The organism is Enterobacter sp. NFIX59, from assembly GCF_900113755.1.
In the GTDB taxonomy this organism is placed as follows: Bacteria; Pseudomonadota; Gammaproteobacteria; order Enterobacterales; family Enterobacteriaceae; genus Enterobacter; species Enterobacter pseudoroggenkampii.
The window spans coordinates 282,768-376,276 of the sequence record NZ_FOQN01000005.1; the positions used below are offsets into that span (position 1 = coordinate 282,768).

83 protein-coding genes, 1 rRNA gene and 3 pseudogenes are annotated in these 93,509 nt (G+C 55.9%); 25 read left to right on the forward strand and 62 right to left on the reverse strand.

Annotation, left to right across the window (positions count from 1 at the left end; translation table 11 throughout):
* Positions 1-335 precede the first annotated feature (335 nt).
* Positions 336-746 carry a hypothetical protein gene (locus BM007_RS23090; protein ID WP_139210924.1) on the forward strand — a complete coding sequence of 137 codons (411 nt, stop codon included), beginning with the start codon at positions 336-338 and terminating at the stop codon, positions 744-746.
* Positions 747-1,006: 260 nt separating this feature from the next.
* Here the strand turns inward: BM007_RS23090 and BM007_RS23095 are convergent, their stop codons facing one another.
* From BM007_RS23095 to BM007_RS17925, 4 genes and pseudogenes are all read right to left on the reverse strand, one after another.
* Positions 1,007-1,636, reverse strand: a complete 630-nt coding sequence (locus BM007_RS23095) for a hypothetical protein (RefSeq protein ID WP_139210926.1) — start codon at positions 1,634-1,636, stop codon at positions 1,007-1,009.
* Between the two features lie 200 nt (positions 1,637-1,836).
* Positions 1,837-2,580: an LEM-3-like GIY-YIG domain-containing protein gene (locus BM007_RS17915; protein ID WP_090420174.1), complete on the reverse strand. Its 744-nt coding sequence runs from the start codon at positions 2,578-2,580 to the stop codon at positions 1,837-1,839.
* A gap of 173 nt (positions 2,581-2,753) precedes the next feature.
* A pseudogene (locus tag BM007_RS17920) lies at positions 2,754-3,068 on the reverse strand (tyrosine-type recombinase/integrase); the annotation flags it as partial.
* A gap of 25 nt (positions 3,069-3,093) precedes the next feature.
* Positions 3,094-4,210: pseudogene (locus BM007_RS17925) on the reverse strand (IS3 family transposase).
* Positions 4,211-4,239: 29 nt separating this feature from the next.
* Between BM007_RS17925 and BM007_RS17930 the strand changes: the two are divergent.
* Positions 4,240-4,433 (forward strand): annotated as a pseudogene (locus BM007_RS17930) (ISNCY family transposase); the annotation flags it as partial.
* 98 nt (positions 4,434-4,531) lie between these two features.
* On the opposite strand, the gene BM007_RS17935 reads toward BM007_RS17930, so the two are convergent.
* Together BM007_RS17935 and BM007_RS17940 are read right to left on the reverse strand one after the other, a co-directional pair.
* The gene (locus BM007_RS17935; protein ID WP_090420179.1) at positions 4,532-5,533 is read right to left on the reverse strand and encodes a hypothetical protein; all 1,002 of its coding nucleotides are present in this window, start codon (positions 5,531-5,533) and stop codon (positions 4,532-4,534) included.
* Positions 5,534-5,741: 208 nt separating this feature from the next.
* On the reverse strand, positions 5,742-6,395 hold the full coding sequence (locus BM007_RS17940; RefSeq protein ID WP_090420182.1) for a LysE family translocator: 654 nt from the start codon (positions 6,393-6,395) through the stop codon (positions 5,742-5,744).
* 240 nt (positions 6,396-6,635) lie between these two features.
* Between BM007_RS17940 and BM007_RS17945 the strand changes: the two genes are divergently transcribed.
* Positions 6,636-6,854, forward strand: a complete 219-nt coding sequence (locus BM007_RS17945) for a DUF7661 family protein (protein ID WP_032648750.1) — start codon at positions 6,636-6,638, stop codon at positions 6,852-6,854.
* A gap of 146 nt (positions 6,855-7,000) precedes the next feature.
* Here the strand turns inward: BM007_RS17945 and guaA are convergent, their stop codons facing one another.
* Both guaA and guaB read right to left on the reverse strand, forming a co-directional pair.
* Positions 7,001-8,578, reverse strand: a complete 1,578-nt coding sequence (guaA, locus tag BM007_RS17950; RefSeq protein ID WP_008502126.1) for a glutamine-hydrolyzing GMP synthase — start codon at positions 8,576-8,578, stop codon at positions 7,001-7,003.
* A 67-nt stretch (positions 8,579-8,645) separates the two neighbouring features.
* Positions 8,646-10,112 carry an IMP dehydrogenase gene (gene guaB, locus BM007_RS17955; RefSeq protein ID WP_008502128.1) on the reverse strand — a complete coding sequence of 489 codons (1,467 nt, stop codon included), beginning with the start codon at positions 10,110-10,112 and terminating at the stop codon, positions 8,646-8,648.
* 159 nt (positions 10,113-10,271) lie between these two features.
* On the opposite strand from guaB, the gene xseA reads away from it, so the two are divergent.
* Genes xseA through BM007_RS17970 form a run of 3 tightly spaced genes read left to right on the forward strand, consistent with a single transcriptional unit; the run spans position 10,272 to position 13,074 of the window.
* Positions 10,272-11,645, forward strand: coding sequence for an exodeoxyribonuclease VII large subunit (gene xseA, locus BM007_RS17960; protein ID WP_090420185.1), 1,374 nt, complete (start codon positions 10,272-10,274; stop codon positions 11,643-11,645).
* A gap of 58 nt (positions 11,646-11,703) precedes the next feature.
* Entirely contained in the window at positions 11,704-12,723 is a 1,020-nt protein-coding gene (locus BM007_RS17965; RefSeq protein WP_090420188.1) for a M4 family metallopeptidase, read from the forward strand.
* Positions 12,724-13,074, forward strand: a complete 351-nt coding sequence (locus BM007_RS17970) for a protealysin inhibitor emfourin (protein ID WP_021241848.1) — start codon at positions 12,724-12,726, stop codon at positions 13,072-13,074.
* On the opposite strand, the gene BM007_RS17975 is transcribed toward BM007_RS17970, so the two are convergent.
* From BM007_RS17975 to BM007_RS18035, 13 genes are all read right to left on the reverse strand, one after another.
* Complete coding sequence (locus BM007_RS17975; RefSeq protein WP_090420191.1) at positions 13,071-13,292, reverse strand: zinc ribbon domain-containing protein; 222 nt, start codon at positions 13,290-13,292, stop codon at positions 13,071-13,073. The two genes, BM007_RS17970 and BM007_RS17975, sit on opposite strands and share 4 nt — an antisense overlap.
* A 50-nt stretch (positions 13,293-13,342) precedes the next feature.
* Positions 13,343-14,377 (reverse strand): Gfo/Idh/MocA family oxidoreductase, encoded by a 1,035-nt coding sequence (locus BM007_RS17980; protein WP_090420194.1) that lies wholly within the window; start codon positions 14,375-14,377, stop codon positions 13,343-13,345.
* A gap of 58 nt (positions 14,378-14,435) precedes the next feature.
* Positions 14,436-15,980: a peptide MFS transporter gene (locus BM007_RS17985; protein WP_024908656.1), complete on the reverse strand. Its 1,545-nt coding sequence runs from the start codon at positions 15,978-15,980 to the stop codon at positions 14,436-14,438.
* 301 nt (positions 15,981-16,281) lie between these two features.
* On the reverse strand, positions 16,282-17,757 hold the full coding sequence (gene der / locus BM007_RS17990; RefSeq protein ID WP_024908655.1) for a ribosome biogenesis GTPase Der: 1,476 nt from the start codon (positions 17,755-17,757) through the stop codon (positions 16,282-16,284).
* Positions 17,758-17,869: 112 nt separating this feature from the next.
* Complete coding sequence (gene bamB, locus BM007_RS17995) at positions 17,870-19,048, reverse strand: outer membrane protein assembly factor BamB (protein WP_024908654.1); 1,179 nt, start codon at positions 19,046-19,048, stop codon at positions 17,870-17,872.
* 10 nt (positions 19,049-19,058) lie between these two features.
* A complete protein-coding gene (locus BM007_RS18000) occupies positions 19,059-19,679 on the reverse strand; it encodes a YfgM family protein (protein ID WP_024908653.1) in 621 nt (206 codons plus the stop codon).
* A 13-nt stretch (positions 19,680-19,692) separates the two neighbouring features.
* Positions 19,693-20,967 carry a histidine--tRNA ligase gene (gene hisS, locus BM007_RS18005; RefSeq protein WP_023333028.1) on the reverse strand — a complete coding sequence of 425 codons (1,275 nt, stop codon included), beginning with the start codon at positions 20,965-20,967 and terminating at the stop codon, positions 19,693-19,695.
* An 80-nt stretch (positions 20,968-21,047) separates the two neighbouring features.
* Positions 21,048-22,166, reverse strand: coding sequence for a flavodoxin-dependent (E)-4-hydroxy-3-methylbut-2-enyl-diphosphate synthase (gene ispG, locus BM007_RS18010; protein ID WP_023308814.1), 1,119 nt, complete (start codon positions 22,164-22,166; stop codon positions 21,048-21,050).
* 26 nt (positions 22,167-22,192) lie between these two features.
* On the reverse strand, positions 22,193-23,206 hold the full coding sequence (rodZ, locus tag BM007_RS18015; protein WP_024908652.1) for a cytoskeleton protein RodZ: 1,014 nt from the start codon (positions 23,204-23,206) through the stop codon (positions 22,193-22,195).
* Between the two features lie 293 nt (positions 23,207-23,499).
* Entirely contained in the window at positions 23,500-24,666 is a 1,167-nt protein-coding gene (locus BM007_RS18020; RefSeq protein ID WP_014171168.1) for a dual-specificity RNA methyltransferase RlmN, read from the reverse strand.
* Between the two features lie 169 nt (positions 24,667-24,835).
* The gene (gene ndk / locus BM007_RS18025) at positions 24,836-25,267 is read right to left on the reverse strand and encodes a nucleoside-diphosphate kinase (RefSeq protein ID WP_003860625.1); all 432 of its coding nucleotides are present in this window, start codon (positions 25,265-25,267) and stop codon (positions 24,836-24,838) included.
* Between the two features lie 156 nt (positions 25,268-25,423).
* Entirely contained in the window at positions 25,424-27,748 is a 2,325-nt protein-coding gene (pbpC, locus tag BM007_RS18030; protein WP_090420195.1) for a peptidoglycan glycosyltransferase PbpC, read from the reverse strand.
* Between the two features lies 1 nt (position 27,749).
* On the reverse strand, positions 27,750-32,702 hold the full coding sequence (locus tag BM007_RS18035) for an alpha-2-macroglobulin family protein (RefSeq protein ID WP_090420198.1): 4,953 nt from the start codon (positions 32,700-32,702) through the stop codon (positions 27,750-27,752).
* Positions 32,703-32,988: 286 nt separating this feature from the next.
* Between BM007_RS18035 and BM007_RS18040 the strand changes: the two genes are divergently transcribed.
* The 4 genes from BM007_RS18040 to BM007_RS18055 all read left to right on the forward strand — a co-directional run bounded on the left by BM007_RS18040 (position 32,989) and on the right by BM007_RS18055 (position 37,622).
* Positions 32,989-34,533, forward strand: a complete 1,545-nt coding sequence (locus BM007_RS18040) for a PTS transporter subunit EIIC (RefSeq protein ID WP_090420201.1) — start codon at positions 32,989-32,991, stop codon at positions 34,531-34,533.
* Positions 34,534-34,545: 12 nt separating this feature from the next.
* Positions 34,546-35,913: a 6-phospho-alpha-glucosidase gene (locus BM007_RS18045; protein WP_090420204.1), complete on the forward strand. Its 1,368-nt coding sequence runs from the start codon at positions 34,546-34,548 to the stop codon at positions 35,911-35,913.
* Between the two features lie 90 nt (positions 35,914-36,003).
* Positions 36,004-36,849: a 3-mercaptopyruvate sulfurtransferase gene (sseA, locus tag BM007_RS18050; RefSeq protein WP_061714629.1), complete on the forward strand. Its 846-nt coding sequence runs from the start codon at positions 36,004-36,006 to the stop codon at positions 36,847-36,849.
* A gap of 2 nt (positions 36,850-36,851) precedes the next feature.
* Positions 36,852-37,622: a MurR/RpiR family transcriptional regulator gene (locus BM007_RS18055; RefSeq protein ID WP_061714628.1), complete on the forward strand. Its 771-nt coding sequence runs from the start codon at positions 36,852-36,854 to the stop codon at positions 37,620-37,622.
* Positions 37,623-37,639: 17 nt separating this feature from the next.
* Here the strand turns inward: BM007_RS18055 and sseB are convergent, their stop codons facing one another.
* The 11 genes from sseB to trmJ form a co-directional block, all read right to left on the reverse strand.
* Positions 37,640-38,416 (reverse strand): enhanced serine sensitivity protein SseB, encoded by a 777-nt coding sequence (sseB, locus tag BM007_RS18060; protein ID WP_032648693.1) that lies wholly within the window; start codon positions 38,414-38,416, stop codon positions 37,640-37,642.
* 141 nt (positions 38,417-38,557) lie between these two features.
* The gene (gene pepB, locus BM007_RS18065) at positions 38,558-39,844 is read right to left on the reverse strand and encodes an aminopeptidase PepB (protein WP_024908644.1); all 1,287 of its coding nucleotides are present in this window, start codon (positions 39,842-39,844) and stop codon (positions 38,558-38,560) included.
* A 60-nt stretch (positions 39,845-39,904) separates the two neighbouring features.
* Positions 39,905-40,105: a Fe-S cluster assembly protein IscX gene (iscX, locus tag BM007_RS18070; RefSeq protein WP_003860650.1), complete on the reverse strand. Its 201-nt coding sequence runs from the start codon at positions 40,103-40,105 to the stop codon at positions 39,905-39,907.
* 1 nt (position 40,106) lies between these two features.
* Positions 40,107-40,442 (reverse strand): ISC system 2Fe-2S type ferredoxin, encoded by a 336-nt coding sequence (gene fdx / locus BM007_RS18075; protein ID WP_003860652.1) that lies wholly within the window; start codon positions 40,440-40,442, stop codon positions 40,107-40,109.
* A 1-nt stretch (position 40,443) separates the two neighbouring features.
* Complete coding sequence (hscA, locus tag BM007_RS18080; RefSeq protein WP_090420207.1) at positions 40,444-42,294, reverse strand: Fe-S protein assembly chaperone HscA; 1,851 nt, start codon at positions 42,292-42,294, stop codon at positions 40,444-40,446.
* Between the two features lie 14 nt (positions 42,295-42,308).
* Entirely contained in the window at positions 42,309-42,824 is a 516-nt protein-coding gene (gene hscB / locus BM007_RS18085; protein ID WP_024908642.1) for a co-chaperone HscB, read from the reverse strand.
* A 79-nt stretch (positions 42,825-42,903) separates the two neighbouring features.
* The gene (gene iscA / locus BM007_RS18090; protein ID WP_003860659.1) at positions 42,904-43,227 is read right to left on the reverse strand and encodes an iron-sulfur cluster assembly protein IscA; all 324 of its coding nucleotides are present in this window, start codon (positions 43,225-43,227) and stop codon (positions 42,904-42,906) included.
* 13 nt (positions 43,228-43,240) lie between these two features.
* Complete coding sequence (iscU, locus tag BM007_RS18095) at positions 43,241-43,627, reverse strand: Fe-S cluster assembly scaffold IscU (RefSeq protein ID WP_003860661.1); 387 nt, start codon at positions 43,625-43,627, stop codon at positions 43,241-43,243.
* A 24-nt stretch (positions 43,628-43,651) separates the two neighbouring features.
* On the reverse strand, positions 43,652-44,866 hold the full coding sequence (gene iscS / locus BM007_RS18100) for a cysteine desulfurase (protein ID WP_090420210.1): 1,215 nt from the start codon (positions 44,864-44,866) through the stop codon (positions 43,652-43,654).
* A 119-nt stretch (positions 44,867-44,985) separates the two neighbouring features.
* Positions 44,986-45,477 (reverse strand): Fe-S cluster assembly transcriptional regulator IscR, encoded by a 492-nt coding sequence (gene iscR, locus BM007_RS18105; RefSeq protein WP_024908641.1) that lies wholly within the window; start codon positions 45,475-45,477, stop codon positions 44,986-44,988.
* A gap of 220 nt (positions 45,478-45,697) precedes the next feature.
* The gene (gene trmJ, locus BM007_RS18110) at positions 45,698-46,423 is read right to left on the reverse strand and encodes a tRNA (cytosine(32)/uridine(32)-2'-O)-methyltransferase TrmJ (protein WP_090420213.1); all 726 of its coding nucleotides are present in this window, start codon (positions 46,421-46,423) and stop codon (positions 45,698-45,700) included.
* 131 nt (positions 46,424-46,554) lie between these two features.
* Between trmJ and suhB the strand changes: the two genes are divergently transcribed.
* Positions 46,555-47,358 carry an inositol-1-monophosphatase gene (gene suhB / locus BM007_RS18115; protein ID WP_024908639.1) on the forward strand — a complete coding sequence of 268 codons (804 nt, stop codon included), beginning with the start codon at positions 46,555-46,557 and terminating at the stop codon, positions 47,356-47,358.
* Between the two features lie 40 nt (positions 47,359-47,398).
* Here the strand turns inward: suhB and BM007_RS18120 are convergent, their stop codons facing one another.
* Positions 47,399-48,379 carry a nickel/cobalt transporter gene (locus BM007_RS18120; RefSeq protein ID WP_061714627.1) on the reverse strand — a complete coding sequence of 327 codons (981 nt, stop codon included), beginning with the start codon at positions 48,377-48,379 and terminating at the stop codon, positions 47,399-47,401.
* A complete protein-coding gene (locus tag BM007_RS18125; RefSeq protein ID WP_024908637.1) occupies positions 48,370-49,008 on the reverse strand; it encodes a DUF1007 family protein in 639 nt (212 codons plus the stop codon). Before BM007_RS18125 ends, BM007_RS18120 begins: the two co-directional genes overlap by 10 nt.
* 125 nt (positions 49,009-49,133) lie before the next feature.
* Between BM007_RS18125 and csiE the strand changes: the two genes are divergently transcribed.
* Entirely contained in the window at positions 49,134-50,411 is a 1,278-nt protein-coding gene (gene csiE / locus BM007_RS18130) for a stationary phase inducible protein CsiE (RefSeq protein ID WP_024908636.1), read from the forward strand.
* Here the strand turns inward: csiE and BM007_RS18135 are convergent.
* Positions 50,406-51,551 (reverse strand): 3-phenylpropionate MFS transporter, encoded by a 1,146-nt coding sequence (locus tag BM007_RS18135; RefSeq protein WP_024908635.1) that lies wholly within the window; start codon positions 51,549-51,551, stop codon positions 50,406-50,408. The two genes, csiE and BM007_RS18135, sit on opposite strands and share 6 nt — an antisense overlap.
* 172 nt (positions 51,552-51,723) lie before the next feature.
* On the opposite strand from BM007_RS18135, the gene BM007_RS18140 reads away from it, so the two are divergent.
* Complete coding sequence (locus BM007_RS18140) at positions 51,724-52,146, forward strand: DoxX family protein (RefSeq protein ID WP_090420216.1); 423 nt, start codon at positions 51,724-51,726, stop codon at positions 52,144-52,146.
* Positions 52,147-52,200: 54 nt separating this feature from the next.
* Here BM007_RS18140 and glyA read toward each other — a convergent pair whose 3' ends face one another.
* The gene (gene glyA / locus BM007_RS18145) at positions 52,201-53,454 is read right to left on the reverse strand and encodes a serine hydroxymethyltransferase (RefSeq protein WP_008502165.1); all 1,254 of its coding nucleotides are present in this window, start codon (positions 53,452-53,454) and stop codon (positions 52,201-52,203) included.
* Between the two features lie 304 nt (positions 53,455-53,758).
* Here glyA and hmpA point away from each other — a divergent pair, with 304 nt between their 5' ends.
* The gene (hmpA, locus tag BM007_RS18150) at positions 53,759-54,949 is read left to right on the forward strand and encodes an NO-inducible flavohemoprotein (RefSeq protein WP_090420219.1); all 1,191 of its coding nucleotides are present in this window, start codon (positions 53,759-53,761) and stop codon (positions 54,947-54,949) included.
* Between the two features lie 80 nt (positions 54,950-55,029).
* On the opposite strand, the gene glnB is transcribed toward hmpA, so the two are convergent.
* The 5 genes from glnB to purL form a co-directional block, all read right to left on the reverse strand.
* Positions 55,030-55,368, reverse strand: a complete 339-nt coding sequence (gene glnB, locus BM007_RS18155) for a nitrogen regulatory protein P-II (protein ID WP_003860685.1) — start codon at positions 55,366-55,368, stop codon at positions 55,030-55,032.
* 65 nt (positions 55,369-55,433) lie between these two features.
* Positions 55,434-56,771, reverse strand: coding sequence for a two-component system response regulator GlrR (glrR, locus tag BM007_RS18160; protein ID WP_090420222.1), 1,338 nt, complete (start codon positions 56,769-56,771; stop codon positions 55,434-55,436).
* Positions 56,758-57,495 carry a two-component system QseEF-associated lipoprotein QseG gene (qseG, locus tag BM007_RS18165; protein ID WP_024908631.1) on the reverse strand — a complete coding sequence of 246 codons (738 nt, stop codon included), beginning with the start codon at positions 57,493-57,495 and terminating at the stop codon, positions 56,758-56,760. Before qseG ends, glrR begins: the two co-directional genes overlap by 14 nt.
* A 1-nt stretch (position 57,496) precedes the next feature.
* A complete protein-coding gene (gene qseE / locus BM007_RS18170) occupies positions 57,497-58,924 on the reverse strand; it encodes a two component system sensor histidine kinase QseE/GlrK (protein WP_024908630.1) in 1,428 nt (475 codons plus the stop codon).
* Positions 58,925-59,455: 531 nt separating this feature from the next.
* Complete coding sequence (gene purL / locus BM007_RS18175) at positions 59,456-63,343, reverse strand: phosphoribosylformylglycinamidine synthase (RefSeq protein WP_090420225.1); 3,888 nt, start codon at positions 63,341-63,343, stop codon at positions 59,456-59,458.
* A gap of 267 nt (positions 63,344-63,610) precedes the next feature.
* Between purL and mltF the strand changes: the two genes are divergently transcribed.
* Positions 63,611-65,161, forward strand: a complete 1,551-nt coding sequence (mltF, locus tag BM007_RS18185; protein WP_032648672.1) for a membrane-bound lytic murein transglycosylase MltF — start codon at positions 63,611-63,613, stop codon at positions 65,159-65,161.
* Here mltF and tadA read toward each other — a convergent pair.
* Genes tadA through murQ form a run of 4 tightly spaced genes read right to left on the reverse strand, consistent with a single transcriptional unit; the run spans position 65,049 to position 68,518 of the window.
* Positions 65,049-65,588, reverse strand: coding sequence for a tRNA adenosine(34) deaminase TadA (gene tadA / locus BM007_RS18190; RefSeq protein ID WP_090420227.1), 540 nt, complete (start codon positions 65,586-65,588; stop codon positions 65,049-65,051). The genes mltF and tadA overlap by 113 nt on opposite strands.
* Positions 65,589-65,612: 24 nt before the next feature.
* Entirely contained in the window at positions 65,613-66,248 is a 636-nt protein-coding gene (yfhb, locus tag BM007_RS18195; protein WP_090420230.1) for a phosphatidylglycerophosphatase C, read from the reverse strand.
* Between the two features lie 3 nt (positions 66,249-66,251).
* Positions 66,252-67,613, reverse strand: coding sequence for a PTS transporter subunit EIIC (locus tag BM007_RS18200; RefSeq protein ID WP_090420233.1), 1,362 nt, complete (start codon positions 67,611-67,613; stop codon positions 66,252-66,254).
* An 11-nt stretch (positions 67,614-67,624) separates the two neighbouring features.
* On the reverse strand, positions 67,625-68,518 hold the full coding sequence (gene murQ / locus BM007_RS18205; RefSeq protein ID WP_090420236.1) for an N-acetylmuramic acid 6-phosphate etherase: 894 nt from the start codon (positions 68,516-68,518) through the stop codon (positions 67,625-67,627).
* Positions 68,519-68,635: 117 nt separating this feature from the next.
* On the opposite strand from murQ, the gene BM007_RS18210 reads away from it, so the two are divergent.
* Both BM007_RS18210 and BM007_RS18215 read left to right on the forward strand, forming a co-directional pair.
* The gene (locus BM007_RS18210; RefSeq protein ID WP_023333056.1) at positions 68,636-69,484 is read left to right on the forward strand and encodes a MurR/RpiR family transcriptional regulator; all 849 of its coding nucleotides are present in this window, start codon (positions 68,636-68,638) and stop codon (positions 69,482-69,484) included.
* Between the two features lie 46 nt (positions 69,485-69,530).
* Positions 69,531-69,791 carry a YfhL family 4Fe-4S dicluster ferredoxin gene (locus tag BM007_RS18215; protein WP_008502177.1) on the forward strand — a complete coding sequence of 87 codons (261 nt, stop codon included), beginning with the start codon at positions 69,531-69,533 and terminating at the stop codon, positions 69,789-69,791.
* On the opposite strand, the gene acpS is transcribed toward BM007_RS18215, so the two are convergent.
* The 12 genes from acpS to rseD all read right to left on the reverse strand — a co-directional run bounded on the left by acpS (position 69,788) and on the right by rseD (position 79,201).
* Positions 69,788-70,168, reverse strand: a complete 381-nt coding sequence (acpS, locus tag BM007_RS18220; protein ID WP_008502178.1) for a holo-ACP synthase — start codon at positions 70,166-70,168, stop codon at positions 69,788-69,790. The two genes, BM007_RS18215 and acpS, sit on opposite strands and share 4 nt — an antisense overlap.
* Positions 70,168-70,899, reverse strand: coding sequence for a pyridoxine 5'-phosphate synthase (pdxJ, locus tag BM007_RS18225; protein WP_090420239.1), 732 nt, complete (start codon positions 70,897-70,899; stop codon positions 70,168-70,170). Before pdxJ ends, acpS begins: the two co-directional genes overlap by 1 nt.
* A 33-nt stretch (positions 70,900-70,932) precedes the next feature.
* The gene (recO, locus tag BM007_RS18230) at positions 70,933-71,640 is read right to left on the reverse strand and encodes a DNA repair protein RecO (RefSeq protein WP_023333058.1); all 708 of its coding nucleotides are present in this window, start codon (positions 71,638-71,640) and stop codon (positions 70,933-70,935) included.
* 17 nt (positions 71,641-71,657) lie between these two features.
* The gene (gene era, locus BM007_RS18235; RefSeq protein WP_024908621.1) at positions 71,658-72,563 is read right to left on the reverse strand and encodes a GTPase Era; all 906 of its coding nucleotides are present in this window, start codon (positions 72,561-72,563) and stop codon (positions 71,658-71,660) included.
* Complete coding sequence (gene rnc / locus BM007_RS18240; RefSeq protein ID WP_003860711.1) at positions 72,560-73,240, reverse strand: ribonuclease III; 681 nt, start codon at positions 73,238-73,240, stop codon at positions 72,560-72,562. Before rnc ends, era begins: the two co-directional genes overlap by 4 nt.
* 222 nt (positions 73,241-73,462) lie before the next feature.
* Positions 73,463-74,437 carry a signal peptidase I gene (lepB, locus tag BM007_RS18250; protein WP_024908620.1) on the reverse strand — a complete coding sequence of 325 codons (975 nt, stop codon included), beginning with the start codon at positions 74,435-74,437 and terminating at the stop codon, positions 73,463-73,465.
* Positions 74,438-74,452: 15 nt separating this feature from the next.
* On the reverse strand, positions 74,453-76,252 hold the full coding sequence (gene lepA / locus BM007_RS18255; RefSeq protein ID WP_024908619.1) for a translation elongation factor 4: 1,800 nt from the start codon (positions 76,250-76,252) through the stop codon (positions 74,453-74,455).
* Positions 76,253-76,437: 185 nt separating this feature from the next.
* On the reverse strand, positions 76,438-76,914 hold the full coding sequence (gene rseC, locus BM007_RS18260) for a SoxR-reducing system protein RseC (RefSeq protein WP_032653064.1): 477 nt from the start codon (positions 76,912-76,914) through the stop codon (positions 76,438-76,440).
* Positions 76,911-77,864, reverse strand: a complete 954-nt coding sequence (gene rseB, locus BM007_RS18265) for a sigma-E factor regulatory protein RseB (RefSeq protein WP_023308851.1) — start codon at positions 77,862-77,864, stop codon at positions 76,911-76,913. The genes rseC and rseB overlap by 4 nt, the downstream gene beginning before the upstream one ends.
* Complete coding sequence (gene rseA, locus BM007_RS18270) at positions 77,864-78,514, reverse strand: anti-sigma-E factor RseA (protein ID WP_008502186.1); 651 nt, start codon at positions 78,512-78,514, stop codon at positions 77,864-77,866. Before rseA ends, rseB begins: the two co-directional genes overlap by 1 nt.
* 31 nt (positions 78,515-78,545) lie before the next feature.
* A complete protein-coding gene (rpoE, locus tag BM007_RS18275; protein WP_006176728.1) occupies positions 78,546-79,121 on the reverse strand; it encodes an RNA polymerase sigma factor RpoE in 576 nt (191 codons plus the stop codon).
* Positions 79,118-79,201 (reverse strand): rpoE leader peptide RseD, encoded by an 84-nt coding sequence (gene rseD, locus BM007_RS23565; RefSeq protein ID WP_223605340.1) that lies wholly within the window; start codon positions 79,199-79,201, stop codon positions 79,118-79,120. Before rseD ends, rpoE begins: the two co-directional genes overlap by 4 nt.
* A 343-nt stretch (positions 79,202-79,544) precedes the next feature.
* Here rseD and nadB point away from each other — a divergent pair, with 343 nt between their 5' ends.
* Positions 79,545-81,164, forward strand: a complete 1,620-nt coding sequence (nadB, locus tag BM007_RS18280) for an L-aspartate oxidase (protein WP_090420242.1) — start codon at positions 79,545-79,547, stop codon at positions 81,162-81,164.
* Here the strand turns inward: nadB and BM007_RS18285 are convergent.
* The gene (locus tag BM007_RS18285; protein ID WP_032640235.1) at positions 81,149-81,886 is read right to left on the reverse strand and encodes a tRNA(1)(Val) (adenine(37)-N(6))-methyltransferase TrmN; all 738 of its coding nucleotides are present in this window, start codon (positions 81,884-81,886) and stop codon (positions 81,149-81,151) included. The two genes, nadB and BM007_RS18285, sit on opposite strands and share 16 nt — an antisense overlap.
* 132 nt (positions 81,887-82,018) lie before the next feature.
* Here BM007_RS18285 and srmB point away from each other — a divergent pair, with 132 nt between their 5' ends.
* Positions 82,019-83,347, forward strand: coding sequence for an ATP-dependent RNA helicase SrmB (gene srmB, locus BM007_RS18290; protein ID WP_023344704.1), 1,329 nt, complete (start codon positions 82,019-82,021; stop codon positions 83,345-83,347).
* A gap of 49 nt (positions 83,348-83,396) precedes the next feature.
* Here the strand turns inward: srmB and grcA are convergent, their stop codons facing one another.
* On the reverse strand, positions 83,397-83,780 hold the full coding sequence (gene grcA / locus BM007_RS18295) for an autonomous glycyl radical cofactor GrcA (protein WP_008502190.1): 384 nt from the start codon (positions 83,778-83,780) through the stop codon (positions 83,397-83,399).
* 313 nt (positions 83,781-84,093) lie between these two features.
* Here grcA and ung point away from each other — a divergent pair, with 313 nt between their 5' ends.
* A complete protein-coding gene (gene ung, locus BM007_RS18300; RefSeq protein WP_023333064.1) occupies positions 84,094-84,783 on the forward strand; it encodes a uracil-DNA glycosylase in 690 nt (229 codons plus the stop codon).
* A gap of 40 nt (positions 84,784-84,823) precedes the next feature.
* Here ung and BM007_RS18305 read toward each other — a convergent pair whose 3' ends face one another.
* Entirely contained in the window at positions 84,824-85,954 is a 1,131-nt protein-coding gene (locus BM007_RS18305; RefSeq protein WP_032648656.1) for a tRNA/rRNA methyltransferase, read from the reverse strand.
* Positions 85,955-86,158: 204 nt separating this feature from the next.
* Here BM007_RS18305 and trxC point away from each other — a divergent pair, with 204 nt between their 5' ends.
* The 5 genes from trxC (at position 86,159) to BM007_RS18335 (ending at position 91,880) form a co-directional block, all read left to right on the forward strand.
* The gene (gene trxC, locus BM007_RS18315) at positions 86,159-86,578 is read left to right on the forward strand and encodes a thioredoxin TrxC (protein ID WP_024908614.1); all 420 of its coding nucleotides are present in this window, start codon (positions 86,159-86,161) and stop codon (positions 86,576-86,578) included.
* 69 nt (positions 86,579-86,647) lie between these two features.
* The gene (locus BM007_RS18320) at positions 86,648-87,346 is read left to right on the forward strand and encodes a tRNA-uridine aminocarboxypropyltransferase (RefSeq protein ID WP_032648653.1); all 699 of its coding nucleotides are present in this window, start codon (positions 86,648-86,650) and stop codon (positions 87,344-87,346) included.
* Between the two features lie 35 nt (positions 87,347-87,381).
* Positions 87,382-90,045: a bifunctional acetate--CoA ligase family protein/GNAT family N-acetyltransferase gene (gene pat, locus BM007_RS18325; protein ID WP_032648652.1), complete on the forward strand. Its 2,664-nt coding sequence runs from the start codon at positions 87,382-87,384 to the stop codon at positions 90,043-90,045.
* A gap of 110 nt (positions 90,046-90,155) precedes the next feature.
* Positions 90,156-91,511 (forward strand): CDP-diacylglycerol--serine O-phosphatidyltransferase, encoded by a 1,356-nt coding sequence (gene pssA, locus BM007_RS18330; RefSeq protein WP_023333068.1) that lies wholly within the window; start codon positions 90,156-90,158, stop codon positions 91,509-91,511.
* Positions 91,512-91,556: 45 nt separating this feature from the next.
* Positions 91,557-91,880, forward strand: coding sequence for a YfiM family lipoprotein (locus BM007_RS18335; RefSeq protein ID WP_090420245.1), 324 nt, complete (start codon positions 91,557-91,559; stop codon positions 91,878-91,880).
* Here BM007_RS18335 and BM007_RS18340 read toward each other — a convergent pair.
* Together BM007_RS18340 and rrf are read right to left on the reverse strand one after the other, a co-directional pair.
* Complete coding sequence (locus BM007_RS18340; protein WP_024908610.1) at positions 91,877-93,172, reverse strand: MFS transporter; 1,296 nt, start codon at positions 93,170-93,172, stop codon at positions 91,877-91,879. The two genes, BM007_RS18335 and BM007_RS18340, sit on opposite strands and share 4 nt — an antisense overlap.
* A 210-nt stretch (positions 93,173-93,382) precedes the next feature.
* Positions 93,383-93,498 (reverse strand): 5S ribosomal RNA (gene rrf / locus BM007_RS18345).
* Positions 93,499-93,509: the final 11 nt, after the last annotated feature.

Here is a 93,509-nt window from a genome sequence, read left to right on the forward strand (position 1 = left end):
CTTATTTGGATTTTTGCGAGATAATCTATATTTTTCATTGTGTTATTTTCTTTAGCGGGTACCAAAATAATCACATCCCATTCCAGAAAATCTCTCGACGACGATAACAGTTATAAGTTAAAATCACTGTGCAATTTAATAGTTAAAATGCAAACTAAACACTCAGTTAAGATTACTGAATAAATATTGCTGTTGAAAAAATTGACGATACGGATACTAATATGAACAAATATAAAGAATTGGATCGTAGATATAGTGAACTTTTTGAAAAACATAATTTAATGATTAATGAACAAGCAATGAAAAGCAAGGGCAGATAACATCAAATTGTAGCGATGTATAATCAACTAAATCTAATATTCAAAGCTGTCTTAAATAAAAGCTCACCATTTCTATTTAAATATGAAAGTGAAAAAATAGAATTTAAACCCTCCATGCTGAACGAGGGGGTTATTGTTTCTTTTCCAGTGATTACTCATGGGGAAATATCATTAAGCATCAAACCACAAGTCTCTCCAAAAAATACCTCATCTATGTGTATTACATGCAACGGTAAAGAGTCTGAACATATTAACTCTTTCTTTAAATTGAAATACGACACCCTTGAAAAAGATGGATGTGGCGATAAATACTGGCAATTAAAGGCCGACCCTGATTCTGGTAGTTTGTATACCAAACTTGATGAATATGCAGTAAAAAGAATACTAAGCTATGTGATTAAAAATCACACAGATCTTGAGAATTAATACCAGCCAAAAGGATTTATAGCCTAAATTATTTTTATACGTATAAAAATTATTAACCTAATGGAGTCTTTTACTTATGTGGTTTCACAAGGAAATTTAGTATATAAATAATTTAATATATCTTCTTGTAGCACTCATCTGTCTTAGATGCGGTTTGATCTTAGATTCGAGCAAAGTGGAAGTGTCTTTCTGGATTGTATGGAATCCAGAAAGACACTGATCTGTTTAAAGATAGTAAGTACTGGAGCTGTTGTTAAATATTATACATTTGAATAGTTTGGATGACTTCGAACCAATGAAGAGAAATGGTCGTTAATCTTCTCTAAAATAGATGTCTTTAGTATTTTTGAAATATTATTAATTGTTTGAGGATTGACCCCATCGACATGGGCACTTAACTCACCATGGCCAAAAGCATGGCGAATACTAGATAAAAGATAGATAGGGTTGTAATTATTTCCACTCAAAAAATCTTGAACATTCGTTCGGTGTTTGACTTCAACATTAGGACTAGAAGAAATATATGTATAAAACCTTAAAAGGTCAGGTCCATTTTTTTTAAGCGTAGTAGTTAAAGCATTTTCTTCTGAAAAAGTGTAACTTAAATAGTTATATTTCCCACCAGATCCTGTTGGTAATACGTAGTAATAACTCTCTACTGCACTCCAAACAAGTAAGGACCTCATTAATGCTTCATAACCGAGGTTTGTTTGTTTAGTAGAGTTCTTTATCATAACTCCCTCGAAGTCCGCAGCCAAGGCATATCTGGCGGCGAATCGGTTCAGATCGCCAATAGTGATTCCGGCTCTGAATCTATAATGAGTAAAGCCACCATAATTTCTTTCAATTTTGCAAAACTTATCCCATGAATCTGGATATTCTCGTCCCATTAGTCTAAATCCTTATTTATGAATATGGTGTAATCTACTACCTTCTGGACAAAATATCATGATAGGCTTGATGTCTGCTATTGGCACGAAGGGGACGTCCTAGCTGGGCTAAAGGTCCGTTGTGAGCGAGGAGCGGACATTGGTAGCCTCGACAACATGATTCGCATTGAGGTGTATTAATCAGCGAGAAACAGGTCAGTTTATTGCTCCAGCCCGACCTTTACGAAAGGGCTGCCATGACTACGCGATTTTTTGATTAGTTTGCCTACGTATAATTCTCTGATTTCTGGTGATGCGATTCGTCCAACAAACTCTGAACGGTTGGTTTCAGGGGGGATAACCAGTTCCCGGGTAAAGTACTGCTGAGAGCCTGCCTTTAACCAGCACTGTATCTCATAAACTTCCATCACCAAACCGCCGTAGGTGGCGTATGCAAATTGTAGGTTTTCATCTTTTGGTACTTTAGCCCAGACGCCACGCGTAGCTTCATATAATGCAAGAGCACTCATGCCAGACTTGTAGGTGCTGTTTAGCAGAAAAGCGAGCCCGGCATGTTCAGGTGCGATTTCCGTCTCTTGCTTAAGAAGGAGATGGTTGAGCTCATCCAGAGTAATTCGCCCCATAAGGGAGCTGCTTCCTCGTACTTTGTTGGTCAGTTCTCCAACACCTAAGAGATCAATACATGTTGCTTCAACAAGCTTCGCGGTTGCCTCATCCATGCCATGGCGTAGTATGTCGATACCCAGATTTCCTGTTTTTAACAGATGATTAATTCGTTCTGATTTCGGAGAGCCATCATTATACTTTATATGATCAAGGCAGCGTTCTGACTTGCCTTTGCCTATATAAAACGGCTTTTTATCTGCATCTTCAGTGTCATAAAATGCATAAACATAGAACTTAGCCATACCTAACGCTTTTGAGTATTTTGAATATTCTTTCAAACCTTGCTTCCTTAAGGCAAAAGTACTTAATTTTATTATCGGCACTATGGTTCAGAACTTAAGCGCAAAACAATTAGCGTATAGATTGATCTGCGCCCATCGATGAAAATGGGCCAAAGTTAGCAAAGACAACTATTGGCACAGGGTTGCTGTTGCAACCCTGCCAACCTTCCTTAGACTTCAATCGATTCAGAGATCTCTAACGCATCATCGACTTCAATGGCCAGATAACGGACTGTGCTTTCCAGTTTCTTATGGCCCAACAGAAGTTGGCATACCCGGAGATTTTTGGTTTTCTTGTATATCAGGTAAGCTTTCGTTCTTCTAATGGAATATGTGCTGTAAAGCGAAGCTTCGAGACCAAGCTTTTCTACCCACCCATGAAAACTTCGGCTGTATTGCCTAGTTGATTTGTGCCGGTTAGTTCCAATTCGAGACTGAAACAAGAAGTCTTTACTATTCAAATTGCCAAGCTTTATCAATGCTGACCTGCCCCCAAGATTGATACTACCATCAGCCAGTAATGTCGGTTGTTTTTTCTCCATATTTCCCGTTTCTCCAGTCCGCTGCAAATTCAGCCGGAGTCTGGTAGTTCTGCGAAGAATGAGGACGGCACTCGTTATAATCCTGTCGCCAGTCATTAATCGTTTTCCTGGCATGAACAATATCTCTGAACCAGTGCTCGTTCAGGCACTCATCTCTGAATCGTCCAAAACTCTCATTAAATCCGTTCTGAGTCCGCTTGCCCGGCTGTATAAGCCCTAGGACCACACCATGCTCAAGGCCCATTGTTCGAGTGCGCGGCAAGTGAACTCCGGTCCCTGATCGGTTCTTATCGTAGCAGGATAACCACGAAACAGCGCGATACTGTCCAGAAAACACGTGACCTGCACGCCTGAAATCCCAAATGCGGCGGTAATCGTCAGGCACTCCTTCGTGAAATCATCCACGCAGGTCAGGCTCTTGATTCTGCGACCGTTGGCCAGAGCGTCCATGACGAAATCCATCGACCAGGTCAGGTTCGGCGCATCCAGGCGCAGAAGCGGAAACCGTTCGGTCGCCAGCCCTTTACGGCGTCGTCTGCGTTTTACGCCCAGCCCTCTCAGATGATAAAGGCGGTACACGCGCTTGTGATTAACATGAAGGCCTTCGCGGCGCAGTAACTGCCAGATACGGCGGTAGCCAAAACGTCTGCGTTCAGGTGCATGCTCAATAATACGCCCTGATAAATGTGCATCAGCAGCTGGGCGCTGAGCATCATAACGGCAGGTCGACAGGGACAAACCTGTAAGCCAGCAGGCACGACGTTGCGACAGATCGGTCACATCACACATCAACACCACGGCTTCCCGCTTCTGGCATGTCGTCAGTACTTTCGCCCCAGAGCCAGCTGAAACGCCTTCTCATCCAGCATGGCTTCGGCAAGCAGCTTCTTGAGCCTGGCGTTATCTTCCTCAGGCGACTTCAGGCGCTTAACCTCGGGCACCTCCATACCGCCATACTTCTTACGTCAGGTGTAAAAGGTAGCGTCGGAAATGGCGTGCTTACGGCAGATTTCCCGGGCAGAAACCCCGGCTTCAGCCTCACGGAGAATACTGATGATCTGTCCATCGGAAAAACGCTTCTTCATAGGCATGCCCTCACGTTGCTGATGAAAACATTACTAACATCACGGTGTATTCATCAAGGGGGAACAGTCATCTACGCCGTCGCGATGCGGCATCACAGCCTGGAATCTCAGAACGTCAGGCGTGACGGCTATCAATCGTTACCAGGTTTCAGGTGCCGAAGGACTTGTCATCCGCAAATGCGGTCAGCCCACCAACCGCCGATTTACCGAATCTCTCAAACTTGAAGCAACCCAAGGCATGTTAAAAATCTGCATAGGATCACGTTGAACTGTTACTCCACTCATTCACACCATCACTAACTCAACTGGCTGATTCATAAATTAGTAACCTGCATGTTTCACACTTTTCAAAAATGCTTTCATATTTTCATTAGGTTGCTCAATTTCGAAGTTACTTCCGTATCGCTCTTGTAATTTTGGCCATAACTTACTTAATAACCCTCCCCTGCGATAAAATGGATGTATCCAAACGGTAGATAGGTACGGGTAATTTGCGTTTGAAATGTTTATTGTGACTAGCCCAACTAAACATTGGCGATAACCACTATTATCAAGTGATTGTATTTCTTTGATGAACGGATACGCAACAACATCAATCCAGCCATTATTGGTTGTATCCCATTGCATTCCGTCATGACATTCCTTTGACTGATAGCGGCGTAACGCTACACACGCGAGCTTCTGCCAATATGGAGAATTAATTTTGATCTCTTCATCATATGACTCGCCTACTGGAGCGGGTATTGGTCTGATTAAACCAGCATGGCATTCATCATAGAACTTCATGTCTGCCTCAACAACGTTGTTTGCGTTGGATTGCTCCATGTGCGCGCCATTCAAAAATAGTTCTGATAGTAGTGTGTCTACGCTGTACTCTTTATTGATGATCGTCGGCTGAGAGTTTTTCTTATTAAGGCCGCGAGTGACGATTTTTCGATCAATGTTAACAACATGGAATAACCCGTCGGGGAGGCTAGCAAACCACGATGGGGCATCTGACCAGAATAGTATGCCTTTTGTAACTCTTAAGAGTTTAATTAAATTAATACAGGCTTCTTCACTAGTTCTACCGTTAATGTGAAGCATGTTAGGAATAAAGTAATATTTATCCGTATCAGGGTACGCAGCTTCACAAAATTCCTGTACATACTTCAGCACCTGGTTCCTACAGAAGTCATCATAGCTGGTAATAACTAAGGGGGTATCCTCACTACTATTATCATTATCAATCATGCAATCTATAGCAAGACTTACTGCTTTGCGTATCACTTCAGTTGAATCTAACGAATCTAAAAAATTTTTCTTGCGTGAACGAATATCCATGTATGACCTGCGCTATTAAAATTCAAGTATGAACGGATTGTGATCTTCTTTTAACATGGTGGTTTTATTCGTTGCTATAATGATTTGTGCAACAATTGTACCACGGCGGAATACAGGCATGACCTGCACCTTTTAACTAACATACCATGTGCCATCAATGTCCGCTATTGGCACGGAGCGGACACTGGGTTTACCCTTTCGGTAAAACTTAACTGGAAGATTTCGATACGACACCAGACCCGCCAAACAACATGCGGATACCGAGGCCTATCATGACAACACCTGTAAATCGTTCCTGCCATTTGATAAAGCCAGGGTGTTTACTTAGCCAGTTTCCAAATGTCCCTGATGCCATCGCGACTGACCCCAGGGAAATAATTCCTGCCAGCTTCTGGATACTACCCAGAACAAGCAATTGCAGCCAGACAGGCCCCGCAGCAGGATCAACAAACTGAGGAAGAAAAGCAAACATGAACAGTAGAGATTTTGGGTTAGTCAGGCTGTTCAGGGCGCCTTCCTTAACGGCACTCCAGTCAGAAATTTTGGCCGTTTTTCGCAGCCGCGTATCTGTGCCTGAAGTCGCAATCATTTTTATGCCCAGCCACATCAGATAAGCCGCACCAGCCCACCTTAACAGATCTAGTGCAACCGGCCAGGCATGAACAACGGCTACCAGCCCCAGGACAAGAAAAGAAACTTGCACAAAACCCGCTACAAATACATTACCCAGTACCGTAAACAGTGCAATACGTCTTCCCTGACCGACGCCTCTGGCGATAGTTAGCATCATGTCTGGCCCCGGAGAAATCTCCAGAAGCGTCAGCGCGAGAAGAAAAGTGATAAACGTTTCGATGGAAGGCATCTTGGTTGAGTCCGGATAAATATTTCTGCTACGTTACCTCAGTCCGATTCGAGCCGAAAGTGGAATATACTGCAGCGTCTGCTGCAGGCACAGAGCAGACAGAGCAGATACAGAAGCATGATGTCCACTGTAAGCGAGATGCGAACGCTGACCTTTCATCTTTGTACAATTTACACTCTGGCCTGATCTGACGTATGTATCATAGATACAGGAACTCACTAGCATGATCGGAGATTGCATATGCTGATATATAACGTTTTTGGACGGCATATTGGCGTTCAACGTAAGCATGATCGGTGGCTGGTATTTCGTGCTGACCTGACGGAGAGAAAGTTTTCTCGACTCTATGACATCGCTATTCCTGACGATATGACTGAAGGTGAGATTGCCGGCTGGCTGGGTGACATTTTCCATGAAGCCGCAACCGATCGTCATCCAAATGTGGAACGCATCGAATAAGGATTCAATGGATAGCCTTACATTGCGCCCGCTCCAGGCACTAACCTGGCATGATGTTGCCAGCAATGGCCCCAAAAAAAGCCCGCAATCCGCGGGCTTAGAGATAATTTAGAACCTGTTACTACCAGACGTATCCGGTTGGGAAATCATTCCCACTCAATCGTAGCCGGTGGCTTACCGCTGATGTCATACACCACGCGGGAAATACCGTTCACTTCGTTGATGATGCGGTTAGACACGCGGCCTAAGAAGTCATACGGCAGGTGCGCCCAGTGCGCGGTCATGAAGTCGATGGTTTCCACCGCACGCAGGGAAACAACCCAGTCGTACTTGCGGCCATCGCCCATCACGCCGACGGAGCGAACCGGCAGGAACACGGTGAATGCCTGGCTTACCTTGTTGTACAGGTCAGCTTTGTGCAGCTCTTCGATGAAGATAGCATCCGCGCGACGCAGCAGGTCGCAGTACTCTTTCTTCACTTCGCCCAGCACGCGCACGCCCAGACCCGGGCCCGGGAACGGGTGACGGTAGAGCATGTCGTACGGCAGACCCAGTTCCAGACCGATCTTACGCACTTCGTCTTTGAACAGCTCGCGCAGCGGTTCAACCAGACCCATCTTCATCTCTTTCGGCAGGCCGCCCACGTTGTGGTGAGATTTGATGACGTGTGCTTTACCGGTAGCGGATGCGGCAGATTCAATCACGTCAGGGTAGATGGTACCCTGCGCCAGCCACTTCACGTCGTCCAGCTTCAGCGCTTCTTCGTCGAACACTTCCACGAACACGCGGCCGATGATCTTACGTTTCGCTTCCGGATCGTTCTCGCCTTTCAGCGCGTCCAGGAAGCGCTGCTCGCCTTCCACGTGAACGATGTTCAGACCGAAGTGGTCGCCAAACATGTCCATAACCTGCTGGGCTTCGTTCAGGCGCAGCAGGCCGTTATCCACAAAGACGCAGGTCAGGTTTTTACCGATGGCGCGGTGCAGCAGCATCGCGGTCACGGAGGAGTCCACGCCGCCGGAGAGGCCGAGGATCACTTTGTCATCGCCAACCTGCTGGCGGATACGCTCAACGGCGTCGTCGATGATTTTTGCCGGGGTCCACAGCGCTTCACACTGGCAGATGTCGCGCACGAAGCGCTCCAGCATACGCATACCCTGACGGGTGTGGGTCACCTCCGGGTGGAACTGCACGCCGTAGAAGCGTTTTTCTTCGTTCGCCATGATGGCAAACGGGCAGCTCTCGGTGCTGGCAACGGTGACGAAGTCAGACGGGATAGCGGTGACTTTGTCGCCGTGGCTCATCCACACGTCCAGCAGCGGTTTGCCGTCTGCGGTCAGGGAGTCTTCGATACCGCGCACCAGCGCGCTGTCGTTAACCACTTCAACCTGCGCATAGCCGAACTCGCGCTCGCTGGAGCCTTCTACGTGGCCGCCCAGCTGCATGGCCATGGTCTGCATGCCGTAACAAACGCCGAATACCGGCACGCCAGCTTCGAACACGTACTGCGGCGCGCGCGGGCTGTTCTCTTCGGTGGTGCTTTCCGGGCCGCCGGACAGGATGATGCCGCTTGGATTGAATTCGCGAATCTGTGCTTCCGTGACATCCCACGCCCACAGCTCACAGTAAACGCCCAGTTCACGTACGCGACGCGCCACCAGCTGAGTGTACTGAGAACCGAAGTCCAGGATGAGAATGCGATGTTTATGAATGTTTTCCGTCATTGACGCTAATTCCGAGGCAAGTGAAACAAAAACAGAGCGCCCGGCAGAAGCCGGGCGCGGAAACTTATCAGGAGCCCAGACGGTAGTTCGGGGACTCTTTGGTGATCGTCACGTCGTGAACGTGGCTCTCCTGGATACCCGCACCGCTGATGCGTACGAATTCCGCTTTAGTACGCAGCAGGTCAATGGTACCACAGCCGGTCAGACCCATACAGGAGCGCAGGCCGCCCATCTGCTGGTGAATGATCTCTTTCAGACGGCCTTTATAGGCAACGCGACCTTCGATACCTTCCGGTACCAGTTTGTCAGCGGCGTTATCGGTCTGGAAGTAACGGTCAGATGAACCTTTGGACATCGCGCCCAGGGAGCCCATGCCGCGGTAGGATTTGTAAGAACGGCCCTGGTAGAGTTCGATTTCACCCGGGGATTCTTCGGTACCGGCCAGCATGGAGCCTACCATCACGGCAGCTGCGCCAGCGGCGATGGCTTTAGCGATGTCGCCAGAGAAGCGGATACCGCCGTCAGCGATAACCGGAATACCGGTGCCTTCCAGCGCTTCAACCGCGTCAGACACGGCGGTGATCTGTGGAACGCCCACGCCGGTCACGATACGCGTGGTACAGATAGAGCCTGGGCCGATACCCACTTTCACCGCGCTGCAGCCAGCGTCAGCCAGCGCGCGAGCGCCTGCGCCAGTGGCCACGTTACCGCCGATGATCTGCAGGTCAGGGTATTTGGCACGGGTATCACGAATACGTTGCAGAACGCCTTCGGAGTGGCCGTGAGAGGAGTCAATCAGCAGGACGTCAACGCCCGCAGCAACCAGCGCGTCAACGCGCTCTTCGTTACCGGCACCTGCGCCAACCGCAGCGCCAACGCGCAGACGGCCATGCTCGTCTTTACAGGCGTTCGGTTTACGTTCTGCTTTCTGGAAATCTTTAACGGTGATCATGCCGCGCAGGTGGAAGTTGCTGTCAACAACCAGCGCTTTTTCAACGCGTTTTTCGTGCATTTTTGCCAGCACCACGTCGCGGGTTTCACCTTCGCGAACGGTGACCAGACGCTCTTTTGGCGTCATGTAGACGCTGACAGGTTGGTTCAGGTCAGTCACGAAACGCACGTCTCGACCGGTGATGATACCGACCAGCTCGTTCTCCTCGGTCACAACCGGGTAACCGGCGAAGCCGTTACGTTCGGTCAGGGCCTTCACTTCGTGCAGCGTGGTGGTTGGCAGAACGGTCTGTGGATCGGACACGATACCGGATTCATGTTTCTTCACGCGGCGAACTTCTTCCGCCTGACGTTCGATAGACATGTTTTTGTGAATAAAGCCAATGCCACCTTCCTGTGCCAGGGCAATAGCCAGGCGCGCTTCAGTCACGGTGTCCATTGCCGCAGAGAGCATAGGAATGTTCAGGCGAATGGTTTTCGTCAACTGCGTGCTGAGATCGGCAGTATTCGGCAGAACGGTGGAGTGAGCGGGAACGAGGAGGACGTCGTCAAACGTCAGTGCTTCTTTAGCGATACGTAGCATGGGCAATATCTCTGACCTGGGTGGTTAAATATTGCCGTGGCATTATACAGAGCGTAACCGATTGCATCCACACTTTTTTAAAAAAAATGCTTGCGCTCACCTCTCAGCAGGTTACTATCGACTGAATAACTTGCTGATTTAGAATTTGATCCCGCTCACATGTTATCCTCTCAACCCCCCTCAATTTATACCGTCAGCCGCCTTAATCAGACGGTGCGTTTGCTGCTTGAGCAGGAAATGGGGCAGGTCTGGATCAGCGGTGAGATCTCAAACTTCACGCAGCCCTCCTCCGGACACTGGTACTTTACCTTAAAAGACGACACCGCCCAGGTGCGCTGCGCGATGTTCCGCAACAGCAACCGTCGCGTGACGTTCCGTCCTCAGCACGGCCAGCAGGTTCTGGTGCGCGCCAATATCACCCTGTATGAGCCGCGCGGCGACTATCAGATTATCGTCGAGAGCATGCAGCCCGCGGGTGAAGGCCTGCTGCAGCAGAAGTATGAACAGTTAAAAGCCAGGCTCTCTGCCGAGGGGCTGTTTGATCAGCAGTACAAAAAGACGCTGCCCTCGCCTGCCCACTGCGTAGGTGTCATCACCTCGAAAACCGGTGCGGCACTGCACGATATTTTGCATGTACTCAAGCGTCGCGACCCTTCCCTGCCCGTCATCATTTACCCGACCGCCGTGCAGGGTGACGATGCACCGGGCCAAATTGTGCGCGCCATTGAGCTGGCGAACGCCCGTCAGGAGTGCGACGTATTAATCGTCGGGCGCGGCGGTGGCTCGCTGGAAGACCTGTGGAGCTTCAACGACGAGCGCGTGGCGCGGGCAATCTTTGCCAGCCTTATCCCCGTGGTGAGCGCCGTCGGCCACGAAACGGACGTGACGATTGCCGATTTTGTCGCGGATCTGCGCGCGCCTACGCCGTCCGCGGCGGCGGAAGTGGTCAGCCGAAACCAGCTGGAGCTGCTGCGTCAGATTCAGAACGGCCAGCAGCGTCTTGAGATGGCGATGGACTACTTCCTTGCCAACCGTACCCGCCGCTTTACCCAGCTTCATCACCGTCTTCAGCAGCAGCACCCGCAGCTGCGCCTGGCGCGTCAGCAGACCGTGCTGGAGCGTCTGCGCCAGCGCATGAACGTGGCGGTGGACGCGCAGCTTAAGCGCGCGGTATCGCGCCAGCAGCGCGTGACGCAGCGTCTTAACCAGCAGAACCCGCAGCCGAAAATTTATCGCGCGCAAACGCGGATCCAGCAGCTGGAGTATCGTCTGGCAGAGACTGTCCGCGCCCGACTGAGCACCACCCGCGAACGATTTGGCAATGCGGTGACCCACCTTGAAGCGGTCAGCCCCCTCTCCACGCTGGCGCGCGGCTATAGCGTGACGACGGCGACGGACGGCAAGGTGCTGAAGCAGACCAAACAGGTAAATACCGGCGATGTGCTGACGACGCGTCTTTCAGACGGCTGGGTAGAAAGCGAAGTGAAATCAATTAAACCGGTGAAAAAGACGCGTCAGCGTAAAACCGGATAATTCTTCGCCGGTTACTTACTATACTGCTGCTATTCCCTTTTTTAATAAGGAGAGCAGCATGCCCCATCTTTATAGCGTTATTCCCCCTTATATTCTTCGTCGTATTATCGAAAGCGGTTCCGAGCCGCAGCAGCGCTGTGCCCGCCAGACCTTAACCCACGTCCAGACGCTGATGGCCCATATGCCGGGCAAACCCGCCGCGCCGCACGTGAATAAAGCCGGACAGCTGGAGCGCGATATTTACGACGCGAAGCAAACCCAGGAGCTGCCGGGTACGCAGGTGCGTTACGAAGGCCAGCCGTCGAACGGCGATGTAGCGGTGGATGAAGCTTACGATTATTTGGGTATTACCCATGATTTCTTCTGGAAAGAATATCAGCGCAATTCGCTCGATAACAAAGGGCTTATTTTAACCGGCACCGTTCACTACGGTCGGGAATATCAGAACGCCTTCTGGAACGGTCAGCAGATGGTATTTGGCGACGGCGACGGGGAAATATTTAACCGCTTTACCATCGCCATCGACGTGGTGGCACACGAGCTGAGCCACGGCGTGACCGAGACCGAAGCCGGGCTTATCTACTTTGAGCAGTCGGGCGCGCTGAATGAGTCGCTGTCGGACGTGTTTGGCTCGCTGGTGAAGCAGTACCATCTGAAGCAAACCGCCGATAAAGCGGACTGGCTGATTGGTGAGGGGTTACTGGCAAAAGGTATCAACGGCAAAGGGCTGCGCTCAATGTCTGAACCGGGCACCGCCTACAACGATCCGCTGCTCGGCAAAGACCCGCAGCCCGCGCACATGAAAGATTTCATTAAAACGCGCGAGGATAACGGCGGCGTTCATCTCAACTCCGGCATCCCCAACCGGGCATTTTATCTGGCCGCGACGGCGATCGGCGGCTACGCCTGGGAAAAAGCGGGTTATGCCTGGTACGACACGGTTTGCGATCGCAATCTGGCGCAGGATGCAGATTTTGAGGCCTTCGCAAAACTGACGATCGCGCACGGAGAGAAACGCTCCGGCGGCGACGTTGGGGCGGCCATTAAACAAGCCTGGGAACAGGTGGGAGTGTTGTAAATGCAGGTTCCGGAACTGACGGATGACGCCGTGGTTGAGCTGGCTCGGGAAGGCGGCGTCGCTTATATTCCTAAGCTGAGCGGCCAGCGCACCATCGCGCTCTCCTCGCTCAATGAGGCCCAGCGCCAGCGCCTGGTGAGCATCCTGGAGCAGGCCTTTCCGCGCGGTCAGCCGCCGGGACAGGCCTCGTCACCCGGCAGCGGCGACCAGCGCTATTTCCGCATCCAGATTATCTGGACCGGGCAAAATCAGGCGCACTACGCCGATATCATCGTGCTGGTACCGGAGCAGGAAGCGCCCGAGTCGCTGGTCGAGCTGTGGAAAAAAGGCGAAGGCTGCGTGTGCGATTAACCTTCGGCCCGAACAAACTCCACGCGTTTTTTAGAGATAAGACCGTGGCCGTTCTGGCAGAAATAATCCACCGCCCCGCAGGCTTTTAAGACCTGGAGTGGCTGATGGCACTCCGGGCAGCGGGCTTCAAGCGCAATATCCTTATTACAGCTCTCGCAGTGTGCCACCCCGTTCACGGGCTCAAACGGTGCCTGGCAATTCGGGCAGGTAATCGTCATGGTGACTCCTTCAAAGCGTTGAGGTCTGCGATAATTTTACCACGTTGCGTTCAGTGCGGGCCACGCAGCTGTTGCTGCAAGGTCAGCAGCAGCTCAACTTCCTCGATTCGGCGGCGCGTCGTGCGGCTTACCTCGTGCGGATCCCGTTCAAACAGGCTGTTGGCGCCCAGGATCTGCTCTGCAAGACAGTGCTCGTAGATCGAGCCGGGAATTGTCCAGCATTGGCGCGTGTCGCCATCGATCATCTCCAGCACATCTTCAGCGCCGCGCCGGTCGTAACTGATGGTCCGCCCGTCACGCAACCAGAGCCGTAAACCTTTTTGCCCGCCAGCGAGTCCCGCATATTTATTAAGCCAGATATCCACCGGCACGCCGCTGATGCGGCCCTGCAGATGCGCCTCGCCCTCCGCCGTGGTCAGGTCGCCTTTTGCGATATCGCGGCCCAGGCGGTCTTTAGCCGTCACCACCTGCAACGTCATCTCATCATTCCCTCCCAGATAACGCACCGTTTCGCGCAGCATCGCCAGCACGTGCGTACCGATATCCAGAATCACGCCATCAGGGTGACGAAGCGAACGGGTGTCCGGCTCGCCGGTGGCAAAGTTAAGCGCGATGGGTTCCCCAGCGGCGTTAACTCCGCTCGGCTCCTGCAAATAGCCGTCGATTTTGACGATATCAGAGACATTGCCAACCAGCGACCGCTTCACCGTTTCGATGCGCGCCATCCAGTGATCGAGCGCCAGCACGCGGGATGCGAGGTCAGGGTTTGCCAGCAGCGCGTTGAGCTTTTCGATTTGGGACAGCGTGGCGACAATCGGTTTTTCAACTACGATGCGGGAAACCGATGAGGCGAGAGCGTGTTCAAGCACCTCAAGATGGTGCAGCGACGCCGTGGTAATAAACAGGGTATCAAGCGGCCGGGAGAGAAGTTCAGCCAGTGTGGCGCAGCGCGTTACCCCCTCCGGCTGTTTTACGGGCTGGATATCAAAGCCTAAACAGTGAGGGGGATTATCAAAGCATTTTCGTATTGCGGGCAGGTAAGCTGTTTCAATGACTGCGCCAAGACCCACAAACCCTAACAGCATATTCTTACCTCGTTGAGTAAATTGCCGGGGCATAACGCCGCCCCGGCAAGCTCGAGGTTTATGAGGCGTTAGCTGCCGGTTTAGTCTGCGCATTTTCCAGCATGCGGCGTACCGGAACAATGAGGACGATCAGTACCGCGGCACAAATCAGCAGCGCGACGGAGCAGCGCGCAAAGAGATCCGGCAGCATATCCAGCTGGTCGGCCTTCACGTGGCCGCCAATCAGGCCCGCCGCCAGGTTACCCAGCGCGCTCGCACAGAACCACAGCCCCATCATCTGACCGCGCATTCTCTCCGGCGCCAGCAGCGTCATGGTCGCCAGGCCAATCGGGCTGAGACACAGTTCGCCGAGCGTCAGCATCAGGATGCTGCCCACCAGCCAGAACGGCGACACGCCCGCCCCACCGTTGCTCAGCACGTTTTGTGCCGCCAGCATCATCAGGCCAAAGCCCGCTGCGGCACACAAAATACCGATAACAAACTTGGTGATGCTGCTCGGGCGAATGTTCATGCTCGCGAGCTTCGGCCACGCCCAGCTGAACACCGGTGCCAGCAGGATGATGAACAGGGCGTTGATTGACTGGAACCACACCGCCGGGATTTCAAAATCGCCGATCATGCGGTTAGTGTAGTCGTTGGCAAACAGGTTGAACGAGGTTGGCTTTTGTTCGAACGCGGACCAGAAGAACGCCGCAGAGATCAGCAGAATAAAGCAGACCAGCAGCCTGGCGCGCTCTTTACGGTTCAGCCCCGCAAAAACAAACAGATAAATGAAGTAGAGGGCAACGGACGCCGCGATCACGTAGACCAGCACGCTGGCTACCGCGACCGGGTTAATCACAATCACGCCCTGCGCAATCAGCGTCACGATCGTTGCCACGCCTGCCGCCAGCGCCAGCAGCCAAACGCCCACGCCGTTACGCTTCACCACCGGGCTGTTCCAGGTAGAGTCGAGGCCGACTTCGCCGTCATAGCGTTTCATTGCCGGAACGGCAAACACGCGGAAGATAATCAGCGCCACCAGCATCCCGATACCGCCAATGCCAAAGCCCCAGTGCCAGCCGTGGGTTTTAATCAGCCAGCCGGAAATCAGCGGCGCGATGAACGAGCCCATGTTGATGCCCATATAGAACAGCGAGAAACCGCCGTCACGACGCGCGTCGCCTTTTTTATACAGGGTACCGACCATCACCGAGATACAGGTCTTGAACAGCCCGGAGCCGAGCACGATGAACATCAGGCCGATAAAGAACAGGTTGTTCCCCATCACCGCCGAGAGCGCAATCGACAGGTGACCGAGCGCAATCAGAATCGAACCGTACCAGACGGCTCTCTGCTGACCGAGCCAGTTATCCGCCAGCCAGCCGCCCGGCAGCGCGGCCAGGTACATGGTACCGGCAAAGATACCGACAATCGCCGAGGCGTTTTCACGCGCCAGGCCCATCCCGCCGTCATAGACGGTGGCGGCCATAAACAGGATCAGTAACGGACGAATGCCGTAAAACGAGAAACGCTCCCACATCTCGGTGAAGAACAGGGAACCGAGCGGATACGGATGGCCGAAGAACGTTCGGCTCTCTTTTTGATTAACAGTGGATTGCATAATTCTCCCGAAAGGTATGTCGTCGTGCTTGTAAACACCAGCAGGTACGCCGGCCAGTTACGTATCTGGCCGATTTTTTACGTGCGGCGAAAAGTTAGTTAACCATTTGATAACCAGGCGCTAGTTTTGTCTAGTACCGGACCCTGGACTTTAAGATGAAAATTCGACGATTGTCTACTTTCTTAGATTTAAACATGGTTAAAAGTGAATAGTGATTGACTTCACACTGAGAAAACCGGCGGTATGATTCGGCAAAAAAAAAGCCCGCGATAATCGCGGGCTTTCATGAGAGCGGCAAAGCTTATTTGCTTTTCTTAATGTGCTTAATCAAGCGCTTACGCTTACGCATCTGGTTTGGCGTCAGGGTGTTGCGCTTGTTGGCGAACGGGTTTTCCCCTTCCTTGAACTGGATACGGATAGGCGTGCCCATCACGTCCAGCGATTTACGGAAGTAGTTCATCAGGTAGCGCTTGTAGGAATCCGGCAGGTCTTTCACCTGGTTGCCGTGGATCACCACGATTGGCGGGTTATAACCACCGGCGTGGGCATATTTCAGCTTCACGCGACGGCCGCGCACCAGCGGCGGCTGATGGTCTTCTGCAGCCATGTTCATGATGCGCGTCAGCATCGCGGTGCTCTGACGACGGGTGGAGCTGTCATACGCCTCGCGCACGGATTCGAACAGGTTACCGACGCCGCTACCGTGCAGCGCAGAGATGAAGTGCACGCGGGCAAAGTCGATAAAGCCCAGACGGAAGTCGAGGGTCTCTTTCACCTGCTCACGAACCTCGTTGCTCAGGCCATCCCATTTGTTGACCACGATAACCAGTGAGCGCCCACTATTGAGGATAAAGCCGAGCAGAGAGAGGTCCTGATCGGAGATCCCTTCGCGTGCGTCGATGACGAGCAGCACGACGTTGGCATCTTCAATAGCCTGCAGGGTTTTGATAACGGAGAATTTTTCCACCACATCGGTGATTTTCCCGCGCTTACGCACCCCGGCGGTGTCGATGAGGACATATTCACGCTCATCGCGCTGCATAGGGATGTAGATACTGTCGCGGGTGGTGCCCGGCATATCGTAAACGACCACGCGCTCTTCACCCAGAATACGGTTAGTAAGTGTAGACTTACCTACGTTTGGACGACCCACGATTGCCAGCTTGATCGGCAGATCCTGCGGGTTGAAGTCGTCTTCAGGCTCTTCTTCTTCGCCCTCTTCTCCGTCTTCGAACTGCGCCCAGTATTCAGCGTCTTCGTCTACTTCTTCCGGCGGGTTCACTTCGTCAACCCACGGCAGCAGAACGGTTTCCAGCAGGCTGGTGACGCCACGGCCATGCGATGCCGCAATCGGGTAGATTTCACCCAGGCCCAGAGACCAGAAATCCGCGATGGCCTGATCGGCATCGATGCCGTCGGTTTTGTTCGCCACCAGGAAGGTCGGTTTTTCGCGTGAACGCAGGTGCTTAGCGATAGCGGAATCCGCCGGCATCAGGCCAGCGCGAGCATCCACCATAAACAGCACCACATCCGCTTCTTCAATCGCCAGCAGCGACTGTTCCGCCATGCGGGTTTCAACGCCGTCTTCTGTGCCGTCAATACCACCGGTATCAATACAGATGAACTCGCGTCCTTCCACCTCTGCACGACCGTACTTACGGTCACGCGTCAGCCCCGGGAAATCCGCAACCAGCGCATCACGGGTGCGTGTTAAACGGTTAAAAAGAGTGGATTTTCCAACGTTAGGGCGCCCGACAAGCGCGACCACAGGTACCATGTTTGAAGCCTCATAAAATTCAAAATAACGTCGCTTTCGCGGCGTTTTTAAAAATGTCAAAACGGCTCCTGAGTGAACAGGAGCCGTTTAGTATACTACAACCGCCGGGTAATTAACGCGTGATCGCGTACAGCGTGCCGTCTTTTGCCTGAATCAGCAGCTTGCCATCGGCCACAACCGGATCGGTCAGGAAACCAGAGCTGTCGACTTTTTGCTGTGCAACAAAGCGGCCGTTATCCGGATCGATCCAGTGCATATACCCTTCGCTGTCGCCCACAACCAGGCTACCGTTGTACAGCGCTGGCGAGGTCAGCAGACGGTGCAGCAGGTCGCTTTGCGTCCACAGCGTTACGCCGCCTTCGGTGCTCAGAGCCAGCAGACGGTCGTTCTGGTCAACCATATAGATACGGTTACCCTCAACGATGAAATCGTTCACAGAGCCCAGCTCACGTTTCCACATGATCTGGCCGCTGCGCAGATCCAGCGCGGTCAGGTTGCCGTTATAGGCCAGCGCGTAAACCACACCGTTAACGATGACCGGCGTTGTGTCTACGTCGCTCAGACGGTCAATTTCCGTTGAGCCAGTGGCCTGAGAGATACGCTGCTGCCAGATCATCTGGCCCTGCTGCATCAGCACTGCGCTCACGCGACCGTTGTCACCGCCCACAATGGCAGCGCCAAATGCGGTAGCCGGAGCGGATTCGCCGCGCAGAGAGAGTGCAGGCATATCCAGGTTAACGGTCCATTTCACCAGACCGTCCGCTTCGTTCAGCGCCTGCAGCTGGCCGTTGCTGGTATGAATCAGCACCAGGCCGTCGCTCACCACCGGGCGAGACAGGGATTCACCCGCTACGGTTGTTTGCCAGGCAATGGAGCCGTCGCTGCTGTTCAGGGCATAAACCTGCGCTTTTTCGCTGCCCACGTAGACGTGGCCACCGGCAACGGTCAGGCCGCCAGACAGCAGTGCAGGCTTACGGGAGAACCAGCCGTCTTTTTCCGCCAGGTTAACGGACCACACTTCTTTTCCGTCATCGGCGTTCACCGCTTTCACGGTACCTTTGCGGTCAGCGGCATAGACAACGCTGTCTGCATAGGCCGGATGAAGGTTGGAATAGAAATCACCAATCCCACTGCCCACGGAGACATCCCACGCGGTGGATGGGGTAAACTGGTTTTCAACCGTCGGCAGTGGGGACATTTTCACAACGTCTTCTTCGCCACTGAACAGTGAACAACCACTCAATAACGTAACAGAAAGCAGTCCTGGCAGAAGTAATTTACGCAATTGCATCGGGTCCCTCTCAGACGGACAAATTATTTATTTTCATCTGCATCATTTCGCTCAGCGCAGGTGAAGCGTTGCTCTCTACGCCAGCTTGCCACGCTTTACGCGCGCCCGCTTTGTCACCTTTGCTCAGCAGTGCTTCACCGCGCAGATCGGCAACGATGGCAGCAAAGCCTTCGCCTTTGATGGTATCGAGCGTTTTCAGCGCATCGTCAGCTTTCTTCTGCTGAACCTGAATACGTGCCAGGCGCAGATTGATCACCGCTTTCAGGTTATCATCGCTGGCCGCAGCAAGGCTCTGAGAGAGCTGAGCAGCGGCTTTATCCAGTTCGTTCTTATCAACGTACTGCTGAGCCACTTCCAGCGCAGCCAGTGCACCGTAGGTGTTTTTGTTGTCAGCCGCAAATTTCTCTGCCGCCGTCAGCGTTTGCGGCTGATCGGCACGAATTGCGCTCACGGTATTTTCATAGGACAGGGACGCGCCGCGCGCAGAATCTGCCTGATGATTGTTCCAGTAACGCCAGCCCACCAGCGCACCGACACCTAAAATAACCCCAACAACCAGCGCTTTGCCGTTTTCAACAAAGAAGCGTTTAATCGCGTCGACCTGATCGTGTTCGTTCTCGTAAATTTCCACGCAGTCCTTCTCCTTAGCCCAATAGAGTGCGCAAGTGCGCCGCAACGCCGTCCTGCGTTACCGTTGTCTGCTCACCAGAGCGCAGGTCCTTCACCACCACTTCGCCGTTAGCCACTTCGGACTCGCCCAGCACCAGTGCAATACTTGCGCCCCACTTATCGGCACGAGCAAACTGTTTTTTGAAGTTGCCGCCGCCATGGTTGGTCATCAGCTTAACGCCCGGCAGCGCATCGCGCACGCGTTCGGCAAGCTGCATCGCCGCAGACTGCGTTTCCGCGCCTGAGGCCACCAGGTATATATCGACAACGGATTCTGCTTTAAATTCCGGATTAACTGCCTGAACCAGCAAAACAAGTCGTTCAAGGCCCATAGCAAAGCCCACAGCAGGCGCTGCGCGACCACCAAGTTGCTCAACCAGACCGTCATAACGGCCGCCCGCGCATACGGTGCCCTGAGAGCCGAGGCTGCTGGTCACCCACTCAAACACGGTACGGTTGTAGTAGTCCAGTCCGCGCACCAGGCGCTGATTCACGGTATAGGCGATGCCTGCCGCTTCAAGCAGCTTGCACAGGCCCGCGAAGTGTTCGCGAGATTCTTCATCCAGGTAGTCGCCAAGCGCAGGCGCATCGTTCAGCAGTGCCTGAACATCCGCGTTTTTGGAATCCAGAACACGCAGCGGGTTGCTGTACATGCGACGCTTGCAGTCTTCGTCCAGCTTCTCTTTATGCTGCTCCAGGAACGCAACCAGCGCATCTCGGTAGTTAGCGCGAGCTTCCAGAGAACCAATAGAGTTCAGTTCAAGGGAAACGTGATCGGCGATACCGAGCGCACGCCACCAGCGGGCGGTCAGCATAATCAGTTCGGCGTCGATGTCCGGGCCCTGCAGACCAAAGACTTCCACACCCAGCTGATTGAACTGGCGATAACGACCTTTCTGAGGACGTTCGTGGCGGAACATCGGGCCGATATACCACAGGCGCTGCTCCTGATTGTACAGAAGACCATGTTCGATGCCGGCGCGTACGCAGCCCGCCGTACCTTCCGGACGCAGGGTCAGGCTGTCGCCGTTGCGGTCCTCAAAGGTGTACATCTCTTTTTCAACCACGTCGGTGACTTCACCAATCGCGCGTTTGAATAACGGGGTCTGCTCTACAATCGGCAAACGGATTTCGCTGTAACCGTAGCTGCCGAGCACCTGCTTCAGTGTGCCTTCAATGCGCTGCCAGATGGCGGTTTCGCCAGGCAGATAATCGTTCATGCCGCGGATGGCTTGAATGTTTTTTGCCACGTTTATTCTCTTTCTATATACAAAAAAAACCCAAAGAATGGGTTCAATCATACATGGGAAGCGGCACGCTTCCCATCACGTTATTTTTCAACCTGCTGAACGCTGATACGCTGTGTTTCGTCCATCATGGCGGCTTTGGCGCGGATGCGGGCTTCAAGCTGGTCGATCATGTCGCTATTATCCAGACGATCTTTACGAACGCCATCTTCATAGAGACCACTTTTCTTGTTACCGCCGGTTACGCCCAGGGTTGACACCAGCGCTTCACCCGGACCGTTTACCACACAGCCGATGATGGAAACGTCCATCGGGGTGATAATGTCTTCAAGACGTTGCTCAAGGGCATTCACCGTCCCGATCACATCAAACTCCTGACGTGAACAGGTTGGGCAGGCAATGAAGTTGATCCCACGCGCGCGAATACGAAGTGATTTCAGAATATCGAAACCGACTTTGATCTCTTCGACCGGATCGGCCGCCAGCGAGACGCGCAGGGTGTCACCGATCCCTTCAGAGAGCAGCAGCCCCAGACCGATCGCGGATTTTACCGAACCGCTGCGCAGGCCGCCCGCTTCGGTGATCCCGAGGTGCAGAGGCTGGTCGATCTGCTTTGCCAGCAGGCGGTAAGATTCTACGGCAAGGAACACGTCGGACGCTTTTACGCTGACTTTGAACTGATCGAAGTTGAGACGATCGAGATGATCGACGTGGCGCATCGCGGATTCGAGCAGCGCCTGCGGCGTAGGCTCACCGTATTTTTCCTGCAGATCTTTTTCCAGTGAACCGGCGTTAACGCCAATACGGATAGGAATATTTTTATCCCGGGCGCAGTCCACGACCATGCGGATACGCTCTTCGTTACCGATGTTGCCCGGGTTAATACGCAGGCAATCGACGCCGTATTCGGCCACTTTCAGTGCGATGCGGTAGTCGAAGTGGATATCAGCCACCAGCGGAACGCTGACCTGCTGTTTGATCAGTTTGAACGCCTCAGCGGCATCCATGGTTGGGACGGAGACGCGAACAATGTCCGCGCCTACACGTTCTAATGCTTTGATTTGATTGACCGTCGCTTCCACATCGGTGGTGCGCGTGTTGGTCATCGACTGAACGGCGATAGGTGCCCCATCGCCGATTGGCACATTCCCAACGTAAATCCGTTTCGATTTTCTACGTTGAATCGGAGCCTGGTTATGCATGAAAAATCTCCCGCGTTGCCCGTCTGTTACTGTGCTGCTGATTGTTCGGCATTAACGGTAAGACGTGCAACCTGGTTAGTTCTGATAAAGCGGCTCAGGTCGACAGGTTTTCCTTGATACTGGATCTGTACCGCTGCCGGAGCGCCGATTTTAAGTTTATAAGGAGCCTGGCCGGTTAGGTTTAACGTGCCATCTTTGCGCTGCAGGCCGCTGAACAGTTTTTTACCTGTCGCGTCAGTTACTTCCAGCCAGCAGTCGGCGCTGAAGTTCATCACCAGCGCGTTGGGATCGGCTGCTGTCGCCGTACCCGCCGGGCTGGTTGGCAGAGTCGCTGCGCTATTGTCTGCAGGCTGGGTAGCCGCAGGCGCGTTCGCCGCCGTATCAACATTCGCCTGAGAAGGGGCAACAACCGCGTTTTGATCCTGAGCCTGCGGCGCAGCGGTGTTAGCCGTTGCTGCCGGGGCCTGTGCTGCACCGGTCGCCGACGCGTCTGGCGCTGCGGTCTGTGGCTCGCTGGAGGACGCTGCGCCGTCGGTATTCAGCGGCACGCTCTGGCCGTTCTCACTTCCGGCCTGGTTAAGTTCGGCGGAGGATTGATCGGCCATGGTGGTGATCTCTTCCTGCTGCGCCTTGTGGTTTTGCCACCACCATGCACCGGTCAGACCGATGACCACAAACAGCACCAGCCAGGTAAAGCTCATCAGCCAGCCATCACGTTTTTTACGACGTTTCCCCAGGGAGAAGGTCTGCATCGGCGCAACTTTTGCTGCACGGACCGGCGCCTGCTTCTCCATCATTGGCAGTAATTCGTTTTCGGGGATGTGCACCAGTTTTGCGTAAGAGCGGATATAACCGCGCAAGAACGTTGAAGCCAGATCGGCAGGCGCCTTATCTTCTTCAATATCGCGAACCGTGGAAACCTTCAGGCACAAGCGTTCCGCAACGGCTTGCTGGCTGAGTCCGAGTTGTTCACGGGCGTTGCGAAGACGAACGCCAGTGGAGAGTGCTTCATGTTGGTCGTGAGTGGCTTCAGTATTCATTCGCTACAACTACTGGTACGTGAAAAATAAGGGTTCAGGCGCCGGTGAGTCACAATGCCACCCGCACCGCGAAACTTCTGGTCAGTTAACCTTGAACAGAGAGTATAAGACTGTCAGCCCGGAGATGACAGTACAGCCCTGCCCGTACGGCTAAACTGTTGTTACGTCGTTACATACTGCCCGAAAGTCGAATGAAACGCACCGTAATTATTGATCAGTCATCACGAATCTGACTGATTATTCAGTAAGGTTATGCTTCACGGCGCAGATAATGCGCCGCGAGTGCATAATAATCAAACAGCTTTAACCGCGATCGTCTCGCCCTGCATGCGTTTACGCAGGGTACGTTTAGTACGGTCAATGACATCACCTGCCAGCTGTCCGCATGCGGCATCAATGTCGTCACCACGGGTTTTACGCACGATGGTGGTGAAACCATACTCCATCAGCACCTTGGAGAAACGGTCGATACGGCTGTTCGAGCTACGGCCATACGGCGCGCCCGGGAACGGGTTCCATGGGATCAGGTTGATTTTGCACGGCGTATCTTTCAGCAGTTCAGCCAGCTGATGCGCATGTTCGGTGCCGTCGTTGACGTGATCCAGCATCACGTACTCGATGGTCACGCGGCCCTGGTTGGCGTTGGATTTCTCCAGGTAGCGACGTACGGCAGCGAGGAAGGTTTCGATATTGTACTTTTTGTTGATCGGCACAATTTCGTCACGAATTTCATCGTTTGGCGCGTGCAGGGAGATCGCCAGCGCAACGTCAATCATGTCGCCAAGCTTGTCCAGCGCAGGCACAACGCCTGAGGTAGACAGCGTGACGCGACGCTTAGACAGACCAAAGCCAAAGTCATCCAGCATGATTTCCATCGCCGGAACGACGTTGGTCAGGTTCAGCAGCGGCTCACCCATCCCCATCATCACCACGTTGGTGATAGGACGCGTGCCGGTCACTTTTGCCGCGCCCACGATTTTCGCGGCACGCCAGACCTGGCCGATAATTTCTGACACGCGCAGGTTACGGTTAAAGCCTTGCTGCGCGGTTGAGCAGAATTTGCACTCCAGCGCACAGCCAACCTGGGAGGAGACGCACAGCGTCGCGCGGTCTTCTTCAGGGATGTAGACAGTTTCAACGCGCTGATCGCCGACCGCAATCGCCCATTTGATGGTGCCATCCGCGGAGCGCTGCTCTTCCACCACTTCCGGTGCACGGATTTCAGCCACTTCTTTGAGCTTGTTGCGCAGGACCTTGTTGATGTCAGTCATGTCATCAAAATTGTCGCTGCAGTAATGGTACATCCACTTCATGACCTGATCGGCACGAAACGGCTTTTCGCCCATCTCTTTAAAGAACTCGCGCATCTGCTGACGGTTCAGATCCAGCAGGTTGATTTTTCCATTTTTATTGGGAACCGCAGGAATGGCGACTTCGGAGGTATTCACTAGTTCAGACATAATATTTTCCGGCCTCGTTGTTACACGTTATGGCCCATGGAGGGTTGAATAGAAACGCCCCGGAAAGCGGTCTGCTCGTCCGGGGCGTTGCATTGTACAAAGTCTGGCGCAGGGATGCCACGTCTGGACGCGGCATTTACGAAAATAATGTGTAAACGAAACCGTTAAATTAACGGGTACGTGGACACACTTCGCCTTCTGCAAAGAAGAAAGCGATTTCGCGTGCAGCAGATTCAACAGAGTCAGAACCGTGGGTGCCGTTCTCGGTGAAGCTGTCAGCGTAGTCAGCGCGCAGAGTACCGGCCAGCGCGTTGTCCGGGTTGGTTGCGCCCAGCAGGTCGCGGTGACGCTGTACTGCGTTTTCGCCTTCCAGCACGGATACCACGATTGGACCGGAGGTCATGAACTCCACCAGGCCGTCAAAGAATGGGCGACCTTCGTGCTCAGCGTAGAAGCCGCGAGCCTGCTCAACGGTCAGGTGCAGCATTTTGGTGCCAACAATTTTGAACCCTGCAGATTCAAAGCGAGCGAAGATGCTGCCAATAACGTTTTTTGCCACCGCGTTTGGTTTGATGATGGAAAAAGTACGTTCAATAGCCATGATAACCTCTGTCAATGTTCTGTTGTTTTGCATACCTGAGTATGGTGTGGCGCGGATTATAATGAGCAATAGCGCCATTGCCTATGGATTCAGGTAACATTTTTTTAAAATAAGACGAGTTTTAGCAACAGCTCACATCTGAAAGCTGTTTTCAGATCACTGCAGCGTAAAATTCACCGTCGCGACCTGCCCGGTCTCATCCATAACGAGTAACTGATAATCACCCGACTTATCAAGCTGTAATGTGTAAACCCTTCCCTTCACACTCAGCGGTTCACCGTTCAAAAACCACCAGCGCTCACCGCTGTTGCCGGTCGCCTGAAGCGGCAGCGAAACGCGGGATTCACCCGGCAGACGTTTGATAACGGCCCCTTCGCGTACGCCTGTCAGGATGAGTGGCGCAGGTGAGTCCTGCGACAGCGGAGGACAGGTTGTTGATGAAGGCGGGATCCGTACCGCGCGACGCTCGGTTGCGGGCAGCCACGGTTCCAGCGGTAGCGGCCAGACATCCAGGGCTTTTTCAGTTGCATCAGGGCAATCTGCCGCCACACGTTTACCCGTTTTATCCAGCCAGACCGGGAAACGAATGCCGCGTATGCCTTCCTGCTCCGGCAACAGCAGCGTGGGCGGTTCACTGCCTTCCAGCAGCCAGGTCGACAGGCGACGTCGACAGTTTTCACTGCCTTCCGGCAGCGGTTGGCCACCCGGCCAGCAGATCACGCCCCGCCCGACACTCTCCGGACGCGGATCGCGAGGCAGGCGGGCTTCGTCTACCGTTGAGCGCGACTGAAGCAGGTTATTGACCTGGTTTAATAGCGGAACCGCGCTGGCGAAACCAAACTGCCCCGCCACCGGCGTGCCGTCCGGTCGTCCGGTCCAGATGCCAATCACGTAGCGGGCATTCAGACCAATGGCCCAGGCATCACGGTAGCCGTAGCTGGTGCCGGTTTTCCACGCCAGGGGCGCAACCTGCGGTAGCGCATTATCCGGTAGCGGCTGCGCTTCATTGGCCAGAATACGGCGAATAATCCACGCCGAGCCCGGTGATAACAGCGGACGTTCAGTCAGCGGATCGCCCGGCTGCAGGCGCAGCCGTCCCGCCTTACCGTGTCGGGCAAAGGCACTGTAGGCAGCGGCGATATCTGCCAGCCGCGCGCCTGCCCCACCGAGGATCAGGGAGAGATTCGGCTGTGCCCCCGCGGGCAGGATCAGCGGCAAACCCGCGTTACTGAGCATACCGGCAAATCGTTTTGGTCCGTAGGCTTCCAGCACCTGAACCGCGGGCAGGTTGAGGGAGCGCACCAGCGCTTCACTCATGCTGACCGGCCCGTGGAACCCGCTGTCAAAATTCCCTGGGCGATAATCACTGGTTTTTCTGGGAACGTCCTGAAGCAGCGAGGCGGGATGGATCAGGCCATCGTCCAGCGCCATACCGTAGATAAAGGGCTTCAACACCGATCCCGGGGAGCGGATCGCATTGACCATATCCACGTGGCTAAAACGACTGTCATCGTTAATATCCACCGATCCGACCCAGCCGCGCACTTTCATATCGGTATGATCGACCACGATCATCGCCAGCGAGCTGCGTGCCGGCAGGCGGGATTTCCAGTTCATCGCCAGCTCTTCCAGCTGCCGCTGTAGCCCGGCATCCAGCGTGGTGACAATTTTCATGTCGCGACTTTTACCGAGCATCATGCGTGCAAAAAGCGGCGCCAGCTGCGGCATCTGCCGGGGCGCCAGCCATACTGATTCTTCACGGGACTCTTTGACCTGCTTTGCGGACCAGACGCCCTGCGTCGCCATGCGGTCGAGCACTTTATTGCGCGCCGCTTCGGCCCGTTCAGGCCAGCGATCCGGGCGTAAACGACTCGGTGCCTGCGGCAGCACCGCCAGCAGCGCCGCGTCGGAATAGCTGAGCTGCGACGGCGGCTTGCCCAGATACGTCCAGCTTGCCGCACCCACGCCCTGCAGCGTACCGCCAAACGGCGCGCGGTTGAGATAGAGCGTCAGGATGTCGCGTTTAGAGAGGTGCCACTCCAGCTGCATCGCACGCCAGAGCTGACGAATTTTGCCGCCAAAAGTACGCGGATGCGGGTCCAGCAGGCGTGCCACCTGCATGGTCAGCGTACTGCCGCCAGAGACGACTTTGCCAGAACTGAGATCCTGCCAGGCGGCGCGCAGGACAGAGAGCGGGTTTACGCCGGGGTGATCCCAGAACCAGCGATCTTCGTACTGGATCAGCGCCTCAAGATAACGGGGAGAGACCTCTTCGATCGTAACCGGGTAGCGCCAGATCCCGTCGCTGTCCGCAAAGCGCCACAGCGGCGTGCCCTTCTCATCCACCACCACCCGGGCGGGGTTAACCTCTTTCAGCGGTAACGGCCACAGGCGGTCGGCGGCGACAATCAGCCCCCATAAAACGAGAAGCGCTCCCGCCAGCCACAGCCAGCGGGAGCGTGTCAAACGTGCCATTCGCATATTACGGAACAACAATCAGCGGTCCACTGGCCGCCCCCGTTGCCCGCCACTGCGGCACATACATAGACTCGACCATCGGAACCGGCACCTGGTAGGTTCCTGGCGTCACGGCACGGGCCAGATAGACCAGCGTGACCGGCTGACCTTCGTTTACCGGCACGGCAGCCACAAAGCGGTCATCGCGGAATTCCATATGCTGAATATCCGCCTGCTGCATCTGGCTGAGCAGGTTCTGCACTTCGCTACCGCTGTCCTGCAGGCTGGCGCTGCTGCTTGCCAGGTTCTGGTTTTCCAGCTCCAGACCCGCAGGGAGGAGATCCACCACCAGCGCATCCGGTACGTTCTGGCTGGCTTTAACTTCCAGCCACACCAGCACCAGTTCGCCGCTCTTCAGGGAAGAGAGCGATTTACTGCTGCCATCGGTTGCCAGGATATGACGTTCAACCTGCAGCACGTTCGAGCTCGGCTGAGGGGCATAGTCAGGGTAACCGGTGCTGTCCAGACGCACCCACAGCGGTGTCGTTCCGGTATTGGTGACCTGCAGCGCGCCAAGCTGGTCGCCGTTCACGTTTTGCACCAGTGACTTATCGCCGCCTGATGCGGTCTCAGACAGAGAGGTTTTCGCCTGCCATGTACCGGACAAGGTTTGCAACGAACGTCCTGCCAGGAACAGCGCGTTGCTCTCCTGCGTTGACAGCCAGCGCTGGCTGAAGGCCTGTTCAGACAGGGCATTCAGCAGCGTATTTTGCGCATCCGGCAGTAGCTTGTACTCCTCGAGAAGAGAGAGCATCAGCGCGTTATCGCGAAGCTGGCTGCCATAATCGGCCATCCAGTTTTTGCTGTCGTTACGCGGCGTTTTAAGTGCCAGGTCCAGCGCCTGCTGGCTGCGCGGCGCATCGCCCATCAGTTTGAGCGCCATGCCCAGCTGCATCAGCGGCAGACCGGAAGCCACCTGACCGTGACGATCCCAGATTTCACGCAGCGCGCCCAGCGGCGCTTTTTGCTGACGTGCCAGCACCAGCGCGGCATAGGCCTGCACGGCGAACTTGCTGGCCTGAGTATCGTCGCTGTAGCGAATAGACATCATGCCCGGGTCCTGCAGATAGCGCAGCAGGCGGCTATTGGCGTTATTCACTGCATCGGCAGGCACGCTGTAACCCTGCTCGCCCGCACGGACCAGGAAGTCGGTCACGTAGGCCGTCAGCCAGTACTCTTCCGGACCGTTTTTATCCCACAGCGCGAAACCACCGTCTTCACGCTGCATCTGCAGCAGACGGGAGATGCCAATATCAATCGCTGCACGGCGCTTGTCATCGGTGTCGCCCTTGATGCCAAGTGCAGTAAGCTGCGCCGCGTTGGTGTAGAGCGACGGGAACAGTCCGCTGGTGGTTTGCTCCAGGCATCCGTACGGGTAGGCCTGCAGTTCACGAATATAGCGCGCCAGGTTGAGCGGTGGTTTGCCGCTCAGCAACAGTTGCCCCTGCAGGGTGGCAGGAGAGAAACCGTTGCTATGCTGCGCCGGTGCGGTCCAGGACTCACCGGGGTTCAGCATGGCACCGGTATTCACCGTCTGCGCCGGGAACGCCGGACGCACGCCGATTTTCCAGCTCTTTTGCTGCGGTGCGAAAGTCTCGCCCGGAAGCTGCAGGCCGGTCATCTGCGCGGTCACTTCACCGTCACCATAACCGTCCAGTGCGCGCACGGGAATAAACAGCGTGCTGCGCGCCCCTGGCGGCAACTGAACCGGCTGCGGCTGCGCGCCTTCCAGCACCAGTTTGCCGGTAGAGGTCAGGGCAACGTTCAGCGTTTGCGGCTTGTCGGTCAGGTTGGTGATATCCAGCGTCAGCCTCGAGGTGTCTCCGCTTGCCAGGAAGCGTGGGGTATTCAGCTCGGTAATGACCGGCGCGGCCACAATAATCTTGCTTTCACTGCTGCCGAAATCGTCTTCCGTCCAGGCCTGCGCCATCAGACGCAGCTCGCCGTTGAAATCACCAATCGGCAGCGTAATTGTACCTTCCCCGTTGGCATCCAGCGTGACCGGCTGTGCCTGCTGGGCAATGATGGTGACGTGGTTCACCGGCGGTTTTCCGCCGCGCTTCAGCTCATCACCGTCACCACCAAAGCGCAGCGCGGCCAGACGGCCCTGCCCTTCAATGACCTGGCCGTAGATATCGTAAATATCCGCGCCGTAGCGCTTCTGACCAAAGAAAGCCTGCCACGGATCCGGCGTGACGTAATCGGTAATGTTCAGCACGCCGCTGTCCACCGCCGAGACCAGAACGTTCACCTTCTGCGGCACGGCCCCCTCTTTCACGCTGGCTTTCACCTTCACCGAGAGCGTCTGGTTTGGACGCATCTTCTGCGGGTTATCAAGCGCAATATTCAGGCGGCGATTTTCGTCGCCCATCGGCAGATGCAGCAGGCCAACCGCGCGTTTCGGCGTGGCGGATTTGGATTTATCCCCAGGCCGTACCACCAGCGTACTCAGGTAGAGATCGTGACGTTTCCAGGCCTTGTCGACCGGGATAGCGAGATCCAGCCCGTTTGCCGGTACGTCGATCTCCTTCCACCACAGCGGCCCTTCACTGGACTCGATCATCGCATAGCCCTTGCCTGCGGCTGGCGCGGCAATGTGCAGGTTGATGGTGTCACCCGGCTGATAGGCTGGCTTATCCAGCTTCAGCGTCACGCGGTCAGGGCGCGCAGCCCCGGTGCCGTCGCTGTTATCCTGCCAGCTATACCCTGCCCAGAAGCGCACGCTGCTGACCATCTCATCAGGTGCTTTCACTTCGAGACGATAAGAGCCCCACTCCACCGGGAAGGTGACTTTACCCGTCTCGTCGGCCTTGAGCGTCAGCTCCTGCTCGCCTTCAACCAGGTCTTTCTGATCGAACTGAGACTGCCAGCCTTCGCTCTCAGACCAGTTCCAGAAGTAGTCACGGCGCTCGCGGATCAGGCGAACCTGCAAACCGGACACCGCTTTTTTCGCGCCGCTGGCATCGGCGTAAACGATATCGAAGCTGGCGTTGCCGTTCTCGTCAACAATCGGCTGGTTGACGGTGGTATCGGTGCGGTAGTCGTAAACGGCTTTACTGGCGAACTGAGGGCGAATACCCGGCAGCTCAGCCGCCGGCCAGATGGCCTGCTCAGCACGACGCGTTACCGGGCGGCCGCCGGACTCCAGCAGGCTGGCCTGCAGAATCAGCTGCAGCGGAGAGTGCACCTCTTTCCACTGGCTTTCGGTAGAAACCTGTCCACGCCCCTGCTCATCCAGCGTAAGCTGCACCTCATCCAGGCTGCGGCTCAGGTTCTCCTCGGCGATATCGCCAAACTGGAAGCCCGGCAGCGCTGCCACCGCGTCACGCAGCGGACGCAGGAAGAGCTGGCCCTGCAGAGAATTACCGTTGGCCGGAGCGCCATACAGGTAATAGCCCACCACGTTAAAGTCCACGTTATCCTGCGGTGAAACCGGCGTTTTTTGTCCGCTCAGGTTGAGCGCCATGCGCTCTGGCATGAAGTCTTCGACGTGGAAGTCCCACAGGCGCTGCAGGTTATCGCCGGTGTTGGCGCGGATATGCCACATACCGGTCTGCGCCCCGCTGTCCAGCGGATAGTTAAAGCGATAGAGACCGTTCTCTGGCTTGACGACAATCGTACGGGCGACCTGTCCATCCGGACGCAGCACGTCGAGCTTCACAGGCTGATCCGGAAGTGGCTTACCGTCACTGTCGCGCAGCAGGCCGTTGAGGATCACCGTTTCACCCGGGCGGTAGAGATCGCGTGGGCCAAACATGAAGAACTGCTTGCTATAGCCCGGGCTCCCTGCGATATCAAACTCCGCCAGATCAAGAGCCGGCAGCTTGAGATCGAGCAGCGTGGTCTGACCATCTTTACTGGCCAGGATCAGCACGGCCTCTTTGTCGGTCTCAAGCTTTGCGTGGCCATCGCCGTCGCTTTTCGCTTCGGCAAGCGTCTGCCCTTTATCGTTCAACAGGGTGACGGTGACGCCGGACTGCGCCGCACCGTTTTCCAGGCTCTGGGTGAAGATGTCCAGGCGATTATGATAACGGTGAGCGGACAAGCCGATATCGCTCAGGGTAAAGAGCGTCGCGGCGTTGCTGTAGTTGTAGTGCCCGGCCTGGTTCATGACCGCGATATAAACGCCAGACTGCTGGAGAGGTTTAATATCCTTCAGAGGCAGCAGCAATTTTTCGCGCGTATTCCGCGCCGGATTAAGATCGAATCGACCGGTGTAAACCAGCTCCGCCATCTTCAGCAGGTTATCGGACTCCCAGTTGGTCAGCGAGTTGCGGTACTCCCACTGGCTGACAAGTGAGGCCAGCGATTCAGGCTTCACGCGGTAAAAGTTGACGTCAACATTGTTGACGTTGAGCGCCATCACCGGCAGACCTTCCACCACCTTACCCGGCAGCAGTGAGCCGCGGCTGGCAAAACCAACGGTGGGTTCAACGTCCCGGGTGGTCAGGGCTTTCTCATAATCAATGCCGAACGTCGCCTTGTTCAACGCCTGCAGGCCCCGTTCAACGGTGACGACCAGGTTGCGGTTGGGCTCAAGATGGCGCAGGCGAAGCTCTTTCAGGTTAGGCGCCAGCTCCCACGCCCCGTCAACCTTGCCGCTTTTCTTATCCACGACGTGCACGGTTTTCGCGAAATCCTGATCGGGATTCAGCGGAACAGAAAAGGTCAGCACCAGCGTGGCGGCACCGTCGAGCTGAACTTCAGAGGCATCCAGCAGGGTCAGCGCTTTTCCCTGGCTCTGGGCGGCGAGCTTAGCCAGCGTTTCAGCATTTGGCTTTTCCGCGGCTTTCGGTGTGGATGCGGTGGATGCCGCGGGAGCCGCAGCCTGAGATTTATCGTCGCTGTTATCACAGCCGACAAGCGTAAACGTAGTAAGCAGCGCGAGAGAGAGCGCGGCTAAGCGAAACGGTTTCATCCTTTGTCCCTGGCCCATGGAGCCTGTTGGTCGTCGTCCGGATAAGTATTATCCGCAAGTTTCATTAATTCAAAAAGTCCAATTTTAGAATCTGGAAAGCGCCTCGCAGAATGGCAACACGCCGCTACGCCGTGATGGAACCGCGATCACAGCACATAACGTCACATGTAACCTTTTACGTCATTTGTTTTTAAAACAAGAAGATAGCTGGATAAGCGCGTCTGAAGACTGCTAGTTTTATGACCATGACGCACCCCGAGTGCGCGGTTCAATAAGAGAGAAAGCCATGAAACGAGCCGTGAACGCCCTACAAAATTTCGGAAAATCATTGTACGGACCGGTACTTATCTTACCGATCGTCGGTCTGTTTATCGCCTTTGGTAACGTGCTGGGTAACGGTAATCTCGCTGAATACCTGCCCTTTCTTGGCCATTCGCTGATTCAGCATCTTGGTCAGCTTATCGCGAAATCGGCCGTGTCGGTGCTGGTGAACCTGGCGCTGGTGTTTGCCGTTGGTATTCCGATTGGTCTGGCGACGCGCGATAAAGGCTATGCGGCGCTGATTGGGCTGGTCACCTTTGTCGTATTCATCAACGCCATGAACGTCACGCTGCAGCTGCAGGGCGCGCTGGCGCCAGCTGCTCAGATGAAAGCGGCCGGACAAACCATGGTGCTGGGCGTGCAGGTGCTGGAGATGGGCGTTTTTGCCGGGATCCTGACCGGTGCGCTCTCCGGCTATCTGTACAACAAATACTCCGGCGTACAGTTTAACGGCGCGATGGCGATTTACTCCGGCCACTGTTTTGTCGCCATTGTGATGCTTCAGGTCTCCATGCTGCTCGGCGTAGTGATGAGCGAACTGTGGCCGTTTGCCCAGCAAGGTATTAGCGCCCTGGCGCTGGCCATCAAAGGTTCCGGACCGTTTGGCGTGGCCATCTACGGCTTCCTGGAACGCATTCTGGTCCCCACTGGCCTGCACCATCTGGTCTATACCCCGTTCCTCTATACCGAACTCGGGGGCACGCAGGAAGTCTGCGGCACGGTGTATCAGGGCGCGCGCAATATCTACTTCGCTGAGATGGCCTGCCCGGACGTGAAGCAGCTCAGCAGCACCGTGGTGTGGGACGCCCGCGGCATCAGCAAGATGTTTGGCCTGCCCGCCGCGGCGCTGGCGATGTATATGACCGCCAGGCCAGAGCGTAAAGCGGCGGCGAAAGCGATTCTGATCCCGGCGGCGCTGACCTCGCTGCTGGTCGGCGTCACCGAGCCGATTGAATTCTCCTTCCTGTTCGTCGCCCCGCTGCTGTTCGTGGTGCATGCGGTGCTGACCGGCATCGGCATGATGCTGTTCTCCCTGCTGGGCGTTCACGCCATCGGTGCCAACGGGATTATCGACTTCATCCTCTACAACCTGCCGCTCGGCACGGAGAAGTCCAACTGGCCGATGTACATCGTTGTCGGGCTGATCATGTTCGCCCTCTACTTCGTGGTGTTCCGCTTCCTGATCCTGCGCTTCAACATGAAAACGCCGGGCCGTGAAGATGAGGACCAGGAGACGCGCCTCTACAGCAAGCAGGAGTACCAGGCGAAGGGCAATAACGACGGTCTGGGCGAGTCCATCGTGGTGGGGCTGGGCGGCCGGGAAAATATTGAAGTGGTGGACAACTGCTACACCCGCTTACGCGTCACGGTAAAGGACGTCGCCATTATCGACGAGCCGCGTCTGAAGGCGACCGGCGCGAAAGGGATTATCAAACAAGGTAACAACGTTCAGGTGGTCTACGGGCTGCATGTCAAAAAAATGCGAGAAGCCGTTGAGACGTTTCTCTGAAAGGAGCTAAAGATGTTTACACCCCCATTTATCCTGTCGATTGCCGGCGGCGGCAGCACCTACACGCCGGGTATTGTGAAAAGCCTGATGGTGCGCCTCCAGGATTTCCCGCTGGCCGAAATTCGCCTTTATGACATCGACGAGGCGCGTCAGAACACCATTGCGCCCGTCGTCGAGAAGGTCATTCGCGACCACAGCCAGAGTATCAAATTTACCGTCACCAGTGACCCGGAAGTGGCCTTCAGCGGCGCGCATTTTGTCTTCGCCCAGATGCGCGTCGGCCAGTATAAAATGCGCGAGCAGGATGAGAAGATCCCGCTGCGTCACGGCGTGGTCGGCCAGGAAACGTGCGGACCCGGGGGTCTGGCGTACGGACTGCGCACGATCCTGCCGATGGTGGAGCTTATCGATCTGGTGGATCGCTACGCGCACGAGAAGGCCTGGATCGTGAACTACTCCAACCCGGCGGCGATCGTCGCGGAGGGCGTACGCCGCCTGCGCCCGAACGCGCGGGTGCTGAACATCTGCGATATGCCGGTAGCCGCGATGCGCAATATGGGGGCGATTCTGGGCGTCGATCGCCACAAGCTCGAAGTGAACTACTTCGGCCTGAACCACTTCGGCTGGTTTACCCGCGTGCTGGTGGATGGCGAAGACAAGCTGCCCGAGCTGCGTAAACATATCGCGAAGTTTGGCCTGCTGACGGAAGATGCGGCCAAAACCGACCCGCAGCATTCCGATCCCTCCTGGGTGAAGACCTGGCGCAACATTAAGCCGATTATGGACAACTTCCCGGAGTATCTGCCGAACCCGTATCTGCAGTATTACCTGATGCCGAACCAGATTGTGGCGCACCAGAACCCGGACTATACCCGCGCCAATGAAGTGATGGACGGGCGCGAGAAAAAGCTGTTCGCCGCCGCCGAAGAGTATAAGCGCACCGGGATCCTGCCGGATGCCTTCCACGTGGGCGTGCACGGCGAGTTTATCGTCGATGTCGCCCGCTCGCTGGCCTTTAACCTGCGAAGCCGCCATCTGGTGATGGTGGAAAACCGCGGCGCGATTACCAACCTGCCTTACGATGCCGTGGTGGAAGTACCCGCTTATATCACCTCCGAAGGCCCGGAACCGATTCGCGTCGGTCAGGTGCCGCTGTTCCATCAGACCCTTTTGCAACAGCAGCTCGCCTCGGAACAGCTGCTGGTGGAGGCGACCATAGAAGGCAGCTATGAGAAAGCCCTGCAGGCGTTTACCCTCAACCGCACCGTGCCGACCATGGAACATGCAAAAGCAATTCTGGATGAGATGATCGAGGCCAACCGCGACTACTGGCCTGCGCTGCAAAAAGCCTGGCAGGACGGCGAAACGGTGAAAAAATAGGGGCTTGCTCGCGAGTTGAACGTGGTTTGCTTGTCGGTGTCAGAAAAAACACCGACAATCCTTTTTTACGGAAAAGAATGGAGGCAACCCATGTCCACCTCATATTTTGTCGCTGCCGACTGGCTGATTGAGCACGGTGACGATCCGGAAGTTCAGATTATCGACGCGCGTATGGCCCCTCCGGGACAAGAGCATCGTGACGTGCCCGGTGAATACCGTGCCGGGCATCTGCCGGGTGCGGTATTTTTTGATATTGAAGCCCTCTCCGATCACACCTCTCCCCTGCCGCACATGCTGCCGCGCCCGGAAGCATTTTCCGTGGCGATGCGCGAGCTGGGCATCAGCAAAGACAAACACCTCGTTGTCTATGATGAAGGTAACCTCTTCTCCGCACCGCGCGCGTGGTGGATGCTGAAGAACTTCGGCGTGGAAAAAGTGTCGATTCTGGCGGGCGGGCTGGCGGGCTGGAGGCGCGACGAGCTGCCGCTTCAGCAGGGTGACGTCACGCTGCCGGAAGGTGAATTCGACGCGACCTTTGACACCCACGTGGTAAAACGCCTGACCGACGTGCTGGTCGTGAGCCATGAAAAAACGGCGCAAATCGTCGATGCCCGTCCTGCTCCACGCTTCAATGCCCAAGCGGATGAACCGCGTCCGGGGCTGAAGCGTGGACATATTCCGGGCGCGCTGAACGTGCCGTGGGGCGACCTGGTGTTTGAGGGCGAGCTGAAAACCACCGACGAGCTGCGCGCCATTTTTGACCGTGCTGGCGTGGATTTACATCGTCCGATTATTGCCAGCTGCGGCTCCGGCGTCACGGCCTGCGTGGTGATCCTGGCGCTCGCCACGCTCGGCGTGAACGACGTCACGCTCTACGACGGCGCCTGGAGCGAATGGGGTGCGCGAGACGATCTGCCTGTCGAACCCGCGAAATAATAATGGATAACCGCCTGGCCACGCTGTTAACGCGCGGAGCGTCATTGACCCGCGCGGAGTATCGCGTCCTCGCCCACCTCACGGAGCATCCGCTGCTGGTGGGCAACATCACGGTGCGAGAGCTTGCTCAGGCGACGTTTGTTTCTACCGCCACCATCATGCGGCTGTGCCAGAAGCTGGGGTTCAGCGGCTTTAGCGAGTTTATCTGGCACTGCAAGCAGCTGCTCTCCGACACGCCGCATATTGCCGTTCAGGGGCAATCGCGTCCTGAGCTCCCGGCGCTGTTTAATCAGTTTATCGCCAACTATCAGCACACCTTTCAGTGGGTCACGCAGGAGAAGCGACAGCAGTTTGCCGACCTGCTGCGCCAGAAAGAGAGCTTCTTTCTCTACGGCGCCGGGTTTTCCTATCTCTTTGCGGAGTACCTGACCAAGAAGCTGCAGGTGTTGGGCAAAACGGCGTTTATCTCCGGTCCGGGGGACAGCAGGAATATTTTCCTCAGCAACGCCGCGCGCTATCAGGTGTTTATTGCCGTCTCGCGCAGCGGCGAAACGGAGCAGGTGCTGGATAAAGCGCGGATTGCCAAAAACGTCGGCATGACCATCGTCGCGTTTACCCGCGCCTCGGCCAACACGCTGGCGGGGATGGCGGACGTGCATTTTGCGCTCTATGACGAAGCGGTACACTACGCCGCCGAAGCCGCAGGGGTGACGTCGTTTGAGTCGAATCTGGTGCTGCTGATGGATTTACTGCTGCTGGAAGCAACGGGGTGACATTCACCCCGCTGAAATCAGATGATGCGGTTGGTTTTGAGATCGCGCAGGAAGCCGCCCCAGCGACGCTCGTAGAACGGGGTGATGTGCTCGGTAATAAAGTGGCTGATACCCTTCTCACCGTTTTTCACCTGACAAATATCAATCGGCTCATCGCCCGGTAGCGTGTCGGTCGCCACGCTGCCCGCCGCCTGAACGATCTCGTCGAAATCGCCATCGGCTTCAATACCGATCAACAGCACCGGCTTTTCGTCCGCGCGCTCTTTGATGGAGCAGAGAAACGCGCGCCTGACGGGCTTGAGCGTTTTGAACAACGTCGTCAGAGAATCAATCATCTGCGCGGGCGGCTCGGCCACTTCAGACAGCAGCAGCGTTTCGCCCCCTTCCAGCACTTCCTGCGTGCTGAGCGGGTTGCCCTCTTCGCCAATCAGGTGGCTGATTTCACGCGGCGTAAACTCTTTCCCGGTCGGCAACTTGGCGTTGAGGAACAGCGTCTGGCCGAGCGTCATTTCAAACAAGGTACGCACCGGCATCACCACGAACGCCTGTTCGTCTTCAACCGCTTCCTGCAGCGCTTCCAGCGAGGTGAAGAACGGGATCACCGACGTGCCGTCGTCTTTCTCCCAGTGCAGCAGATCCAGCGCGCTGTCTTCGACAACCTGCTCACCTTCCGCCGCGGTACCCGGCACCCAGACGGTGGACTCCAGCAGCGTGCGGAAAAATGCCGGACGGTGGGCGGGCTCGGTCGCCGCCTGCTCCAGCAGGGTCTCTAATTCGTTTTTGGTATCTGACATAGTTTGGCTACTTCAAAAAATGCCGGGTGGCGCTTCGCTTACCCGGCCTACAAAACCGTAGGCCCGTGCAAGCGCAGCGCCGCCGGGCAATATGATGAATCCGAAGGCGCGCGTAAGCGTAGCGCCACCCGGCAAAAAAGATTACTCAGCCGTCAGCAGGTTCGCCACGGTACGCACGCCCAGACCGGTCGCGCCCGCGGACCACTGCTCAACCGCCGCTTTGCGGTACGTTGCGGAGCAGTCAATGTGCAGCCAGCCTTCATGGTAGTTCTCAACGAAGTGAGACAGGAAGCCTGCTGCGGTGCTTGCACCCGCCGGGTACGCCGCGCTGGCGGTGTTGTTCAGCTCGGCAAAGTTGGACGGCAGTTGGCTACGGTGGAACTCGGCCAGCGGCAGACGCCAGAACGGTTCGTTTTCCGCCGCGGCGCTGGCCAGCAGGCGTGCGGCCAGCTTGTCGTCGAAGCTGAACAGCGCGTGGTAGTCGTTACCCAGCGCGGTTTTCGCCGCACCGGTCAAGGTTGCCATGTCGATGATCAGCTCAGGCTTCTGGGCAGACGCGTCGATCAGGCCATCGGCCAGCACCAGACGGCCTTCGGCGTCGGTGTTCATCACCTCAACGTTTTTGCCGTTACGGTAGCGAATGATGTCGCCCAGCTTGAAGGCGTTACCGCTGACCATGTTGTCCGCGCAGCACAGGTACAGCTTCACGCGCTTTTTCAGACCGCGGGTGATGGCAAACGCCAGCGCACCGGTGATGGTGGCCGCGCCGCCCATGTCGGACTTCATGGAGTCCATGAACGCGCTCTGCTTCAGGCTGTAGCCGCCGGTGTCGAAGGTGATGCCTTTACCTACCAGGCAGGCAAAGACAGGGGCGTCTTTATCGCCGGTTGGGTTGTAGTCCAGCGCCAGCAGCACCGGTGGACGCTCAGAACCACGGCCCACGGTGTGGATACCCATGTAGTTCTGCTCGCGCAGGTCTTCACCCTTGGTGATGCGGTAGGACATCTTGTCGCCCGCCACGCCGCACAGCAGGTCAACGGCGCGCTGCGCCAACTGCTCAGGGCCTAACTCTTCCGCCGGAGCGTTAATGGTGTCGCGCACCCAGTCGATGATTTGCAGACGGCTTTCCAGCTCTTTCTGACCGGCTTCGTCGAGGTTCGCCCACTCAATTTTGCGGGTGCCTTTCGGCCCTTTGTAACCCGCCCAGAACGCCCAGCTGCGGTCGGTGTCCCAGCCTTCGCCTTCCAGCGAGACATGCTTGATGCCCAGACCGTCAATTTTACGCGCGGCGCGCTGGATCAGGCCCAAATCATCGTTGCCCGTCAGGTGCAGGGTAATACCGTCGTTGTTGATGCTGTAGCTGGCTTTCTCGCCCCAGCGCGCGTCGGCGGGCTGCGTAGAGAGCGTAATCTTCATCGCTTCGGTCATTTTATTTTTCCTTATTAGCAACTAGCAAACGGGCCGCCTGAAGGCAGCCCGTTTTGTTATTTATTCTGCTTCATCTAACCAGACTAACAGAATCGCCTCCAGAATTTTTTCATTGGATGCGTTTGGATCGTCGTCGAAATCCTCTAAATCGCAGATCCACTGGTGCATGTCGGTGAATCGTACGGTCTTCGGATCAAGATCCGGGTTCGCGTCGTAGAGCGCTTCGCCGATTTCACGGCTGTCTGTCCACTTCAGTCCCATATCAATGCTCGCGTGCGTGGTTGATGGTGTAACGCGGGAATTCAACGACCAGATCTTCATCGGTCACCGCAGCCTGGCAGCTTAAGCGGCTGTCTGGCTCCAGACCCCATGCTTTATCCAGCATGTCGTCTTCGTCTTCGGTGCTCTCGGCGAGAGAGTCAAAACCTTCACGCACGATGCAGTGGCAGGTGGTGCAGGCACAGGATTTTTCACAGGCGTGTTCCACTTCGATACCTGCACGCAGGGCAACATCGAGAATGGTTTCACCGGTCTTCGCTTCCAGAACAGCGCCATCCGGACAGAGGTCCGCATGAGGCAAAATTACAATCTTTGGCATATTAAACCTCGTCCACGGACTGGCCTTTCAGCGCGACGCGGACAGATTTGTCCATGCGGCGAGCAGCAAAGTCCTGGGTTTGTTTATCAACGTTTTTAATGGCTTCTTCTATTGCGTCAGCGTCATTGCCTTCAGCGACCACGCTTAAGCGCGCGGCGGCTTCGTCAATCACCTGACGCTCAGCGGCGCTGAGCAGCGCGGCGTCGGCAGCGAGCGCGCCGGTCAGGCTCTCCAGCACGCGTGCGGCTTCAACTTTCTGTTCGGCCAGCATACGCGCCTTCACATCCTGCTCGGCGTAGCTCATTGAGTCCTGAATCATAGAGGCGATTTCGCCATCGGTCAGGCCGTAGGACGGCTTCACCTGGATGGACGATTCCACGCCGGTGGATTTTTCCATCGCCGTGACGCTCAGCAGGCCGTCCGCATCCACCTGGAAGGTGACGCGAATATGCGCCCCGCCCGCAGGCAGCGCCGGGATACCGCGCAGCGCAAAGCGCGCCAGAGAGCGGCAGTCCTGCACCAGCTCGCGTTCGCCCTGCATTACGTGGATGGACATCGCGGTCTGGCCGTCTTTGAAGGTGGTGAACTCCTGCGCGCGCGCCACCGGAATGGTGGTGTTACGCGGGATCACTTTCTCCACAAGGCCGCCCATAGTTTCTAACCCCAGCGACAGCGGGATGACGTCCAGCAGCAGCATTTCGCTGTCCGGCTTGTTGCCGACCAGAATATCGGCCTGGATTGCGGCGCCCACGGCAACCACTTTGTCCGGGTCGATGGAAGTCAGCGGCGTGCGGCCAAAGAATTCGCCCACGCGTTCGCGCACCTGCGGCACGCGGGTCGAACCGCCTACCATGACCACTTCCAGCACCTCGTTCGCCTCAACGCCCGCATCTTTCAATGCGCGACGGCAGGCCAGCAGGGTGCGTTTCACCAGCGGGGCAATCAGATCGCTGAACTGGTCGCGGGTGATGTCACCCTGCCAGCCCGCAACGTTTACGGTAACCGTCTGCGCATCGCTCAGGGCGATTTTGGCGTCAATAGCCGCATCCAGCAGCTCGCGCTGTACGCGCGCATCGCTGCGATCGCTGATGCCCGCCTGCTCGCGAATGTAGTCCGCCAGCAGATGGTCGAAGTCATCGCCACCCAGCGCGGAATCCCCGCCGGTCGCCAGCACTTCAAATACCCCGCGGCTTAAGCGCAGGATTGAGATATCAAAGGTACCGCCGCCGAGATCGTAAACCGCAATGACCCCTTCCTGACCGGAGTCGAGGCCGTAGGCAATCGCCGCCGCCGTCGGTTCGTTCAGCAGACGCAGCACGTGCAGGCCCGCCAGACGCGCGGCGTCTTTGGTGCCCTGACGCTGTGCATCGTCAAAATAGGCAGGAACGGTGATCACCACGCCGTCCAGATCGCCACCGAGCGTTGCCGTAGCGCGCTCCGCCAGCGCTTTGAGAATGTCAGCAGAAACACGAATCGGGTTCAGCAGACCGGCCGCGGTCGCGATCATCGGCAGGCCGTTTTCACTGGCCTGCAGCTGATACGGCAGATGCGGGTAGCGGGTCTGAATATCGGCCAGCGAGCGGCCCATCATGCGTTTGACGGAGCTGATGGTGTTGGCCGGATCGCGCGCGGCGTTGGCGCGGGCGTCATAGCCGACCGCGTGACCCTGCTGCTGGTAGTGGACCACGGAAGGCAGCAGATGGCGGCCCTGCTCGTCAGCCAGCGTTTCCGCCTGGCCGCTGCGCACGGTCGCCACGAGGGAATTGGTGGTGCCCAGGTCAATACCCACCGCCAGACGACGCTGGTGCGGTGCGGCACTTAAGCCAGGCTCACTAATTTGTAATAAGGCCATAATTGCTTCCGAAATTAAAAATCGAGCAGCTTTTCTTCGAGTTGTTCAGCACTGCTTCGCAGTTTATCGAGAAAACGGAGTTTGCGCACAGTGTCTGCCGCCACGTCCCAGGTCTCGTTGTTCAGTTGCTCCACCATCTGCTGATGGCGGGTATCGAACATGCCCTTCACGCGCGTGATAAAGCTTTCCAGACGCGCTTCGTCTTTGGCCTGTTCAATCTCATCGAGCTCTTCGCGAAGCTCCAGCTGTTCCATCAGAAACGCGGTGTCGCGCACGGTATGCTGTTCGCTCGCCAGATCGAAACCGTGGAGCGAGAGCAGATACTCAGCGCGCGCCAGCGGATGGCGCAGCGTCTGCCAGGCCTGGTTGATGGTCGCAGAGTGCGATACCGCAGCCAGCTGTTCTGCCTGAGTACCGCTCGCGAATTTGTCCGGATGGTACTGACGCTGAAGATCCTGAAAGCGGATCGTCAGCGCCTGGAGATCAATCGGGTATTGAGCGGGAAGTCCGAAGAGAGTGAAGTAATCCATAACAATCTCAGGGGTAGCCTGTTATAACAAACCCCACGCGCAGCGGGTACGCCACGGTGGGGTTTCGGATGACGCGCGGTTAAACGTGGAAGCTTTCGCCGCAACCACACTCGTCTTTGACGTTCGGGTTCGTGAATTTAAACCCTTCGTTCAGGCCTTCTTTAACGAAGTCCAGCTGAGTGCCGTTGAGGAATTGCAGGCTTTTGCCATCGACCACCACCTTCACGCCCTTGTCTTCAAACACGGTGTCGTCAGACGCCGGTTCATCAACAAACTCCAGTACGTAAGCCATACCAGAACAGCCGGAGGTACGTACGCCCAGTCGCAGGCCAAAGCCTTTACCACGGTTCGCCAGAAAAGAGCTTACTCGCGCGGCAGCGCTGTCGCTAAGGGTAATCGACATACTCAAACCTCAATTATTTTGCTTCACGTTTGCTTTTGTAATCCGCAATGGCGGCTTTGATCGCGTCTTCTGCCAGAATTGAGCAGTGAATTTTCACCGGTGGCAGTTCGAGTTCTTCAGCAATATCCGTGTTCTTGATTGCCTGTGCTTCGTCCAGAGACTTGCCCTTCACCCATTCGGTGACCAGGGAGCTGGAGGCGATAGCAGAACCGCAGCCGTAGGTCTTGAAGCGCGCGTCTTCAATGATACCTTCATTGTTGACTTTAATCTGCAACTTCATCACGTCGCCACACGCCGGCGCACCGACCATGCCGCTACCAACAGATTCATCGCTGTTGTCAAAAGAGCCAACGTTGCGTGGGTTTTCGTAATGATCGATGACTTTTTCGCTGTATGCCATGATTGAATTCTCCTTATGTACCGATTAGTGATGTGACCATTCAATGCTGTTCAGATCCACGCCCTGCTTGAACATTTCCCACAGTGGAGAAAGGTCGCGCAGACGGCCAATGGAGTTGCGAACCAGCTTGATGGTGTAGTCAATCTCTTCTTCGGTAGTGAAACGACCTAAAGAGAAACGGATAGAGCTGTGTGCCAGCTCGTCAGTCATACCCAGCGCGCGCAGCACGTAGGATGGCTCAAGGCTTGCAGAAGTACAGGCAGAACCGGAAGAAACGGCCAGGTCTTTCAGCGCCATAATCAGCGATTCGCCTTCAACATAGTTGAAGCTGACGTTGAGGATGTTCGGAGCGCCCTGCTCGAGATCGCCGTTCAGATACACTTCTTCCATATCTTTCACGCCGTCCCACAGACGGTTACGCAGCGTGCGCAGGCGTGCCATCTCGGTTTCCATCTCTTCTTTTGCAATGCGGTAAGCTTCGCCCATGCCCACGATCTGGTGAACAGGCAGCGTACCGGAACGCATGCCGCGCTCGTGACCGCCACCGTGCATCTGTGCTTCGATGCGGATACGTGGTTTACGACGAACGTACAGCGCGCCAATCCCTTTCGGGCCATAGATTTTGTGGCCGGAGAAGGACATCAGGTCCACTTTCAGCTGGCTCAGGTCGATAGGCAGTTTGCCCACGCTCTGGGTCGCGTCCACGTGGTAGATGATACCGCGCGCGCGGCACATTTCGCCGATGGTCGCGATGTCTTGTACCACGCCGATTTCGTTGTTGACGTGCATGATGGAGACCAGAATGGTGTCATCACGCATAGCCGCTTCGAGCTCTTTCAGATCGATGATGCCGTTGCTCTGTGGCACCAGATAGGTGACTTCATACCCTTCACGCTCCAGCTGGCGGCAGGTGTCCAGCACGGCTTTGTGTTCGGTTTTGCTGGTGATGATGTGCTTGCCTTTTTTCTGATAAAAGTTGGCTGCACCTTTGATCGCCAGGTTGTCGGATTCAGTCGCACCAGAGGTGAAAACAATCTCACGCGGGTCGGCACCCACCAGGTCAGCAATCTGATTACGGGCGATATCAACCGCCTCTTCAGCATGCCAGCCAAAACGGTGTGAACGGGAAGCTGGGTTACCAAAGTTTCCGTCCAGGGTCAGACACTGCATCATTTTCTCGGCAACACGCGGGTCCACCGGCGTGGTTGCGGAGTAATCGAGATAAATCGGTAATTTCATTGCTCTTTAAACTCCGTACATCGCTTCAATGCAAGGAATCAGGCAACCGGCTGGATGTACGACCGAGTACACGGGGCGAGTCTTCGCCCCGGCCTGATTCTGAAATACTTATCGTTTTATTACGCGCGCAGTTTGACGTCGATAGCGTCCTGCGCGCGGGTGCTGCGTTGGGAATCCTGACTGTGCTGACGACCAGAGACATCCAGAACTTCCTGGTTATTGACCAGTTCACCCAGGGTGATGTTGTTCAGGAAGCCGGTGAGACGGTCGCTCAGATCGCGCCACAGCGCGTGGGTCAGGCACTTATCGCCGCCCTGGCAGCCGCCTTTACCCTGGCAACGGGTCGCGTCAACGGATTCGTCAACTGCGCTAATCACTTCACCAACTGCAATACTGCCCGCGTCTTTACCCAGCAGATAACCGCCGCCTGGGCCACGAACGCTGGAAACCAGTCCATTTTTACGCAGTCTGGAGAACAGCTGTTCCAGATAAGAGAGGGAGATCCCTTGTCGTTCAGAAATATCAGCCAACGGAACCGGGCCCGCTTCGGAGTTGAGCGCAACGTCCAGCATCGCGGTCACGGCATAACGCCCTTTAGATGTCAGTCTCATGTCTTACTTAACCTCAAACTCGCCCCTGCCCGGGGTTTTTTATAGTAAAATGGGGTATTGCATAGCAGGGCCAAGTCTGACATTCCTGACTAAAATGGTCAACTATTTACTTGACTGTTTTAGTCAGGTATTTAACCTTCTGTGCCTTCATAATACAGGTGCGGCCTGATGCCCTCACCCCGCCCCTCTCCCACCGGGAGAGGGAGAAAACAAACCGGTACTACTCTTTATTCTTCTGCTCAATCGACGCCAGGATCCCGCGCAGGATGTTCAGTTCCTGGCTTTCCGGACGCGCGCGGGTAAACATGCGGCGCAGCTTGTTCATTACCTGCCCCGGGTGGCCTTCGCGGATAAAGCCGGTTGAGAGCAGCGTCTGCTCCAGGTGACCGTAGAAGCGCTCAAGGTCGTCCACCAGCGGGTAGGCCGTCTCTTCTTTAGGCTCGATCTCTTTCTCCTGCGTCGCCAGCCACGCCATACGGACTTCGTAAGCGATAACCTGCACCGCCATCGCCAGGTTCAGCGAGCTGTACTCCGGGTTTGCCGCAATCGCGACGTGATAATGACACTTCTGCAGCTCGTCGTTGGTCAGGCCAACGCGCTCGCGGCCAAACACCAGCGCAACCGGCGCCTGTTCTGCCTCCGAGACACTTTTCAGGCCGCATTCACGCGGATCGAGCATTGGCCACGGCAGCGTGCGCGAACGCGCGCTGGTACCCACAACGAGGCTGCAGCCGGCCAGCGCTTCGTCAAGGGTGTCGACGATCTGGGCATTGCCGATCACGTCGCTGGCCCCGGCCGCCAGCGCGATAGCCTGTGAGTCGGGTTTCACCAGCGGGTTAACCAGCCACAGGTTCGTTAAGCCCATGGTTTTCATAGCGCGGGCAACGGAGCCCATGTTGCCGGTGTGCGATGTTTCGACCAGCACGATTCGAATGTTTTGCAGCATAATTTTTAATGTCTGAATTCAGCGTCTGAAGAATATTCGGGCATATTATCATAAACGGGAGACATAATCCGATCCCGCTGCTATACTCTGCGCCGATTTTCCTGTTCTTTAACATCCAGTGAGAGAGACCGATGCATCCGATGCTGACCATCGCCGTGCGCGCAGCGCGCAAGGCGGGTAATGTAATTGCCAAACACTACGAAACGCCAGACTCCGTAGAAACCAGCCAGAAAGGCAGCAATGATTTCGTGACGAACGTCGATAAAGCCGCAGAAGCGATTATTATCGAAACGATCCGCAAATCTTACCCACAGCACACCATCATCACCGAAGAAAGCGGTGAACATGAAGGTACCGATCAGGATGTTCAATGGGTTATCGATCCACTGGATGGCACCACCAACTTCGTCAAACGCCTGCCACACTTCTCTGTGTCTATCGCAGTACGCATTAAAGGCCGTACTGAAGTCGCCGTTGTGTACGATCCAATGCGTAACGAACTGTTCACCGCGACCCGCGGTCAGGGCGCACAGCTGAACGGCTACCGTCTGCGCTGCAGCAACGCACGCGATCTGGACGGCACCATCCTGGCGACCGGTTTCCCGTTCAAGGCAAAACAGCACGCGACCACCTATATGAATATCCTGGGCAAACTGTTCACCGAATGCGCGGACTTCCGTCGCACCGGTTCTGCTGCGCTGGATCTGGCCTATGTTGCCACCGGCCGCGTTGACGGTTACTTCGAACTCTCACTGAAGCCATGGGATTTTGCAGCGGGCGAGCTGATCGCACGTGAAGCAGGCGCCATTGTTTGCGACTTCACCGGCGGCCATAACTATCTGTCTACCGGCAACATCGTTGCGGGTAACCCACGCGTTGTTAAAGCCATGCTGGCAAACATGCGTGATGAACTGAGCGATGCGCTGAAGCGTTAATCCCGGTAATTCCCTCTCCCTGTGGGAGAGGGAATTGAAACTAAAAAGGCCGCAATCCCCTTCCCACCGGCACCGCACTCATCCACATCGTTACCGCCGCTACCAGCAGAATCACCCCGCCCGCCAGCGCAAGCGTTGTCCATCCTACCTGTCGCCACAGCACCGGCGTTTTATTGCCGCTGAGTTTGACCGCCAGCTGACGGAAGCTGTGTACCAGCAGCGCTAAAGACGAAATGGTGAGAGAGGTTCCTGACGCCATCGCCAGCGCGGACAGCATGCCCCAGCCGAACACGCCTATCACCTTACTGAACAGCAGCACCATGATGGCACCCGAACACGGGCGCATGCCCATAGAGAGAACAATCACCAGCCGCGCGCGCCAGTCGTCGCCGTTCTGTAATTGTTCCTGTGTTGGCAAATGCTGATGCCCGCAGCCGCAGTTTTCATCATGAACGTGGTGCGGCGTAAAGGTTTTGAATTTCGGCTTTTGCAGCAGCACGCGCAGCTTTTTCAGCGCCCGCCAGCAGAGGATCAGCCCCAGCAAACCCACCAGCGCGTAGCTCCCTTTTTCAAGCCAGAAGCTGCTCAAGTGCAGCTGGCGCGCGGGAAGCTGTAACAGCGAAAGCACGACCACCACGAGCGCAATCGCCACGCCGCCCTGAAGCAGCGAGGAGGCCAGCGTCAGGCCGATACTCGATTTCAACTTTGACGGATGGGTGGCGAGCCAGGTCGTGATGACGATTTTGCCGTGCCCCGGCCCCAGGGCGTGCAGAACGCCATAGACAAAACTGAACGCCAGCAGGGAACCACCCGCTTTTGTCGGGTTCTCCGCCACCGCCTTCAGCAGACCGCTCATCTGCTGGTTGACCTCACGCTGCCAGATAATGCTTTTCATCATGACCTGCGGCCAGGCCTGCCACAGCCACAGCGCACCGCCAGCTGCTAACAGTAAAAAGAGCGCCAGCGGCCAGAGGTGCAGCCAGCGGCGCGGTTTCCGAACCGGAGAGGAGATCACTGACATTGTAACGTCACCTCCTGCGCAAACTGTTTACCCAATTCCATATCCTCGGGCGGTGCATCTTCTTTATCAAGCGAGACCGCAAAGTTCAGCGTCTCTTCGCTGGGTTTCGGGGTGTGCACGCCAATTTTGCAGCTTTTTTGCAGCGCGTCCGGCAGCCGTACGTCGCTGTCTTTGTCATAGCGCATGTCAACATAGTAGGTAGGGTCAAAGGTGGAAAAGCGGTACGTTTGCCCCGCCAGCGGCTGCGGATGCGCCAGCGGAAGCACGAACGTCAGCACCGCCTGGTGCCCTTCACGCGTCATCCCGTATTCCGTGGGTCGGTTCAGAAATTTGACCTTTTGCCCGTTGTGCCAGAATTCAGTGAAGTAGTGCTGGCCGAGCACGTTGGCCATTACTTCCGCCGCCAGCTTTTTCCAGATTTCATCGCCGGGCTTCGCATTTCCCGCATCGTAGAGCAGATCGGCCGAGGTGATTTCATCCATCGTCCAGCGCATTTTCAGGCCGCTCAATTGCGTGCCGTCGGTGACCAGCTCGGTTTTGAGGTCGATAAAGCTGTGAGGGTGTGCGCTGGCGGTTAAGCTGATAACCGCCAAAAATAACGCCATCGCACATTGTTTAACTGTTTGCATCAATTCCTCACGTCAAAAATTCTGTGATGTTCCCCAGCAATCCTGAGTGAAAGGCCTGCCGGCGCGCTTTTCAGCGCTCATCCTTTAGCTATTCTTATCAAACATTCACACTGGATACCCGACAGATGATGACGACGCTTGAAATTCCATCTGTGCTTTCCAGTTCGCAGCGCCGCTGCCAGGTGCTTTTGATGCTTTACCTGCCCGATGCTGCCGTCACCGCACAGAGCATAATCGCTGCCAACGGCGTGGATGACGCGATGGCACGGCAAGATATAGCCGAGACGCGCGATGAAATCCAGCGCTATCACCGGCTGGATATCGTTACGCACCACGACGGCTGCTACCGGATTGAAGGCACAGCCCTGAATCAGCGTTTATGCCTGCTGCACTGGCTGCGCCGGGCGCTGCGGCTTTGCCCGCAATTCGTCTCGCACCAGTTTACCCCCGCATTAAAAACCGCGCTTAAACAACACGGCATTGCGCGTCCGCTTTACGACGATGCGAACCTGCGGGCGCTGATCGGCTTCTGCTCACGCAAGCTCCAGCGCCAGTTTGAATGCCGCGACGTCCAGTTTTTACAGCTTTATCTGCAATACTGCCTTATTCAGCACCAGCTCGGGAATACGCCGCAGTTTTCCCACGTTCAGCGCAGCTGGACCCAGTCGAGAGGGGAGTATTTTACGGCCCAGGAGATCGTGCGCCACTGGAGACGGCGCGTCCCGCAGGGTGCCCACGGGGATGAACAGCTGTTTCTGGCACTGCTGTTTATGATGCTCCGCACGCCCGATCCGGTGCTTGATAAGCACCAGCAGGATCAGCGTCTACGTCGGGCCATCGTGCGCATGGTGGCCCGCTTTCGTTCCCAGACCGGGATGAACTTCAGCGATGAACAAGGGCTGACCGATCAGCTGTATATCCATCTGGCTCAGGCGCTGGACCGTTCGCTGTTTGAGATCGGCATCGACAATAACCTGCCGGAGGAGATCCACCGCCTTTATCCCCGACTGTTACGCACCACGAAAGAGGCGCTGTTTGAGCTGGAAGCGGAATTTGGGCTACGTTTTTCCGATGAAGAGATGAGCCTCGTGGCGGTGATTTTTGGTGCCTGGCTGATGCAGGAGACTGACCTGCATGAAAAACAGGTGATCCTGCTGACGGGAGACGATAAAGCCAGCGAGGAGCGGATTGAACAGCAGCTTCGCGAGCTGACGCTGCTGCCGCTCAACATTCGCTACCTGACGCTGCAGGCCTTTCAGAAAGAGGGGGCGCCGCGCGAAGCCGCGCTGGTTATCACCCCCTACCCTACGGCCCTGCCGCTGTTCTCGCCGCCATTGATTCATGCCGTTGAGACATTGAACGCGCAGCAGCAAGAACATATTCGCGCCATGCTGGAATCATAGCGACGCGCGGGGAGCCACCTTAGGGCGAACAACGATGGCGGGCAAGGCGACCAGCGCCATCACCCAGAAGACGCCGTGTCCCAGATGCTGATAGAGGAACCCCGCAAACACCGTCATGATCGCGATACTGCCCCCCATCGCCACTGCCGAATAGACGGCCTGCAGACGAATCACATCCCCGCCCTCGCGCGCTGCGATATAGCGCATCGCCGCCAGATGGCACACGGTAAAGGTGCCGCAGTGAAGAATTTGCGCCACAATCAGCCACGGTAGATCGGTCGTCCAGCCCATAATCCCCCAGCGCGCCACCCCACACACGGCGGAAAGCAGCAGCAGGTCACGCGCGCCAAAGCGACGGAACAGTTTTTTGCTCAGGGCAAAGATAATGACTTCGGCCACCACGCCCAGCGACCATAGATAGCCCACAGCGGAAGCGGAATACCCTGCCCCCTGCCAGTAGATGGCGCTGAAGCCATAATACGCCGCATGCGCCCCCTGAAGGAGGCACACGCACGCCAGAAAACGCCAGCTCTGTGCGACCAGGCTCCGCCATGCGGGCCAGCCGGCGCTCTCCTGATGGCGGCTTTCCCCTTGTGGCATCACCGACGGTCGCAGCAGCATGCCCAGCAGCATCGAGGCAATACCGATGCTCAGCAGGGCAAGAATGGCGCGATAATCGTAAAGGCTGACCAGTTTGCCCACCAGCGCCGAGCCAATCACAAAGGCGATAGAGCCCCACAGGCGCACGCGACCATAGTCCATGGTGATCTGCTTTTGCCAGGTGTTCGCCAGGGCATCCGTCAGCGGCACCAGCGGTGAGAAGAACAGGTTAAAGCCGACCATCACCACCATCAGCCAGGCAAACTGGTGGCTGACCCAGAAGCAGGCCACAAAGACCAGGGTCAGCAGAGCAAGAATGCGCACGGCCTTGATCAGTAAGGAGGGATCGCTGACGCGCGGGGCAATCAGCAGGCTGCCGAGGAAACGCGCCACCAGCCCGGCCCCCAGCAGGACGCCGATGGTCTCGGGCGTCAGGCCGATACCCTTGAGCCAGACGCTCCAGAAGGGCAGAAAAATACCGTAGCTAAAGAAATAGGTGAAATAACTGAGCGCCAGCCAGCGCGTGGAATGCAAGACCATGAATCCCTCCCGAAATCGAGGCCATAGTCTGGCGAGAATATAAAAATTAAGCAAGTAGATAGCCTGCTATAAATTAACGAAAAATTAACATCTTGTGCAGTCGCCTGGCTTATGGCAGGGAATGGAAATATGTATTACGTTTAAATTACTCCACTTGCAGAGGTTTTCTGCCATGAACTCACTACGTTATCTCGATTTCGGCCAGTCACGTCACCTGATGCTGTTGATCGGCCGCATCGCACTTGTCGTGCTGTTTATTATCTTTGGTTATCCAAAACTGACGGGATTTAGCGGCACCGTACAATACATGACCTCGCTGGGGACGCCGATGCCCATGCTGGCGGCCATTATTGCGGTGGTGATGGAAGTGCCTGCCGCTATCCTGATCGTACTGGGCTTTTTCACCCGTCCTCTCGCGGTACTGTTTGTGTTCTACACCCTCGGAACGGCGGTGATTGGGCATCACTACTGGGATATGACCGGTGATGCGGTCGTACCGAATATGATTAACTTCTACAAGAATATCAGTATTGCTGGCGCCTTTATTTTGCTGGCGATTGTTGGTCCCGGCGCGATTTCCCTTGACCGGCGTTAAGCCATAAAAAAAGGCCGCAAGCGCGGCCTTTTTTATTTCTGCAAAGCAGAGGAATTATGCGTATACCGGGAAGCGTGCGCAGATATCCAGAACTTTTCCTTTGACGCGCTCGATAACCGCTTCGTCATTGATGTTGTCCAGAACGTCACACATCCAGCCAGCCAGCTCTTTCACTTCCGCTTCTTTGAAGCCGCGGCGAGTCACGGCCGGAGAACCGATACGGATACCGGAGGTCACGAACGGGCTCTTCGGATCGTTTGGCACGCTGTTTTTGTTCACGGTGATGTTGGCGCGGCCCAGGGCAGCGTCAGCTTCTTTACCGGTCAGGTTCTTATCAACCAGATCCAGCAGGAACAGGTGGTTTTCAGTACCGCCGGATACCACTTTGTAGCCACGGTTCAGGAACACTTCCACCATCGCTTTGGCGTTCTTAGCAACCTGCTGCTGGTAAACCTTGAACTCAGGCTCCATCGCTTCTTTCAGCGCGACCGCTTTTGCCGCGATAACGTGCATCAGTGGGCCGCCCTGCGCGCTTGGGAACACCGCGGAGTTCAGTTTTTTGTACAGCTCTTCGTCACCGCCTTTCGCCAGGATCAGGCCACCGCGTGGACCCGCCAGGGTTTTGTGGGTGGTGGTGGTCACAACGTGAGCGTGCGGAACCGGGTTCGGGTAAACGCCTGCGGCGATCAGACCCGCAACGTGCGCCATATCAACGAACAGGTAAGCACCGATGCTGTCTGCGATTTCACGCATTTTTGCCCAGTCAACGATACCGGAGTAAGCAGAGAAGCCACCGATGATCATCTTCGGTTTGTGCTCTTTAGCCTGCTTCGCCATGTCTTCGTAGTCAATTTTACCGGACTCATCAATACCGTAAGGGATGATGTTGTACAGTTTGCCGGAGAAGTTAACCGGGGAGCCGTGAGTCAGGTGGCCGCCCTGCGCCAGGTTCATACCCAGAACGGTATCGCCCGGCTGCAGCAGCGCGGTGTAGACCGCGAAGTTAGCCTGAGAGCCAGAGTGCGGCTGCACGTTCGCGTAGTCAGCGCCAAAGAGTTCTTTCGCACGGTCGATAGCCAGCTGCTCAACGATATCAACGTACTCGCAACCGCCGTAATAGCGTTTGCCAGGGTAACCTTCAGCATATTTGTTGGTCAGCTGAGAACCCTGCGCCTGCATGACGCGCGGGCTGGTGTAGTTTTCGGAGGCGATCAGTTCGATGTGCTCTTCCTGACGTACTTTTTCCTGCTCCATAGCCTGCCACAGTTCGGCATCATAATCGGCAATGTTCATTTCACGCTTTAACATCCGCATCTCCTGACTCAGCTAACAAGTAAATTTTGGCCTGAAAAGGCAGTCCTGTTGGACGACGGGCAACAGTATAACTGATTAGTTCTGTGATAACAGGTCTTGACAAACGATTTTACGCAAACGTTTTCCTACCCGCCACGCAAGGGTTTGAGGAATAAAGCTCTCGCCCTTTCCAGCGGATTTCTTTTCAGGTTTGTGATGCATATTTTTCATCTTGCAAAGAACCATTTACAACGCAGGGGTATTTTTTATAAGATGCATTTAAAATACATCATTAAAGTGACATCAGAAGGACGCGCTCATGCTCGACGCTCAAACCATCGCTACCGTAAAAGCCACCATTCCTCTGCTGGTGGAAACCGGCCCTAAACTCACCGCCCATTTCTACGATCGCATGTTCACGCACAACCCGGAGCTCAAAGACATTTTCAACATGAGCAACCAGCGTAACGGCGATCAGCGTGAAGCGCTGTTCAACGCCATCGCGGCCTATGCCAGCAATATTGAAAACCTGGCTGCACTGCTGCCCGCGGTGGAAAAAATCGCGCAGAAGCACACCAGCTTCCAGATCCAACCCGAGCAGTACAACATTGTGGGCGGCCACCTGCTGGCCACGCTGGACGAGATGTTTAGCCCGGGCCAGGAGGTGCTGGACGCGTGGGGTAAAGCCTACGGCGTGCTGGCAAACGTGTTTATCAACCGTGAAGCACAGATCTACAGTGAAAACGCCAGTAAGAACGGCGGCTGGGAAGGCACGCGGGCGTTCCGCATCGTCGAGAAAACCCCGCGCAGCGCATTGATTACCAGCTTTGAGTTTGAGCCGGTGGACGGACAGCCGGTGGCCGATTACCAGCCTGGCCAGTATCTGGGCGTGTGGCTGAAGCCAGAAGGCTTCCCGCATCAGGAGATCCGTCAGTATTCTCTTACCCGCAAGCCAAACGGTAAAGGCTACCGCATTGCGGTGAAGCGTGAGGACGGCGGTCAGGTTTCCAGCTGGCTGCACAACGAAGCGAACGTGGGCGACGTGGTCCATCTGGCCGCGCCGGCGGGCGACTTCTTTATGGCCGTTGACACTAATACACCGGTCACGCTGATCTCTGCGGGCGTCGGCCAAACGCCAATGCTGGCGATGCTCGATACGCTGGCGAAATCTCGCCACGGCGCGCAGGTTAACTGGTTCCATGCCGCCGAGAACGGCGATGTACACGCCTTTGCGGATGAGGTGAAAACGCTCGGGGCGTCCCTGCCGCGCTTCACCGCGCACACCTGGTATCGCCTGCCGACGGAGGCAGACCGCGCAGATGCCCGCTTTGACAGCGAAGGTCTGATGAATTTAAGCCAGATGGAAGGGGCGTTTAGCGCGCCGGACATGCAGTTCTACGTCTGTGGGCCGGTGGCGTTTATGCAGTATGCCGCTCAGCAGCTGGTTGAGCTGGGCGTGAACAAAGACAGCATTCATTACGAGTGCTTCGGCCCGCATAAGGTGCTGTAATCGCCCGGCGGCGCTTCGCTTGCGCGGGCCTACGAAGAGTTTTGTAGGCCGGGTAAGCGCGGCGCCACCCGGCAAGAACGTTAAATCGCGGCGTCGTCTTCTTCGCCGGTACGGATACGGATCACGCGCGCCACGTCAAAGACGAAGATTTTACCGTCGCCAATTTTGCCGGTTTGCGCGGTGCGGATAATGGTATCCACACAGGTATCAACGATATCGTCGCTGACCACGATTTCAATTTTCACTTTCGGCAGAAAGTCGACCATGTACTCTGCGCCACGGTAAAGCTCGGTGTGGCCCTTCTGACGACCAAAACCTTTCACTTCCGTCACGGTCATCCCGGTGATGCCGACTTCCGCCAGCGCTTCACGCACATCATCCAGTTTGAAAGGTTTAATAATCGCATCAATCTTTTTCATGGTGGGTCCTTAAACTCTTGCCTGTAAGCTGCCTCGTAATCGATTGCTCACAGTACCATACGGCATTACTCTTTAAAATCGTTTGCTTCCAGCTCGTGGCGCGACAGCAGCTTGTAGAACTCGGTGCGGTTGCGTCCGGCCATGCGCGCGGCGTGGGTCACATTGCCTTTGGTGATCTGCAATAGCTTGCGCAGATAGTTGAGCTCAAACTGATTCCGCGCTTCGGCAAACGTCGGCAGCGCCGTGTTTTCCCCTTCCAGCGCCTGCTCCACCAGCGCGTCGCTGATGACCGGTGAAGAGGTCAGCGCCACGCACTGCTCAATCACGTTGACCAGCTGACGCACGTTACCCGGCCAGCTTGCGGCCATCAGCCGCTTCATTGCATCGGTGGAAAACGCGCGCACGAATGGTTTATGGCGATCGGCCGCCTGGCGTAAAAGGTGGTTCGCCAGCAGCGGAATGTCTTCCGCACGCTCCGCCAGCGCCGGGATCTTCAGGTTCACCACGTTCAGGCGGTAGTAGAGATCTTCACGAAACTCGTTGCGGGCCATCACTTTCGGCAGATCGCGGTGGGTGGCGGAAATAATTCGCACATTAATATCAATGTCGCGGTTGCTGCCCAGCGGGCGAACTTTGCGCTCCTGCAACACGCGCAGCAGCTTAACCTGCAGCGGCGCGGGCATATCGCCAATCTCGTCCAGGAACAGCGTGCCGCCTTCCGCGGCCTGGAACAGCCCTTCCCGGCTGCTTACCGCCCCGGTGAATGCGCCGCGGGCGTGACCAAACAGTTCAGATTCGAGCAGCTGTTCCGGAAGCGCGCCGCAGTTAATGGCGATAAAGGCGTTTTTACTTCGCGGGCTGGCGTTATGGATCGCCTGCGCGAGGATCTCTTTCCCGGTGCCGCTCTGGCCGTTGATGAGCACGCTGACGTCGGACTGCGCCACCATCCTGGCCTGTTCAAGCAGACGCAGCATCACGGGGCTGCGGGTGACGATGGACTCCCGCCACGCTTCATCCCCCGCCGGGACGGCGTGTTCCAGCGCGCTGTCGATTGCCTTATACAGCGCGTCTTTATCTACCGGCTTGGTCAGGAAGCTGAATACTCCCTGCTGCGTCGCGGCAACCGCATCCGGGATCGACCCGTGCGCGGTCAGGATAATCACGGGCATCCCCGGCTGCTGTTTCTGGATCTCCGCGAACAGCTGCAGGCCATCCATTTCGTCCATCCGCAGGTCGCTTATCACCAGATCGATCTTCTCGCGGCTGAGAATTTTCAGCCCCTCGAGCCCGCTTTCCGCGGTCACGACGCTGTAACCTTCACTCACCAGACGCATGCCCAGCAGCTTTAACAGCCCGGGATCGTCATCCACCAGTAACAGATGGGCAGGTTTACGGCTCGTCATGCTTCACATCCTCTTGTTTCGGCGTATCGCTGTCCGGTGCCGCAGATGAACTCCCCGGCTGATATTTGCGCGACGAGAGCTGCCTTTCGATATCGGTCAGGTTTTCCAGCTTACGCGTTGTGGTATCGAGCTGCGTACGTAAATGTTGCTGCTGCTGACGCAGCGTATCAAGCTCGCTGTCGGTTGACTGTTGCAGCTTGCTGTAGCGGGAGCGCTCTTCAGACAGCTGAAGCTGTAATGTCTGCCCATCGCGCCAGAGCTGGTATACCGGGCGTACCTGCACGGGAAGATTGACCACGAACGTGTCCAGTCGGGTCACGTTGGCGCGCCGTTCGACGGGGGTGATTTTCGCATCAGCCAGCAAAATGCCGCGCTTGAAAGCGTCCTGCCAGGTGTCGTCATCCAGCATCGCCGCCTTGGAGCGAGCGTCTACCGGGGCCAGACGCTGGGCGCAATCTATTCCACGCAGCCAGAACAGCGGGTTGCTTTCAACGTCATGACCTGACAGGTTCCAGATATCGTCACAGCGGGTTGAGAGGAAATCGGCCAGCTGGTTATCGGGCCATTTATCTTCTTGTTTATCGCTAATTGCACTTTGTGGCGCATGGGAAACACACCCTGCCAGAAATAAACAGGGCAGGCTCAGGCGAAGCGTGTTGCGGGAAAACACCGCGCGTACGGCGCGGGAAAAGACGTGTGACATACTCACCAGACATAGATTCATTTTATTGATTTTTCCGGCTCAGGGGCAGTTCAATACGGAAGCAAACATCCGAACGTTCGTCCGTGGCAATGTTTAGCTCACCCTGCATGCGTCGTATGCAGTCCCGGGCGATGCTCAAGCCCAGACCACTGCCTTTCACCGCACCTTTCCGCTGATGACTCCCCTGGAAAAAGGGCTCGAAGATCATGGTTTTTTCGTCATCGGGGATCGGGGTGCCGGTGTTAGCGACGTCTATAAACACCCGGGAACCCTTCGTATAACTTCGGATATAAATGTTACCGGATTCAGTACCATAGTGCACCGCATTGGAATAAAGATTATCCAGCACGCTCATTAAGAGCATGGGTTCAGCGAGACAGGTCGGCGCATTTAGTTCTACACCGGTATGCATCATTTTAGCTCTTGCTGGCAAGCTATGGGCGGATATCACCATATCCACCAGCGGCTCAATCTCAACGTTTTCCAGAACGACCGCCCCGTCAGCCAGCTTGCGGTTGTAATCCAGCAGTTGCTCAATCAGCTTTTGCAGATTGCGGCTGCTGTTATCCAGGATCTCGACAATTTCTTTCTGTTCTGGCGTAAGGGGTCCTGCCACTTCGTCCGCCAGCAGCTCCGTCCCTTCGCGCATGCTGGCCAGCGGCGTTTTAAGCTCATGGGAGATATGGCGCAGGAACTGATGACGCTGTGATTCAAGCCACGCCAGGCGCTCGGACAGCCAGATAATGCGCTGGCCTACGGATCGCAGCTCGCGCGGACCTTTAAAGGCGACCGTATCTCCGAGCGATTTCCCTTCACCCAGGCGGTTGATCATCCGCTGAATGCCCTTCACCGGGCCGATGATCATGCGGGTAAAGAGCAGAACCAGCCCGAGGCTCACGAGGAACAGCACCAGCGCCTGCCAGCCGAAGAACTGGCCACGCTCGGCAATCTCCTGCTGGAGCTGCTGGCCGCGAGAGAAAATCACCGTGCGCGTTGACTGCACCATCTCGGTGTTGGCGCTGGCAAAAGCTTCAAGACGCGCGGCGGCGGCGGCATCCGGGCCGCTGTTACTGCACTGTAGCTGCGCAAGATCGTTTAAATCCTGACGTAACGCCTGATAGAGCTTGTCGTCAGGCAATACGCCGGCGTGGGCGTCCAGCATTTCGCTATAGCGCTTGCGCTGACTCTGATACACCTTTTCCAGCGTCCGATCGTCAAGCACGCAATACTGACGATAGCTACGTTCCATCTCCAGCGCGGCGTTGGTCATCGCTTCACTGCGTCTGGCGTCGATGAGCGTCGTGCGGTTGGTCAAAGCCGCCTGCGCGCTCAGCGCGTTCAGACTTTGCCACGCCTGCCAGGCAAGGATCAGCAGCGGCAGCAGGATCAGCAGGAAGGCCATCATGACAAGCTGTCGCAGGGAGCGGGGAAAAACGGGCCAGCGTTTCAACGCATTACTCTCTTAATGGGGGTTTACGCAGAGCGTAACTGAGTCTGCCCTTCAGATACAACAAAGCCGGGTAAAAACCCGGCTTTGTCATGGAATGAGGCGGTGCCTAACTCGACGTTTCGCCCTGGCCTGATAAAGCATCGCTATGATCAGTAGTTGGACGGCAGGCACCTTTTTGTGCGTCATTCGAAGTTTATGTAGCGCGTCCCGAAGGGGCTGACATAAGAAGGTGAATGAGCCACTGGTTAATATTATGCAACACCCGTGCCAGAACGCAAAACAAAATATTAACACATTGAAATATATAACTTTTACTTGTTAAACCTGTTAATTATCGGTTGAATGATTTCCAGGCTAAGTGTCGCTATTAAGCAACACCTTAATGGGAACCTTTACTGCCATATATAAATCAATAAGTTAAATGTCTCCTTTTGGAGACACTCAAACCAGAGGGTTGTCGCGATTTTGCGACAGAGACAAAAAAGCCCGGTAGCGCTCACGCTTACCGGGCCTGCAGGTGTTGCCTGAAACTTAACCCAGCTGTTTACGCGCGTTGCGGAAGATACGCATCCACGGGCTGTCCTCGCCCCAGTTTTCAGGGTGCCAGGAGTTGCTCACGGTGCGGAACACACGTTCCGGGTGCGGCATCATGATGGTCGCACGACCGCTTTCGCTGGTCACTGCCGTAATACCGTTGGCGGAGCCGTTCGGGTTGGCCGGGTAGGTTTCCGTGACCTTGCCGAAGTTATCGACAAAGCGCAGCGCCACCAGACCTTTGCTCTCCAGCTGAGCCAGATGCGCGGCATCACGCACTTCTACCTGACCTTCGCCGTGGGAGACCGCGATTGGCATCTGTGAACCGACCATTCCCTGCAGCAGCAGAGACGGGCTTTGGGTCACTTCCACCAGGCTGAAGCGCGCTTCGAAGCGGTCAGACTGGTTACGCACAAAGCGCGGCCAGGCTTCGCTGCCCGGGATCAGTTCACGCAGGTTGGACATCATCTGACAACCGTTACACACGCCCAGCGCCAGGGTCTGCGGACGGTGGAAGAAGGTTTCGAACTCGTCACGCACGCGGCTGTTGAACAGGATGGACTTCGCCCAGCCCTCGCCCGCGCCCAGCACGTCGCCGTAGGAGAAGCCGCCGCACGCCACCAGCGCCTGGAAATCTTCCAGACCGGTACGTCCGGCCAGCAGGTCGCTCATGTGAACGTCGATAGCGTCAAAGCCCGCGCGGTGGAAGGCAGCCGCCATCTCAACGTGGGAGTTAACGCCCTGCTCGCGCAGCACGGCCACTTTCGGACGCGCGCCGGTCGCAATGTACGGCGCGGCAATGTCTTCGTTGATGTCGAAGGAGAGCTTCACGTTCAGGCCTGGATCCTGGTCATTGGCCTTCGCGTTGTGCTCCTGATCGGCACATTCCGGGTTATCACGCAGGCGCTGCATCTGCCAGGTGGTTTCCGCCCACCACATACGCAGCGTGGTGCGGCTTTCGCTGAACACGGCGTGACCGTCTGCTTCAATGACGAAGCGGTCGCCCTGAACGGCTTTACCCAGATAGTGCACGCAGTCTGCCAGACCGTGCTTCGCCAGAATCGCTTCAACCGCGTCGCGATCTGCCGCGCGCACCTGAATCACGGCGCCCAGCTCTTCGTTAAACAGCGCCGCCAGACGGTCTTCGCCCAGCGTTGCAATGTTGGCTTCAACCCCACAGTGGCCGGTGAAGGCCATCTCTGCCAGCGTCACCAGCAGGCCGCCGTCGGAACGGTCATGGTAGGCCAGCAGCTTACGCTGCGCCACCAGCGCCTGGATGGCGTCGTAGAAGCCTTTCAGCTGCGCCACGTCGCGCACGTCGGCTGGCTTGTCGCCGAGCTGACGGTAAACCTGCGCCAGAGCGGTGGCACCCAGCGCGTTGTTGCCTTTACCCAGGTCAATCAGCAGCAGGGCGTTGTCTTCGGTGGAAAGCTGCGGCGTAACGGTATGACGCACGTCTTCCACGCGGGCAAACGCGGTAATCACCAGCGACAGCGGAGAGGTCATCTCGCGCTGCTCGCTGCCTTCCTGCCAGCGGGTTTTCATCGACATGGAGTCTTTACCCACCGGAATGGTCAGGCCGAGAGCAGGACACAGCTCCTCGCCCACCGCCTTCACGGCTTCATACAGGCCTGCATCTTCGCCAGGGTGACCGGCAGCGGCCATCCAGTTTGCGGAGAGTTTGATACGTTTGATGTCGCCAATCTGCGTCGCGGCGATGTTGGTCAGCGCTTCACCGACCGCCAGACGGGCAGAGGCCGCGAAGTCCAGCAGCGCCACCGGGGTGCGTTCGCCCAGCGCCATCGCTTCGCCGTAGTAGCTGTCGAGGCTCGCGGTGGTCACGGCGCAGTTCGCCACAGGGATCTGCCACGGGCCAACCATCTGATCGCGCGATACCATACCGGTCACGGTACGGTCGCCGATGGTCACCAGGAAGGTTTTCTCAGCAACAGCAGGCAGGTGCAGCACGCGATTAACGGCTTCAGCTACGGTAATGCCCTGGCGATCCAGCGCTTTGCCCGCCGCTTTACGGGTTGTTACGTCGCGGGTCATCTTCGGCGTTTTACCGAGCAGAACGTCGAGCGGCAGATCGATAGGCTGGTTGTCGAAATGGGTGTCGCTCAGAGTCAGGTGCTGCTCTTCGGTCGCTTCACCGATGACGGCATACGGCGCGCGCTCGCGGCGGCACAGCTCGTCAAACAGCGGAAGCTGGTCCGCGGCAACCGCCAGCACGTAGCGCTCCTGGGATTCGTTACACCAGATTTCCAGCGGGCTCATGCCCGGCTCATCGCTCAGGATATCGCGCAGGTTGAAACGACCACCGCGGCCGCCGTCGCTCACCAGCTCCGGCATGGCGTTGGACAGACCGCCCGCCCCCACGTCGTGGATAAAGAGAATCGGGTTAGCGTCGCCCAGCTGCCAGCAGCGGTCGATCACTTCCTGGCAGCGACGCTCCATCTCAGGGTTGTCACGCTGCACGGAGGCGAAATCGAGATCCGCGTCAGACTGGCCGGAGGCCATAGAAGAGGCCGCTCCGCCGCCCAGACCGATGTTCATCGCCGGGCCGCCGAGCACGATCAGCTTCGCGCCGACGACGATCTCGCCTTTCTGCACGTGATCGGCACGGATGTTGCCGATCCCGCCCGCCAGCATGATCGGTTTGTGGTAGCCGCGCAGCTCTTCGCCGTTGTGGCTGTCCACTTTCTCTTCATAGGTACGGAAGTAACCGTTCAGCGCCGGACGACCAAATTCGTTGTTAAACGCCGCGCCGCCCAGCGGGCCTTCGATCATGATATCCAGCGCGGTCACAATGCGCTCTGGCTTGCCGAAATCTTCTTCCCACGGCTGTTCAAAGCCCGGGATACGCAGGTTGGAGACGGAGAAACCGACCAGACCCGCTTTTGGTTTTGCACCACGACCGGTCGCCCCTTCGTCACGGATTTCACCGCCGGAGCCGGTCGCCGCACCCGGCCACGGGGAGATCGCCGTCGGGTGGTTGTGGGTTTCCACTTTCATCAGGATATGCGCGGGCTCCTGATGGAAGTCATAGCGCCCTGCTTCGCGATCGGCGAAGAAGCGGCCCACCTCGGAACCTTCCATCACCGCGGCGTTGTCTTTATAGGCAGACAGCACGTGGTCAGGGGTTTGCTCCATGGTGTTTTTGATCATTTTGAACAGCGACTTTGGCTGCTGTTCGCCGTCAATAATCCAGTCGGCGTTGAAAATCTTGTGGCGGCAGTGCTCAGAGTTCGCCTGCGCGAACATGTAGAGTTCGATGTCGTTCGGGTTACGGTTGAGCTTAACGAACGCATCCTGCAGGTAGTCGATTTCGTCTTCTGCCAGCGCCAGGCCGAGACGCAGGTTGGCGTCAATCAGCGCCTGACGGCCCTGCCCCAGCAGGTCTACGCTCTGTACCGGCGCAGGCTGATGGTGAGAGAAAAGCTTCTGCGCGTCATCGAGAGAGGCAAATACGCTCTCCATCATGCGGTCGTGCAGTTCAGCCGCAACCGCCTGCCACTGTGCTTCGCTCAGGGTAGAGGCTTCCACGTAGTACGCCACGCCGCGTTCCAGACGGTTAATCTGGCTCAGGCCACAGTTGTGGGCGATGTCGGTGGCTTTGGAAGACCAGGGGGAGATGGTGCCCGGACGAGGCGTCGCAAGGATCAGTTTGCCGGTTGGCGTATGGCTGCTCAGGCTTGGGCCATACTTGAGCAGGCGTTCCAGCTGTACGCGCTCCTCTGCATTCAGGGGGGCATTCAGGTCAGCAAAATGGACATACTCAGCGTAAATATTGCTTACCGGAAGGTCGGCCGCCTGAAAACGTGCCAGCAGTTTAGTGATACGGAAGGCAGACAGTGCAGGCGAACCACGCAGAATTTCCATCATAAGTCTCTCGTCTTCGAAGCGCCGGGGCGCTTACAGTGTGCGCAAGGGGGGAAAACGGGCGTCATTATAGAGAATCCTGAGCGCCGACGAAACCGTTTGCGTCGAAATAAAATTTGCACAGAGATTTAACAATAGATGTGACCAGTCTCTCTAATTGGTTGCCAAGTGGCGCAAGTTTACGCAAAATGCCGCTCATTCAATGGCAAACCTTATGATTAACATGGCTACAGCAGACTGAGGCAACCGGCGTCGCAGAGAATTAACTAATTGAAAAAATTAAAGATTAATTATCTGCTCATCGGCATTGTAACGTTGCTGCTGGCAGTGGCCCTCTGGCCTTCCATCCCCTGGTTCGGCAAAGCCGAAAACCGTATCGCCGCCATTCAGGAGCGGGGGGAATTGCGCGTCAGTACCCTCAACTCTCCGCTGATTTACAGCGACATCAACGGTAAAATCATTGGTCTGGATTACGAGCTGGCACAACAGTTCGCCGATTATCTTGGCGTGAAGCTTAAAATCACCGTCCGCCAGAATATCAACCAGCTGTTTGACGACCTCGATAACGACGATGCCGATATGCTTGCCGCCGGGCTGGTGTATAATAGCGAGCGCAGCAAAAACTACCAGCCAGGCCCGACCTACTACTCCGTTTCGCAGCAGCTGGTTTACCGCGTCGGGGGCCTGCGCCCGCGTTCGCTGGCCTCGATTGACGATCGGCAGTTGACGATTGCGCCTGGCCACGTGGTGATTGACGATCTGCGTGAGCTCAAGGAGAAGAAATATCCCGACCTGAGCTGGACGGTGGATCCGAAACTCGGCACGACGGAGCTGCTGGAGCAGGTAAAAGACCAGAAAGTGCCCTACACCATCGCCGATTCGGTCGCGATCAGCCTGTTCCAGCGGGTGCATCCTGAAATCGCCGTGGCGCTGGACGTCACCGACGAGCAGCCCGTGACCTGGTTTAGCCAGCTTGATGACGATCAGACCTTCTCTGCCGCGATGCTTGATTTCTTCAACACCATCAATGAAGACGGTACTCTGGCACGTCTGGAGGAGAAGTACCTCGGTCACGGTGACGACTTTGACTACGTTGACACCCGCAGCTTCCTGCGCGCGGTAGACAGCGTCCTGCCAGATCTGCAGCCGCTGTTCGAAAAATACGCCCAGGAGATTGACTGGAAACTGCTGGCGGCTATTTCGTATCAGGAATCCCACTGGGATACCCAGGCCACGTCGCCCACGGGCGTACGTGGTTTGATGATGTTAACCAAAAATACCGCGCTGAGCCTGGGCGTCAATGACCGTACCGATGCGGAACAGAGCATCAGCGGCGGCGCGCGCTATCTGCAGGATATGATGGCCAAAGTCCCGGAAACGGTGCCGGAAGAGGAGCGGATCTGGTTTGCGCTGGCGGCCTACAATATGGGCTATGCGCATATGCTGGATGCGCGGGCGCTGACGGCCAAAACGAAAGGCAACCCGGACAGCTGGTCAGACGTAAAGCAGCGGCTGCCGCTGCTGAGCCAGAAGCCATGGTATAACAAGCTGACATACGGCTACGCGCGCGGACATGAAGCCTACGCCTACGTGGAAAATATCCGTAAATATCAGATTAGCCTGGTCGGGTATCTGCTGGAGAAAGAGAAAGAGGCAACGGAGGCCAAACAGCTGGCTCAAAGTTACCCGGTCGTGGCGCCGGACGAGCTTAATCGTCCGACAGCTTCAATTCTGCCTTTTGCTGCTTTTTCTGCTGACGGCGCATTCGAAAGAAATCGCTTAATAGCTCCGAACACTCTGGTGCAAGCACCCCGCCGATAGTCTTCACCTGGTGGTTCATCCCCGGGTGACCCAGCACGTCCATCAGCGAACCGGCCGCACCGGTTTTTTCATCCCGCGCACCGAAGACCAGAGTCCCGATCCGGCTGTGCACCATCGCGCCGGAGCACATCACGCACGGCTCCAGCGTCACATACAACGTAGTATCAAGCAGGCGATAGTTTTGCAGCACCAGACCGCCCTGGCGAAGCGCCATGATTTCGGCATGTGCAGTAGGATCGTGGCGGCCAATCGGACGGTTCCACCCTTCACCAATCACCTGGTTATTGTGGACCAGCACGGCACCTACGGGCACTTCGCCCTCATCCCAGGCACGCTGAGCCAGCGTCAGCGCATGGCGCATCCAGTATTCATGGTCGAGTTCAGGGTTGGACAACGGTTGATACTCCAGTCGAAAAGCGGGCGGCATTATACACGCCCATTATGGATAAGACTATTCGAGTTGCTGGAGTTCACCTGATGGCGTGACGCGCCAGCGATGCTGGCAAAAATAGAGCAGCGGGTTGTCCTGTTTACTGTCGCTGTAGCCGCTGTACAGGCGCAGCGGCGTCCCGATACGTTTCTCCAGCTGGACCACTTTTTCATGTCCCAGGCAGCGCATCGTCAGCACCCAACCGCCGTAACCGCGGGCAATTTGTGTGGCAATAAGATTCACGCGCGGAAGCCAGGGGGTATCAAAATAGACCTGCTCCACCAGCGTCTGCGGGGAGCCGGTAATCAGCCAGATGTCGGCATCGTTCGCGTCGAGGTAGCCGGTCAGGCGCGCCTGCACCACCGGAAAGGCGGCGACGTGGCCGCGGAACCAGTGCGCAAAATCCTTTTCGAGCTGTTTGAGGCGCGCTTCGCTGTGCCCAAAGGTACATCCCCACAGCAGCAGACTCATCGGCCATCGCGCCGCACGGCCTTTCACCAGCAGCGCGATACCGATAACCGGTAAGAGCGGTAGCACGAGCAACGCATTCAGGGGCTGACGCCGCAGCAGGTAACGCATAAACGTACCAAACATATCCTGCTGATGCAGCGTTCCATCCAGGTCGAAAAAGACAACGCGACGCGCGTGATTTGCCAAACCTTACTCCTCTGGATCGTTGAAACCTAACAGCCAGGTAAACAGGAACCCGGCGATCACCGCTACTAAATAGCCTAACAGATAGAGCATCACTTTTCCGGTCACGATGGTTAATGCCAGCGGTAAACCGGAAAGCCCAAAGGTGATCACGGTGGCGACCTTCCAGTAGCTGATCAGTGCCCCACCTACCGCACCGCCCAGACACGCCGCGAGGAACGGTTTACCCAGCGGCAGGGTAACGCCGAAAATCAGCGGCTCGCCAATACCGAGCAGTCCAACCGGGAGTGCGCCTTTAATCACTTTCTTCAATCGCGCGTTGCGGGTTTTCATCAGTACGGCAATCGCCGCGCCGACCTGCCCCACGCCCGCCATCGACAGGATAGGCAGCAGCGCGTTATAGCCGTGCGACTGCACCAGCTCGACGTGGATCGGCACCAGCCCCTGGTGCAGGCCGGTCAGCACCAGCGGCAGGAAGGTACCTGACAGCACCGCCCCCACTAACAGGCCGCCGCGATCAATCGCCAGCGACGCGCCGTGGGCGATGGCTTCAGAGATCCAACCGCCTAACGGCTGGAGGGCCACAATCGCTACGCTACCGGTAATCAGCGTGGTCAGCAGCGGGTTGAGGATAAGCTCAATCGAGCCGGGCAGAACCGCGCGCAGCCTTTTCTCGATCCAGCACATCAGGATGACCACCAGCAGCACGGCGATCACCCCACCGCGGCCCGGCTGGAGCGCCTCACCAAACAGCGTGATCTGCGCCAGCTGCGGGCTGGACAAGATGCCCGCCATCACGCCGCCCATCGCCAGCGATCCGCCAAACACCTTCGCGGTATTGACCCCGACGAGAATGTTCATGATGGCGAAAACAGCGCTGCCGAAGATCCCCAGAATCCCCAGCAGGTTCGGATACTGCGTGGCGAAATCCCCCACAATATCCGGTCGCTTGAGGATATTGATGATCCCGGTGATCAGTCCCGAAGCAATAAACGCCGGGATCAGCGGAATAAAGACGTTAGCCAGCTGTCGCAGCGCGTCGCTCATCGGGGCTTTATATTTGGCCTTCACCTGCGCTTTGGTGCGCTCAGCATCGTCAATCGACACGCTCGCGCTAACGCCCATCAGCGCCCGCATGGCATCGACAACCTGCGCCGCTTTCCCTGGGCCGACGATCAGCTGATGCTGCTGACCCTGTTTCACGTAGCCGCTGACCCCGGACAGTTGCTTCAGGCGCGGCACGTCAAGCTGGTCGTCGTTATGCACCTCGACGCGCACGCGCGTCATGCAGTTTTCGAGACGCTGAATATTTTGTTCCCCACCGATCCCCTGCAGGATATCGCTGGCGAGCGCTGCTGTTTTGTTCATACACGCCTCTGTTAGTTTTCTAATGCCGCCCGTAAGAAGCCGTTATGCGCATCGAGTTTGGCTCTGGCGCTTGCCGCATCCAGCCCGCTTAAGATCATCAGAATGGCCGGTTTAACATCGTGATCGGTCTGCTTGAGTACCGCTTCTGCCTCTTCACGTCCTGCGCCCGTCGCCTCCATCACCATGCGGCAGGCTCTGTCCACCAGCTTGACGTTGGTGGCCTGCATATCCACCATCAGGTTCTGATACACCTTCCCGAACTTCACCATCGCGCCGGTGGAGATCATATTGAGCACCAGCTTTTGCGCGGTCCCGGATTTCAGGCGCGTGGAGCCGGTGAGCGCTTCCGGCCCAACCACCGGAGAGATAGCGATAGCGGCCACCTGTGCAATCGGTGAGCCTGGGTTACAGGAGATGGCGACCGTCGTGCAGCCGGTCTGGTTAGCGTATTCCAGCCCGCCAATGACGTACGGGGTGCGCCCGGATGCTGCCAGCCCAACCACCAGATCCTGCGCGGTCAGGTTCAGCGCTTTGAGATCATCTTCACCGAGCTGTTTGTTATCTTCCGCCCCTTCAACAGCTTTCAGCAGCGCACCGGGTCCACCGGCAATCAGCCCAACCACCAGACCATGCGGCACCCCAAAGGTTGGCGGGCATTCTGACGCGTCCAGGACCCCAAGACGCCCGCTGGTCCCCGCCCCCATGTAAATAATGCGTCCACCGGCCTTGAGGGATTTCGCCGCCGCATCGACCGCTTTCGCCACCTCGGGTAATGTCTCTTTCACAGCCTGCGCGACCAGCGTATCCTGTTGATTAAAGCGGTTAACCAGCTCCAGGGTGGAGAGCGCATCCAGATCCATGGTTTGCGGGTTACGCGTTTCAGAAACAAGTGAGCCAAGATTCATTTTTGTACCTCAAGAATTTTTAATTCATAATAATCACACTATAATGGAATATAAAATTCATTCAGGCGAGCAAAATCCGTATTTGCGCAGATAATCACATTTTCGCCAGGAGACCGTATGAACTGTTTAATTCGCATTCGCCAGCGCTACGCAGGCTTTGCCCAAAGCGACAAGAAGCTGGCGGATTTTCTGCTTTCTCAACCCGATCGCGCGCGCCATCTCAGCTCGCAGCAGCTGGCGAGTGAGGCCGGCGTGAGCCAGTCCAGCGTAGTGAAATTTGCGCAGAAGATTGGCTTTAAAGGGTTCCCCGCCCTCAAGCTGGCGATCAGTGAAGCGCTGGTCAGTAACCCCAACCCGCAGTCCATGCCGGTGCATAATCAGATCCGCGGCGATGACCCGATGCGGCTGGTCGGCGAAAAGCTGATCAAAGAGAACGTGGCGGCCATGCATGCGACGCTCGATGTGAATACGGAAGAGAAGCTGCTGGAGAGCGTGGCGATGCTGCGCGGCGCGCGGCGGATCATTCTGACCGGCATCGGCGCGTCCGGGCTTGTGGCGCGTAACTTTGGCTGGAAGCTGACAAAAATTGGGCTTAACGCCATCGTCGAGCAGGATATGCACGCCCTGTTGGCGACCGTACAGGCGATGGATCCTGACGATCTGCTGCTGGCGATCTCCTATTCCGGCGAGCGCCGCGAGATCAACATGGCCACCGATGAAGCGCTGCGCGTCGGCGGTAAAATTCTGGCGATCACCGGTTTTACGCCGAATGCCCTGCAGCAGCGGGCCACGCGCTGTTTATATACCATTGCCGAGGAGCAGGCCACGCGCAGCGCGGCTATCTCGTCCACCAGCGCACAGATGATGCTGACGGACCTGCTGTTTATGGCGCTGGTGCAGCAGGATCTGGAGCGTGCGCCCGAACGCATTCGTCACAGCGAAGAACTGGTAAAGAAACTGGTTTGACGCGTATAATGCCCGCCCAGTTTGTGTTGTTTCTGAGAATTTCCTGATGGCGCTGTTAATTACCAAAAAATGCATTAATTGCGATATGTGCGAGCCCGAATGCCCGAACCAGGCGATTTCGATGGGCGACAGCATTTATGAGATTAACAGCGACCGCTGCACGGAATGCATCGGCCACTATGAAACGCCGACCTGTCAAAAAGTGTGCCCGATCCCGAATACCATCCTGAAGGATCCGGCACACGTCGAGAGCGAAGAACAGCTGTGGGATAAGTTTGTCCTGATGCACCACGCGGACAAGCTTTAACTTTCGATGATCACCGTCGCGCTGGCATAGTGGCGTTCATCGGCGATCGTCACGTGCACGTGATTCACCCCCAGCTTTTCTGCCAGCTTTTGCGCCTCACCCCATAAACGCAGGCTTGGCTTACCCAGCTCATCGTTAAACACTTCAAACTGGTTGAACGCCAGACCGTTACGAATGCCGGTTCCGAAGGCTTTAGCGGCCGCCTCTTTTACCGCAAAGCGCTTTGCCAGAAAGCGCACCGGCTGCTGATGTGCTTCCCAGATGGCCCATTCGTTATCGCTCAGCACGCGTCTCGCCAGGCGATCGCCGCTACGGGCGATCACCGCTTCTATGCGGGCTATTTCAACGATATCGGTGCCTAAGCCCAGAATGGCCATTACTGACGCGCTTCCTGCATCAGGCGTTTCATTTCTGAAACCGCCTCTTTCAGGCCGCTCATCACCGCGCGGCCAATGATGGCGTGGCCGATGTTCAGCTCGTGCATTTCAGGCAGGGCGGCAATGGCCTTCACGTTGTGGTAGGTCAGACCGTGACCGGCGTTAACCTTCAGACCCAGGCTTGAGGCATACGTAGCCGCTTTAGCAATACGCTCCAGCTCTTTGGCCTGCTCTTCATCGTTTTTGGCATCGGCATAGCAGCCGGTGTGAATTTCGATATACGGCGCGCCCACGTCGGCTGCCGCTTTAATCTGGGTGAAATCGGCGTCAATAAACAGCGAAACCAGGATACCGGCATCCGCCAGGCGCTTGCAGGCATCGCGCATTTTGTCGAGCTGACCGGCCACATCCAGACCGCCTTCGGTCGTGACTTCCTGGCGTTTTTCCGGCACCAGGCAGCAGAAGTGCGGCTGGGTCTCACAGGCAATCGCCAGCATCTCTTCGGTGACCGCCATCTCCAAATTCATACGGGTATCCAGCGTCTGGCGCAGAATGCGCACGTCGCGGTCGGTGATGTGGCGACGGTCTTCACGCAGGTGAACGGTAATGCCGTCGGCGCCAGCCTGTTCAGCGATAAACGCCGCCTGAACCGGATCGGGATACGCCGTACCGCGCGCATTACGCAGCGTGGCGATGTGATCGATGTTGACGCCTAACAGTAATTCAGCCATGACAATCCTCGGTTTTCTTTTCGATTCTGTGGTCTAACGTTTCGGCACAAACTGCCTGAATAATTCGCGGCTCTTTAAGGGCTTGCCGCCAAGATACGGCTTGAGGGCAATCCGGGTAAAGCGTTTTGCTGCGCGCAGGGTATCCTGATCGGGAAACTCGCGCTCATACAGCGCCCGGAGCTGGCGCCCGGTAAAGGTGCTGTTGTCGATCACGATGCTGGCAATAAAGCCCTTTTCTTCGCGGTAGCGGTAGGTCATGGTGTCTTCAACTTCGTCACCGCTGCCCGCACAGTGCAGAAAATCGACCCCGTACCCAAGATGGCCCAGCAGCGCCAGTTCAAAACGCCGCAGCGCAGGCTCGGGCGTACCGGTTGCGCCAGCCAGCGCCTGGATACAGTGCAGATAATCAAAGAAAAGTTCAGAGAAGCGCGTCTCATGTTCAAGAACGCGTGAGATGAGTTCATTGACATACAGGCCGCTGTAGAGCGTGATGCCTGAGAGAGGAAGCGCCAGGGAGACGGCTTCGGCGCTGCGCAGGGTTTTAACTTCCCCTCGCCCACCAAAACGTACCAGCAGCGGCGTGAAAGGCTGTAGGGCGCCTTTCAGATTAGAACGTTTGGAACGTGCGCCTTTCGCAACAAGGCGCACGCGACCCGACTCTTCCGTGAAGACGTCCAGCATGAGGCTGGTTTCGCTCCAGGGACGACTATGCAGGACAAAGGCGCGCTGCCATCCATCCATATGCTCGTCGTCTTAAGTTACTGGTCTTCGCCGTAACCGAGGCTGCGCAGAGCACGCTCATCATCGGCCCAGCCAGATTTCACTTTCACCCACAGTTCGAGGTGAACCGGCGCTTCAAACATCTCCTGCATGTCCTTACGGGCTTCAATGCCGATGGTTTTGATTTTGGCCCCTTTGTTGCCGATCACCATCTTCTTCTGCCCTTCGCGCTCAACGAGGATCAGGCCGTTGATGTCGTAGCCACCGCGCTCGTTGGTCTGGAAACGCTCGATCTCCACCGTTACAGAGTACGGCAGTTCAGCGCCCAGAAAACGCATCAGCTTTTCACGGATGATTTCAGACGCCATAAAGCGCTGAGAGCGATCGGTGATGTAGTCTTCCGGGAAGTGATGAATCGCTTCCGGCAGATGCTTACGCACGATGCCCGCGATGGTATCCACGTTCAGGCCGGTCTCAGCGGACAGTGGAACGATGTCGAGGAAGTTCATCTGGCTACCGAGCCACTGCAGATGCGGGAGCAGGTCGGCCTTTTCCTGCACGTTATCAACTTTGTTGACCGCGAGGATGACCGGCGTTTTGCCGTCGCGCAGCTTGTTCAACACCATCTCGTCGTCCGGCGTCCAGCGGGTGCCTTCCACAACGAAAATCACCAGCTCCACGTCGCCAATCGAGCTGCTCGCCGCCTTGTTCATCAGACGGTTGATGGCACGCTTCTCTTCCATGTGCAGGCCTGGGGTATCGACGTAGATCGCCTGATACGCGCCTTCAGTATGTATGCCGACGATGCGGTGACGCGTGGTCTGCGCCTTACGCGAGGTGATAGAAATCTTCTGCCCAAGCAGATTATTCAGCAGGGTGGATTTGCCAACGTTCGGACGTCCGACGATGGCAATAAATCCGCAATAGGTCTTTTCTTCGCTCATTCCAGCTCCAGCATTTTTAACGCCTGTTCGGCGGCAGCCTGTTCAGCCTTACGACGGCTTGAACCTGTGCCCACCACCGGTTCACTCAGGCCACTGACCTGGCAATGGATGGTAAATTCCTGATCGTGCGCTTCGCCACGAACCTGCACCACCAGATAAGATGGCAGCGGCAGATGACGACCCTGCAAATATTCCTGCAGACGCGTTTTCGGATCTTTTTGTTTATCGCCCGGGCTGATTTCGTCCAGACGGGTCTGATACCAGTTCAGGATCAGCTTTTCTACGGTCTGGATATCGCTGTCCAGGAACACACCACCAATTAATGCTTCGACCGTATCGGCAAGAATAGATTCACGACGGAAGCCGCCGCTTTTCAGTTCACCCGGTCCAAGACGCAGACATTCGCCCAGTTCAAATTCGCGCGCGATTTCCGCAAGGGTATTACCCCGAACCAGCGTGGCACGCATGCGGCTCATATCACCTTCATCCACACGCGGGAAACGATGATAAAGCGCATTCGCAATCACGAAACTTAAAATAGAGTCGCCTAAAAACTCGAGACGCTCATTATGTTTGCTGCTGGCACTGCGGTGGGTTAATGCCTGTTGCAACAACTCCTGATGATGAAAAGTGTAGCCCAGCTTCCGTTGAAGCCGATTAATTACGATGGGGTTCATGCGATACCAATAAATGAATGCGTCAAAAATGCAGCACACGAAACCGACCTGAGAAAACCAACGCGGTTTCGTGTGCCGTGGCACCCTTGCAGGGCCAACCTTAAACTTCGGGGGAATATTCTATACACAACGACAGGGGATGTCGTTAGTTCGAAGAGATTTATCGGTGAAATAATTCGTGTAGCCGCTTTAATTAGCGGCTACACGTTCATTTAGTGAGAATTAATGGATTCCGCCGATACGACTCAGGCGAACACCGGTCGGCCATTCGCCTTCCTGTTTCTCAAAACTCATCCAGATGGCGGTGGCTTTACCGACCAGATTCGCTTCCGGCACAAAGCCCCAGTAACGGCTGTCCGCAGAGTTATCGCGGTTGTCACCCATCATGAAGTAATGTCCTGGCGGTACAATCCAGCTCGCCAGCTGCTGGCCCGGCTGGCGATAGTACATACCCAGCTGGTCCTGCGCGATTGGCACGGTGAGGATACGGTGCGTCACATCGCCCAGCGTCTCTTTGCGCTCAACCAGACGGATGCCGTCCTCTTTGGTTTCACCTTTCGGTACCTGGAAGAATCCGCTGGTCGCTTCACCGCCGTTACGACGGGCGAAGGTCTGCACAAAATCACTTGGCTCAACGTTTGAGTAGGTGATTGGCAGCGCGTTTTCGCATGCGGTACCGGAGCTGCAGCCCGGCTGAACGGTGACTTCTTTCGCAACCGGATCGTAAGTCACTTTATCACCCGGCAGACCTACTGCGCGCTTGATGTAGTCCAGGCGAGGATCTTCCGGATATTTGAACACCACGATGTCGCCACGTTTCGGATGACCGGTTTCGATCAGCGTTTTCTGGTAGATCGGGTCTTTAATGCCGTAGGCAAACTTCTCTACCAGAATAAAATCACCAATCAGCAGCGTTGGCATCATTGAACCTGATGGGATCTGGAACGGCTCGTAAATAAACGAACGTACCACCAGCACAATCGCCAGCACCGGAAATACCGAGGCACCCGTTTCCAGCCAGCCCGGTTTCGGGCCGACTTTCTTCAGGGTTTTCGCGTCAATCCCATCGCCAGTGGCTGCCTGTGCGGCAGCCTGACGTTCACGACGTTTTGGGGCGAAGATAAACTTATCCAGACACCACAGCAGACCTGTCACCAGGGTAGCAATGACCAGGATCAGGGCAAACATGTTCGCCATGCCAACTCCTTAGGGTTATTTGCCGTCTTTACCAACATGAAGGATGGCAAGGAATGCTTCCTGCGGCAGCTCGACGTTACCGACCTGCTTCATACGCTTCTTACCTTCTTTCTGCTTCTGCAGCAGCTTTTTCTTACGGCTGACGTCACCGCCATAGCACTTCGCCAGAACGTTTTTACGCAGCTGTTTCACGGTGGAACGCGCGATAATATGGTTGCCAATAGCCGCCTGAATCGCGATATCGAACTGCTGACGCGGGATCAGATCTTTCATCTTCTCAACCAGCTCGCGGCCACGGTACGGCGCATTGTCGTTGTGGGTGATCAGCGCCAGCGCATCCACACGCTCGCCGTTGATCAGCACGTCCACACGCACCATGTTGGAGGCCTGGAAGCGTTTGAAGTTGTAATCCAGCGACGCATAGCCACGGGAGGTGGACTTCAGACGATCGAAGAAGTCGAGTACCACTTCCGCCATCGGGATCTCATAGGTCAGCGCCACCTGGTTACCGTGGTAAACCATGTTGGTCTGCACGCCACGCTTCTCAATACACAGCGTAATAACGTTACCCAGGAATTCCTGCGGCAGCAGCATGTGACACTCTGCAATAGGCTCACGCAGTTCCTGAATGTTGTTCAGCGGCGGCAGCTTGGACGGGCTATCGACGTAGATCACTTCTTTCGAGGTGGTTTCAACTTCATAGACTACGGTCGGAGCCGTGGTGATCAGGTCCAGATCGTATTCACGCTCCAGACGCTCCTGAATGATCTCCATGTGCAGCAGACCGAGGAAGCCACAGCGGAAGCCGAAGCCCAGCGCCGTTGAGCTTTCTGGCTCGTAGAACAGGGACGCATCGTTCAGGCTCAGTTTACCGAGCGCGTCACGGAAGTTTTCGTAGTCGTCAGAACTAACCGGGAACAGACCCGCGTAAACCTGCGGTTTTACCTTTTTAAAGCCTGGCAGCGCTTTATCTGCCGGGTTACGCGCACCGGTCAGAGTATCGCCCACTGGCGCACCGAGGATGTCTTTGATGGCACAGACCAGCCAGCCTACCTCGCCGCATGTCAGCTCGGTACGGTCAACCTGTTTTGGCGTGAAGATACCCAGACGGTCGGCGTTGTAGACCTGTCCGGTACTCATCACCTTGATTTTGTCGCCTTTGCGCATGGTGCCGTTTTTAATACGCACCAGGGAGACAACGCCCAGATAGTTATCGAACCAGGAGTCGATAATCAGCGCCTGCAGCGGAGCATCCGGATCGCCTTCCGGGGCCGGAATGTCACGCACCAGGCGTTCCAGCACGTCGGTCACGCCCACACCGGTTTTCGCGGAGCAGCGCACGGCATCGGTCGCGTCAATGCCGACAATATCTTCAATCTCTTCCGCAACGCGCTCAGGATCTGCGGCTGGCAGGTCGATCTTGTTCAGAACCGGCACAACTTCGAGATCCATTTCCATCGCGGTGTAGCAGTTTGCCAGGGTCTGGGCTTCTACGCCCTGCCCGGCATCCACCACCAGCAGCGCGCCTTCACAGGCCGCGAGCGAACGTGAAACCTCATAGGAGAAGTCAACGTGGCCTGGGGTGTCGATAAAGTTCAGTTGATAGGTTTCACCATCAGCCGCTTTATAATCAAGCGTAACGCTCTGCGCTTTGATGGTGATACCGCGTTCGCGTTCCAGGTCCATGGAGTCCAGAACCTGGGCTTCCATTTCACGATCAGACAGGCCACCGCAAATCTGGATAATACGGTCAGACAGCGTCGACTTACCGTGGTCAATGTGAGCAATGATCGAAAAGTTACGTATGTTCTTCATATAGTTAAATAATTATGCCTTACGAATTCCTGGAGGCCGCTGTTCTTAGCCTGACGTTTTTCAGTGCGAAAACGCAGCATTCTACACTACATCCTCGCTACCTGGAAATGCACTTAGAGGCAGCTATAGCGTGAAGAAAGGACGTTTTCTGTTTTGGAACGTAAAAAATGATAAAGCCCGATGGATCACCGGGCCTCAGAAGAGAGCGTTTCAACACGAAGCTGGTCTGGCGCCAGCCCAACGCTGAGAATGACAGGCTGCCACTCCTCGCGTGCGGCGAGCGTCGGGGAGAGGCCTTTGGCGAGCCAGAATCCCCCCAGACCACCTAATGCGGCACCGCACATGGCGGCTCCGTCGGTGCCAAACAGCATCTGGAAAACGCCGCCCATAATAAACAGCCCGATCAGCGGAGAGAGATAGACCAGCATGGCGGAGCTGAGCAGACTGCCTTCCGCGATGCCCAGCTCTACCTTTTGCCCCGCCATCAGCGGCTGTTCACTTGGCACAGAAATCGTGTGCGATGTTTGCGGCCCGAGCTTATTCAGCACGCGGCTACCGCAGCCGGCGCGGGAGGCACAGCTATTACATGAGGCTTTTACATCGCAGCTCACCAGCGCAATGCCGTTCTGCCACGAGACTACCGTCGCCCACTCTTTGATCATTGTGCGGCCCTGAATTTAATGCTGTCGGAGATGCGCTTCGCCGTTTGCGGAGGAAGTTCACCCACAATGGTGATCTCTGCGTTATCGCGTACCGTTGTACTTACCGTACGACGACCGGTACGCAGCATTTGTTCGGCGCTGTTTGCCGTTGCGCGATTGATATTCACCGAGAAACTGAACAAACCATCGGAATAGAGGCGCGATTCCACCGGCGTTTCAATCGTTGGTAGCTGACGGCGGCTGCTGGACACTTCGCTAAACCCTTGCGGGATCCAGGCAGGTACCCAGTTGAAATTAACGGAGTCTCCTGCCGGAACAGAAAGCAGCGGCGGCAGGCTGGCCTTAGCCAGGTTCTGCATGCTGTTACCAACCTGATTGTTCACGCTGAAGGAGATAACGCGGAACTGTTCCAGCGTTTCACCGTCACGGTCGAGGAGGTCAACACGCATGGGGAGTTTGGTTTCCGCATCAATCCAGACGATATAGCTGTAACGCGTTCCGTCCCGGGCAACAACGCGAATCACCTCGCACAGTCTGTCCGCGATACGGGTACGCCCTACCGAAATAAAATCGTAGTAAGGGGCAAGCCGTTTGAAATCGGTGTAAATGAGTGACGGCAGAGAATCAACGATATAATCGCCATTCAGCGTGAAAGGTTCCAGGCCTGGCTCGAAATAGCTGATTTCATTACCACGCTGGACAACTTCCCGACGCGGGCCATCCATCTGTAAAAGCTGGGCGAGCGGCTGGTTATCAAGACGGGCATGACGATAGCGTAACGACTCGACGCCCTGCTTATTGATGCTGATAAATGCCAACTCGTAATTGAGTGACTGGCTGGCCAGATTCATTTGCTGCAACAACGCCCCGGATGATACATCAGCCGAGGCGTTGGCAGAGAAGAACAGGCTACCCGCCATCAGAGACATGGCGAACCAAAGTTGCTTCATTACTGCGATTGCGTTCCTAAAGTTTGGTTTCCGGGCACCTGCACAGCAGCTTGCTGTGTCTGGGCCTGCTCAAACTGAAGCTGTTCAGAGTGCAGACGACGCTGCAACTCGTAATCCTGCAACATCGCATTAATGCGACGGCGCTGCTCCTGAACCTGCTGTTGCTGGCCGCCGCTGGCGGAAGCATCAGCCGGTACGCCCAGGCTTACCGGGCTGGCTTTGCCCATCATCGGCAGTGTGTTAAACACTGGCGCTTCTGGCTGCTGATTAGTTTCAGACTGAGTATTATAGTGCTGGACGCCAACGATAACTGCAAGCGATACGCATGCAGCCACACCCATTTGGGTAAGCTGGCTGGCCCACGGACGCACCTTTTGCCAGAACGGCATTTTCTGCCACTGGTGAGGTGCGGGTTGAGCTTCAGGAATCAGCGGAGTGGTCTGATGAACAGGCTCATTCTCAATCGCCGCCATGACGCGGGCTGAGATATCGAAATGGAGAACCTCGCCGGTGTCACCGCGAAGGGTGTCACGGATGAGATGGTAACTCTCCCAGGTCTCTTGCATTTCGGGAGAATGAGACAGCTCGTTGAGCAGCTCACTATCAACCGTTTCACCATCCATTAAAGCGGAAAGTTTTTCTTTCTGCATGCCTAATACCTTTTCCAGTATCCCGCTATCGTCAACGCCTGATAAGCGGTTGAACTTTATTATCAATAGCTTCTCGCGCACGGAAAATTCGTGAACGTACCGTGCCGACCGGACAATCCATGATAGCGGCTATCTCTTCATAGCTCAGACCATCAAGCTCCCGTAACGTAATTGCCATGCGTAAATCTTCCGGGAGCGACTCGATCGTGCGAAAAACGATTTGTCTCAGTTCTTCTGACAACATTAAGTTCTCAGGGTTCGAAATTTCTTTCAATGCGCCACCACTTTCGAAGTTTTCGGCGTCGATTGCGTCCACATCACTTGAAGGCGGACGACGGCCCTGAGCGACCAGATAATTCTTTGCCGTATTGACCGCAATACGGTACAGCCAGGTATAAAAAGCACTATCTCCCCGGAAAGAATCCAGCGCGCGATAGGCCTTAATAAAAGACTCTTGCACCACATCAGGCACATCGCCTGACGGTACATAGCGGGAAACCAGGCTCGCCACCTTATGCTGGTAGCGCACCACCAGTAAGTTAAAGGCTTTCTGATCTCCCTTCTGGACCCGTTCAACCAGGACCTGGTCCGTTAACTGCTCGCTCATCCGAGGTAATGTCTCCCCAAACCTAAATTCCACGCGTTATCGAAACGCCACTCTAAAAATACCGCACTTTGAGCAAGCACCGAATTAGAGTGTCTGATCTTCAATAAGTTCCGTAACGCCTTTGTTTTTGTTCATCGCGCCGCAGACTGTTCATTTTCTCTCATTATAAGTCTGTTCACGATACGCACCACTTTCTGACAAGAAACATCTTTTTCCCGCCAGAAGAGTAACGCAACACAGGCTTTATTTCATCACAAAATCTGACGCTAACGATCTGCTTCGCAAAATAATTTCACTCATTTACCCTCCGTTTACCTCCGCTTACGCGTTTAGCCATTGCAACAGCCTCTAAAAAAAACGTGCGATATATCGCATTCGAGTGCTATTCTGACCCAACACTGTTTAGTAAATTAAACAACAATCATGAACACAACACCTGAACTCCATTGTGATGTACTGATCATCGGCAGCGGCGCTGCCGGTCTCTCTCTGGCGCTGCGCCTGGCCGAGCATCAAAACGTTATCGTTCTGAGTAAAGGACCGATAAGTGAAGGTTCCACGTTTTATGCCCAGGGTGGCATTGCCGCCGTGTTTGATGAGACAGACAGCATTGCTTCCCACGTCAACGATACGCTGATTGCCGGGGCCGGGATCGTGGATGCGCATGCCGCAGAGTTTGTCGCCAGCAATGCCCGCCACTGCGTGCAGTGGCTCATCGACCAGGGTGTCTTATTCGATACGCAGGTTCAACCCAACGGTGAAGAGAGCTACCACCTGACGCGCGAAGGCGGCCATAGCCACCGCCGCATCCTGCACGCAGCGGATGCCACCGGTAAAGAAGTGGAAACGACGCTGGTCAGTAAAGCGCTGAACCATCCTAATATTCGGGTTCTTGAGCGAAGTAACGCCGTCGACCTGATTATCTCAGACAAGATTGGCCTGCCGGGGACGCGTCGCGTGGTGGGCGCCTGGGTCTGGAACCGCAATAAAGAGAAGGTGGAAACCTGCCGGGCGAAGGCTGTGGTGCTGGCCACGGGCGGCGCCTCTAAAGTGTATCAGTACACCACGAACCCGGACATTGCCTCCGGTGACGGTATCGCGATGGCCTGGCGCGCCGGCTGCCGGGTGGCGAACCTCGAGTTTAATCAGTTTCACCCAACCGCCCTGTTCCACCCTCAGGCGCGCAACTTCCTGCTGACGGAAGCCCTGCGCGGTGAAGGTGCTTATCTGAAACGCCCTGACGGCTCCCGCTTTATGCCGGACTTTGACGCCCGGGGTGAACTGGCCCCGCGCGATATCGTTGCCCGCGCCATCGATCATGAAATGAAGCGTCTTGGCGTGGACTGCATGTATCTCGATATCAGCCATAAGCCAGCAGAGTTCATTCGTCAGCATTTCCCGATGATCTACGAAAAGCTGCTCAATCTTGGCATTGATTTAACGCGCGATCCGGTGCCGATTGTGCCAGCGGCCCACTATACCTGCGGTGGGGTCATGGTTGACGATCATGGTCGTACCGATGTGGATGGTCTGTATGCTATCGGTGAGGTCAGCTATACCGGGCTACACGGCGCGAACCGTATGGCCTCTAACTCACTGCTTGAGTGCCTGGTGTACGGCTGGTCAGCAGCGGAAGACATCGCGAAGCGCATGCCTTATGCCCGTGAAACAGAGCATCTGCCTGCCTGGGATGAAAGCCGGGTGGATAACCCGGACGAGCTGGTCGTGATCCAGCATAACTGGCATGAGCTACGGCTGTTTATGTGGGACTACGTGGGGATTGTGCGTACCACGAAACGCCTGGAGCGCGCCTTGCGCCGCATCACCATGCTGCAGCAGGAAATTGATGAGTATTATGCCAATTTCCGCGTATCCAATAACCTGCTGGAGCTGCGCAATCTGGTGCAGGTTGCCGAGCTGATCGTTCGCTGCGCGATGATGCGTAAAGAGAGCCGTGGACTGCACTATACGCTGGACTACCCGGATCAGCTTGCTGAATCCGGCCCCTCGATCCTCGCCCCTCAGGTTTACATAAACAGATAAAACGCCTGGGTCAGAGCAGTGTAATCTTCGGAATAACGCTGGTCTGGCCCACGGATCACCATTCGGTCATTAAAGCATTCACCCTCTTTTGGCGAGAGCGCCAGCAGCACGCGGTGCGGCAGTCGTCCTTCCGTATCCGAAATATCGGTACGCAGCCGTAACGTCCAGCCGATCTCCTGCGCGATACCGATGAACGTGTTGCCGGTACTCTCAGGCAGGACCACGCAGAAAAAACCTTCTTCGGAGATGAGTTCCGCCGCACTGATGAGCAGCGCTTTATGATCGAGGGAGCCGGTATAACGCGCCTGTTCACGCTCGGGTGTCCCGCACTCAACGCCGGGCTCGTAGTAGGGAGGGTTACTGACGATCAGATCGTAACGCGCGGTTTGTTCAGGTGCCCAGGCCAGCACATCTGCGCATTCCACCTTCATTCGGGCTGCCCAGGGAGATTCGGCCATATTGTCACTCGCCTGCTCTGCGGCCTGAGCATCCAGTTCGACGGCATCGATGGTGACATGTTCTTCCGTACGCTGCGCCAGCATCAACGCCACCAGCCCGCTGCCGGTACCGATATCAAGAATACGCTTAACACCTGCGACAGGCGCCCACGCTCCCAGTAAAATACCGTCTGTACCGACCTTCATGGCACAGCGATCGTGAGCGACAAAAAATTGTTTAAACGTAAAACCATCGCGGCGCAGCTGCGCTTTGAGTTGAGACATGTCAGGGCAACCTTCTAAGTGAAACTGGAGTAGCATAGGGGAAAGCGAAGTGGCCGAAAAGCGATATCCATACAAACAGATGAAGATTACAGCCGTAACGTCTATAATCAGCGCCCCACACAGAGGTAGAACATGACTGTAACGACTTTTTCCGAACTTGAACTCGATGAAAGCCTGCTCAATGCACTTGAGAGCAAAGGCTTTACACGCCCGACCGCCATTCAGGCAGCGGCCATTCCGCCTGCGCTTGAGGGCCGCGATGTGCTCGGTTCTGCGCCAACCGGCACGGGGAAGACAGCAGCCTATTTGCTGCCTGTGTTGCAGCATCTGCTCGACTTTCCACGTAAAAAATCTGGCCCGCCGCGTATTTTAATCCTGACGCCTACGCGCGAACTGGCCATGCAGGTTGCCGATCACGCGCGTGAACTTGCGGCAAATACCCATCTGGATATCGCCACCATTACCGGCGGCGTTGCGTATATGAACCACGCCGAAGTGTTCAGCGAAAACCAGGACATCGTCGTTGCGACGACGGGCCGCCTGCTGCAGTACATTAAAGAAGAGAACTTCGACTGCCGCGCGGTTGAAACGCTGATCCTCGACGAAGCCGACCGCATGCTGGACATGGGCTTCGCACAGGATATCGAGCACATTGCCGGGGAAACACGCTGGCGTAACCAGACGATGCTGTTCTCTGCCACCCTCGAAGGGGAAGCGATCAAAGACTTCGCAGAGCGTCTGCTGGAAGATCCAGTTGAAGTGTCAGCGACGCCGTCCACCCGTGAGCGTAAGAAGATCCACCAGTGGTACTACCGCGCGGACAACCTCGAGCACAAGGTCGAATTGCTGAAACATCTGCTGAAGCAGGAAGATGCGCTGCGCACAATCGTGTTTGTGCGTAAGCGCGAGCGCGTGCACGAGCTGGCTGAAATGCTGCGTAACGCCGGGATCAACAACTGCTATCTTGAAGGCGAGATGGCGCAGATCAAGCGTACTGAAGGCATTAAGCGCCTGACCGATGGCCGCGTTAACGTGCTGGTTGCCACCGACGTTGCCGCTCGCGGGATCGACATCCCGGACGTCAGCCACGTCATTAACTTCGATATGCCGCGCAGCGGCGATACCTATCTGCACCGTATTGGCCGTACCGGCCGCGCGGGCCGCAAAGGTATTGCTATCTCACTGGTTGAAGCACATGACTACCTGCTGCTGCAGAAAATTGGCCGCTATGTTGACGAGCCGCTGAAAGCGCGCGTTATTGACGGCTTGCGCCCAACCACACGTGCGCCGAGTGAAAAAATGACGGGTAAACCGTCTAAGAAAGCGCTCGCGAAACGTGCTGAGAGAAAAGAGAAAGAAAAAGAGAAACCGCGCGTGAAGCAGCGCCACCGCGATACCAAAAATATTGGTAAGCGCCGTAAGCCAAGCTCTGCCGCACCAGAGACGAAAACTGAAGAGTAAAAAAAGCCGGGGAAATCCCCGGCTTTTTTATTCCCCCCTGCTGAAGCCGTTACAGGCTTTCAGTAAAGGTACGGGCGATAACGTCGCGCTGCTGTTCTGGAGTCAGTGAGTTAAAGCGAACCGCATAGCCGGACACGCGGATAGTCAGCTGTGGGTATTTTTCAGGGTGCTCAACCGCGTCCATCAGCGTTTCGCGGCGCAGTACGTTTACGTTCAGGTGCTGACCACCTTCGACGCGCACTTCCGGTTTCACTTCCATTGGAATTTCACGGTACTCGATTTCGCCCAGTTTGCTCACCGGCACGATTTCATCTTCAGCAAAACCCGCTTTCGCAACGACACAGCGCGCTTCGTTTTTCTCGCTGTCCAGCAGCCAGAAAGAATTGAGCAGATCGTCATTTGCAGCTTTAGTAATCTGGATACCTGTAATCATGTGTTGCCTCCCTAGGCTACATTAACTGATGTCGGCCTCTCGCGGCCAATTGGTAAAACCATTGTTTCTTGTGTGTATATATATCATTCACACTCCGGTGATTTATTGATTTAAATCAACAAAAACACCAACCACATAAAGAGTGTGGTTTGAATTTATTGTTTTAGATCAATTTCACAACCTTACCAATTCAACTTGTACTGCATCTTTTCAAAATAAATTTAGCCACTTAGCGCACATTTCAGCGTGTAATTTTGCTCACCGGGGTTAAACAGGTAAGCTAGTCACAGATTGAGATTCGCAGGAGAGCGAGATGACAACACCTTTAACCTGGCATGACGTGCTGGCAGAAGAAAAACAGCAGCCTTATTTTATCAATACGCTCAGCACCGTTGCCGCTGAGCGTCAGTCCGGACAGACGATTTACCCGCCGCAGAAAGATGTGTTCAACGCCTTTCGCTACACCGAACTGAGCGATGTGAAAGTGGTCATTCTGGGCCAGGATCCCTATCACGGCCCGGGCCAGGCGCATGGGCTGGCGTTTTCCGTCCGTCCGGGCGTGGCGATCCCCCCTTCTCTGCTCAACATGTATAAAGAGCTTGAGGGAACCGTGCCAGGTTTTACCCGGCCAAACCACGGCTACCTGGAAAGCTGGGCGCGTCAGGGCGTGCTGTTACTGAATACGGTGCTTACCGTACGGGCGGGCCAGGCGCACTCACACGCCAGCCTTGGGTGGGAGACCTTTACCGATAAAGTCATCAGCCTTATCAACGAGCATCGTGAAGGGGTTGTGTTTTTACTCTGGGGATCGCATGCGCAGAAGAAAGGGGCGATTATTGACCGTCAGCGTCATCACGTGTTGAAAGCACCGCACCCGTCACCGCTGTCTGCACATCGCGGTTTCTTTGGCAGTAATCATTTTGTTCTGGCGAATGAATGGCTGGAAAAACGTGGCGAAACGCCGATTGACTGGATGCCTGTGTTACCGGCAGAGAGCGAGTAGGATTTGAATGTGCCGGGTTAGACCCGGCACACTAAGAGGCTTATGCCTTGTTCTGACGCCACCACTCGGCCAGCAGCACGCCGGTCGCAACGGATACGTTCAGACTTTCCACGTTGCCTGTTCCGTCGATAGAGACGCTCAGATCCGCACTCGAGAGCGCCGCGTCAGACAGACCATCACGTTCCTGACCTAATACCAGCACCATTTTACGCGGCAGCGTCGCTTTAAACAGCGGCGTACCGGCATGGCTCGAGGTGGTCACGATGGAATAGCCCGCTTTACGGAACTGCTCAAGGGCATCCAGAACGCTGTCGCCGGTGATCGGCTGTACGTGCTCGGCTCCGCCTTCCGCAGTACGGATCGCGGCGCCGGACTCCAGCAGCGCGGCATCCTGCAACAGCACGCCTTTCACGCCAAAGTGCGCGCAGCTGCGCATCATTGCGCCCAGGTTGTGCGGGTTACCCACATCTTCCAGCGCCAGCACGCAGTCATCGGCATCCGCCTGGCTGACCCACTGCTGCACGGTCGTGCCGTTACGTTTTTTGATCAGGAAGCAGACGCCACCGTGGTGTTCAGTACCGGAGGCTTTGGTCAGCTCGGCATCATCCACGACGTGGTAGGCTTTACGGTTCGCGGCCATCCAGCGCAGTGCTTCTTTAAAGCGCGGAGTCACGCTCTGGATGAACCAGGCGCGGACGATACACTCAGGACGGCTCTGGAACAGCGCCTGGCAAGCATTCTCACCGTACACGCGGGTCTCTTCCGCACGCTGACGGCGCAGCACTTCCGGATCGATAAAGCTTTTACCGCTGATACCGCCGTGATCGGCTTTTTCCGGCGTCTCATCGCCAGGGGCGCGAGAAACGGTGCGCCACGGGGAGCCGTTATCGCGTGAGAAGTCATCACGCGGACGATCGTCGCGTGGACGGTCACTACGTGGGCGGTCGGAACGCGGACGGTCATCGCGTTTGCGATCGTCACGTTTGCGGTCATCACCGCGGGAATTTCTGTCATCGCGGGCGGGGCGACGGCCACCGTCTGCACGAGAAGACGCCGGACGCCCGCCACCTTTTCCGGTACGCGGATTTTGGGTGCGTTTATCAGAGTCATCATCACTGCGGACATACATCACTTTGACCTTGCCGCTTTTGTTTTTCATTTCGTCGTTCATGCTTTTCTCCACCAGCGCTGCGCGAAGCGCGCAGATTACCCGATGTGCCAGCGCATAGCCATAATTTCGTACAAAAGCCTGTGACTATTGTTCTCATTGAATAAAACGCATTGTTGTTTCAAACAGGCTCATTGATAATATGTAACATATTAGAAACATTATCGGCGTTCTGCCGCTGTCCCACGGCTCTATCAGAGGTTAGTTATGAATACCGTATGTGCCAACTGTCAGGCTCTTAACCGCATTCCGGACGATCGGATGGAAGATGGTGCGAAATGCGGACGTTGTGGCCATGAATTATTTGATGGCGAGGTCATTAATGCGACGGGTGCTACGCTGGACAAACTCCTCAAGGACGATCTTCCTGTCGTGATCGATTTCTGGGCGCCATGGTGCGGCCCATGCCGTAGCTTCGCGCCGATCTTCGAAGACGTGGCCGAAGAGCGCAGCGGAAAAATACGCTTCGTGAAGGTCAATACCGAAGCCGAACCCGAACTGAGCGCCCGTTTTCGTATTCGCAGCATCCCGACCATCATGATTTTCAAAAATGGTGAAGTGATCGATATGCTTAACGGTGCGGTTCCAAAAGCACCTTTTGAAAGCTGGTTAAACGAGTCGCTGTAACATTCACGGGGCACATCTTGTGCCCCGCTCCCGCCTCTGCGAAAATAGTGTTTTTCCTGCATTTCGCCCATGACTGATAACGCTGTTCTTCAATTACGCGCCGAACGCCTTGCGCGCGCTACCCGACCGTTCCTCGCCCGAGGCAACCGTATTCGCCGCTGTCAGCGCTGTCTGCTGCCGCTGAAGGTTTGTCTGTGCGAGACGCTGGCCCCGAGTACGGCGGAGAGTCGTTTTTGTCTGGTCATGTTCGATACCGAGCCGATGAAACCCAGCAATACGGGGCGTCTTATCGCCGATATTCTGCCGGATACCGCCGCGTTTCAGTGGTCCCGTACGGAGCCGCCTCAGGCCCTGCTCGATTTAGTGGCAAGCAAGGACTATCAGCCGATGGTCGTTTTCCCCGCGTCATACGCAGGTGCGGATCGCCAGGTGCTTTCAGTGCCGCCATCCGGCAAACCACCGCTGTTTATTATGCTGGACGGCACCTGGACCGAAGCGCGAAAAATGTTTCGCAAAAGCCCGTATCTCGACGCACTGCCGGTGATTTCTGTCGATCTTTCCCGCGTCTCCGCCTACCGCCTGCGTGAAGCGCATGCTGACGGGCAATACTGCACCGCTGAAGTAGCCATTGCGCTTCTGGATTTAGCGGGAGATACCGCTGCGGCTGGGGCTCTTGGTAACCATTTCTCATGCTTCCGGGAGCGCTATCTGGCGGGAAAAACAGTTCATAAGGGCAGCGTCACAGCAGCCGAGACGGAAAGCGTTTAAAATCATCAGGTCGCTTGCATTCACAGGAGGCCTGCATGAGCCAGCGAGGGTTAGAAGCGCTACTTCGTCCTAAATCCATTGCCGTCATTGGCGCATCAATGAAACCGGATCGTGCTGGCTATCTGATGATGCGTAACCTGCTGGCCGGGGGGTTTAATGGCCCCGTTATGCCCGTCACGCCGGCGTATAAGGCGGTTCAGGGAGTGCTTGCATGGCCTGATGTACAGAGCCTGCCTTTCGTGCCGGATCTTGCCGTACTCTGTACAAACGCAAAACGTAATCCGGAACTGCTGGAATCGCTCGGCAAGAAAGGCTGTAAAACCTGCATTATTCTCTCGTCCCCCCCTGAACAGAAAGCCGAGCTTCTGGCCTGCGCCAGCCGCTATCAAATGCGTATTCTTGGGCCAAACAGTCTGGGCCTGCTCGCCCCCTGGCAGGGGCTGAACGCCAGTTTCTCTCCGGTTCCGATCCGCAAAGGCAAACTCGCGTTTATCTCGCAGTCGGCTGCGGTATCGAACACCATCCTTGACTGGGCGCAGCAGCGCGAAATGGGATTTTCCTATTTCATTGCCCTTGGCGACAGTCTGGATATCGACGTTGATGAGCTCCTGGATTTTCTGGCGCGCGACGGTAAAACCAGTGCGATCCTGCTTTATCTTGAGCACCTCAGCGACGCGCGTCGTTTTGTCTCGGCTTCGCGAAGCGCGTCGCGCAATAAGCCGATCCTGGTGATCAAAAGCGGACGCAGCCCTGCGGCACAGCGTCTGCTGCATTCGCATTCCGGCATGGATCCCGCCTGGGACGCCGCCATCCAGCGCGCGGGGTTGCTGCGGGTACAGGATACGCACGAGCTTTTTTCCGCCGTTGAGACCTTAAGCCATATGCGCCCGTTGCGCGGCGAGAAGTTAATGATTGTCAGTAACGGTGCAGCCCCTGCGGCACTCGCCCTGGATGAGCTGTGGCGGCGCTTCGGCAAGCTGGCAACGCTGAGTGAAGAGACGCTGCAGCGCCTGAAAGATGCGCTTCCGACCAGCGTGACGCCCGGCAATCCGCTTGATTTGCGCGATGATGCCAGCAGCGAGCGCTATATCAAGGCAATTTCCATTTTGCTGGATAGCCAGGATTTCGATGCGCTGATGATTATCCACTCCCCCAGCGCGGTCGCGCCGGGCAGCGAAAGCGCGCGCGCGCTCATTGACGCCGTGCACAACCATCCGCGAGGCAAATATGTCACCCTGCTGACCAACTGGTGCGGTGAGTTTTCTTCGCAGGAGGCTCGGCGCTTGTTCAGCGAGGCCGGGCTGCCAACCTACCGCACGCCGGAAGGCACCATCACCGCCTTTATGCATATGGTGGAATATCGCCGCAACCAGAAACAGCTGCGTGAGACGCCGGCTTTGCCCGGGAATCTGACGGCGAACACCGTCGACGTTCACCGGTTGTTGCAGCAAGCCATTGAAGAAGGCGCGACGTCGCTGGATACGCATGAGGTCCAGCCCATTCTGGGCAGCTACGGGATGCAAACCCTGCCGACCTGGATCGCCAGCGACAGCGCTGAGGCCGTGCATATTGCCGAGCAAATTGGCTATCCGGTTGCCCTGAAGCTGCGCTCTCCGGATATCCCGCATAAGTCTGATGTTCAGGGGGTGATGTTATACCTGCGAACGGCGACTGAGGTGCAGCAGGCCGCCGATGCCATTTTCGATCGGGTCAAAATGGCCTGGCCGCAGGCAAGGATCCACGGATTGCTGGTGCAAAGCATGGCCAACCGCGCAGGCGCTCAGGAATTACGGGTGGTGGTCGAACACGATCCCGTCTTTGGCCCGCTCATCATGCTGGGAGAAGGTGGCGTTGAGTGGCGTCCGGAGGAGCAGGCCGTGGTCGCTTTACCGCCGCTGAACATGAACCTGGCGCGTTATCTGATCATCCAGGCAATTAAAAGTAAAAAGATCCGTGGCCGGAGTGCGCTGCGTCCGCTTGATATTGCCGGGTTAAGTCAGTTCCTGGTGCAGGTGTCTAACCTGATTGTGGATTGTGCCGAGATCCAGCGGCTGGACATTCATCCGCTTCTCGCCTCCGGCAATGAGTTTACGGCGCTGGACGTGACCCTGGATATCGCGCCCTTCGAAGGAGACAGAGAGAGCCGTCTGGCGATCCGCCCGTATCCCCTGCAGCTGGAGGAGTGGGTTGAGATGAAGAATGGGGAACGCGCCTTGTTCCGCCCTATCCTGCCGGAAGATGAGCCCCAGCTGCGGGCTTTTATCTCTCAGGTCACGAAAGAGGATCTTTATTATCGCTATTTTAGCGAAATCAACGAATTTACCCACGATGATTTAGCCAATATGACCCAGATCGACTACGATCGAGAAATGGCGTTTGTTGCCGTTCGCCGCTCCGAAAAAGGAGATGAGATCCTCGGCGTCACGCGTGCGATTTCTGACCCGGATAACGTCGATGCGGAGTTTGCGGTGCTGGTGCGCTCCGATCTTAAAGGCCTGGGTCTGGGAAGACGGCTGCTGGAAAAACTCATCAGTTATACGCGAGATCACGGATTGTTACGCCTCAATGGCATTACTATGCCTAACAATCGCGGTATGGTGACCCTGGCGCGAAAACTTGGGTTTGACGTTGATATTCAGCTGGACGAAGGTATTGTGGCTTTGTCCCTCAGTCTGACATCAGCAGACAAACGCGAGTAAGCTACTGGAAATGTTACCCACTTTGGACGGGACTGGTGGTATCATTGTCCGCTTATGTTGTTTGCATGGTACAGACAACCCTTCAATGAACAGAGAAGAAACGCACTGTGATGTTGTCAAAATTTAAGCGTAATAAACATCAACAACACCTTGCTCAACTACCGAAGATTTCTCAGTCAGTTGATGATGTAGAGTTCTTTTACGCTCCCGCTCATTTTCGGGAGACGCTTCTGGAAAAGATTGCCAGCGCCACGCGACGCATTTGTATTGTGGCGCTTTATCTTGAACAGGATGAAGGCGGGCGCGCGATCCTGAACGCGCTCTATGAAGCCAAACGTCAGCGGCCGGAACTGGATGTTCGCGTGCTGGTCGACTGGCATCGCGCTCAGCGTGGCCGTATTGGCGCTGCCGCGTCAAACACCAATGCCGACTGGTATTGCCGCACGGCGCAGGAAAATCCTGGCGTTGATGTGCCTGTTTATGGCGTCCCGGTGAATACCCGTGAAGCGCTCGGCGTTCTTCATTTTAAGGGGTTTATCATTGATGACAGCGTGCTTTACAGCGGCGCAAGTCTGAATGATGTTTACCTTCATCAGCTCGATAAATATCGCTACGACCGCTACCATCTGATCCGTAATCCGCAGATGGCCGATATCATGTTCAACTGGGTTGATAAAAATCTGGTTCATGGCCGCGGCGTTAATCGTCTTGACGATCCCGAGCGCCCTAAAAGCCCGGAAATCAAAAACGATGTTCGCGCCTTCCGCCAGGAGCTGCGTGATGCGGTCTATCATTTCCAGGGTGATGCGAACAACGAAGAGTTATCCGTTACCCCGCTGGTAGGGCTCGGCAAATCAAGCCTGCTGAACAAAACGATTTTCCATCTGATGCCGTGCGCGGAGCAGAAACTCACCATCTGTACGCCGTACTTCAACCTTCCTGCCGTGCTGGTGCGTAATATCATTCAGCTGCTGCGCGACGGTAAAAAAGTGGAAATCATCGTGGGTGATAAAACGGCAAACGACTTCTTCATTCCTGAAGATCAGCCGTTCAAAATCATCGGTGCGCTGCCTTATCTCTATGAGATTAACCTGCGCCGTTTCCTGAGCCGTTTACAGTATTACGTCAACACTGACCAGCTGGTTGTGCGTCTCTGGAAAGACGAAGATAACACTTACCATCTGAAAGGAATGTGGGTCGACGATGAGTGGATGCTGCTGACCGGTAACAACCTGAACCCACGCGCGTGGCGACTGGATCTGGAAAACGCTATCCTGATCCATGACCCGCAGCATGAGTTAGCCGCAAAACGTGAACGTGAGCTGGAGCTGATTCGCACCCACACGACAGTGGTTAATCATTACCGAGAACTGCAGAGCATTGCCGATTACCCGGTGAAAGTCCGCAAGCTTATCCGCCGCTTACGTCGTATCCGTATCGACCGACTTATCAGCCGTATTCTGTAATATCCAGGCCCTGCCACCCGCAGGGCTTTTTTATGGGGCCCGTTGATGCGTATTCCTCTGTTACTGAGCGTCTTCTTTCTGAGCGGCTGTAGCCATATGGCCAACGATAGCTGGTCCGGACAGGATAAAGCACAGCATTTCCTCGCTTCTGCGATGTTGTCCGCAGCTGGTAATGAATATGCGCAGCATCAGGGATACAGCCGGGATCGTAGCGCGGCGATAGGGCTGATGTTCTCAGTAGGTCTTGGGGCATCAAAAGAACTGTGGGATAGCCGCCCCGCAGGGAGCGGCTGGAGCTGGAAAGATTTCGCCTGGGATGTCGCCGGCGCAACGACCGGCTATGCCGTGTGGCAGATGGCGCGCTATTAAAGTCGAATACCTTTCCCTTTGCGATGCAGCATCAGGGAAACAACGAATGCCAGTGCGCCCATTATCGTTACGTACCAGAAGAATGTCGTTTCACTTCCCCATGATTTAAGCGACAACGCAACGTACTCCGCCGATCCGCCAAATAGCGCATTAGCCACCGCATAAGAGAGCCCTACCCCTAAAGCACGTACCTGCGCCGGGAACATTTCAGCTTTCAGTATCCCGCTGATAGAGGTATAGAAACTGACAATCACCATCGCCAGCATCACCAGTGCAAACGCGGCATAGGGCGAAGTCACATGCTGAAGGGCAGACAGAATAGGTACGGTACATAATGCCGACAGCCCGCCAAAAATCAGCATCGACGTACGTCGACCGATTTTATCCGAGAGCGCACCGATAACGGGTTGTATGAGCATAAAGACAAACAGCGCAACGGTCATGACTACGCTGGCGACATTTGCGTGCATGCCGGTAGTGTTCACCAGGTACTTCTGCATATAGGTGGTGAACGTGTAGAAACTGAGAGAGCCGCCCGCAGTAAAGCCAAGCACCATAAGGAAAGCTTTGCGGTTACGCCATAACCCTTTGAATGTTCCCGCCTCCTTCAGCATCCTGACCTCTTTCTGAGAGGTTTCATCTAGCTGACGGCGTAGCCAAAGTGCAACGACCGCCAGTACAGCGCCCATCGCGAAAGGAATTCGCCATCCCCAGGCATGAAGCTGTTCGTCCGTCAGAATCTGCTGCAGGATCACCACCACAAGAATGGCCAGCAGCTGACCACCAATCAGCGTGACATACTGGAATGAGGCGTAAAAACCTTTACGGCCTTCCAGTGCAATCTCACTCATGTAGGTCGCACTGGTACCGTATTCACCACCCACCGATAATCCCTGGAACAAGCGGGCCAGTAAAAGTAGCGCCGGTGCCCAGGTGCCAATTGATTCATATCCCGGTAAGCAGGCGATCACCAGCGAGCCAAAGCACATCATGCACACCGAGATCAGCATAGAGGCCTTACGCCCGCGACGATCCGCAATACGGCCGAACAGCCATCCCCCGATGGGTCGCATCAAGAAGCCTGCGGCGAAGACTCCTGCCGTTTGTAGCAGCTGCGTGGTGGTGTTGCCGGAGGGGAAGAAAATATGTGCAAAGTAGAGTGAACAGAATGAGTAGACGTAAAAGTCGAACCATTCAACCAGATTCCCTGAAGAGGCGCTGATGATTGCCCATACCCTTCTTCGGGTATCACTGTGAGCCAGCGTCCCGTTTGATGTCATGCTTTCTGTCATTGTGATTATGCTCCTGCCATAAACTGCGGCGTATTGAGCCAGGAGACTCAATAACCTCGTAAATGAAATGTTATAATTTTGTTATAAACCACATTGAGACAGAGATCACACATTCCATTAGCAGGATAAGGGATTAAGACAAAAGCCAGAGTGGGAAAGACAAAAGCAAAAAACCCCGCACCTTACGGTACGGGGTTCTTCTTAATTGATGCCTGGCAGTTCCCTACTCTCACATGGGGAGACCCCACACTACCATCGGCGCTACGGCGTTTCACTTCTGAGTTCGGCATGGGGTCAGGTGGGACCACCGCGCTAAAGCCGCCAGGCAAATTCTGTT

What these genes read in the sequence shown, in the direction of transcription:
- BM007_RS23090 (WP_139210924.1), top strand. Translation starts at nt 336, where the DNA reads ATGTATAATCAACTAAATCTAATATTCAAAGCTGTCTTAAATAAAAGC.
- BM007_RS23095 (WP_139210926.1), bottom strand. Translation starts at nt 1,636, where the DNA reads ATGGGACGAGAATATCCAGATTCATGGGATAAGTTTTGCAAAATTGAA.
- BM007_RS17935 (WP_090420179.1), bottom strand. Translation starts at nt 5,533, where the DNA reads ATGGATATTCGTTCACGCAAGAAAAATTTTTTAGATTCGTTAGATTCA.
- BM007_RS17940 (WP_090420182.1), bottom strand. Translation starts at nt 6,395, where the DNA reads ATGCCTTCCATCGAAACGTTTATCACTTTTCTTCTCGCGCTGACGCTT.
- BM007_RS17945 (WP_032648750.1), top strand. Translation starts at nt 6,636, where the DNA reads ATGCTGATATATAACGTTTTTGGACGGCATATTGGCGTTCAACGTAAG.
- guaA (WP_008502126.1), bottom strand. Translation starts at nt 8,578, where the DNA reads ATGACGGAAAACATTCATAAACATCGCATTCTCATCCTGGACTTCGGT.
- guaB (WP_008502128.1), bottom strand. Translation starts at nt 10,112, where the DNA reads ATGCTACGTATCGCTAAAGAAGCACTGACGTTTGACGACGTCCTCCTC.
- xseA (WP_090420185.1), top strand. Translation starts at nt 10,272, where the DNA reads ATGTTATCCTCTCAACCCCCCTCAATTTATACCGTCAGCCGCCTTAAT.
- BM007_RS17965 (WP_090420188.1), top strand. Translation starts at nt 11,704, where the DNA reads ATGCCCCATCTTTATAGCGTTATTCCCCCTTATATTCTTCGTCGTATT.
- BM007_RS17970 (WP_021241848.1), top strand. Translation starts at nt 12,724, where the DNA reads ATGCAGGTTCCGGAACTGACGGATGACGCCGTGGTTGAGCTGGCTCGG.
- BM007_RS17975 (WP_090420191.1), bottom strand. Translation starts at nt 13,292, where the DNA reads ATGACGATTACCTGCCCGAATTGCCAGGCACCGTTTGAGCCCGTGAAC.
- BM007_RS17980 (WP_090420194.1), bottom strand. Translation starts at nt 14,377, where the DNA reads ATGCTGTTAGGGTTTGTGGGTCTTGGCGCAGTCATTGAAACAGCTTAC.
- BM007_RS17985 (WP_024908656.1), bottom strand. Translation starts at nt 15,980, where the DNA reads ATGCAATCCACTGTTAATCAAAAAGAGAGCCGAACGTTCTTCGGCCAT.
- der (WP_024908655.1), bottom strand. Translation starts at nt 17,757, where the DNA reads ATGGTACCTGTGGTCGCGCTTGTCGGGCGCCCTAACGTTGGAAAATCC.
- bamB (WP_024908654.1), bottom strand. Translation starts at nt 19,048, where the DNA reads ATGCAATTGCGTAAATTACTTCTGCCAGGACTGCTTTCTGTTACGTTA.
- ispG (WP_023308814.1), bottom strand. Translation starts at nt 22,166, where the DNA reads ATGCATAACCAGGCTCCGATTCAACGTAGAAAATCGAAACGGATTTAC.
- rodZ (WP_024908652.1), bottom strand. Translation starts at nt 23,206, where the DNA reads ATGAATACTGAAGCCACTCACGACCAACATGAAGCACTCTCCACTGGC.
- BM007_RS18020 (WP_014171168.1), bottom strand. Translation starts at nt 24,666, where the DNA reads ATGTCTGAACTAGTGAATACCTCCGAAGTCGCCATTCCTGCGGTTCCC.
- ndk (WP_003860625.1), bottom strand. Translation starts at nt 25,267, where the DNA reads ATGGCTATTGAACGTACTTTTTCCATCATCAAACCAAACGCGGTGGCA.
- pbpC (WP_090420195.1), bottom strand. Translation starts at nt 27,748, where the DNA reads ATGCGAATGGCACGTTTGACACGCTCCCGCTGGCTGTGGCTGGCGGGA.
- BM007_RS18035 (WP_090420198.1), bottom strand. Translation starts at nt 32,702, where the DNA reads ATGAAACCGTTTCGCTTAGCCGCGCTCTCTCTCGCGCTGCTTACTACG.
- BM007_RS18040 (WP_090420201.1), top strand. Translation starts at nt 32,989, where the DNA reads ATGAAACGAGCCGTGAACGCCCTACAAAATTTCGGAAAATCATTGTAC.
- BM007_RS18045 (WP_090420204.1), top strand. Translation starts at nt 34,546, where the DNA reads ATGTTTACACCCCCATTTATCCTGTCGATTGCCGGCGGCGGCAGCACC.
- sseA (WP_061714629.1), top strand. Translation starts at nt 36,004, where the DNA reads ATGTCCACCTCATATTTTGTCGCTGCCGACTGGCTGATTGAGCACGGT.
- BM007_RS18055 (WP_061714628.1), top strand. Translation starts at nt 36,852, where the DNA reads ATGGATAACCGCCTGGCCACGCTGTTAACGCGCGGAGCGTCATTGACC.
- sseB (WP_032648693.1), bottom strand. Translation starts at nt 38,416, where the DNA reads ATGTCAGATACCAAAAACGAATTAGAGACCCTGCTGGAGCAGGCGGCG.
- pepB (WP_024908644.1), bottom strand. Translation starts at nt 39,844, where the DNA reads ATGACCGAAGCGATGAAGATTACGCTCTCTACGCAGCCCGCCGACGCG.
- iscX (WP_003860650.1), bottom strand. Translation starts at nt 40,105, where the DNA reads ATGGGACTGAAGTGGACAGACAGCCGTGAAATCGGCGAAGCGCTCTAC.
- fdx (WP_003860652.1), bottom strand. Translation starts at nt 40,442, where the DNA reads ATGCCAAAGATTGTAATTTTGCCTCATGCGGACCTCTGTCCGGATGGC.
- hscA (WP_090420207.1), bottom strand. Translation starts at nt 42,294, where the DNA reads ATGGCCTTATTACAAATTAGTGAGCCTGGCTTAAGTGCCGCACCGCAC.
- hscB (WP_024908642.1), bottom strand. Translation starts at nt 42,824, where the DNA reads ATGGATTACTTCACTCTCTTCGGACTTCCCGCTCAATACCCGATTGAT.
- iscA (WP_003860659.1), bottom strand. Translation starts at nt 43,227, where the DNA reads ATGTCGATTACCCTTAGCGACAGCGCTGCCGCGCGAGTAAGCTCTTTT.
- iscU (WP_003860661.1), bottom strand. Translation starts at nt 43,627, where the DNA reads ATGGCATACAGCGAAAAAGTCATCGATCATTACGAAAACCCACGCAAC.
- iscS (WP_090420210.1), bottom strand. Translation starts at nt 44,866, where the DNA reads ATGAAATTACCGATTTATCTCGATTACTCCGCAACCACGCCGGTGGAC.
- iscR (WP_024908641.1), bottom strand. Translation starts at nt 45,477, where the DNA reads ATGAGACTGACATCTAAAGGGCGTTATGCCGTGACCGCGATGCTGGAC.
- trmJ (WP_090420213.1), bottom strand. Translation starts at nt 46,423, where the DNA reads ATGCTGCAAAACATTCGAATCGTGCTGGTCGAAACATCGCACACCGGC.
- suhB (WP_024908639.1), top strand. Translation starts at nt 46,555, where the DNA reads ATGCATCCGATGCTGACCATCGCCGTGCGCGCAGCGCGCAAGGCGGGT.
- BM007_RS18120 (WP_061714627.1), bottom strand. Translation starts at nt 48,379, where the DNA reads ATGTCAGTGATCTCCTCTCCGGTTCGGAAACCGCGCCGCTGGCTGCAC.
- BM007_RS18125 (WP_024908637.1), bottom strand. Translation starts at nt 49,008, where the DNA reads ATGCAAACAGTTAAACAATGTGCGATGGCGTTATTTTTGGCGGTTATC.
- csiE (WP_024908636.1), top strand. Translation starts at nt 49,134, where the DNA reads ATGATGACGACGCTTGAAATTCCATCTGTGCTTTCCAGTTCGCAGCGC.
- BM007_RS18135 (WP_024908635.1), bottom strand. Translation starts at nt 51,551, where the DNA reads ATGGTCTTGCATTCCACGCGCTGGCTGGCGCTCAGTTATTTCACCTAT.
- BM007_RS18140 (WP_090420216.1), top strand. Translation starts at nt 51,724, where the DNA reads ATGAACTCACTACGTTATCTCGATTTCGGCCAGTCACGTCACCTGATG.
- glyA (WP_008502165.1), bottom strand. Translation starts at nt 53,454, where the DNA reads ATGTTAAAGCGTGAAATGAACATTGCCGATTATGATGCCGAACTGTGG.
- hmpA (WP_090420219.1), top strand. Translation starts at nt 53,759, where the DNA reads ATGCTCGACGCTCAAACCATCGCTACCGTAAAAGCCACCATTCCTCTG.
- glnB (WP_003860685.1), bottom strand. Translation starts at nt 55,368, where the DNA reads ATGAAAAAGATTGATGCGATTATTAAACCTTTCAAACTGGATGATGTG.
- glrR (WP_090420222.1), bottom strand. Translation starts at nt 56,771, where the DNA reads ATGACGAGCCGTAAACCTGCCCATCTGTTACTGGTGGATGACGATCCC.
- qseG (WP_024908631.1), bottom strand. Translation starts at nt 57,495, where the DNA reads ATGAATCTATGTCTGGTGAGTATGTCACACGTCTTTTCCCGCGCCGTA.
- purL (WP_090420225.1), bottom strand. Translation starts at nt 63,343, where the DNA reads ATGATGGAAATTCTGCGTGGTTCGCCTGCACTGTCTGCCTTCCGTATC.
- tadA (WP_090420227.1), bottom strand. Translation starts at nt 65,588, where the DNA reads ATGCCGCCCGCTTTTCGACTGGAGTATCAACCGTTGTCCAACCCTGAA.
- BM007_RS18200 (WP_090420233.1), bottom strand. Translation starts at nt 67,613, where the DNA reads ATGAACAAAACAGCAGCGCTCGCCAGCGATATCCTGCAGGGGATCGGT.
- murQ (WP_090420236.1), bottom strand. Translation starts at nt 68,518, where the DNA reads ATGAATCTTGGCTCACTTGTTTCTGAAACGCGTAACCCGCAAACCATG.
- BM007_RS18210 (WP_023333056.1), top strand. Translation starts at nt 68,636, where the DNA reads ATGAACTGTTTAATTCGCATTCGCCAGCGCTACGCAGGCTTTGCCCAA.
- BM007_RS18215 (WP_008502177.1), top strand. Translation starts at nt 69,531, where the DNA reads ATGGCGCTGTTAATTACCAAAAAATGCATTAATTGCGATATGTGCGAG.
- acpS (WP_008502178.1), bottom strand. Translation starts at nt 70,168, where the DNA reads ATGGCCATTCTGGGCTTAGGCACCGATATCGTTGAAATAGCCCGCATA.
- pdxJ (WP_090420239.1), bottom strand. Translation starts at nt 70,899, where the DNA reads ATGGCTGAATTACTGTTAGGCGTCAACATCGATCACATCGCCACGCTG.
- recO (WP_023333058.1), bottom strand. Translation starts at nt 71,640, where the DNA reads ATGGATGGATGGCAGCGCGCCTTTGTCCTGCATAGTCGTCCCTGGAGC.
- era (WP_024908621.1), bottom strand. Translation starts at nt 72,563, where the DNA reads ATGAGCGAAGAAAAGACCTATTGCGGATTTATTGCCATCGTCGGACGT.
- rnc (WP_003860711.1), bottom strand. Translation starts at nt 73,240, where the DNA reads ATGAACCCCATCGTAATTAATCGGCTTCAACGGAAGCTGGGCTACACT.
- lepB (WP_024908620.1), bottom strand. Translation starts at nt 74,437, where the DNA reads ATGGCGAACATGTTTGCCCTGATCCTGGTCATTGCTACCCTGGTGACA.
- lepA (WP_024908619.1), bottom strand. Translation starts at nt 76,252, where the DNA reads ATGAAGAACATACGTAACTTTTCGATCATTGCTCACATTGACCACGGT.
- rseC (WP_032653064.1), bottom strand. Translation starts at nt 76,914, where the DNA reads ATGATCAAAGAGTGGGCGACGGTAGTCTCGTGGCAGAACGGCATTGCG.
- rseB (WP_023308851.1), bottom strand. Translation starts at nt 77,864, where the DNA reads ATGAAGCAACTTTGGTTCGCCATGTCTCTGATGGCGGGTAGCCTGTTC.
- rseA (WP_008502186.1), bottom strand. Translation starts at nt 78,514, where the DNA reads ATGCAGAAAGAAAAACTTTCCGCTTTAATGGATGGTGAAACGGTTGAT.
- rpoE (WP_006176728.1), bottom strand. Translation starts at nt 79,121, where the DNA reads ATGAGCGAGCAGTTAACGGACCAGGTCCTGGTTGAACGGGTCCAGAAG.
- nadB (WP_090420242.1), top strand. Translation starts at nt 79,545, where the DNA reads ATGAACACAACACCTGAACTCCATTGTGATGTACTGATCATCGGCAGC.
- BM007_RS18285 (WP_032640235.1), bottom strand. Translation starts at nt 81,886, where the DNA reads ATGTCTCAACTCAAAGCGCAGCTGCGCCGCGATGGTTTTACGTTTAAA.
- srmB (WP_023344704.1), top strand. Translation starts at nt 82,019, where the DNA reads ATGACTGTAACGACTTTTTCCGAACTTGAACTCGATGAAAGCCTGCTC.
- grcA (WP_008502190.1), bottom strand. Translation starts at nt 83,780, where the DNA reads ATGATTACAGGTATCCAGATTACTAAAGCTGCAAATGACGATCTGCTC.
- ung (WP_023333064.1), top strand. Translation starts at nt 84,094, where the DNA reads ATGACAACACCTTTAACCTGGCATGACGTGCTGGCAGAAGAAAAACAG.
- BM007_RS18305 (WP_032648656.1), bottom strand. Translation starts at nt 85,954, where the DNA reads ATGAACGACGAAATGAAAAACAAAAGCGGCAAGGTCAAAGTGATGTAT.
- trxC (WP_024908614.1), top strand. Translation starts at nt 86,159, where the DNA reads ATGAATACCGTATGTGCCAACTGTCAGGCTCTTAACCGCATTCCGGAC.
- BM007_RS18320 (WP_032648653.1), top strand. Translation starts at nt 86,648, where the DNA reads ATGACTGATAACGCTGTTCTTCAATTACGCGCCGAACGCCTTGCGCGC.
- pat (WP_032648652.1), top strand. Translation starts at nt 87,382, where the DNA reads ATGAGCCAGCGAGGGTTAGAAGCGCTACTTCGTCCTAAATCCATTGCC.
- pssA (WP_023333068.1), top strand. Translation starts at nt 90,156, where the DNA reads ATGTTGTCAAAATTTAAGCGTAATAAACATCAACAACACCTTGCTCAA.
- BM007_RS18335 (WP_090420245.1), top strand. Translation starts at nt 91,557, where the DNA reads ATGCGTATTCCTCTGTTACTGAGCGTCTTCTTTCTGAGCGGCTGTAGC.
- BM007_RS18340 (WP_024908610.1), bottom strand. Translation starts at nt 93,172, where the DNA reads ATGACAGAAAGCATGACATCAAACGGGACGCTGGCTCACAGTGATACC.